General features: G+C 70.9%; 105 protein-coding genes (2 of these 105 only partly in view). 57 read left to right on the top strand and 48 right to left on the bottom strand.

Annotated features, from left to right (window positions below; all coding sequences use genetic code 11):
- Together OHB44_RS20140 and OHB44_RS20135 are read right to left on the bottom strand one after the other, a co-directional pair.
- On the bottom strand, positions 1 to 627 hold the 5' portion of the coding sequence (locus OHB44_RS20140; protein ID WP_330437852.1) for a Xaa-Pro dipeptidyl-peptidase. It extends 1257 nt beyond the left edge of the window; the window shows 627 of its 1884 coding nt (coding positions 1-627); it begins with the start codon at positions 625 to 627; its stop codon lies off the left edge, out of view.
- Between the two features lie 139 nt (positions 628 to 766).
- Entirely contained in the window at positions 767 to 1303 is a 537-nt protein-coding gene (locus OHB44_RS20135; RefSeq protein ID WP_124772961.1) for a helix-turn-helix domain-containing protein, read from the bottom strand.
- A gap of 290 nt (positions 1304 to 1593) precedes the next feature.
- On the opposite strand from OHB44_RS20135, the gene OHB44_RS20130 reads away from it, so the two are divergent.
- From OHB44_RS20130 to OHB44_RS20075, 12 genes are all read left to right on the top strand, one after another.
- Positions 1594 to 3198, top strand: coding sequence for an ABC transporter substrate-binding protein (locus OHB44_RS20130; protein ID WP_330437851.1), 1605 nt, complete (start codon positions 1594 to 1596; stop codon positions 3196 to 3198).
- Between the two features lie 10 nt (positions 3199 to 3208).
- Positions 3209 to 4294: an ABC transporter permease gene (locus tag OHB44_RS20125; protein ID WP_210786304.1), complete on the top strand. Its 1086-nt coding sequence runs from the start codon at positions 3209 to 3211 to the stop codon at positions 4292 to 4294.
- Complete coding sequence (locus OHB44_RS20120; RefSeq protein ID WP_330437850.1) at positions 4291 to 5190, top strand: ABC transporter permease; 900 nt, start codon at positions 4291 to 4293, stop codon at positions 5188 to 5190. The genes OHB44_RS20125 and OHB44_RS20120 overlap by 4 nt, the downstream gene beginning before the upstream one ends.
- Before the next feature lies 1 nt (position 5191).
- Entirely contained in the window at positions 5192 to 6169 is a 978-nt protein-coding gene (locus OHB44_RS20115; RefSeq protein ID WP_238686952.1) for an ABC transporter ATP-binding protein, read from the top strand.
- A complete protein-coding gene (locus OHB44_RS20110) occupies positions 6166 to 7143 on the top strand; it encodes an ABC transporter ATP-binding protein (RefSeq protein WP_238686953.1) in 978 nt (325 codons plus the stop codon). Before OHB44_RS20115 ends, OHB44_RS20110 begins: the two co-directional genes overlap by 4 nt.
- Positions 7144 to 7151: 8 nt before the next feature.
- Positions 7152 to 8390 (top strand): amidohydrolase family protein, encoded by a 1239-nt coding sequence (locus OHB44_RS20105; RefSeq protein WP_266302132.1) that lies wholly within the window; start codon positions 7152 to 7154, stop codon positions 8388 to 8390.
- Positions 8387 to 10030: a DUF885 domain-containing protein gene (locus OHB44_RS20100; protein ID WP_330437849.1), complete on the top strand. Its 1644-nt coding sequence runs from the start codon at positions 8387 to 8389 to the stop codon at positions 10028 to 10030. The genes OHB44_RS20105 and OHB44_RS20100 overlap by 4 nt, the downstream gene beginning before the upstream one ends.
- 39 nt (positions 10031 to 10069) lie before the next feature.
- Positions 10070 to 10441: a nuclear transport factor 2 family protein gene (locus tag OHB44_RS20095; RefSeq protein WP_330437848.1), complete on the top strand. Its 372-nt coding sequence runs from the start codon at positions 10070 to 10072 to the stop codon at positions 10439 to 10441.
- Positions 10438 to 10764, top strand: coding sequence for a TIGR04076 family protein (locus OHB44_RS20090; protein ID WP_238686957.1), 327 nt, complete (start codon positions 10438 to 10440; stop codon positions 10762 to 10764). The genes OHB44_RS20095 and OHB44_RS20090 overlap by 4 nt, the downstream gene beginning before the upstream one ends.
- Positions 10761 to 11753 (top strand): LLM class flavin-dependent oxidoreductase, encoded by a 993-nt coding sequence (locus tag OHB44_RS20085; protein WP_330437847.1) that lies wholly within the window; start codon positions 10761 to 10763, stop codon positions 11751 to 11753. The genes OHB44_RS20090 and OHB44_RS20085 overlap by 4 nt, the downstream gene beginning before the upstream one ends.
- 101 nt (positions 11754 to 11854) lie before the next feature.
- Complete coding sequence (locus tag OHB44_RS20080) at positions 11855 to 15196, top strand: S8 family serine peptidase (RefSeq protein ID WP_330437846.1); 3342 nt, start codon at positions 11855 to 11857, stop codon at positions 15194 to 15196.
- A 164-nt stretch (positions 15197 to 15360) separates the two neighbouring features.
- Positions 15361 to 15804 carry a DUF1801 domain-containing protein gene (locus OHB44_RS20075; protein WP_238686960.1) on the top strand — a complete coding sequence of 148 codons (444 nt, stop codon included), beginning with the start codon at positions 15361 to 15363 and terminating at the stop codon, positions 15802 to 15804.
- A 10-nt stretch (positions 15805 to 15814) separates the two neighbouring features.
- Here OHB44_RS20075 and OHB44_RS20070 read toward each other — a convergent pair whose 3' ends face one another.
- From OHB44_RS20070 to OHB44_RS20050, 5 genes are all read right to left on the bottom strand, one after another.
- Complete coding sequence (locus tag OHB44_RS20070; RefSeq protein WP_238686961.1) at positions 15815 to 16309, bottom strand: DUF2231 domain-containing protein; 495 nt, start codon at positions 16307 to 16309, stop codon at positions 15815 to 15817.
- Positions 16310 to 16400: 91 nt separating this feature from the next.
- Positions 16401 to 17036 carry a LysE family translocator gene (locus OHB44_RS20065; RefSeq protein ID WP_238686962.1) on the bottom strand — a complete coding sequence of 212 codons (636 nt, stop codon included), beginning with the start codon at positions 17034 to 17036 and terminating at the stop codon, positions 16401 to 16403.
- 2 nt (positions 17037 to 17038) lie between these two features.
- Positions 17039 to 17785, bottom strand: a complete 747-nt coding sequence (locus OHB44_RS20060; protein WP_238686963.1) for a metallophosphoesterase — start codon at positions 17783 to 17785, stop codon at positions 17039 to 17041.
- 89 nt (positions 17786 to 17874) lie between these two features.
- Positions 17875 to 18918, bottom strand: coding sequence for an SEC-C domain-containing protein (locus OHB44_RS20055; protein ID WP_238686964.1), 1044 nt, complete (start codon positions 18916 to 18918; stop codon positions 17875 to 17877).
- Between the two features lie 79 nt (positions 18919 to 18997).
- The gene (locus OHB44_RS20050) at positions 18998 to 19828 is read right to left on the bottom strand and encodes an NmrA family NAD(P)-binding protein (protein WP_238686965.1); all 831 of its coding nucleotides are present in this window, start codon (positions 19826 to 19828) and stop codon (positions 18998 to 19000) included.
- A gap of 103 nt (positions 19829 to 19931) precedes the next feature.
- Here OHB44_RS20050 and OHB44_RS20045 point away from each other — a divergent pair, with 103 nt between their 5' ends.
- Both OHB44_RS20045 and OHB44_RS20040 read left to right on the top strand, forming a co-directional pair.
- Entirely contained in the window at positions 19932 to 20858 is a 927-nt protein-coding gene (locus tag OHB44_RS20045; RefSeq protein WP_238686966.1) for an AraC family transcriptional regulator, read from the top strand.
- Positions 20859 to 20991: 133 nt separating this feature from the next.
- The gene (locus OHB44_RS20040) at positions 20992 to 23061 is read left to right on the top strand and encodes a phosphocholine-specific phospholipase C (RefSeq protein ID WP_238686967.1); all 2070 of its coding nucleotides are present in this window, start codon (positions 20992 to 20994) and stop codon (positions 23059 to 23061) included.
- Positions 23062 to 23141: 80 nt separating this feature from the next.
- Here OHB44_RS20040 and OHB44_RS20035 read toward each other — a convergent pair whose 3' ends face one another.
- The gene (locus tag OHB44_RS20035) at positions 23142 to 24158 is read right to left on the bottom strand and encodes a helix-turn-helix transcriptional regulator (RefSeq protein WP_330437845.1); all 1017 of its coding nucleotides are present in this window, start codon (positions 24156 to 24158) and stop codon (positions 23142 to 23144) included.
- Between the two features lie 104 nt (positions 24159 to 24262).
- On the opposite strand from OHB44_RS20035, the gene OHB44_RS20030 reads away from it, so the two are divergent.
- Positions 24263 to 24736 (top strand): VOC family protein, encoded by a 474-nt coding sequence (locus OHB44_RS20030; protein WP_330437844.1) that lies wholly within the window; start codon positions 24263 to 24265, stop codon positions 24734 to 24736.
- 52 nt (positions 24737 to 24788) lie between these two features.
- Here the strand turns inward: OHB44_RS20030 and OHB44_RS20025 are convergent, their stop codons facing one another.
- Together OHB44_RS20025 and OHB44_RS20020 are read right to left on the bottom strand one after the other, a co-directional pair.
- Complete coding sequence (locus OHB44_RS20025; protein ID WP_330437843.1) at positions 24789 to 25625, bottom strand: aldo/keto reductase; 837 nt, start codon at positions 25623 to 25625, stop codon at positions 24789 to 24791.
- 98 nt (positions 25626 to 25723) lie between these two features.
- The gene (locus tag OHB44_RS20020) at positions 25724 to 26107 is read right to left on the bottom strand and encodes a hypothetical protein (protein WP_266302147.1); all 384 of its coding nucleotides are present in this window, start codon (positions 26105 to 26107) and stop codon (positions 25724 to 25726) included.
- 452 nt (positions 26108 to 26559) lie between these two features.
- On the opposite strand from OHB44_RS20020, the gene OHB44_RS20015 reads away from it, so the two are divergent.
- From OHB44_RS20015 to OHB44_RS20005, 3 genes are all read left to right on the top strand, one after another.
- Positions 26560 to 26907, top strand: a complete 348-nt coding sequence (locus OHB44_RS20015; RefSeq protein ID WP_238686972.1) for a hypothetical protein — start codon at positions 26560 to 26562, stop codon at positions 26905 to 26907.
- 471 nt (positions 26908 to 27378) lie between these two features.
- Positions 27379 to 27534 (top strand): hypothetical protein, encoded by a 156-nt coding sequence (locus OHB44_RS33505; protein WP_372488404.1) that lies wholly within the window; start codon positions 27379 to 27381, stop codon positions 27532 to 27534.
- Entirely contained in the window at positions 27531 to 27782 is a 252-nt protein-coding gene (locus OHB44_RS20005; protein ID WP_330437842.1) for a hypothetical protein, read from the top strand. The genes OHB44_RS33505 and OHB44_RS20005 overlap by 4 nt, the downstream gene beginning before the upstream one ends.
- 64 nt (positions 27783 to 27846) lie before the next feature.
- Here OHB44_RS20005 and OHB44_RS20000 read toward each other — a convergent pair whose 3' ends face one another.
- The 4 genes from OHB44_RS20000 to OHB44_RS19985 are packed head-to-tail and all read right to left on the bottom strand — an operon-like array spanning position 27847 to position 29941.
- Positions 27847 to 28044, bottom strand: a complete 198-nt coding sequence (locus OHB44_RS20000; protein ID WP_238686974.1) for a DUF4926 domain-containing protein — start codon at positions 28042 to 28044, stop codon at positions 27847 to 27849.
- A 1-nt stretch (position 28045) separates the two neighbouring features.
- Positions 28046 to 29206 (bottom strand): WXG100 family type VII secretion target, encoded by a 1161-nt coding sequence (locus OHB44_RS19995; protein ID WP_330437841.1) that lies wholly within the window; start codon positions 29204 to 29206, stop codon positions 28046 to 28048.
- Positions 29203 to 29523 (bottom strand): type VII secretion target, encoded by a 321-nt coding sequence (locus OHB44_RS19990; protein WP_330437840.1) that lies wholly within the window; start codon positions 29521 to 29523, stop codon positions 29203 to 29205. The genes OHB44_RS19995 and OHB44_RS19990 overlap by 4 nt, the downstream gene beginning before the upstream one ends.
- Positions 29510 to 29941, bottom strand: a complete 432-nt coding sequence (locus OHB44_RS19985) for a YbaB/EbfC family DNA-binding protein (RefSeq protein WP_330437839.1) — start codon at positions 29939 to 29941, stop codon at positions 29510 to 29512. The genes OHB44_RS19990 and OHB44_RS19985 overlap by 14 nt, the downstream gene beginning before the upstream one ends.
- 294 nt (positions 29942 to 30235) lie before the next feature.
- Here OHB44_RS19985 and OHB44_RS19980 point away from each other — a divergent pair, with 294 nt between their 5' ends.
- Positions 30236 to 31180: a TAXI family TRAP transporter solute-binding subunit gene (locus OHB44_RS19980; protein ID WP_330437838.1), complete on the top strand. Its 945-nt coding sequence runs from the start codon at positions 30236 to 30238 to the stop codon at positions 31178 to 31180.
- Positions 31181 to 31202: 22 nt separating this feature from the next.
- Here OHB44_RS19980 and OHB44_RS19975 read toward each other — a convergent pair whose 3' ends face one another.
- The gene (locus OHB44_RS19975) at positions 31203 to 32684 is read right to left on the bottom strand and encodes a sensor histidine kinase (protein ID WP_330437837.1); all 1482 of its coding nucleotides are present in this window, start codon (positions 32682 to 32684) and stop codon (positions 31203 to 31205) included.
- A gap of 4 nt (positions 32685 to 32688) precedes the next feature.
- The gene (locus OHB44_RS19970) at positions 32689 to 33372 is read right to left on the bottom strand and encodes a response regulator transcription factor (RefSeq protein ID WP_238686980.1); all 684 of its coding nucleotides are present in this window, start codon (positions 33370 to 33372) and stop codon (positions 32689 to 32691) included.
- Between the two features lie 145 nt (positions 33373 to 33517).
- Between OHB44_RS19970 and OHB44_RS19965 the strand changes: the two genes are divergently transcribed.
- From OHB44_RS19965 to OHB44_RS19950, 4 genes are read left to right on the top strand one after another with little or no spacing between them, the layout of a single operon-like run.
- The gene (locus tag OHB44_RS19965) at positions 33518 to 34540 is read left to right on the top strand and encodes a tripartite tricarboxylate transporter substrate-binding protein (protein WP_330437836.1); all 1023 of its coding nucleotides are present in this window, start codon (positions 33518 to 33520) and stop codon (positions 34538 to 34540) included.
- Position 34541: 1 nt separating this feature from the next.
- Positions 34542 to 35003: a tripartite tricarboxylate transporter TctB family protein gene (locus tag OHB44_RS19960; RefSeq protein WP_238686982.1), complete on the top strand. Its 462-nt coding sequence runs from the start codon at positions 34542 to 34544 to the stop codon at positions 35001 to 35003.
- Between the two features lie 20 nt (positions 35004 to 35023).
- Positions 35024 to 36529, top strand: a complete 1506-nt coding sequence (locus tag OHB44_RS19955) for a tripartite tricarboxylate transporter permease (protein WP_330437835.1) — start codon at positions 35024 to 35026, stop codon at positions 36527 to 36529.
- Between the two features lie 43 nt (positions 36530 to 36572).
- Positions 36573 to 38507: a Na+/H+ antiporter NhaA gene (locus OHB44_RS19950; protein ID WP_238686984.1), complete on the top strand. Its 1935-nt coding sequence runs from the start codon at positions 36573 to 36575 to the stop codon at positions 38505 to 38507.
- A 514-nt stretch (positions 38508 to 39021) separates the two neighbouring features.
- On the opposite strand, the gene OHB44_RS19945 is transcribed toward OHB44_RS19950, so the two are convergent.
- On the bottom strand, positions 39022 to 40413 hold the full coding sequence (locus tag OHB44_RS19945; protein WP_330437834.1) for an MFS transporter: 1392 nt from the start codon (positions 40411 to 40413) through the stop codon (positions 39022 to 39024).
- A 112-nt stretch (positions 40414 to 40525) separates the two neighbouring features.
- Here OHB44_RS19945 and OHB44_RS19940 point away from each other — a divergent pair, with 112 nt between their 5' ends.
- The 9 genes from OHB44_RS19940 (at position 40526) to OHB44_RS19900 (ending at position 54050) form a co-directional block, all read left to right on the top strand.
- On the top strand, positions 40526 to 41092 hold the full coding sequence (locus OHB44_RS19940) for a TetR/AcrR family transcriptional regulator (RefSeq protein ID WP_238682601.1): 567 nt from the start codon (positions 40526 to 40528) through the stop codon (positions 41090 to 41092).
- A gap of 169 nt (positions 41093 to 41261) precedes the next feature.
- A complete protein-coding gene (locus tag OHB44_RS19935) occupies positions 41262 to 45296 on the top strand; it encodes a discoidin domain-containing protein (protein ID WP_330437833.1) in 4035 nt (1344 codons plus the stop codon).
- A gap of 127 nt (positions 45297 to 45423) precedes the next feature.
- Positions 45424 to 46611, top strand: a complete 1188-nt coding sequence (locus OHB44_RS19930; RefSeq protein WP_266302184.1) for an MFS transporter — start codon at positions 45424 to 45426, stop codon at positions 46609 to 46611.
- A gap of 117 nt (positions 46612 to 46728) precedes the next feature.
- Complete coding sequence (locus OHB44_RS19925) at positions 46729 to 48405, top strand: ABC transporter substrate-binding protein (RefSeq protein ID WP_330437832.1); 1677 nt, start codon at positions 46729 to 46731, stop codon at positions 48403 to 48405.
- 6 nt (positions 48406 to 48411) lie between these two features.
- Positions 48412 to 49368 carry an ABC transporter permease gene (locus OHB44_RS19920; protein ID WP_091399352.1) on the top strand — a complete coding sequence of 319 codons (957 nt, stop codon included), beginning with the start codon at positions 48412 to 48414 and terminating at the stop codon, positions 49366 to 49368.
- On the top strand, positions 49365 to 50252 hold the full coding sequence (locus tag OHB44_RS19915) for an ABC transporter permease (protein WP_266302187.1): 888 nt from the start codon (positions 49365 to 49367) through the stop codon (positions 50250 to 50252). The genes OHB44_RS19920 and OHB44_RS19915 overlap by 4 nt, the downstream gene beginning before the upstream one ends.
- Positions 50249 to 51265, top strand: a complete 1017-nt coding sequence (locus tag OHB44_RS19910) for an ABC transporter ATP-binding protein (RefSeq protein ID WP_238682596.1) — start codon at positions 50249 to 50251, stop codon at positions 51263 to 51265. The genes OHB44_RS19915 and OHB44_RS19910 overlap by 4 nt, the downstream gene beginning before the upstream one ends.
- Positions 51262 to 52263, top strand: a complete 1002-nt coding sequence (locus OHB44_RS19905; RefSeq protein ID WP_238682595.1) for an ABC transporter ATP-binding protein — start codon at positions 51262 to 51264, stop codon at positions 52261 to 52263. Before OHB44_RS19910 ends, OHB44_RS19905 begins: the two co-directional genes overlap by 4 nt.
- Positions 52260 to 54050, top strand: a complete 1791-nt coding sequence (locus tag OHB44_RS19900) for a gamma-glutamyltransferase family protein (RefSeq protein WP_330437831.1) — start codon at positions 52260 to 52262, stop codon at positions 54048 to 54050. Before OHB44_RS19905 ends, OHB44_RS19900 begins: the two co-directional genes overlap by 4 nt.
- Before the next feature lie 23 nt (positions 54051 to 54073).
- Here OHB44_RS19900 and OHB44_RS19895 read toward each other — a convergent pair whose 3' ends face one another.
- On the bottom strand, positions 54074 to 54754 hold the full coding sequence (locus OHB44_RS19895; protein WP_167457549.1) for a GntR family transcriptional regulator: 681 nt from the start codon (positions 54752 to 54754) through the stop codon (positions 54074 to 54076).
- Positions 54755 to 54824: 70 nt separating this feature from the next.
- Here OHB44_RS19895 and OHB44_RS19890 point away from each other — a divergent pair, with 70 nt between their 5' ends.
- Positions 54825 to 55541 carry a YoaK family protein gene (locus OHB44_RS19890; protein WP_266302190.1) on the top strand — a complete coding sequence of 239 codons (717 nt, stop codon included), beginning with the start codon at positions 54825 to 54827 and terminating at the stop codon, positions 55539 to 55541.
- 3 nt (positions 55542 to 55544) lie between these two features.
- Here OHB44_RS19890 and OHB44_RS19885 read toward each other — a convergent pair whose 3' ends face one another.
- The 4 genes from OHB44_RS19885 to OHB44_RS19870 are packed head-to-tail and all read right to left on the bottom strand — an operon-like array spanning position 55545 to position 58799.
- Positions 55545 to 56171 (bottom strand): response regulator transcription factor, encoded by a 627-nt coding sequence (locus OHB44_RS19885; protein WP_238682592.1) that lies wholly within the window; start codon positions 56169 to 56171, stop codon positions 55545 to 55547.
- Positions 56168 to 57418 (bottom strand): sensor histidine kinase, encoded by a 1251-nt coding sequence (locus OHB44_RS19880; protein ID WP_330437830.1) that lies wholly within the window; start codon positions 57416 to 57418, stop codon positions 56168 to 56170. The genes OHB44_RS19885 and OHB44_RS19880 overlap by 4 nt, the downstream gene beginning before the upstream one ends.
- Positions 57419 to 57423: 5 nt before the next feature.
- A complete protein-coding gene (locus OHB44_RS19875; RefSeq protein WP_238682590.1) occupies positions 57424 to 57876 on the bottom strand; it encodes an ABA4-like family protein in 453 nt (150 codons plus the stop codon).
- Complete coding sequence (locus OHB44_RS19870) at positions 57873 to 58799, bottom strand: hypothetical protein (RefSeq protein WP_330437829.1); 927 nt, start codon at positions 58797 to 58799, stop codon at positions 57873 to 57875. The genes OHB44_RS19875 and OHB44_RS19870 overlap by 4 nt, the downstream gene beginning before the upstream one ends.
- A 166-nt stretch (positions 58800 to 58965) precedes the next feature.
- Here OHB44_RS19870 and OHB44_RS19865 point away from each other — a divergent pair, with 166 nt between their 5' ends.
- Positions 58966 to 59715, top strand: a complete 750-nt coding sequence (locus OHB44_RS19865) for a glyoxalase (RefSeq protein WP_330437828.1) — start codon at positions 58966 to 58968, stop codon at positions 59713 to 59715.
- A 17-nt stretch (positions 59716 to 59732) separates the two neighbouring features.
- On the opposite strand, the gene OHB44_RS19860 is transcribed toward OHB44_RS19865, so the two are convergent.
- Entirely contained in the window at positions 59733 to 60983 is a 1251-nt protein-coding gene (locus tag OHB44_RS19860; protein ID WP_330437827.1) for an MFS transporter, read from the bottom strand.
- 82 nt (positions 60984 to 61065) lie between these two features.
- Here OHB44_RS19860 and OHB44_RS19855 point away from each other — a divergent pair, with 82 nt between their 5' ends.
- Together OHB44_RS19855 and OHB44_RS19850 are read left to right on the top strand one after the other, a co-directional pair.
- Positions 61066 to 61950 carry a LysR family transcriptional regulator gene (locus OHB44_RS19855; protein WP_238682586.1) on the top strand — a complete coding sequence of 295 codons (885 nt, stop codon included), beginning with the start codon at positions 61066 to 61068 and terminating at the stop codon, positions 61948 to 61950.
- 178 nt (positions 61951 to 62128) lie between these two features.
- Positions 62129 to 63301, top strand: coding sequence for a lactonase family protein (locus OHB44_RS19850; protein ID WP_238682585.1), 1173 nt, complete (start codon positions 62129 to 62131; stop codon positions 63299 to 63301).
- A gap of 251 nt (positions 63302 to 63552) precedes the next feature.
- Here OHB44_RS19850 and OHB44_RS19845 read toward each other — a convergent pair whose 3' ends face one another.
- Together OHB44_RS19845 and OHB44_RS19840 are read right to left on the bottom strand one after the other, a co-directional pair.
- Complete coding sequence (locus OHB44_RS19845) at positions 63553 to 64419, bottom strand: aldo/keto reductase (RefSeq protein ID WP_330437826.1); 867 nt, start codon at positions 64417 to 64419, stop codon at positions 63553 to 63555.
- A gap of 182 nt (positions 64420 to 64601) precedes the next feature.
- Positions 64602 to 64904, bottom strand: coding sequence for a helix-turn-helix domain-containing protein (locus OHB44_RS19840; protein ID WP_330437825.1), 303 nt, complete (start codon positions 64902 to 64904; stop codon positions 64602 to 64604).
- A 65-nt stretch (positions 64905 to 64969) separates the two neighbouring features.
- Between OHB44_RS19840 and map the strand changes: the two genes are divergently transcribed.
- The 5 genes from map to OHB44_RS19815 all read left to right on the top strand — a co-directional run bounded on the left by map (position 64970) and on the right by OHB44_RS19815 (position 70516).
- The gene (gene map / locus OHB44_RS19835) at positions 64970 to 65746 is read left to right on the top strand and encodes a type I methionyl aminopeptidase (RefSeq protein WP_266302198.1); all 777 of its coding nucleotides are present in this window, start codon (positions 64970 to 64972) and stop codon (positions 65744 to 65746) included.
- Between the two features lie 183 nt (positions 65747 to 65929).
- Positions 65930 to 66799 carry a CDP-alcohol phosphatidyltransferase family protein gene (locus tag OHB44_RS19830; protein ID WP_442932616.1) on the top strand — a complete coding sequence of 290 codons (870 nt, stop codon included), beginning with the start codon at positions 65930 to 65932 and terminating at the stop codon, positions 66797 to 66799.
- Between the two features lie 98 nt (positions 66800 to 66897).
- The gene (locus OHB44_RS19825) at positions 66898 to 68565 is read left to right on the top strand and encodes a sulfatase-like hydrolase/transferase (RefSeq protein ID WP_330437824.1); all 1668 of its coding nucleotides are present in this window, start codon (positions 66898 to 66900) and stop codon (positions 68563 to 68565) included.
- Between the two features lie 36 nt (positions 68566 to 68601).
- Complete coding sequence (locus OHB44_RS19820; protein ID WP_330437823.1) at positions 68602 to 69402, top strand: FkbM family methyltransferase; 801 nt, start codon at positions 68602 to 68604, stop codon at positions 69400 to 69402.
- Between the two features lie 157 nt (positions 69403 to 69559).
- Complete coding sequence (locus OHB44_RS19815) at positions 69560 to 70516, top strand: LysR family transcriptional regulator (RefSeq protein ID WP_238682577.1); 957 nt, start codon at positions 69560 to 69562, stop codon at positions 70514 to 70516.
- Here the strand turns inward: OHB44_RS19815 and OHB44_RS19810 are convergent.
- From OHB44_RS19810 to OHB44_RS19775, 8 genes are read right to left on the bottom strand one after another with little or no spacing between them, the layout of a single operon-like run.
- Positions 70441 to 71679 carry a vWA domain-containing protein gene (locus tag OHB44_RS19810; RefSeq protein ID WP_330437822.1) on the bottom strand — a complete coding sequence of 413 codons (1239 nt, stop codon included), beginning with the start codon at positions 71677 to 71679 and terminating at the stop codon, positions 70441 to 70443. The genes OHB44_RS19815 and OHB44_RS19810 overlap by 76 nt on opposite strands.
- Positions 71676 to 72524, bottom strand: coding sequence for an SRPBCC domain-containing protein (locus OHB44_RS19805; RefSeq protein WP_330437821.1), 849 nt, complete (start codon positions 72522 to 72524; stop codon positions 71676 to 71678). The genes OHB44_RS19810 and OHB44_RS19805 overlap by 4 nt, the downstream gene beginning before the upstream one ends.
- Positions 72521 to 73390, bottom strand: a complete 870-nt coding sequence (locus OHB44_RS19800) for an AAA family ATPase (protein WP_330437820.1) — start codon at positions 73388 to 73390, stop codon at positions 72521 to 72523. The genes OHB44_RS19805 and OHB44_RS19800 overlap by 4 nt, the downstream gene beginning before the upstream one ends.
- Positions 73387 to 73962: a nucleotidyltransferase family protein gene (locus OHB44_RS19795; protein ID WP_238682573.1), complete on the bottom strand. Its 576-nt coding sequence runs from the start codon at positions 73960 to 73962 to the stop codon at positions 73387 to 73389. Before OHB44_RS19795 ends, OHB44_RS19800 begins: the two co-directional genes overlap by 4 nt.
- Positions 73963 to 73965: 3 nt before the next feature.
- Complete coding sequence (locus OHB44_RS19790) at positions 73966 to 74832, bottom strand: XdhC family protein (protein ID WP_330437819.1); 867 nt, start codon at positions 74830 to 74832, stop codon at positions 73966 to 73968.
- A 10-nt stretch (positions 74833 to 74842) separates the two neighbouring features.
- Positions 74843 to 77233 carry an aerobic carbon-monoxide dehydrogenase large subunit gene (locus OHB44_RS19785; protein WP_112605598.1) on the bottom strand — a complete coding sequence of 797 codons (2391 nt, stop codon included), beginning with the start codon at positions 77231 to 77233 and terminating at the stop codon, positions 74843 to 74845.
- On the bottom strand, positions 77230 to 77778 hold the full coding sequence (locus OHB44_RS19780) for a (2Fe-2S)-binding protein (protein ID WP_330437818.1): 549 nt from the start codon (positions 77776 to 77778) through the stop codon (positions 77230 to 77232). The genes OHB44_RS19785 and OHB44_RS19780 overlap by 4 nt, the downstream gene beginning before the upstream one ends.
- A 2-nt stretch (positions 77779 to 77780) precedes the next feature.
- Positions 77781 to 78653 carry an FAD binding domain-containing protein gene (locus OHB44_RS19775; RefSeq protein WP_238676957.1) on the bottom strand — a complete coding sequence of 291 codons (873 nt, stop codon included), beginning with the start codon at positions 78651 to 78653 and terminating at the stop codon, positions 77781 to 77783.
- 118 nt (positions 78654 to 78771) lie between these two features.
- On the opposite strand from OHB44_RS19775, the gene OHB44_RS19770 reads away from it, so the two are divergent.
- The 4 genes from OHB44_RS19770 (at position 78772) to OHB44_RS19755 (ending at position 82999) form a co-directional block, all read left to right on the top strand.
- Positions 78772 to 79845, top strand: a complete 1074-nt coding sequence (locus OHB44_RS19770; protein WP_238682570.1) for an XdhC family protein — start codon at positions 78772 to 78774, stop codon at positions 79843 to 79845.
- Positions 79846 to 79885: 40 nt separating this feature from the next.
- Complete coding sequence (locus OHB44_RS19765; RefSeq protein ID WP_330437817.1) at positions 79886 to 80305, top strand: ASCH domain-containing protein; 420 nt, start codon at positions 79886 to 79888, stop codon at positions 80303 to 80305.
- Positions 80306 to 80375: 70 nt separating this feature from the next.
- Positions 80376 to 81140 carry an ABC transporter ATP-binding protein gene (locus OHB44_RS19760; RefSeq protein WP_330437816.1) on the top strand — a complete coding sequence of 255 codons (765 nt, stop codon included), beginning with the start codon at positions 80376 to 80378 and terminating at the stop codon, positions 81138 to 81140.
- Complete coding sequence (locus tag OHB44_RS19755) at positions 81137 to 82999, top strand: hypothetical protein (protein ID WP_330437815.1); 1863 nt, start codon at positions 81137 to 81139, stop codon at positions 82997 to 82999. The genes OHB44_RS19760 and OHB44_RS19755 overlap by 4 nt, the downstream gene beginning before the upstream one ends.
- 27 nt (positions 83000 to 83026) lie before the next feature.
- Here the strand turns inward: OHB44_RS19755 and OHB44_RS19750 are convergent, their stop codons facing one another.
- On the bottom strand, positions 83027 to 84025 hold the full coding sequence (locus OHB44_RS19750) for a hypothetical protein (RefSeq protein ID WP_266302211.1): 999 nt from the start codon (positions 84023 to 84025) through the stop codon (positions 83027 to 83029).
- Positions 84026 to 84141: 116 nt separating this feature from the next.
- Between OHB44_RS19750 and OHB44_RS19745 the strand changes: the two genes are divergently transcribed.
- The 4 genes from OHB44_RS19745 to nrfD all read left to right on the top strand — a co-directional run bounded on the left by OHB44_RS19745 (position 84142) and on the right by nrfD (position 90370).
- The gene (locus OHB44_RS19745; protein WP_238682565.1) at positions 84142 to 84939 is read left to right on the top strand and encodes a PrsW family intramembrane metalloprotease; all 798 of its coding nucleotides are present in this window, start codon (positions 84142 to 84144) and stop codon (positions 84937 to 84939) included.
- 146 nt (positions 84940 to 85085) lie between these two features.
- On the top strand, positions 85086 to 88361 hold the full coding sequence (fdh, locus tag OHB44_RS19740) for a formate dehydrogenase (RefSeq protein WP_330437814.1): 3276 nt from the start codon (positions 85086 to 85088) through the stop codon (positions 88359 to 88361).
- A 3-nt stretch (positions 88362 to 88364) separates the two neighbouring features.
- On the top strand, positions 88365 to 89408 hold the full coding sequence (locus OHB44_RS19735; protein WP_330437813.1) for a 4Fe-4S dicluster domain-containing protein: 1044 nt from the start codon (positions 88365 to 88367) through the stop codon (positions 89406 to 89408).
- On the top strand, positions 89405 to 90370 hold the full coding sequence (gene nrfD / locus OHB44_RS19730; RefSeq protein ID WP_238682563.1) for an NrfD/PsrC family molybdoenzyme membrane anchor subunit: 966 nt from the start codon (positions 89405 to 89407) through the stop codon (positions 90368 to 90370). The genes OHB44_RS19735 and nrfD overlap by 4 nt, the downstream gene beginning before the upstream one ends.
- Positions 90371 to 90457: 87 nt before the next feature.
- Here nrfD and OHB44_RS19725 read toward each other — a convergent pair whose 3' ends face one another.
- The 8 genes from OHB44_RS19725 to OHB44_RS19690 all read right to left on the bottom strand — a co-directional run bounded on the left by OHB44_RS19725 (position 90458) and on the right by OHB44_RS19690 (position 98808).
- Positions 90458 to 92017, bottom strand: a complete 1560-nt coding sequence (locus OHB44_RS19725) for an OFA family MFS transporter (RefSeq protein ID WP_238682613.1) — start codon at positions 92015 to 92017, stop codon at positions 90458 to 90460.
- Positions 92018 to 92249: 232 nt separating this feature from the next.
- Positions 92250 to 93830: an MDR family MFS transporter gene (locus OHB44_RS19720; protein WP_330437812.1), complete on the bottom strand. Its 1581-nt coding sequence runs from the start codon at positions 93828 to 93830 to the stop codon at positions 92250 to 92252.
- Between the two features lie 78 nt (positions 93831 to 93908).
- Positions 93909 to 94529 (bottom strand): acyl-CoA-like ligand-binding transcription factor, encoded by a 621-nt coding sequence (locus OHB44_RS19715; protein WP_330437811.1) that lies wholly within the window; start codon positions 94527 to 94529, stop codon positions 93909 to 93911.
- Between the two features lie 41 nt (positions 94530 to 94570).
- Positions 94571 to 95431, bottom strand: coding sequence for an alpha/beta fold hydrolase (locus tag OHB44_RS19710; RefSeq protein WP_330437810.1), 861 nt, complete (start codon positions 95429 to 95431; stop codon positions 94571 to 94573).
- On the bottom strand, positions 95428 to 96300 hold the full coding sequence (locus OHB44_RS19705) for an SDR family oxidoreductase (protein WP_330437809.1): 873 nt from the start codon (positions 96298 to 96300) through the stop codon (positions 95428 to 95430). The genes OHB44_RS19710 and OHB44_RS19705 overlap by 4 nt, the downstream gene beginning before the upstream one ends.
- Positions 96290 to 97783: a flavin-containing monooxygenase gene (locus OHB44_RS19700; protein WP_330437808.1), complete on the bottom strand. Its 1494-nt coding sequence runs from the start codon at positions 97781 to 97783 to the stop codon at positions 96290 to 96292. Before OHB44_RS19700 ends, OHB44_RS19705 begins: the two co-directional genes overlap by 11 nt.
- Positions 97784 to 98083, bottom strand: coding sequence for a DUF4873 domain-containing protein (locus OHB44_RS19695; protein WP_330437807.1), 300 nt, complete (start codon positions 98081 to 98083; stop codon positions 97784 to 97786).
- Positions 98080 to 98808 carry a TetR family transcriptional regulator gene (locus OHB44_RS19690; RefSeq protein ID WP_238682556.1) on the bottom strand — a complete coding sequence of 243 codons (729 nt, stop codon included), beginning with the start codon at positions 98806 to 98808 and terminating at the stop codon, positions 98080 to 98082. The genes OHB44_RS19695 and OHB44_RS19690 overlap by 4 nt, the downstream gene beginning before the upstream one ends.
- Positions 98809 to 98856: 48 nt before the next feature.
- On the opposite strand from OHB44_RS19690, the gene OHB44_RS19685 reads away from it, so the two are divergent.
- Positions 98857 to 99747: an AurF N-oxygenase family protein gene (locus OHB44_RS19685; protein ID WP_330437806.1), complete on the top strand. Its 891-nt coding sequence runs from the start codon at positions 98857 to 98859 to the stop codon at positions 99745 to 99747.
- Positions 99748 to 99814: 67 nt separating this feature from the next.
- Here the strand turns inward: OHB44_RS19685 and OHB44_RS19680 are convergent, their stop codons facing one another.
- Positions 99815 to 100321, bottom strand: a complete 507-nt coding sequence (locus OHB44_RS19680) for a VOC family protein (RefSeq protein WP_266302218.1) — start codon at positions 100319 to 100321, stop codon at positions 99815 to 99817.
- Between the two features lie 92 nt (positions 100322 to 100413).
- Positions 100414 to 100938 (bottom strand): winged helix-turn-helix domain-containing protein, encoded by a 525-nt coding sequence (locus OHB44_RS19675; RefSeq protein WP_238682553.1) that lies wholly within the window; start codon positions 100936 to 100938, stop codon positions 100414 to 100416.
- A 240-nt stretch (positions 100939 to 101178) separates the two neighbouring features.
- Between OHB44_RS19675 and OHB44_RS19670 the strand changes: the two genes are divergently transcribed.
- Positions 101179 to 105603, top strand: a complete 4425-nt coding sequence (locus OHB44_RS19670) for a S8 family serine peptidase (RefSeq protein ID WP_330437805.1) — start codon at positions 101179 to 101181, stop codon at positions 105601 to 105603.
- Between the two features lie 73 nt (positions 105604 to 105676).
- On the opposite strand, the gene OHB44_RS19665 is transcribed toward OHB44_RS19670, so the two are convergent.
- Positions 105677 to 106183, bottom strand: a complete 507-nt coding sequence (locus tag OHB44_RS19665) for a winged helix-turn-helix domain-containing protein (protein ID WP_238682551.1) — start codon at positions 106181 to 106183, stop codon at positions 105677 to 105679.
- A gap of 233 nt (positions 106184 to 106416) precedes the next feature.
- Here OHB44_RS19665 and OHB44_RS19660 point away from each other — a divergent pair, with 233 nt between their 5' ends.
- The 4 genes from OHB44_RS19660 to OHB44_RS19645 are packed head-to-tail and all read left to right on the top strand — an operon-like array spanning position 106417 to position 110096.
- A complete protein-coding gene (locus OHB44_RS19660) occupies positions 106417 to 107418 on the top strand; it encodes a phosphatase PAP2 family protein (protein WP_330437804.1) in 1002 nt (333 codons plus the stop codon).
- Positions 107419 to 107446: 28 nt separating this feature from the next.
- Positions 107447 to 108139, top strand: a complete 693-nt coding sequence (locus OHB44_RS19655) for a response regulator transcription factor (protein WP_238682549.1) — start codon at positions 107447 to 107449, stop codon at positions 108137 to 108139.
- Entirely contained in the window at positions 108136 to 109596 is a 1461-nt protein-coding gene (locus tag OHB44_RS19650) for an ATP-binding protein (RefSeq protein ID WP_330437803.1), read from the top strand. Before OHB44_RS19655 ends, OHB44_RS19650 begins: the two co-directional genes overlap by 4 nt.
- Positions 109593 to 110096: a hypothetical protein gene (locus tag OHB44_RS19645; protein ID WP_330437802.1), complete on the top strand. Its 504-nt coding sequence runs from the start codon at positions 109593 to 109595 to the stop codon at positions 110094 to 110096. Before OHB44_RS19650 ends, OHB44_RS19645 begins: the two co-directional genes overlap by 4 nt.
- Before the next feature lie 12 nt (positions 110097 to 110108).
- Here the strand turns inward: OHB44_RS19645 and OHB44_RS19640 are convergent, their stop codons facing one another.
- From OHB44_RS19640 to OHB44_RS19630, 3 genes are read right to left on the bottom strand one after another with little or no spacing between them, the layout of a single operon-like run.
- A complete protein-coding gene (locus OHB44_RS19640) occupies positions 110109 to 111134 on the bottom strand; it encodes a D-alanine--D-alanine ligase family protein (RefSeq protein ID WP_330437801.1) in 1026 nt (341 codons plus the stop codon).
- Complete coding sequence (gene alr / locus OHB44_RS19635) at positions 111131 to 112273, bottom strand: alanine racemase (RefSeq protein WP_266302222.1); 1143 nt, start codon at positions 112271 to 112273, stop codon at positions 111131 to 111133. The genes OHB44_RS19640 and alr overlap by 4 nt, the downstream gene beginning before the upstream one ends.
- Positions 112270 to 113433, bottom strand: a complete 1164-nt coding sequence (locus tag OHB44_RS19630) for an acyltransferase family protein (RefSeq protein WP_266302223.1) — start codon at positions 113431 to 113433, stop codon at positions 112270 to 112272. The genes alr and OHB44_RS19630 overlap by 4 nt, the downstream gene beginning before the upstream one ends.
- 149 nt (positions 113434 to 113582) lie before the next feature.
- On the opposite strand from OHB44_RS19630, the gene OHB44_RS19625 reads away from it, so the two are divergent.
- Positions 113583 to 114455, top strand: coding sequence for an LLM class F420-dependent oxidoreductase (locus tag OHB44_RS19625; RefSeq protein ID WP_266302224.1), 873 nt, complete (start codon positions 113583 to 113585; stop codon positions 114453 to 114455).
- Between the two features lie 183 nt (positions 114456 to 114638).
- A protein-coding gene (locus OHB44_RS19620; RefSeq protein WP_442932615.1) for a protein kinase domain-containing protein crosses the window boundary here: on the top strand, positions 114639 to 115343 show its start. 1341 nt of this gene lie beyond the right edge of the window; the window shows 705 of its 2046 coding nt (coding positions 1-705); it begins with the start codon at positions 114639 to 114641; its stop codon lies off the right edge, out of view.

The following is a 115343-nucleotide window of genomic DNA, read 5'->3' as shown; positions in this document are numbered from 1 at the left end:
CGCGGCGCCGTTCGCGTCGTACCCCTTGGCCCGGCCGTTGAGCCAGTCGATGACCGCCTTGGTGCCGAGCGTCTCGGCCTGGTCCCCGCTGGTCGGGCAGCCGTCCGAGTCGCCGGTGCCGACGCTCTGGCCGAGCACCACCGCGTACCCGCGGGGCACGTAGTAGTCGTCCAGCGAGCCGGGCAGGTTGGCCTTCGCCTGGGCGCGTTGTGCGCCGGCGTCGAGGGCGCGACGTCCGTCGCGGTCGTTCAGGCCGTTCTGCGGCAGGTCGTCGACCAGCACGCTCGGGTACGGCACGTCGCCCCAGGTGCCCTTGCGGTACGGGCTGTGCTCGAAGATGACAGGCACCTTGAAGCCCTGGGTGGCGGTCTCCCGGGGGCGGGAGATGTCGATCGCCACCCGGTCGGGCCGACCGTCGTGGTCGGTGTCCACGGTGGTCTGGACGAACACCCGCTCCTCGATCGCGTCGGCGAGCGAGAACACCGGTTGGGTCATGCCGTCACTGACCACGATGCCGGTGGGCGTGGTGGGAGTGGGCGGGGCGGCAGCTGCGGGTGGGGCTGCGCTGAGGGCCAGAGCGCCGGACACGCCGACGCTCAGGAGTGCCAGATGACGGGGTCGACGCATGCGCGTCTCCCTTCGGTTGGGCTGGTCGCCGGGGGTCGGCAGGGGCCAATCTCGAAGATCCATTCGTGGTCATGCTAGGTCCGCCGGGGCGTCCCGTCGATCCCCTCGCCTGTCCACCATGGTCGGTCAGCGGGGTCGGTCAGGGGGTCGGTGGCGTCACCGCGATGATCAGGTGGGCGCGCTGGTCGCTGGCGTTGCGGTAGAGATGCGCCAGGCGCGAGTCGAAGGTGACCGACTCGCCGGCGGTGAGGGTGTACGACTCACCGCCGATCTCGGCGACGACCTCGCCGGTGATGACGATCGCGCATTCGGTCGACGGGTGCGCCCACGGTTCGGCCGAGCTGGCGTCGCCGGGTGCGAGGTGGGCCTGGAGCACCTCCAGGTCGCCGCGGCCGGGGGTGAGTCGTTCGTAGGTGATCTGGCCGGGTGGCGCGGCCAGTCTGGTCCGGGCGCCGACGCGGCTGACGTGCACGGGTGGCGCCTCGGGCTCGGAGAACAGCTCCGCGATCGAGGTGTCGAAGACCTGGGCGAGCTTCCGCAGGGTGGAGAGGCTGGGGTCGGTCGCGCCGTTCTCGATCTGACTGAGCAGGGCGGGGGACACGTCGGCGGCTGTGGCGAGCTGACGCAGCGTGAGGGAGTGCTGCTGACGCAGATCGCGGAGTCGGTCACCGAGCATGTGTCCTCGTTCCAAATACAGTGTGGCTGAATCTTGATTGACCAAACTATACGGCCATGTTTAGGATCACTAAACATCAGGCGGCGATGTTCAGCTCAAGTGAACAAGCCGCATCGAGGCGCGAACCGGACGCCTGCCGCCCGGTCTACATCCAACCCCGAGACGACGCCCCCGAGAAGCCCGCGACGCCGTCATCCCATCGGCCCGGCCGATGCGTGGTGTCGCCCGCCGGACGTCGACGCCCCGCGGATCCCGCACGGCGGGCCGCGCGATACGAAGGTAGGAACAGCATGTCGGTGTCTCCCCGCCGGCTCCTCGCCGGAGCGTCCGCTCTGGCGACGCTGGCCGTCCTCTCCGTCAGCGCCTGCAGCGCCGGCGGCAGTGGTGGAAACGCGAACGGTACGGCGAAGACCCTCACCGTGAACACCTCGTTCGTGCTCAAGACCCTCGACCCCGGCCGGGTCTACGAGGCAACCGGTCTGACCGCCGTGCACGCCCTCTACGACACCCTGCTCACCTTCAAGGGTTCGGACGTGAGTAAGCCGGTCCCCGCGCTGGCCGAGTCGTACCAGGCGTCGCCGGACGCCACGACGTTCACCTTCAAGCTGCGGCAGGGCGTGACGTTCGCCGACGGCAGCCCGCTCACCGCCGACGACGTCGTCTTCTCGCTCAACCGGTTGAAGAACATCAAGGGCAGCCCCGCGGTCACCGTCAGCGGCCTGACCGTGACCAAGACCGACGACAGCACAGTCGTGGTCGCCTCGGCCACCCCCGACCCGAACATTCCGGTGGTGCTGTCGATGCCGTCGACAGCGGTGATCAATTCCAAGGTCGCCAAGGAGCACGGCGCCCGCGACGGTGCCGACGCCGCCCAGGGCGACACCGCGCAGCAGTACCTGGACACCAACTCCGTCGGCAGCGGCCCGTACGTGCTGAAGTCCTACGACCCCTCGTCGCAGGTGGTGTTGGAGGCCAACCCGAAGTACTGGGGCACGAAGCCGCAGTTCTCCCGGGTGGTGCTGCGCAACATGGATGTGCAGACCCAGAAGCTGACCATGCAGCGCGCCGAGGCCGCCGAGATCTCCCTGGACATCTCCGGCAAGCTCCTCGACGGACTGCCGGGCACCCTGCAGACCTCCGGAGTGCAGGACACCGTCTACTTCCTCTTCCTCAACGCCGACCCGGGCGTCTCGGCGGTCACCTCGAACCCGAAGTTCAACCAGGCCCTGCGCGCCGCGATCGACTACCAGGGCATCGCCGCCCTGTACGGCAAGGGCGCCGCCCCCGGCGCCGGGCTGGTCGCGCCCGCCTTCCCGGGCGCGCTGCCAACCGGCGAGGAGTCCAAGCGGGACGTGGCAAAGGCCAAGGCGCTGCTCACCGAGGCCGGCCTGACCAACCCGACCGTGAAGTTCACCTACCCGGCCATCACCTACAAGGGTGTGGACCTCGGCACTGTGGCCACCAAGGTGCAGGGCGACGCCGCCGAGGCCGGCATCAAGCTGGAACTCAACCCGCAGCCGCTGACCACGTTCCTCGACGAGATGCGCGGCGGGAAGTCACCCCTCGGATTCACCCCGCAGAGCCTGAACTACCCGGTCGCCGACTCACTGATCAACAACATGGCACCGGGCCAGGCGACCGCGCTGCGTTCCGGCTGGACGGTCGAGCGGGCCGACCCGGCAGTGGTGGCCGCCGGCAAGAAGGTCACCGCGACCCTCGACCTGGCCGGCCGGGCCACCGCCATGCAGGAGTGGCAGCGGCTGATGAACGCGTCCTCGCCGTACCTCGTGTTGGCCAGCAACTCCTCCACCGTCGTGGCGACCACTGACCTGACCGGGGCGGACTACACCGCCGCCGGTTGGCAGGTGGACGTCGCCGCGGTCGGCCGCAAGTAGTCCCGACGACATGACGACAGTCCACGACGGTGAGCCGGGCGCGGTCGCCACGACCGCGTCCCGGCCCCGGGGTGCCCACCCGCTGCTGACCTTCCTGGCCAAGCGGGTGGCGGTCACCGCCGGCCTGCTGCTCGGCGTCACAGTGGTGACGTTCGGTCTGGTCAACGTGGTCCCCGGTGACCCGGTCACCGCCAACCTCTCCGACCAGGCGCTCAACGACCCCGCCGCGGTGGCCGCCTTCCGCGAGAAGTGGGGCCTGGACCAGCCGCTCTGGGCCCAGTACCTGCACTACCTGGGCAACCTGCTGCACGGCGACCTCGGCCACTCCCAGCAGACCGGGCGGGCCGTCCTGGACGACCTGCTGCACTACGTGCCGGCGACCCTGGAACTGGCTCTGCCGAGCATGGTGCTGGCGCTGCTCATCGGCACCGGTGTCGGCATGCTCGCGGCGGTCCGCAACGGCCGGTTCACCGACCAACTGGTCCGGGTCGGCGCCCTGCTCGGGCTGTCAACCCCGCCGTTCTGGCTGTCCCTGGTGGTGCTCTACGTCTTCTTCTACCAGCTCGGCCTGGCCCCCAGCGGCGGACGACTCTCCACGGACTTCAGCCCGCCGCCCACCGTCACCGGCATGTACACCGTCGACGGGGCGCTCGCCGGGCAGTGGGACGTCGCCTGGGACGCCGCCCAGCACCTGTCCCTACCGGTGCTCGTGCTGACCTCGCTGACGGTGGCGATGCTGGTCCGCTTCGTCCGCTCGGCGATGCTCGAGGTGCTCCAGCAGGACTACATCCGGGCCGCGTACGCCAAGGGTCTGCCGACCCGGGTGGTGCTGCGCCGGCACCTGCTGCGCGCCGGCCTCGTCCCGGTGGTCACCGTCTCCGGCCTGGCGTTCGCCTCGCTGCTCTCCGGGACGGTGCTGGTCGAGAGCATCTTCGGCTGGCCCGGCGTCGGCCAGTACGCGTACCGCAGCGCCACGGCGCTGGACCTGCCCGCGATCCTCGGCGTCAGCCTCTTCGTGGCACTGGTCTACACGCTGGTCAACCTGACCGTCGACCTGCTGTACGGGCTCATCGATCCGAGGATCCGGTTGTCATGACGACACGTGCAGACCCGAAGGCGGAGCAGGCCCTGGGCCGACGCCGCTGGCTCGGCCGACTGCGTGGCGGCTCGACCAGCCGACCGGTCTGGCGTCAGCCGGTCACAGTGGTGGCGTTGACCATCCTCGGTGGGTGGTTGCTGCTGGCGTTGCTCGCCGACGTCGTCGCACCGTACGACCCGCTGGCGCAGAGCGCCGACACGTACGCGTCGCCCTCCGGGGCGCACTGGTTCGGCACCGACTCGCTCGGCCGCGACATCCTCAGCCGGGTCGTCCACGGCGCCCGCCTGTCCATTCCGCTGGCCCTGGCGATCGTTTTCCTTGCCCTGCTTGTCGGCGGGCTGCTCGGGCTGGTCGCCGGATACGTCGGCCGGTTCGTCGACGAGGCGCTGATGCGCCTGACCGACCTGGTGTTCGCGTTCCCGCAGATCATCCTGGCCATGGCGGTGACGGCGGCATTCGGCCCGAACACCCGCAACGCCGTGCTGGCCCTTGTCATCGTCTCCTGGCCGGTCTACGCCCGGGTGATCCGCAGCGCCGTGCTGAGCATGCGCGGCGACGACTACCTCAACGCCGCCCGCCTGCTCGGCGTCGGGCCGATCCGGGCGTTGCGCCGCGACGTGCTGCCCAACAGCATCGGCCCGGCGATCGTGCTGGCCACCCTGGAGCTGGGCAACGCGGTGCTGCTGCTCGCGGCCCTGTCGTTCCTCGGCCTGGGCCCGCGCCCGCCGGCCGCCGAGTGGGGCTCGATGGTGGCCCTCGGCGCGCAGGACCTGTCGATGTGGTGGGTCAGCGTGTTCCCCGGCCTCGCCATCCTCACCGTGGTGATGGCCTTCAACGTGCTCGGCGACGCGCTGCGCGACCGGCTCGACCCCCGCTACACGAAGGGACGCTGAGGTGGCACCGCTGCTCGACGTCGACTCCCTGGCCGTCACTCTGCCCTCACCGCGTGGCCCGCTGCCGATCCTGCACGACGTGTCGTTGACAGTCGACGAGGGGGAACTGGTCGGCATCGCGGGGGAGAGCGGCTGCGGCAAGAGCCTCACCGCGCAGACCCTGCTCGGGCTGCTGCCCCCGGGGGCTGCGGTCACCGGCTCGGCCCGGTACGCCGGCACCGAACTGCTGAACCTGGACGCCCGGGGCTGGCAGCGGGTCCGTGGCGCCGGCATCGCCATGGTCTTCCAGGATCCGAGCGCGGCCCTGCACCCGATGCTCACGGTCGGGCGGCAGCTCACCGAGCACATGCGGGTGCACCTGCGGATGGACCGTCGAGCTGCCGGCCGCCGCGCGGTGGAGCTGCTCGATCAGGTTCGCATCCCGGACCCGGAGCGGGCGCTGCGCGCGTACCCGCACCAGTTCTCCGGCGGAATGCGGCAGCGGGTGGCCATCGCCATCGCGCTGGCCGCCCGGCCCCGACTGCTGATCGCCGACGAACCGACTACCGCCCTCGACGTCACGGTGCAGGCCGGCATCCTCGCCCTGCTGGAACGGCTGCGCGCCGAGACCGGGCTGGCCGTCGCGTTCATCACCCACGACCTCGGGGTGCTCAGCGCCCTCACCACCCGTGGCTACATCTTCTACGCCGGACGGGTCGTCGAGACCGGCCCGACGGGCAGCCTGCTCACCGCCCCCACCCACCCGTACACGGCCGCGTTGCTCGGCGCCCGACCGCACGGCACCCAGACCGGCGGGACGTTGCGGCCCATCCCGGGCGCACCGCCGGCACCCGGAGAGGCGCCGCCGGGCTGCCCGTTCCAACCCCGCTGCGAGTACGCCGAACCGTCCTGCGGCGAGGCCCCGCCCCCGCTCACCCCCGCCGGAGCCGACCGATCGGTGGCCTGCGTGGTCCGTCCGCACCTGGAGGTGGCCGCGTGAACACCACAGCGCCCGCGCGACTGTCCTTCACCGACGTGGAGGTCGAGTACCGATCCCGAGGGCGTGGCCGGGTGCGGGCCGTCGCCGGGGTCAGCCTGGAGGTGTCGCCCGGCCAGATCGTCGGGCTGGTCGGCGAGTCCGGCTGCGGCAAGTCCACACTGGCCCGCGTCGCGGTCGGGCTGAGCGCACCGAGCGCCGGCACCGTCGAGTACGCCGGCCGACCGGTCACCCCGCTGGGCTGGCGGCCCCGCTCCGGCGCCGAGGTCGGCCTCCAGATGGTCTTCCAGAACCCGTACGCCTCGCTGAACCCCCGGCGCACCATCGGCTCCCAACTCCTCGACGGCGTGCCGGCTGCGGTCACCGGGTCGGCCCGCCGAGCCCGGGTGCACGAGCTGCTCGAACGGGTGGCCATGCCGACCAGTGCCGCCCAGCGGTATCCGCACCAGTTCTCCGGCGGCCAGCGGCAGCGGCTGGCGATCGCTCGCGCGCTCGCCCCGGAACCCCGGATGATCATCGCGGACGAGCCGGTCACCGCGCTGGACGCCTCGTCCCAGGCCCAGGTGGTCAACCTGCTCGTCGGGCTGGTCCGCGACCTCGACATGGGCATGCTCTTCATCTCCCACGACCTGGCGCTGGTGCACGAGATCGCCGACGTGACCGCCGTGATGTACCTGGGCCGGATCGTCGAGGCAGCACCCACCCGCGAGCTGTGGCGCGAGCCCCGACACCCGTACACCCGGGCGTTGATCGACGCGGTGCCGCAGATCGGGACCACCCCGCGCCTGCCCGCCATCCTCGCCGGGGAGGTGCCCGACCCGGCCAACGCGCCCACCGGGTGCCGTTTCCGGCCACGCTGCCCGCACGCGTTCGCGCCCTGCGGGGAGCAGCCACCCACAGTCGACCTGGGCGGCCGCAGCGTCGCCTGCTGGCTCACCGACTCCGCGACGGCCCCGACCGCCGCGCGCTCACTCTGAGGACGCTCATGCGCAAGCCCACCGAACAGGTCCTGGTCAATCTCGCCCTCTACGACGGTGTCCAGGACGCCCTCCAACCGGATCGCGGCATCTGGATCGACGCCGAGGGGATGATCCGTGCCGTCGGTCAGGTCGACGACGTCCTCGCCGAGGCCGGCGCGGCCCGCGTGGTCGACCTGGGCGGCGAGCACGTCATGCCGGGTCTGACCAACATGCACGTCCACCTCTCGCTGGGGCTGCCCGGCCACCTCGCCGACACGGTGCACGGCGCGAACCTGGCCGAGCTGGTGCTGCTGATGGCCGACTCGGCCCGGCGCACCCTGCACTCCGGTGTCACCACCGCCCGCCTCGTCGGGGAGAGCCGATACGCCGACTTCGCCCTACGCAGGGGGATCGAGGCCGGTGCTGTCGACGGCCCGCGCATCTTCACCGCCGGGCACGCGCTCTGCTGCACCGGCGGGCACGGCTGGGACGCCGACGCCCTGGAGGCCGACGGCGCTGACGGGTTCCGGCGGGCCACCCGCGAACAGCTCCGCGCCGGCGCCGACCTGATCAAGGTCTGCATCTCCGGCGGGATCGCCGGCCAGCACGAGGCGATCGACACCCCGCAGCTGCTCGACGACGAGATGGCAGCTGTCATCCGCGTGGCGCACGACTGGGGGCGCAAGGTCACCGCGCACGCCGGCCCGGCCGACTCGGTCCGCCGCGCCGTCGAGCTGGGCCTCGACTGCGTCGAGCACGGGTACGAGCTGACCGACGACGTCACCCGACTGATGGCCGACCGGGGTGTCTGGTACGTGCCGACGATCGTGGTGAGCCGCTGCGAGCAGTTCTTCCGCGACTCCGGGGTGCCCGGCTGGCTGATGGACCGGGCCCTCGCGGCCGGTCCCCGGCACTGGGAGAGCCTCCAGCACGCCATCCGCAACGGCGTGCCGATCGCCCTGGGCAGCGACATGCCCCCGCACGCCGGCTACGACGAGACCACAGCGACCGTTCGCGAACTGGAGTTCATGGTGGACGCGGGGATGCCCGTCGCGGACGCGCTCAAGGCCGCCACCACCCGCCCCGCGCAGTGGCTGGGTCGTGCCGACACCCTCGGCACCGTCGAGGCCGGCAAGCACGCCGACCTGCTGGTGCTGCGCGACGACCCGACCCGCTCGGTCTCCGCGTTGCGCACCCTGCACGCGGTGCTGAAGGGCGGGGTGGCGTACCGCGACGACCACGGCCGGCTCGGCGTACCGCGATGAGTAGCATCACCCAGGTCGCCGACGGGTACCTCGACGCGCTCGCCGAGCTGGACCCACAGGCGGCCGAGGCGGTGGGGCGTACGCCCGCGTCGCACGTCCCGGATCTCTCGCCGGAGGGGTTCGACGCCCGCGCCGAGCTGGCCCGACGCACCGCGACGGCCGCCGCCGCGGCGACCACCCACGGCCCCGGTGAGCGATCCCTGGCCGATGCCCTGCTGGACCGGCTGGCCAGTGAGGTCGACCTGTACGACGCGGGCTTCACCACCCGACTGCTCGCCCCGCTGGCCACCCCGGTGCACCTGCTCCGGCAGCTCTTCGACACCCTGCCCCGGCACACCGAGGACGACTGGGCGGTGGTCGCCGTCCACCTGCGCCAGGTGCCCGAGGCCCTCGCCCGGTACGCCGAAACGCTGCGTCGGTCGGCGCAGCGCGGACAGTTGGTCGCCCGCCGGCAGGTGCTCGTGGTCGCCAACCAGTGCATGGCCTGGACCCGCGCGGACTTCTACGGGCGGCTGGTGGACGGCTACTCCGGCGGCCCACTCGCCGCGCAGCTGCAATTGGGTGCGCGGCTGGCGACCGCCGCCACCGCCGGTTTCGCCGCGTTCCTCCGCGCCGAGCTGGCACCCGCCGCATCCGCTGTGGACGGTGTGGGCGGCGACCTCTACCGGGTCACCGCCCGCAGCTTCCTCGGCGCGACGGTCGACCTGGACGAGGTGTACGCGTACGGCTGGGCGGAGTTGGCCCGCACCGCCGCCGAGCTGCGGACCGTCGCGGGCGAGTTGGGCCACTCGCGGGTGGCCGCCGCGCGGGCGGCCCTGGACGCCGACCCGGCCGGTCGGGTGGCGGCCGGGCCCGCCCTGGAGGAGTGGCTGCGCCAGCGCACCGAGCAGCTGACTGATGCCCTCGACGGCACCCACTTCGACATTCCGTCCGCCACGCGCCGGGTGGTGTGCCGGATCAGCCCCGCCACGTCCGGGGTCATGTACTACACGCCTCCCGACCCGGCGTTGACGCGTCCCGGCGCGATCTGGTGGTCGGTGCCCACCGGCGAGTCGACGGTGCCGGTGTGGCGGCACGTCGGCACGCTCTGCCACGAAGGGTTACCCGGCCACCACCTGCAGCACGCCGTCACCCTCACCACCGCCGCCCTGCACCCGTGGCAGCGCACCCTGTGCCAGGTGCACGGGTACGCCGAGGGGTGGGCGCACTACGCCGAGCGCCTCGCCGACGAGATCGGCCTGTACGCCGGCCCGGCCGAGCGGCTCGGCATGCTCGACGGTCAGATGTGGCGGGCCGCTCGCGTGGTCATCGACCTGGGCCTGCACCTCGGGCTGCCGATCCCGGCCGGCAACGGTTTCACCGAGGAACGCCGCTGGACGCCCGCGCTCGCGGTGGACGTCCTCACCCGCGTCGCCGGCCTGGACGCCGAGACCGCGCGCTTCGAGGTCGACAGGTATCTCGGCTGGCCGGCGCAGGCCCTGGCCTTCAAGGTCGGCGCGCGACTGTGGCACCAGGCCCGCCGCGACGCCGAGCGTCGCGAGGGTGCGGCCTTCGACCGGAAACGCTTTCACCACACCGCGTTGGCGCTCGGACCCATGGGACTGGATCCGCTCCGCGCCCGCCTTGCCGACCTGCCCTGACCCCCCGCACCGCCGTACCCGATCGGAAGTGACAAGCCGATGAGCGATGAGCTCCGCACCACCATCACCGACCTGTACCGGTCCCTCGGCGACCGGCAGGCCTTCGACGCGCACCTGCACCCCGACCTGACGTTCTGGGAGTCCGACGCCGACGGACTGCTGTCCGGCCTGCCGGCGCTCGACGACCTGCGGGACCGGCGGGCGACCCGGGCGACGGGGCCGGCGCCGATCTCGGTGGCGCCGGAACACCTGCGCGCCGACGCCTGGGGCGACACCGGTCTGGTCCGCTACGTGCTGCGGGCCCGCTTCGCCGACAACCGGCCGGACGAGTGCTTCCGGGTGACCGACGTCCTGCGCCGCGAGGACGGCTCCTGGCGCATCGTGCACCACCACGCGGAGGCCGTGCGATGAGCGCCGAGGAACCCACCACCGACCTGTACGACCTGCGGATCGTGGTCGAGCGGATCGAGGGCCGCTCGGTGTGCGGCCTGAAACCGGGCGACCACATCGACCTGACCGGCTCCAACCGACTCACCATCCCCGCCGGGGGGCACTTCTGCCTCTACGCCCTGGCGGCGTGCCTGCCGTTGCTGCCGGCGAAGCAGCGGGCGCTGGCCGAGGGCGACTGGATGGCCCGGGACAGCCACGTCGCCTGCCCGGACCCGGACGAGCGGCTCATCATGCGCATCGAACGAACCGGCCTTCAGCGCATCCCCACCGAGGAGTTGACGTGAGCGCTGGGCTGGTCGGCATCGGCCTACAGTCCGACAAGTCCGCCGACGAGTACGCGGAGCTGGCCGAACTGACCGAGCGGCACGGCTTCGACGTGCTGTCGGTCTTCGGTGACCTGATGTACCAACCCCCGATCTTCCCGCTGCTGGTGGCGGCCCGGCACACCCGGCGGATCCGCCTGGGCGCGGCGTGCCTCAACCCCTTCACCATGCACCCGGTGGAGGTGGCCGGTCAGGTAGCCGCGCTGGACCTGGCCTCGCGGGGCCGGGCGTACCTGGGCCTGGCGCGGGGCACCTGGCTCAACGAGATCGGTGTGCCGCAGGTCCGTCCGATCCGGCGCATCGTCGAGACGGTCGCCGTCGTACGGCTGCTGCTCGCCGGCGACGACAGTGGTTTCCAGGGCGGGGAGTTCACAGTCGCGCCGGGCACCTCGCTGCGGTACACACCGGCCCGTGCCGACGTGCCGGTTCTCGTCGGCACGTGGGGGCGGCAAACCGCCCGGGCAGCGGCGGGCTTCGCCGGCGAGGTCAAGGTCGGTGGGTCGGCCAACCCGGCGATGGCCCGGATGATGCGCGCCTGGCTGGACGACGCGGCGGTCGCCGACCCGGACGGCACCGGTGTCGTGCTCGGCGCGGTCACCGTCGTCGACGAGGACGGCGCGCTGGCGCGCCGGGTGGCCCGCCGTGAGGTGGCCATGTACCTCGCGGTGGTCGCCGCCCTCGACCCGACGATCGAGGTGGACCCGGAGCTGCTGGGCCGGATCAAGCAGCACGTCGGCCGGCGGGAGGACGACCTCGCCGGCGCGCTGATCGGCGACGACCTGCTCGATCTGTTCGCCTTCTCCGGCACGCCCGAGCACGTCGCCGGACAGGCCGCGGCGGTGTTCGACGCCGGGGCGAGCCGGGTGGAGTTCGGCACCCCGCACGGGTTGACGCCGCACGGCGGCATCGACCTGCTCGGCAGGCGGGTGCTCCCACTGTTACGGGCGTGAAAACCTCCTCGTCGAAGGCTCCCCGAAGATCGTTCACCTGCATATGATCTTGCCGGAGTCGTCCGAAGAGGCGGCTTCGTCCACATTAGACGAGGAGCGACATGCTCAGGAAAACGCGATGGCTGTTGGCCGTCGCCGTCACGGCCACGACGCTGACCGCCCTACCGGGCGGCGCCGCCACGGCCGGACCCAGCGACATCGGTCGGACCGGCGCACCCGCAGCCACGGCCGACGGCAAGACGCACACCGTCACCCTGCTGACCGGGGACGTGGTGACCGTACGAGACACCGGATCCGGCTGCCCACAGGCCACAATCCGGCCGGCCGACGAGAACGCGGTGATCCACCAGAGCTGCGGCCCCGACGGTCACCTGCACGTCATCCCCGCCCGCGTCGCGTCCCAACTCGGCTCGGTCCTCGACCCCGACCTGTTCGACGTCACCACGCTGATCGCCGACGGCTACGACGACGACAACGCCGCCGAGCTGCCGCTCATCGTGCAGCCCGCCACCGCGTCCGCCCGGGTGGCCGCGCTCGGTGACGTGCTGTCGTTGCCCAGCATCGGTGCGGTCGCCGGCCGCGTACCCAAGAAGAGCCCGGCCACGGCGAAGCTCGCCACCAACTCGCTGCTCGCCGGCGCGAAGAAGGTCTGGCTCGACCGCAAGGTCCGGGCCACCGCCCTGACCGGCGGTGGGCGACCGGCCGGCCTGGACCGCAACCTGGGCCAGATCGCCGCGCCGGACGCCTGGAAGGCCGGCTACACCGGCAAGGGCGTCCGGGTAGCGGTGCTCGACACCGGTGCCGACTTCACCCACCCGGACCTGGTCGGCCGGGTCGCCGACCGGGCCGACTTCACCGTCGAGGGCGGTGACGCCGTCGACCACAACGGCCACGGTACGCACGTCGCCTCGACCATCGCCGGCACCGGCGCGGCCGCCCACGGTCAGCGTCGCGGCGTGGCACCGGACGCCAAGCTGGTGGTCGGCAAGGTTCTCGACGACAACGGCTTCGGCGACGACTCCGGCATCATCGCCGCCATGGAGTGGGCCGCCACCCGGGCCGACGTCATCAACATGAGCCTCGGCGGCAGCGACCCGGACGACGGCAGCGACCCGCTGTCGCTCGCCGTCGACGCTCTGAGCAAGTCCACCGGCGCGCTCTTCGTCATCGCCGCCGGCAACAGCGGCGGCGCCATCTCCTCGCCGGGCTCGGCCGCCAGCGCGCTGACCGTCGGCGCTGTCGACCGCAACGACAAGCTCGCCGACTTCTCCAGCCGCGGGCCGCTGGTCACCAGCAACGTGGCCAAGCCGGAACTGGTCGCCCCCGGCGTCGACATCGTCGCCGCCCGGGCCGCCGGCACCAACCTCCAGGACCCGATCGACAGGTACTACGAGGCCATCAGCGGCACCTCGATGGCGAGCCCGCACGCGGCGGGCGCCGCCGCGCTGCTCGCCCAGCGCCACCCGGACTGGAGCGGTGAGCGACTCAAGGCCGCCCTCGTCGGCGCCGCCGACCCGCTCAGTGGCATCGACCCGTACGCCGTCGGCGCCGGTCGGCTCAACGCGGTCCGGGCCCTCGGCGGCACCACCAGCAACCAGCCGGTGGTCAACCTCGGCACCTTCGCCCACCCGCAGTCCGGGACCAGCGAGACGAAGCTGACCTGGACCGGTGAGTCGACGGCCGTTCTCGACCTCGACGTGTCGATCGTCAACCACGACGGCCAACCGGTGCCGCGCGGCGCGGCGTCGCTCTCGACGACCCGGCTGACGCTCAAGCACGGCGCCACCGCCGCGGCGACCCTGCGAGTCAACCGTGCGGCGCTGGCCGCCCGACCGGGCTTCTACCTGGCCACCGTCAGCGCCCGTTCCGGCCGCAAGCTGGTCGCGACGACCCCGGTGAGTTTCTTCGTCGAGCAGCCCAGCTACGACCTGACGATCCAGACGAAGCCGATGCCGGGCCTGAAGGACGGCGCGGAGAGCTGGATCAACCTGATGGTCACCAACCTCACCGACCCGGTGATCTACTACGGCGGCGCGGGCGGCACGCCCGGAGACACCTTCACGGTGCGGGTGCCGGCCGGCCGGTACGCGATCCTCGGCTCGTCCGTCGCCTACTACGTCGACAGCGACGTCCTGGAGACGACGCTCGCCGCCGAAACCGACCTGGAGGTGCGCGGCGCCCGAAGCGTGACGCTCGACCCGGCGCGGGCCAAGCCGGTGACGGCGACTGTCGACGGGGTGCCCACCACGCCCACCCGGACCGACCTCACCAACGTCCAGACCGCGCCGAACGGCCTGTCCTGGTGGCACCAGATCAGCGGGTACGGGGCGAAGACGACGGTCCGCACCACAGCGCTGCCCAAGCCCACCGTCGGCTCCCGGCGCACCTGGGCGGCGGTCAACCTGGACTCGCCGGCCGGCACCGCCACGCCGTACCGCTACAACCTGGTGCACGAGTACGCGGTCGGCGTGCCGACCGACCCCGCCTTCCGGGTGAACATGGCCGAGCAGGCCACACTCGCCCGGATCGAGGAGCGCTTCCACCAGGTGGACTCGGAGGGGATGGTCACCCAACTGATCCGCAGCGGCTTCACCGCGGACGGGGTGCCGGTGACGCAGACCCACGAGGGCAACCTGCCGCCGTACCGCACCGACTACCTCTCGGCCGGCTACCGCTGGGCCGACGAGGGTGTCTACGGTGGTCTGTCGGCCCAGGAAGCCCCCCGCACCTACCAGCCGGGCAGCCGTCAGACCAAGGTCTGGGCGCGGCAGCCGCTGCACTCCGGCTGGTACGACGACCCGGCCGGCGTCGACCACAGCTGCGCCACCGCGCCGGCACGGACCCGGGGCAACCTGCACATCGACCTGGTGTCGCTGACCGACCAGCACCAGCGGGCCGACTGCCTCCAGGGCTCCGCGATCGGGGTGAACCGCAAGCTGTCGTTGTACCGCGACGGGAAACTGGTCGAGGAGCGGGACCGCCCGCTCGCCGACTTCACAGTGCCGCAGCAGGTGGCCGACTACCGGCTGACCCTCGACGTCGACACGAGCCTGATCCTGCCGATCTCCACTAAGGTCAACACGTCGTGGACGTTCCGGTCGGCCGGGCCGGACGGCACCGGGAGCGTCCCGCTGCCGCTGCTCGCCGTGGACTACGCGCTGCCGATGGACACCAACAACCACGCCACCGGCGGAACGGCGGAACTCGCCGTCCGGCAGATGCGGGGCATCAAGGCGCAGAAGGTGACGTCGTTCCAGGTCTGGACCTCGACGGACGACGGTGCCACCTGGAAGTCGGCCTGGGTCACCGGCAGCGGCGACAGCTACCGGGTCGCGCTGCCGACGGCCGTCGCCGGGCAGCCCGTGTCGTTGCGGGTGAAGGCCGCAGCCAACGGCGGTAGCGGAATCGACCAGACCATCATCCGGGCGTACCACGCCGGCTGATCGTCGACACTGTGGTGCGGCCCGGCTCCGGCCGGGTCGCACCACATTGCCGTCGGAGCGGTGCTCATCTCGGGGTGGCTCGTGGCGCTCTCCTGGCGAACACGCGACGAGGTTGCCTGACCGTTGAGGCGGTTCTCGTCGTAGGCAGGTGACAGCATCACGTCATGGCCACAGCGAAGCAGCCAGCAACCGTTCCGACCGCGATCAGCGTCGACGACTTCCTGGCCAGCATCCCCGACGAACGTAGGCGGGCCGACGCAGGGCGGCTCCGCGCGATCATGGGTGAGCTGACCGGGGAGCCGGCGGTGATGTGGGGCCCGAGCATCGTCGGCTTCGGCAGCTACCACTACACCTACGAGAGCGGGCGTAGTGGCGACGCGGCCCTGGTGGGGTTCTCGCCGCGCAAACAACACCTCGTCCTCTACCTCACCGGCGACGGTCTCGAGGAGCGGGACGCCGCGCTCCTTGCCCGGCTCGGCTCGCACCGCGCCGGAAAGGGGTGCATCTACCTGAAGCGGCTCGACGACGTCGACGAGAGCGTGCTGCGGCAGCTGATCGAGCGGACCGTCCAGGCGCACAGGGGCGTCGACCGGGCCAGCCGCCGATGAACCGCCGACGTCACTGGCCCTCCCAGACCGCCTTCGCCCCGGAGTCGCCGGTGCGCACCACGTAATACACGGTGACGGCGGCGGCCACCAGCGACAACACCTGCAACGCCAGGGTCAGCGGCTGACGGGGCCGTCCATCCGCGCTGGCGTCGGCGGCCCTCGGCGGGACGAGCCGGACCAGCGCCAGGGCCACCACGCCCAACCCGATGCTGGTGTAGAGCGTCATGTCACCGAACTCCTGGTGCGCCTCCAGCTTCGGCAGGAACTCGGGGGTGACCCGGTTGGCGGCGCGCAGCCGCTCGAGGAAGGCGTCGCCGGAAAGCTTCGTCAGCAGGGCGGCGACCGGCGCGCCCACGGCCAGCAGCCCCAGCACCCACCGGGTGTGCGGCCGGATCGGCGGGACGAACGCGTAACCGACAGTCAGCAGGGCCAGCAGCGGCACGAACGCGACAGCGGCGTGCAACAGCAGAGGGTGGGCCGGGATGCCCATGAACTCCTCGAACATCGGCGTCTCCTCCGGTGGCATCGGCCTGGACGTTGATCGTCCACACAGGGACGCTATCGGTACCACGCGGGCGTGTCATCCCGGCGATCGCTCAGGTCGCCGCCGCACGGACGCCGAGGCCGACCAGCAGCACGCCGGTCAGCCGATCGAGCAGTCGTCGCACCGATGCGGTGCGCAGCAACCGGGCGGCGGCGCCGGAGACGACCGTCCAGCCGGCGAGCCAACAGGTGGCAAACGCGGCGTGCGCGGTGGCGAGCAGCAGCATCGGCACCAGCACCGGTCGGCCCGGTTCGAGGAACTGTGGCGCCAACGTCAGGTAGATGGCGGCGGCCTTGGGATTCAGCACGTTGCCGAGCAACCCTTGCAGGTACGGGTGGTCCACGCGCCAGGGCAGCCTTCGGGCGGAAACCGCCGGCCGCCGTCCCGCCCGCACGCGACGGCGTGACGCGGACCAGAGCATCCAGAGCCCGAGCCCGACCAGGTAGGCAGCGCCGACCAGCTTGACCACCCAGAACGCCTGCGACGAGCGGAGCACCAGCGCGGCCAGGCCGACAGCGGCCAGCGTGGCGTGCACGTAGAGCCCGGTCACCGTACCCAGGATCACCCACCAGCCCTGCCGCCGCCCGCCGCTGGCGACCCGCGAGACGACCAGGGTCAGGCTCGCGCCCGGCGTGGCGGTGATCGGCGCGACGGCGAGCAGGAAGCCGAGCACCGCGACCCCGTGCACGCTCAAACCACCACCCGGTAGTGGGTGGTGAGCAGCCCGGCGTCGTCGTACACGTGGAACGCGACGCCGGGCGGTTGCGTCTGGGTGGTCAACGGGCCCTCGCCCTCCCACGGCATCCGCAGCGTGGAGACCACACCAGGGGCGATCCGCAGTGGACGGCCCGCGAAGGTGCTCGCGGCAGCGGTGTGGAAATGCCCGGTCAGCACCGCGACGACCTGCGGGTGGGCGGCGACGAGTTCGGCCAGGGGGTCGGCCGGCAGAAGCCGCATCGGGTCGATGACCGGGTGGTGCAGCACCACCGGCGGGTGATGCAGGGCGATGAACGTCGGCGTTGCGGCCGACACCGAACCCAACTCGTCGGCGAGCCAGGCCATCGTCTCCTCGTCCAGGTGACCGTCGTCCGCGCCGGGCACTGAGGAGTCGGCGAGGAGGAAGACCGCCCCGGCCACGTCGTGGCGGGCGTTGATCGGGCCCGCGCCGCCGCGGTCGTCACCGAGCAGACCCTTGCGGTACGCGTCGCGCACGTCGTGGTTGCCGGGGCAGACCATGACCGGCAGCGGGGAGTCGAAGAGCCTCGCGGCGGTCTCGTACTCGGCCACCTCGCCGTGCTCGGCGACGTCCCCGGTGATCAGGATGGCGTCGACAGGTCGCGGCAGGCCGTGCAGGTAGTCCATGACCCGGGCGGTCCGCTCGGCCGACCGGGGATGGCAGTCGAGGTGGGTGTCACTGAGATGCGCGATGACCAGCACGAAGGCCCTCCTAATGGCTATTGGTGTCGAAGCCGTTAGGGACGCTACTCCGGGTCAGGTCGGCCACCGCAGCGCGATAGCCGCCGCGGTCAGCTCCGCGAGCGCGGCAGGCAGTCCTTCTTGTACTTGAGACCCGACCCACACCAGCAGGCGTCGTTGCGCTCCGGCGGCCAGGCGATCCGTGCGCTGGGCCGCGCCGACACCTCGGCCGCGTAGCCGGCCCGGACCGCCGCGTCGGCCGGATCGCCGCCGCGCCGACCGGCGAACGCGGTCAACCCGGCCACCGTCGCGCCGAACACGCCCAACCCCGCCTGACCGGCACCCCGCAGCCGAACCAACTCCGTCTCCAACCGGCCCCGGTGAGCGTCCCAGTCCGGCCCGTACACCTCGGTGAGGGCGGGGTGCTCGGCGAGCAGGCGATCGAACTCGGCCCTCGGCCAGAAGAGCAGATCCGACTCGGCGTCCCGACGCTCCCCGGCCCGACGCACGAGCTGGGTCTCCAACCGGTCCGCCAGGTCGTCCTGCCGGTCGTGCGGCAGGTTCAGATTCCGGCGTACCCGATGCCGTTGCTGCAACAGGAAGAAGGTGACACCGGGCGCGTCCGGCGGACCGAGATCGACCACCGGGTCGATCGTGGTGCTGGCCGGCCCGGACGCGGCGGTCGCGCGTTCGTTGAGCACTGTGTCGACCGCCTCGCTCAGCCACGTCTCGGCGGTCGCCGAACGCCCACCGGCGTCCAGCGCGGCGCTGACGTAGGCGGGAGCGTCGGGCTGCACGAGCAGCAACGGGCGCAACGCGGTCAACTCCGCCATCGCCTCGTCGTCGCGCCCACCGGCCCGGAACAGGGCGCGGGCCCGCAGCGCCCGGGCGAACCCGGCCCGAGGATCATCGCCGGACGGATACGCCTCCAGGGCCTGCTCGGCGTACCGCAGCGCGGCCTCGGGCCTGGCCCGGATCTCCGCGATCTCGGCGGCCAGTGTCAGCGCGTCCCCGGCGTCGTCCGGGTCCTCCAGCCGGCCCTGCTCGGCGGCCTGCGCGAGGGTGGCGGCGACACCGAGCGGATCGGCCTTCCCGAGCGCCGAACGGCGAAGGTCGGCGAGGTCAGCCTTGGTGAGTATCTCTCTCGTCGGCACGATCTCACGGTACGTCGGGGTGCTCACGGTATGCGGGCAGATCACCTGTTACGCCGCTCTCATGCCGCCCGGGGGCGGGCTACGACCACGCGCCGGCCGCCGCAGCCCGGGTGGCGTAGGTGTCGAAGTCGAGCGGGTCCCGTCCGAGAACCCGACGCACCCCGTCGGTCGGTTCGGCGAGATGGCCCGCCCGCATCCCGGCGAACAGGGCGTTCAGCGCCGTGGCCGTCTCCGCCGGATAACCCTCGGCGAGCAGCTCGACGTGGTACTGCTCCGGGGTGAGTTCCACGTAGCGGATCGAATGGCCGGTCACCCGGGCGATCGTCGCCACCGCCTCGGCGAAGGTGAGCGCACGAGGACCGGACAGGTCGTACACCTGTTCGTGGTGACCGGGCGACGTCAACAGGGTCGCGGCCACATCGGCGACGTCCTGGACGTCGACGAACGGCTCCGGCGTGGCGCCCATCGGCAGGGCCAGCCGACCGTCGAGCAGTGGTTGGCGCCACAGGTCCTCGCTGAAGTTCTGACTGAAGTTGTTCGCCCGGATGATCGTCCACTCGATGCCGGACTTCCGCACCGCCTCCTCGGCGGCGAGCATGCCGGGGGAGAAGCCATCGACTCGGTCGATTCCCCGGCCGGAGAGCGCCACGAACCGGCCGACACCCGAGTCGACCGCCTGGGTCACGAAGTCGGCCGCCGGCGCGGGGTCCTCCGGAGCCAGCAGATAGACCGCCGAGGCGCCCTCCAGGGCCGGCTGCCAGGTGGCCGGCCGCGACCAGTCGAACCGCACCTCACCCGAGCGGGAGGCCGCCCGGACGTGCCGGCCCGTCGCCCGCAGCGTCCGGACCAGCCGGCGACCGGTCTTGCCGGTGCCGGCCATCACGAGAATCGAAGGTGCGTCAGTCGTCATGACCACGAGTCAACGCGCCCGGTCGAGGGCGGGACATGTCCTGTCGTACGCCAGGCATGTCCGATCGTCCGCGGTCCATCCTCCGCGATCTATCGTCGGTGACATGGACCCGTTCGACAATCTGCTGCGCGGTCTGCACGCCGACGGCGCGGCCTTCGGCCGGTCGGTGCTGACGCCGCCTTCGGCCCTACGGTTCACCGACGGCGCCCCGCTGACGCTCTGCGTCCCGATGCGCGGCGAAGGCTGGATCTCCCATCCGGAGAGCGACAAGCCTCGCCTGGTCCGGGTCGGCGAGGCGGCCACCGTGCGTGGGCCCGCGCCGTTCGTGTTCGCCGCCGAGCCCCGGTCGAGCTTCGAGCCCGGGGAACTGCGAGACGTCCGGCGCGGCCAGACCGGGGTGGCCGACCCCGTCGGCGCGGACCACACCGACCGCCTCGTGCTGCTGGTCGGGGTCTACCACGTCAGGCGTCGAGTACCCCAGCGGTTGCTGGGCGCGCTGCCGCCGGTGCTCGTCGTGCCGGAAGACCAGGACTGCGCCGCGCTGCGCGACTACCTGGACGCCCAGCTCGACGCGGGTCGGCCCGGACGCCAGGTCGTGCTGGACCGCCTCCTGGACTGGTTGTTGGTGTGCACGGTGCGGGACTGGTTCGACCAGCCGGAGGCCGAGGCGCCCGGCTGGTACCGCGCGCTGAGCGACGACACGATCGGCCCGGTGCTGCGCGCCATGCACGACGCGCCGGGCCGGCCGTGGACCCTGGCCAGCCTGGCCGCGCAGGCCGGGGTGTCCCGGTCCACGCTGGCCAAACGGTTCACCGCGATGGTCGGCGAACCGCCGCTCACGTACCTGACCGACTGGCGCATGACAGTGGCCGCCGACATGCTGGCCGAATCGACAGCGACGGTCGCCGCCGTGGCGCGTCACCTCGGGTACGCGGACGCGTTCGGCTTCAGCGCGGCCTTCAAACGCGTGCACGGCATGAGCCCGAGCGGGCATCGACGGCTCACCCGGGTCGACACCACGGCGGCCTGAGCGGCTGCTCTTCAGGCCCAGAGCCGGTCGACGAGTGGTCGCAAAACCAACGAACTACTGTCATCTGCCGTCAACCCGTCGTCGGTAGCGTCCGGTCGCCAGTTTCCCGACCAGATCGCACAAAGGCGGAGTTATGGGCACCGTGGATCGCCGTACGTTCCTCAAGGCGATGGGAGTTCCCGCGATCGGCGCGGCGCTCCCGATGGACCTCAGCAAGGCGCTCGCCATCCCGGCGAACAACCGGACCGGCTCGATCAAGGACATCGAGCACGTCATCATCCTGATGCAGGAGAACCGTTCCTTCGACCACTACTTCGGCACCCTGCGCGGCGTACGCGGCTTCGGTGACCCCCATCCGGCGACACTGCCATCCGGCAAGGACGTGTGGCACCAGCCCAACGGGACCGACGAGCTGCTGCCCTTCCGCCCCGAGGTGAAGGACCTCGGCCAGACCTTCCTGCCGGACCCGCCGCACGGCTGGAACGACGGGCACGCCGCCTGGAACGACGGCCGGTTCGACAGGTGGGTGCCGAACAAGGGCGTCACGGCGATGACCTACCACACCCGCCAGGACCTGCCCTACCACTACGCGCTCGCCGACGCCTTCACCGTCTGCGACAGCTACCACTGCTCCCTGATGGGCCCGACCGACCCGAACCGCTACCACATGTGGAGCGGCTGGGTCGGCAACGACGGCAAGGGCGGCGGCCCGGTGATCACCAACGCGGAGGCCGGCTACGACTGGTCCACGTACCCGGAGCGGCTGGAGCGCAACGGCATCTCCTGGAAGATCTACCAGGACGTCGGCACGGGCCTCAACGCCGCCGGGTCCTGGGGCTGGACGAACGACCCGTACATCGGCAACTACGGCGACAACTCGCTGCTCTACTTCCACCAGTACCAGAACGCGCAGCCGGGAACGCCGCTGGCCGACAAGGCGAAGACCGGCACCGAGGTCAGGACCCAGGGCCGCGACCCGGAGGCGCTGCTGGCCGACTTCCGCGCCGACGTCGAGGCGGGACGCCTGCCGGAGGTCTCCTGGATCACCGCCCCCGAGGCGTACACCGAGCACCCGAACTGGGAGCCGGCCTACGGCTCCTGGTACATCTCCCAGGTCATCGACATCCTCGCCTCGAACCCCGAGGTCTGGAGCAAGATGGCGCTCTTCATCACCTACGACGAGGAGGGCGGCTTCTTCGACCACGTGGTCCCGCCGACGCCCCCGCAGACCCGCGAGCACGGCCAGTCGACAGTGCCGACCACCAACGAGATCTTCCCCGGCGACGCCGACCACCCGGCCGGGCCGTACGGCCTCGGCATCCGGGTGCCGATGGTCATCGTCTCGCCGTGGACGCGCGGCGGCTACGTGAACTCGCAGGTCTTCGACCACACCTCACTGATCAAGTTCCTGGAGGCGCGGTTCGGGCACGGCCGCCCGGACCTGATCGAGCAGAACATCACCCCGTGGCGGCGGGCCGTCGTCGGCGACCTGACCACGGCGTTCGACTTCCGGCACCCGAACCGCTCACGCGAGGTCAGGCTGCCCGACACCGACGACTTCAAGCCCGACGAGTTGGTCCGGCACCCCGACGAGGTGCCGGTCCCGCCGGCGGACCAGCGGCTGCCGAAGCAGGAGCACGGGGTACGCCCGGCGCGGCCGATCCCGTACACCCTGCACGCCGACGGGCACCGCGGCGACGACGCGTTCCGGATCGACTTCCGCAACTCCGGCGGGGTCGCCGCAGTCTTCCAGGTCCGCCATGCGGGCAGCGCGGACGCCCCACGCAGTTACACCGTCGAGCCGGGCAAGCACCTGACCGACACCTGGCCGGTCACCCCCGATTACGACCTGTCGGTACACGGACCGAACGGGTTCTTCCGCCGGTTCACCGCCGGTCGGTCCCAGCTCGACGTCACCCCCGCCTACGACGAGCACGACTACAAACTGGCCCTCACCCTCAAGAACCGCGGCTCGAAGCGGGTCGAGGTGACCGTCCGCGACGGGTACAAAGCTCGACCGGTCACGCTGTCGCTGCGCCCCGGCGAGACCGAGCGCGTCACGTGGGCGCTCGCCCGCACCCACGGCTGGTACGACCTGACGGTCTCCGTCGCCGGTGATGCCGACTTCGCGTACCGGTGCGCGGGTCATGTCGAGAATGGCAAGGACAGCATCAGCGACCCGGCCCTCGGCGGGCTCGTTTAGGGAGTTCCGACCCGGCGGGGGATGACGCGCGCGGTGGTCGGCGGGGCCATGGTGGTGAGCGTTATGACTCAGCGGTATGTCTATACCCCAGAGGCATAACGCTCATCACGGCCTCCGCCCGTCGGGACGTCCACTGCCGGCGCGGCCACGGCGCGGGCGACGCGGTCGCCGAGCCGACGTAGATGGTCGACCAGCTCCACCGGCTCGTGGACCGTGAAGTCGCACCCGAGCAGCGTGAGCCGGAAGGCGAGCCAGTCGACTGTGTCTTCCGGGCTGTGCCATCGGCACGACGCGTCGTCGAGCGGCGTCAGTGCTCCGGCATGGTCGCCCAGCCGGGCAGTCGCCTGCTCAGCCGGCATCGCGAGCGTCGCCACCGCCCGGAACACCGGTGCCAGGCTGTGCAGCTGGTCGGTTACGAACGCGGACGCGTCGTCGGTCGGAAGCTCGCGGGGCGCCACCCGTACCCCGGTTGTGGTGGCCTGTTCGATGCGGTCGACGCGGAACGTGCGCCAGTCCTCGCGCTCGTTGTCGTAGGAGACGACGTACCAACGGCGGCCCACCACGACGAGGCGGTGCGGTTCGACGAGCCGCCGGCTGACGCCGCCGTCGCCGTTGCGGTAGTCGAAGCGGACCCGCTCGTGTGCCGAGGCTGCCGCCGCGAGGACGATGAGCTGCGTCGGATCGACAAGCGACACCGCCGCCGCGGTCGACGACACGGTGGCCGCGGCGAGGGTGCCGACGTGGCGGCGCAGCCGCGGCGGCAGCACCTGCTGCAGTTTGGTGAGCGCCCGCACCGACGCCTCGGCGATGCCGGCGACCGGTTGCCGGGCCGCTGTGTGCAGGCCGACGGCGATCGCCACTGCCTCCTCGTCGTCGAGCAGCAGCGGAGGCATCGCCTTACCCGCGACCAGTCGGTAGCCGCCCAGTACGCCCAGGCTGGCCTGGACCGGATAGCCCAGCTCACGCAGCCGGTCGATGTCGCGGCGCACGGTCCGCGGGGTGACCGCGAGACGCTCGGCGAGTTCGCTGCCGGGCCATTCGCGGGGCGTCTGCAGAAGGGAGAGCAGTCGTAACAGGCGGGCCGGTGTGTCGCGCATGCTCCCATGATGCGTTTCGATCTAGGACAGTTGCCAGCCTAGATCGGGTCTACCGTCGTCCATCTCAGTGCGCCGAAGCCGCACCTGAAGAAGGAGACAAACCGATGAAGGTCGTTCCCGATGGATACCACACCGTGACCCCCTGGATCATCTCGCCGGGGAGGACGGGCGCACTGATCGATTTCATAGTCGGCGTCTTCGACGCCACCGAACTGGCCCGCATGGAAGTGGACGGTGTGATCGGCCACGCCGAGGTCCGGATCGGCGACTCGGTCGTGATGATGTTCGACAAACCCCAGTGGCCGGCCACACCCGCCTTCCTGCGTCTCTACGTCGCCGACGACGCCGAGGTGCTCCGCCGGGCCGTCGAACGCGGCGCGAGCGTCGTCACCGAGCCGACCGAGCTCTTCTGGGGCGACCGGGTCAGCCGCTTCCGCGACCCGCTCGGCAACCTGTGGTGGATCCACCAGCGCGTTGCGGAGCCCACCGAGGAGGAGATGGGTCGACGGCTCGACGACCCCGAGTTCACCAAGGCAATGGAGTACGTCCAGAGTGCCGAGTTCGCTCCCCACGGCTGACGTTGGTGTAGAGGTCACCAGGGCCTCGCCCCGGATGGCCGGGTCGGGTCCGTCAGAACTCCTCGTACACCGCCGGGTCCTGATCCGAGAGCCGCCCGTCCGGGCGGCCCAGCGCGGTGATGGCCTCGACCTGCGCGTCGGTGAGCTTGATGCCGAAGACATCCAGGTTCTCGACCTGCCGCTGCGGGGAAGCGGCCTTGGGTAGCGGAATCACCTGACGGGCCACGTGCCAGGCGAGGATCGTCTGCGCCGGACTGACGCCGAGCGCGGTCGCGATCTCCACGACGACGGGGTGCTGCTGCAGGTCGTTGCCATGGCCGAGCGGGCTCCAGCCCTGCACCAGGATGCCGTGCTCCCGGTGGTAGTCGATCGCCTCCTGCTGCGGAAAGTACGGGTGCACCTCGATCTGGTTGACCACCGGGGCGACGCCGGTCTCGGCCACCAGCCGCTCGATGTGCTCGGGCAGGAAGTTGGAGAGCCCAATGTGCCGAACGAGCCCACGCTCACGCGCCTCGATCAGCGCCCGCCACGCCTGCACGTACAGGTCGACCTTCGGGTTCGGCCAGTGGATCAGGTACAGGTCGACGCGGTCGAGGCCGGTGCGGAACACACTCTCCTCGATGGTGGTCAGCGCCTCGTCGTAGCGGTGGTGCCGTCCCGGCAGCTTCGAGGTGACGACCAGCTCGTCCCGCACGTCACCGGCCGACCGGGCCGCCCGACCGACAGCGCCCTCGTTCTCGTAGTTCACCGCCGAGTCGATCAACCGGTAGCCCGCCCGGATCGCCTGACCGATCGCGTCGACACCCGCCGAGCCGTTGAGCCGGTACGTGCCGAGCCCGATCGCCGGCAGGGTGGTGCCGTCGGCTGCCGCAAGATGGGGAATCGTCATGATTGGGACCCTACCTGCCCGAGTTGCGCGCCGACGGTGGCTCGATGTCGAGCGCACGCGACGGAACGGGCAACCCGGAAGGCAGAAAACGGCGGGATTCAGCAGACGCGCGTCCGCCAACTCACCTTCGTCACCGTCATGGGAACGTAGAAGAATCCGTCACCAGGAGGAGCGCAGTCCGTGCCGGTGAAAGTCATTCCTTGGGTGGTGAACGACCAGCTAATCTCGGCGTTCCGGTTCGTGTAGTTGTAGTAGTTGAAACCCGTGATGTTGCCGCTCCACTCCGTGGTGGTCACCAGGGACGGAGTCGCCGTAGGAACCCCGTTCGGGTGATCCCAGTGGGGCCAGACGCAGAATGTGCCCGGCTGGCAGTTCCCGGGCGGGTAGACGCCGGCCCCCGACTGGGCTGCCGCCGAGGCAGGAGGGGCAACAGCCAGCACACCTGCGATGACCCCGGCGATGGCGAGGGGTTTCAACAGCACGGCTACCTACTTCCATTGATAAGGATGAATTGACTCAAGCTACCGCGGGAAAGTTGCGCCGTCAACCACCTGCGCTACCGCCCAGGTGGACGGCCGCACCATTCGCAATAATGTGGGCAATGCGTCACGATCCCCGCAGCTTGCGACGACAGCAGGACCACCGGTCGGCGGCAGGAGTCAGGGCGACGAGCTGCTCCCGCACCGCAGGCCGTGGCACCTACGGCCACTGACGGCAGGACGCCAGCCGGGAACCCGGCCGCCGGCCGATTCGGCCACCTCCGAACGCCTCCGCGACTCGGGTAGCAGGCGACCGGCTCCGCGTTCGGGCCGCCCGGCGACAGCGATCAGCGGCGGGTTGGTTGACACGGGGAACATAATCGATGCAAGTAAATATAGGCCTGGGCTGAACGAGCTCCGGTCCCGTCCCTGAACGCTGTTAGGAAGGGAAGCTCATGCGCAGATTTACCAGCCGAATCGCTGCGGGTCTCGCCGCCGCCCTGGTCACCACACTGGCCGTGACGACACCGGCGTCGCCCGCAGCCGCTGTCGAGACGCTCAAGGTTCCCGACACCGGCCTCGTCTTCTACCAGGCCTACACGCAGATCATCGTAGGCAGGCAGGCCACGCCCGACGGTATCTGCCGCCCGGTCCCGGCTAAGGCGATCTGGGCGATCGGCTGGAACGGCTTCGGTTCCGTCTCTGGCTACCGGACCTCCGACTGCACCGGCGCTGCGTCCGAGCTCAACAACTTCCACAGCTGGCCGTACGAGGGCTACTACCTCTCCTACCGGGCCGGTTGACAAGCGTTCCCGGTGGTCGATCGCGGACGGCCACCGGGAAAGCGCCGATCCGGAATTGCCCGGATCACCCCGCCGGCCAAGCGGGCGACGCCGAGATGTCGCCGGGCTGGCCAGAGTGGCATACGTCTGGCAGGCGATGGTGCCGCTAGTTAGGGCCTCGTCGGGGTCGTAGTGCTCGGGGTCGGGACCCGACATCGGCGATGGCCAGCAGGGTTCCTCGCCAGGCACGACCCATCGGAGGATTCGCCGCACCTCATCTGGCACAGCCTCGGCGAAGACGGTGAGAGGCGGGCGGATTCAGCTGAGCGGTTTGGGCGTGCCCACGGTTGCGAAGAATTGCCACCCGCTCGGCCAACGCCCCCGCCAGGTCCTCCATGGCTTAGGTGTGCTCACGCTGAGCCTTGGCGACCAACTCGGCCAGCAGGCCTTCGTTCTCGGCGGCATGGACGTCGCGGTCGGAACCCCGACGACGTGTACGCCTTCCTCGACCGGGTCGCCGTCGACATGGCCGCCGTCTACGCCGCTCTCGCCGAGAGTCGCCGCGAGACCGCCCGGATCAAGGCCGGGCTGCGTCGCTGGCAAACCGATCAGGGCCGTGCCCGCAACGAGCGGGACCAGGCCCGATGAGCCAGCGGTACGTCATCCACCTGCCCGTGGTCGCCACCGACCTGCCCGCCGCGCAGCGCCTGGCCCGGGTCATCATCCGCTGGATGCTGGTGCTTCCGATGACCGACCCGAAGGAGACCGCAGTCTCCGAAGGAGACCATCGGCTTGTGCGGCACCGGGTCTTCTGCGACCTGCAACTGCCCGGCAGCCGACGCTGCCTCCTGCGCGACGGCCACGACGGCGCCTGCTCCCGCCGGCTACGCCGCTGACCCGGCATCTCCAGGCTGGTGAAGCATGATCGCGATCTACGGCGGTGTGTGGCGCACCGACCAACTACCCGCCTCGGTGTATTACCTGGTCGGCCCGGAGCGTGACCATGGCGATGGTGTGGCCGTCGGTGTCGACGAATTCGACCTCGTAGGCAGTCGAGGGGGCGTTGAAAATATGAACGACGGTTCCCACTGCCCCGGCAGGCAGTTGTTCTCCCGAAATGGCTTCTCGGAGCTCAACCACGTCGTACAGCTCCAACATGTCACCCTTCCTTGGGCGGGAACGAGATGGTTACCATTCGCGGTGAAGAGGACCCATTCTCCAGTATCCAGGCTGTGCGGACGATGAGTGTGCCACCTGGCCCGGTCAGGGGTAGGTCCACGTTCCATCGCTTACCGAACTCGTCGGCCTTGCCCAGCACAGGGTTGCCAGTGACTACGCCTTCGCGGATCTGCTGCATGATCCCGTCGGTGTCGTCCGGCCCGAGGCCGGTGGTGGAGTTGATGACGCGGTACTTGTTCTTGCCGACAGGGTGATCCGGATTCATGGCGTAGGCCGTGATCTTCCGTGCGTCGATCTCGGCCCTGGTGAAGTCTGGTCGGCCGGGATCGCCCGGGATCTTCGTCGGCTCGGAACCGTCGGGCTTCTGTGGGGCGGGTGGCTGCTTCTGGAGTCGCCCCAGGGCCTGCTTGAGTTTGTCGATGAGGTCACCGAGCCGGCGCATCTCCGGTATCAACCGTCGCAGGCTGGCCAGCAACCCGCGCAGCAGCCGCGCGATCCGCGCTCCCCACGACGCCACCAACGTCGTGACTTGCTCGACAACCAGCGGCGCGGCCAGCCCACCGGTGATGAGGAGTTCGCCGGCGTACACGATGATGCGGGATACGCAGGTGGCGATGGCGTCGCGGACCAGGAGCCGGACGGCGGCTACCAGGCCGGCGGCGCCCTCGGTGATCGCGGCCATGGTGTCGGCGCCCTGGGCGAGGCCGGTGATGGCCTGTTGCTGTTCGGCGGCCCAGGCCCGGTAGGCGGGGCCGGCGCTGCCGCCCCAGCCGGCGACGTCCGCGCGGACGGCGCGAGCCAGTTCGGCGGCGTCGTCGCGGAGCGACCCGGCGACGTTGCGCCAGGTCTGCGCGTGCGCGGTGATCTGCGCCGGGTCGCCGGCGAGCCAGTCCAGCGCCTCGCTGAGGGGCTTGACGTGTTCGATGAGCCAGGCGATTCCGTACTGGAGCAGGGCGCCGACCGGGTCGGAGACGAATGCGAGGGCGTCCAGGCTCGCGCTCACGACGCCGAGGCTGCCGTCGATCCAACTGCCGGTGCGGACACCTTGGGCGATGAGTTCGATGTCCTCGCAGATCCACACGCCCGCCCAGGCGCTGGGCGGGGTGTCCGCAGCGGCGGCGACGAGCGGGTTGGACGTCACAGGTGCCGCCGCACCCCGTCGAGCAGCTGTTTGGCGTGGGCGTCGGAGCTTCGGTACCGGTCCGCTCCGACCCGCAGCTTGCCGGCGGTGTCCCGTACCGATGCGGCAGCGGTGCCGATGCTGTCGACCAAGGTTCGCTGCAGGCCGTCGAGCAGCACCGGCATCATCGCGCAGAGCTGCCCGTAGGCGTCGGTGCCCAATCGGACGTGCTGGCCTGCCTGCCGGGCGGTGTCGAGGCTGCTGGCGCAGCGATCGAGGCGTGCGGCGTGGGCGGTCAGGTCGTCCGGGTCGACCTGGATGCCGTCACCGGCGGACATCGTTTGACCCCTGGTCGGGGAGAAGCCGGCTGCGGTACGAGTCGATGACGGCCTGGACGCGCGCGTCGTCGCCCAATGACTCCGTGGCTGCGTCGCTGACCTGTCGGAGTAGGGCGGCGCGCGCGGCAGTGGTGGTCTCCAGGATCTGCCGAGCGGTGTGGGTGGCAGCCTGTTGCCGGATGCGCTCGTCGAGTTGCAGGTCGATCAGCAGGCCGGCCGAGTCGACAGTCCGATCGGAGTTGTGGGCGGTGCCGGTCAGATCCCGCATCGTCGACGACAGAGTCTTGGCTCGTTCCGCCCGCTCGGTGAGCGATGATTCCCACTCGTCGAGTCGGCGCTCCGCCGCGTCGAGCGCAGCGTCGTCCGCCCACACGTCGACCCTCCCCAGGGGACCACTGCCGGCGGCAACCGCCGACATCACCGGCACGCTACCAACCGGTGGCGCTGCGTGCATGCCCGAGTGTGAATGCCAAGAACGTTGCATTAGGCGGAGCGAGCGGTTCGTCAACGCGTGCCGCCTTGCCGATCATGGAGTTGTGGTGGGCAACAAAGCGCCCGTTACGCCGTCAAACCTGGCACCACAACTCCATGATCGACCGAGCCGGGCCGCGATCTTGCACTTTCTGTCGCGACAAATGACGCAAAGACCCGCATCTCGACGACCGAAAGTGCAAGATCGGCGCAGTGGGGGTGGCGTCCGTATCATTTCGGCATGACGCGGTTCAGTCGGCGGGCGGTGTTGCTGGCTGGCAGTGGGCTGCTCGTTGGCTGTTCGCGGCGGCCCGAGGCGGACCCGCTCCACCTGCGACTGGCGACCGGGCCGGCGGGGGCGGTCTACCGGCGGATCGGCGGAGCGCTGGCCGAGCATATCTCCGCGCAGGTGCCGGGTGTCACTGTGACCACAGTGCCGAGCGGGGCGTCCACCGACAACATCCGAATGCTGCGGGCCGGTGAGGTGCACCTGGGGCTGACCAGCCTGGACGCGCTGATCACCAGCGACGGCAGTGCGCCCGGAGGGCTGTCGGCGATCTGCCGGCTCTACGACAGTCATCTGCATCTCGTGGTCATGGCCGGTTCGGCGATGGGCGAGTTTCGGGACCTTGAGGGCAAGCGGGTGTCCCTCGGTGCCCACGACTCCGGCACGGAATTCACGTCGTTGCGGGTCCTGAGGCTCGGCCCGCTCAAAGCCGACGGCCGGAACCTCAGCCAGGCCGAGTCGGCGGCGGCACTGCGCGACGGGACGATCGACGCGATGTTCTCGCTGACCGGCGTCCCTACGCCCGCCATCACCGAGTTGGCGCAGCGGCACCCGATCCGGTTGATTCCGTTGGACGCGCAGGCGGACGGGCTCTTCACGGCGTACCCGGGGCCCTACGCCCCGGCCATGATCCACGCGGCCGCCTACGACGGCGTCCCGGCGACGCGTACCGTCGCCGTACCGAACGTGTTGCTGGCGCGCGACGACCTGCCTGACGACCTGGTCTATTCCATCACCGACACGGTCTTCCGGCACACCGGGGCGATCACCTCCGCTGGTCGCGATGGCGCCGAGGCCCTTCCGGAGGCGTGGCAGATCAACGTGCGTACCGGGATCTCCACCGCGTCGGTCCCGCTCCACCCGGGTGCGGCGGCCTGGTTCCGCGACCGCAAACGCTGACGCCGCAACAGGGGCCGGAGCGTCAGACCGACGCGGACGCGTCGGACGGTGAGGCAACCTGGGGAGCGACCGGCAACACCACCACCGCGGCGAGCCCGTGCCCGGAGCCGTCCGGACGCGGCAGGCCCTCCTCCAGCCGCAGCTCACCCCCGGCCGTCCCGATGAGGTCGGCGCAGATCGCCAGGCCCAGCCCGGTCCCGGACACGTTCTGGTGCCGAGGTGAGCGCCAAAAGCGTTGCAACGCCTGGGCCCGCTCGGATGCGTCGATGCCTTGACCATCGTCGCGGACGGCGACCGTGACCACGGCTGCGTCGCCCGCGCTAACCGGTGTCACCGGGAGACCAGCACCACCGGCGGGGACGACCTGTGCGGTCACCTGCACGGCCTGCGCGTCGGACAGCCGTAACGCGTTGCTGATCAGCTCGTCCAGGATGCTGCCCAGACCGCCCGGTGGCTCCAGCAACCGCAACCCCGGCGGTACGTCGACAGTCAGGCTCTGCCCGGCCGTGGCCGTCAGGGCACGCCACCGGTCCACCCGGGTCGCCAGCACCTCGTCGAGGTCCACCGGCGATGCCGTGCGCAGGCTCTCCATCCGCGCGCTGGCCTGCAGCGAGTTCAGCATCCGCTGCATCGCCTTCAGCTCGTCGACGGCGACGTCGTACACCTGCTGTCCGTCGCCGTCGGACCGCAGGTGTGGTGCGAGGCTCTCCACCGCGAGCCGGAGGCTGGTCAACGGGTTGCGTAGCTGGTGTGACGCGTCGGAGACGAAGGCGCGCTGTCGCTGGGCGGCGTTCTCGACGGCGTCCATCATGGTGTTGAACGACCGCGCCAGCCGCCGCAGTTCGATGGGGCCGGCCTCGGCGTCGGCGCGGATGGTCAGGTCGCCCTCGGAGATCCGTGAGGTCGCCGCGTCGAGTTTCCGCACCGGGCGCAGCACCCACGCCGACACCGGCCAGGCGACAGCCGTCAGCGCGAGCAACGGCAGCAGCCCGAGCCCGGCCAGCCGGGCCCAGCGTACGAGGATCAGCTCGCGCGTCCGGGACAGGTCGGAGATCGTCACCACCGCGCCGACGACCTCGCTGTCCCGGCCGACCGGCTCCGCCACGACGAGTGCGGAGTCGTCCCACGGCGCCCACTCCCAGGACGGTTCGGAGCGCGCGCCGGCAAGCGCCGCGGTGACGATCCGGGGCAATGCCGCCTCGGCGCGCGCCGCCTTCTGGTACGCGTCGGCCGGTCCGAGCAGCACCGCGCCCGACGTGTCGATCAGCGCGACCGGGATGCCGTAGAGCTCGTGGTACCGCGTCAGCTCCTGCTGTAACGCCTCGGTACGGCCGGTCGACAGCGCGGTTTCGGCCAGTGAGGCGAACCGGCCGACGTCGTTGAGTCGGTTGACGTACGTCTCCTGCATCTCCCGTTCGGCGACTGTGATGCTGAGCGGCACCCCGAGCGCCGCGACGAGCACCACGGCGAGGGGGACCAGGACGACGAGCAGCCGGCGGTGCACGCGGTCAGCCGATCAGCTCCGGCTGGTCGGCCAGCAGCCGATAGCCGACGCCGTGGACGGTCCGGATGACCACGTCCGGCCCGAGCTTGTGCCGCAGCGCCGCGATGTGGGTGTCCAGGGTGCGGCTGGACGACTCCCAGGTCGCGCCCCAGATCTGGTCGAGGATGACGTCACGGCTCACCACGTTGGGCGCCCGCCGGGCCAGGAGCAGGAGCAGTTCGAACTCCTTACGGGTCAACGGCACGAGCGCGCCGTCGACGGTGACCTCGCGGGTGCCGACGCCGATCCGCATCGGGCCGAGGACGAGCGGCTCGTCGGTCTGGCCGAGAGCGCGAGCGGCCCGGGTGCGCCGCAGGACGGCGTCGATCCGGGCGAGCAACTCGGGGATGCCGAACGGTTTGACGATGTAGTCGTCGGCGCCGGCGCGCAGGCCACGAACCCGCTCGTGCTCCTCGGACCGCGCGGTCACCGCGATGACGGCGGTCTGCGGGTGGTCACGCAGCTTGCGGATCAGGTCGAGCCCGTCGCCGTCGGGGAGACCCAGGTCGACGAGGACCACGTCGGACGGAGCGGCGCGCTCGGCCTCCGCGGCGGTGGCGACACGGTGAACCTCGAAGCCCGCCTGGGTCAGGACGGTCACCAGGCCCCGCGCCACGCGGTCGTCATCCTCGATGACGGTTATCCGCATACCGGCGAAGTGTACGGCCCGGATCGGTGCTCGTGCCGGCCCGGGTTCTTGGGATTTTTCTGACACCATCCGGGCCCCGACCAGCCGAGACTGGGGGCCACTGACGCGCCGAGGGATGTCCATGCGTTGATAGGGAGGTCGCCGTATGCGAACGACCAGCAGGTACCGGGCCACCGCGCGGCTGATCGCCGCGATCGGTGTCGTCTCGCTCGCCGCCGCCTGTTCGGGTAACGGGGGTGCCGCCGGCGGAGGGGACGCCGCGAACTATCCGGACGAGAACATCACTATCGTCGTGCCGTTCAGCGCGGGTGGCCCGACGGACACTGTCACCCGGATGATCGCCGGGCCGATGGCCGCGAAGCTCGGCGGCAAGATCGTCGTCCAGAACGTCGAAGGTGCCGGCGGCACTGTCGGCGCCGGCGATGTCGCGCGGGCCAAGCCGGACGGCTACACGGTGCTCATGCACCACATCGGCATGTCGACGGCGCCCGCCCTCTACAAGAGCCTGGGCTACAAGCCCCTGGAGGACTTCGAGACGGTCGGCCTCGTCACCGAGGTGCCGATGACGATCGTCGCGCGTAAGGACTTCGCGCCCGCGACGCTGCAGGACCTGGTGACCCACGTGAAGGCGAACGCCGACAAGGTCACGCTGGCCAACGCCGGCATCGGCGCGGCGTCGCACCTGTGCGGTCTGCTGTTCCAGAGCACCACCGGCGTGAAGCTTCAGGAGGTTCCGTACCAGGGCACCGGACCCGCGCTGACCGACCTCGTCGGTGGCCAGGTCGACTTCATGTGCGACCAGACGACAAACACCAGCGGCCAGATCGCCGCAGGAAAGGTGAAGGCGTACGCGGTCACCACACCCGAGCGCGTGAAGAGCCTTCCCGACCTGCCGACCACCACCGAGGCCGGGTTGCCGCAGCTGACGGTCAGCGTGTGGCACGGTCTCTACGTTCCGGCCGACACGCCGCCGGAGATCGTTAAGAAGCTGTCCGAGGCGTTGAAGGTGGCACTGGCCGACCAGGGGGTCATCGACCAGATGGCCAAGCTGGGCACCGCGCCGGTCCCGGCCCAGGACGCGACCCCTGACGCGCACCGGGCAAAGCTCGACGAGCAGCTCGGCACCTGGGCGAAGATCATTGCCGACTCCGGGGTGAAGGTCTCCTGAGGTGGAGCGCCGTCGGTCGTTCCCGGACGTCCTCGCCGGGGGGATCTTCGTCCTGATCGGTGGCGCATTCGTGGTGGGGGCGCTCGGCTACGAGCTGGGCACCCCGACCCGGATGGGCCCAGGCGCCTTCCCGCTGCTGGTCGGCGCGGCAGTCGTCGCGCTGGGCCTGGCGATCGCCGGCAAGGGCCTCGTCGCCGGTGAGGTGATCTCGTTCGGGCCGATCCCGTGGCGCGCGGTCGCCGTCATCGTGCTCGCGGTCCTGTTCTTCGGGTTCACCATCCGGCGACTCGGGTTCGTTCCGACGACGGCGGTGACCGCACTGCTCACCACCCTGGCCAGCGCCCGCGTACGGCTGCTCACGGCGGTGGCTGTGGCCGCCGGGCTGACAGTGGCCAGCACGCTCATCTTCGTCGTCGGACTTCAGCTGCGGATCCCGCTGTGGGGCCCCTGGCTGGGCTTCTGACGCGGCATCCGGATTGAGGCATGGAACTCCTCGACAACCTCGCGCTGGGCTTCTCGACGGCCCTGCTGGTCCAGAACGTCCTCTACTGCTTCGTGGGAGTGCTGCTCGGGACCGCTGTCGGTGTGCTGCCCGGCATCGGGCCCACGGCCACCGTGGCGATGCTGCTGCCGATCACGTTCAGCTTCGAACCGGTCACCGCGCTGATCATGCTGGCCGGCATCTACTACGGGGCACAGTACGGCGGCTCGACGACCGCCATCCTGATCAACCTGCCCGGTGAGTCGTCAGCGGCGGTCACCGCGCTGGACGGGCACGAGATGGCCCGCCAGGGCCGGGCCGGCCCCGCCCTGGCGGCCGCGGCGATCGGGTCCTTCGTCGCGGGTACGGTCGCCACCGTGGCGCTGGCCGCCGCGGCCCCGCCGTTGGCCAGTGTCGCGTTGAAGTTCGGCCCGGCCGACTACTTCTCACTCGTGCTGTTCGGCCTGATCGTGTCGATCGCGCTGGCACGGGGCACGGCGCTCAAGGCACTGGCGATGATCGCGCTCGGCGTGCTGCTCGGCACTGTCGGCCAGGACATCTACACCGGAACGCCCCGCTTCGTGTTCGAGCAGCGCGAGCTGTACGGCGGCATCGACTTCGTGTCGGTCGCCGTGGGCCTGTTCGGGGTGGCCGAGATCCTGCGCAACCTGGAGAACGAGCAGACCCGCACGGCAATCGTCAGCAAGGTGACCAACCTCTGGCCGACCCGCGAGGACCGGCGTCGCATCGTCGCCCCGATCCTGCGGGGCACCGGTCTCGGCGCCGCGCTCGGTGTGCTGCCCGGCGGCGGCCACGTGCTGGCCTCGTTCACCTCGTACGCCGTCGAGAAGCGCATTTCGAAGCGGCCGCAGGAGTTCGGGCGGGGCGCGATCGAGGGCGTCGCCGGCCCCGAGTCGGCGAACAACGCCGCCGCGCAGACGTCGTTCATTCCGCTGCTCACCCTGGGCCTGCCCGCCCACCCGGTGATGGCACTGATGATCGGCGCGTTCATCGTCCACGGCATCACCCCGGGCCCGAACGTCATCAACGACGAGCCGGCGCTGTTCTGGGGCCTGATCGCGTCGATGTGGATCGGCAACGTGCTCCTGCTGCTGCTGAACCTGCCGCTGATCGGCCTCTGGGTGCGCATGCTGCGCATCCCGTACCAGGTGCTCTTCCCGATGATCATCCTGTTCGCCGCGATCGGCACCTACTCGCTGAACTCCAACGCGTACGACGTCTACGCCATCGCGTTCTTCGGGATCCTGGGCTACGTCCTGATCAAGTGCGGGTGCGAGCCGGCGCCCCTGCTGCTCGGCTTCGTCCTCGGCCCGCTGCTTGAGGAGAACCTGCGCCGCGCGCTCATCATCTCCCGGGGCGACCCGTCGGTCTTCGTGACCCGACCGATCTCCGCGGCACTGCTGGCCCTGGCGCTCGTCGCGCTCGTCGTCGCCGTCCTGCCGACGATCCGCCAGCGCCGCGCCGTCGTCTTCGCCGAGGAGGAGTAGCAATCCGGACCACGTGACGGTCAGGTCGACGAAGATTGTCCCCGTGACGAGCGACAACACGCCCCGGGGCTGGACCAGCCGGACCGTCTGGGACAGGCGGTTCAACGCCCCGTTGCGCTCGTTCCTGCGTACCGAGACCGGCGGCGCGCGGGTGGTACTGATCGCCGCGGTGGTGGCTCTGGTCTGGGCCAACCTGCACGTGTCGTCGTACGAGTCGGTCTGGGAGACCTCCTTCTCGATCCAGCTCGGCGACTGGCGCGTGTCACACGACGTGCGTTTCTGGGTCAACAGCGGGCTCATGACGTTCTTCTTCCTGGTCGCGGGGCTGGAGCTGCGCCGCGAGTTCGACATCGGCGAGTTGCGGGAGCGGCGTCGCCTGGCGTTGCCGATGCTGGCCGGGGTCGGCGGCATGCTCGTGCCGATCGCCATCTACCTCGCCATCAACGCCGGGCACACCACAGCGGCGGGCTGGGGCGCGGTGATGGCCACCGACACCGCGCTCGCGCTCGGCGCGCTGGCCGTCTTCGGGCCACGCTTCTCGGAACGGCTGCGGGGTTTCCTGCTGACCGTCGCCGTCGTCGACGATGTGGTGGCGATCGCGGTGCTGGCCATCGCGTACCCGCACCACCCCTCACTGACGGCGCTGATCGTCGCGGCGGCGATCTTCGGCGTCGTGCTGCTCGTCCGGGGCTGCGGGGTGCGGTTCGGCCCGGTCTACGCGCTGCTCGGGGTGGCGGCCTGGCTCGCCGTCTCGATGTCCGGTGTCGACCCGGTCGCTGTGGGTCTGGTGATGGGGTTGCTGACCTACGCCTACGCTCCCGGCCGAGGCGACCTGCAGCGGGCCAGCGACCAGTTCCGCCTCTTCCGGGAACAACCCACCCCGCAACTGGCCCGGATGGCCCGAGCCGGGCTCACCTCGGCGCTGTCGCCGAACGAGCGGTTGCAGACGCTCTACCACCCGTTGGCGAGCTACGTGGTGGTACCACTGTTCGCGCTGGCCAACGTCGGCATCGTGATCGACGGCGACCTGCTGGCCCGGGCCGTGACCTCTCCGGTCACGGTCGGCGTCGTGGTCGCGTACGTCGTCGGCAAGCCGGCCGGGATCGTGGCCACCGCGTGGCTGGTGACCCGGCTCAGCGGTAACCGGTTCCGGCCGCCCGTCGGGTGGGTCGCCGTCGCGGGGGTCGGCACGATCTCCGGCATCGGGTTCACCGTCGCGCTCCTGATCGCCACCCACGCCCTGAGCGGCCCGGCCCTGGACGAGGCGAAGTTCGGCATCCTCGTGGCGACGCTCGGCGCGTCAGTCGTCACCTGGCTGGTGTTCCGCGCCGTCGGCCGGCTCTCGCCGGCGCGGCGGACGCGTGCGCTGCTGGGCGTCACCGAGGGGATCGTCGACCTGATGCTGCCGGTCGATCCGGATCGCGACCACATGCGGGGGTCGCTCGATGCGCCGGTGACGGTGGTGGAGTACGGCGACTTCGAGTGCCCCTACTGCGGGCAGGCCGAGCCGGTGGTCCGAGAGTTGCTGGCGGACTTCGCCAACGTCCGGTACGTCTGGCGGCACCTGCCGCTCACCGACGTCCACCCACATGCTCAACTCGCGGCCGAGGCCGCCGAGGCGGCGGGGGAGCAGGGCGCGTTCTGGGAGATGCACGATCTGCTGCTCGCCCACCAGGACGCTCTCAATCCCACTGACGTGCTCGGTTACGCCGAACAGCTGGGCCTGGACCTGGACGGGTTCCGCGAGCACATGGTGAAGCGGATGGGCGTGGACCGGATCGCCGAGGACGTCGACTCCGCCGACCTCAGCGGCGTCACCGGCACCCCGACCTTCTTCATCAACGGTCGGCGGCACCACGGCGCGTACGACATCGCCGCGCTCTCGGCGGCGGTGAAGTCGGCGTTCGCCAGCGCGAAGCTCCGCCCCGAGTACCACCCTCGGGACCCAGGCCGCCGCGAGGCCGGTCCGGCGAGCTGACCGCGTGGCCGTCACCGGGCCAGGCGGTCGACGAGCGCACCGGTCACCTCCCGGCGCCCTCCGACAGTCGCGGCGTCGCCGGATCAACGGCGTCCGCCGCCGTGACTTCCGATCCCGCCTCCGCGTCGCGGGGTGCGGAGGTGTTGGCCGGCTCCTTTGGAGCTGAATCGTTTGCGACATCACCGGCGGCGCTGCCGGCCGAGGGCTTTCCGGGGCGTGGCCGGGAGGGAAGAAATCCGCGACCTCGACCTGATCCATCCGCTCCGCCGCCTTCCAGCCGGCAGGAAGAAGCGGCAGGCATTTGGTCTGATTCGTTTGCGGCATCAGCTCCAAAGGCAGCGCGCCATCCCATGCAACCCCGCAACCCCGGGCCGCGGGGCCAGCGCCCACAGCCCTCGGGGCCCGCACGCTTCAGCCCTTCAGGCCTCAGCCCTTCAGGCCCCAGCCCTGCCCGCCCCAGCCCCGCCCGCCGGGGCCCCGCAGCGTGCGCGCCCCGGGGCGCCCCCCGGGGCGTTCAGGTGACCGGGAGGGCGGCGAGCCGGTTGGCGCGGCGGCCCGCGACGGCCACGACGACAGCGAGGGCCAGGGCGATCAGGAAGAAGACGTCCGCGCCGGTGAAGGCCGCGTGGAAGCCCGCCGTCGGGTCGGTGGCGGAGCTGGCGCGGGTGTACGCGATGGTGAGGATCGCGATGCCGAGCGAGCCGCCGAGTTGGTGGGCGACGTTGACGAGGCCGGACGCGGCGCCCGCGTCCTGTGGTTCGACTCCGGCGACGCCGCCCTGGGTCATCAGGATGATGGCGATGCCCTGGCCGATTCCGATCACCAGCAGGGGCTGTAGCACGTCCGGGAAGTAGCTGGAGCCGGTCGAGATGCGCGACAGCCACGCCATGCCGGCGAGCGCGAGCACGAGGGACACCACCAGCAGGATGGGGCGGCCGAGCCGGTTCTGCAGGGGCCGGATGGCGTACACCATGGCGAAGAACATGCCGGTGATGGGCACGTACGCGAAGCCGGTCTGGAGGGCGCTGAGGTGCAGCACCTCCTGGAGGTACTGGCTGAGGAAGTAGAAGGTGGAGAAGGTGGCGCCGACGATGAGGATCCGCCCGGCGTACGCCCCGGAGCGCTCCAGGCTGCGGAAGAGTCGCAGTGGGGTGATGGGCTGTGGTGCCCGGTGTTCGATCAGCACGAAGGCGGTCAGCAGGACGGCGCCGAGACCCAATGAGACAACGGTGCCCGGTGCGCTCCAGCCGGCGGCTGCGGCCTGGATGAAGCCGTACACCAGGGCGGTCATGCCGCCGGTGGAGGTCAGCGCCCCGCCAAGGTCGAACGCACCGGCGCGGCGTTCGGTCTCGACCAGGAACCGTGGTGCGAGCAGCGCGATGGCGATGCCGATCGGCACGTTGACGAGCATTCCCCAGCGCCAGGAGAGCAGGTCGGTGAAGACGCCGCCGATGACGATGCCGACGCTGCCGCCGGCGCCGATGACCGCGCTATAGAGGGCGATCACCTTGGCTCGGGCCGCCGGTTGGGGGTGGTCGGCGACCAGTAGCGCGAGCGTGGAGGGCACCGCGAGCGCGGCGGCGAGGCCCTGCACGACGCGGGCGGTGATCAGCCAGCTGCCGCTCGGGGCGAGGCCGGCGGCGAGGGACGCCGCGGTGAACAGGGCGATCCCGGCGAGGAAGACGCGGCGGCGGCCGAGCAGGTCACCGGCTCGGGCGCCGAGCAGGAGCAGTCCGCCGAATGCCAGGACGTAGGCGTTCTGCACCCAGGAGAGCCCGGACGGGGAGAAGCCGAACTGCCGCTGCACGTGCGGCAACGCGGTCGTGATGATCGAGGTGTCCAGCGTCATCATCAGCTGCGAGCCGAGGATGAGCGCCAGGGCGATCCCGCGACGGGGAGCGGGCATGGTCCGCCTTCTTTCGGGCTAGACTGATAGGAGACCTCCGAATAAGTGGAGGCGTGCTATCACTCTAGTGATAGTCGGCCTCCGGTTGCTAGCGCTGGGAGACATCGGCATCGTGACGGCCCTCACCCACCTGCGCGTGGCCCGCCCGCACCGGGCCGACGCCGCCCGCAACTACGACGCGATCCTGGCGGCGGCCCGGGTCGCCTTCGCCGAGCAGGGCGCGGAGGCTCCGCTGGAGGAGATCGCCCGCCGCGCCGGAGTGGGTATCGCGACGCTCTACCGCAACTTCCCGACCCGGGAGGTGCTGATCGAGAACGTCTACGTCACCGAGGTCGAGGCGGTGTGCGCGACCGCCGGGGAGGCCGAGAGCCTCGCCCCCCGCGATGGCCTGTACGCCTGGCTGCGGCGCTTCGTGGAGTACATCGGGGCGAAGCAACCGCTGGCCGCCGGCCTGAACCGGGAGTCCACCGCCTACCTGGAGTGCCGGCGGGCGCTCTACGCGGCCGGTGGGCCGCTGCTGGAGCGGGCCCAGCGGGCGCGCGAGGTGCGCGCCGACGTGACGATCGACGACGTCATGCGCCTGGCCAGCGCCATTGCCTCCGGGCACTTTCCCCGGGCCGACCAGCGCGATCACGTCCTCACTGTCGCCCTGGACGGGCTGAGCGCGCAGCCGGAGTGACCTCGGCGGTCGGCCCGCGCCGCGATGTCCGAAGTGGAACAGCTGCGGAACGTGTTCGGGGAATCACGATGGACTCGGACCCTTGACTCTCGGGAAACATCGGGCCACCATCTGACAACGTTGTCACAGACCCCCGCCATCTGACAACGTTGTCATGTCTGGAGGCAAGATGTCCGACCCATCGCCGATTTCCCGGCGTACCTTCCTCTCCGCCGGCGCGACGCTGCTGGCGTCGGTCGGGGTGACCGCGGCCCTCCCGGACGCCCTCGCGTCCGCCGCCGGGCCGACGCCGACCGCCACCCCGACCGTCACCGACCTGGCCCGGTACCGCCCGGTGACGGTCTCCTCGACCGACTACGCGCCGACGCCGGCCGCCTTCGCCGTGGACGGCCTGCCGCAGGTCGGCGTCCGGGGGAGTGGATGGCGTGCCGCCGTCGGCGATCCACAGTGGATCTCAGTGGACCTGCAGGCGCCGTGCCGGATCGAGGCCGTCTCCCTGGTCTTCGAGGCCACGCTCACCGACGGGCCGTTCGACGGCAACTACACCGACACCGACGGTGACGAGATCCTCTCCAGCGCCGCGACGGCGTACCGGATCGAGGTCTCCACCGACGGCAGTGCCTGGCGGTCGGTGTACGAGACCAGCGAGGGCCAAGGCGGGGCACAGACCATCAAGCTGCCCGAGCCGGTCACCGCCCGGTGGATCCGGATGACCGCCACGAAGCGCTCCAACAGCAACCCGGTCGGCCTCAACGGCTTCCAGGTCTACGGCGTGCCGCTCGCCGGCCGGCCGAAGGCCGAGGGCTGGACCAGTTGGGAGGGCGGCAACACCGGCCCGGCACCCGAGCTGCGGGTCGCCGCCGACGGCACGGTGCCGCTGGAGTCGGGCTGGTCGCTGACGATGGACGACTTCGCCGGCACCGCCGACGGCGCCGAACTCTCCCGTGCCGGCGTCGACGTCCGGTCCTGGCTGCCGGCGACGGTACCCGGCACCGTGCTGGGCACACTGGTCGAGCAGGGACACCTGCCCGACCCGGTGGCCGGCTTCAACAACATGCGCATCCCGGAGGCGCTGTCCCGGCACACCTGGTGGTACCGGCGCGCGCTGCGGCTGCCGCGTGACCTGGACACCTCGGCCGGCCGACGGATCTGGCTGGAGTTCGACGGGATCAACCACGAGGCGACGGCCTGGGTCAACGGCATGCGGGTCGGCAGCGTCAAGCACCCGTTCGCGCGGGCTGCCTTCGACATCACCGACGCGTTGGCCGGTCACCGTGGCGAGCACGTCCTCGCCGTCCGGGTCACCCCGATGCCGCACCCGGGCACCCCCGGCGACAAGGGCCCCGACGGTCGTACCTTCCTCCAGTCGGCCCACCACTACCTTGACGCGCCGACCTACCTGGCGGTGTCCGGGTGGGACTGGATGCCGGCCGTCCGTGACCGGGTCACCGGCCTCTGGGACCACGTCCGCCTGCGCAGCACCGGCGCCGTGGTCATCGGCGACCCGCACGTACAGACCACGCTGCCCGACCTTCCCGGCACCGACACCGCCGAGGTCACCATCCGGGTCCCGGTCCGCAACGCGGCGGCCAGCGCCACCACTGTCACCGTCCGCGCGGAGTTCGACAAGGTACGCGTCGAGTCGACGGTGACCGTCCCCGCCGGCGGGAGCACCACTGTCACCTTCACGCCGGAGCGTTTCCGCGCGCTGCGGCTGCGCAACCCCCGCCTCTGGTGGCCCAACGGCTACGGCGACCCCCACCTGTACGACCTCACGCTCACCGCCACCGTCAAGCGCGCGGTCAGCGACCGGCGTGCGCTCCGCTTCGGTGTCCGCGAGTTCGCCTACGACTGGCACCAGCCGATCGTCATCTCGCCTCCCGGCAAACCCGCGCTGGAGTTCGTCGACGGCGCGGCGACCCAGACGGTCACGTTCGACAGGCAGCACGCCCGGCACGTGCGCATCCAGGCCGGCCAGCGCGCCACCGGCTGGGGCATCTCGATGTTCTCGTTGTCGGTGGCCGACGGCACTGGTCCGGATCTCGCCCTGCGCCGCGACGCCACCGCGTCGTCCTCGGAGAACGACGGCAACGGGCCCGGCAAGGCCGTCGACGGCGACGCGGCGACCCGCTGGGCCTCGCAGGCCGAGGACAACCAGTGGATCCAGGTCGACCTCGGCGCGGCGGTGGACTTCGACCGGGTCACCATCGTGTGGGAGCAGGCGTACGCGCTGGACTACCGCGTGCAGGTCTCCGTCGACGGGGACGCCTGGAACGACGTGACGTCGGTCAGCAACGACACCCCGCTGGGCAGTCGGGCCACCCAGGTCGAGACGTTCGCCAGTCAGACGGCGCAGCACCTGCGCATCCAGACCGGCGCGCGGGTGACCTCGTGGGGCGTGTCCATGTGGGCGCTCTCGGTGCGGCGGCAGGCCGAGCCGGACGTCGACCTGGCCCTGCGCCGGACGGCGACCGCGTCGTCGTCCGACGGCGACTCGAACGGCCCGGACCGGGCCGTCGACGGCAACCCCCGCACCCGGTGGTCGTCCACGTTCGAGGACAACCAGTGGATCCAGGTCGACCTCGGCGCTCCGGTCAGCTTCGACCAGGTGACGATCGTCTGGGAGCAGGCGTACGCCCGCGACTTCGTCATCCAGGTCTCGGACGACGGGCAGCGCTGGACCGACGTCAAGGCGGTCAGCAACAAGATCACCGAGCTGAAGATCACGGTGAACGGTGTGCCGGTGTTCGCCCGGGGCGGCAACTGGGGCTGGGACGAACTGCTGCGTCGGGTGCTGCCCGACCGGCTGGCCGACACGGTCGAGATGCACCGCGACATGAACTTCACGATGATCCGCAACTGGCTCGGCAGCAGCAACCGGGAGGAGCTGTACCAAGCCTGCGACGAGCAGGGCATCCTGGTGTGGAACGACTTCTGGCAGGCCGGGGCCTTCCTGCCGAATCCGCCCGGCTACGTCGACATCGCCGCCGACACGATCCGGCGGTTCCGCCACCACCCGAGCATCGTCGTCTGGTGCGGCGCGAACGAGGGGGACCCGCCGCCGATCGTCGACGCCGGGCTCAAGCAGGCCGTCGCCACCGAGCACCCGGAGATCCTCTACATCCCGAACTCCGCCAGCGGCATCGTGAGCGGGCGGGGGCCCTACGGCTGGGTCGACCCGACGACCTACACCGACAAGACGATCTACGAGGCGGACTCGTTCGGCTTCCACACCGAGATCGGCATGCCAGTGGTGTCGGTGACCGAGAGCATGCGCAACCTCGTCGGTGACGCGCCGGAGTGGCCGATCGGCGAGGTGTGGAACTACCACGACTGGTCGACCATCGGTAACCAGCGCGTCGGCACGTACCAGGCGGCGATCGACGCGCGGCTCGGTGAGTCCGAGTCGCTCGACGAGTTCGCCACCCGGGCGCAGTTCGTCAACTACGAGAGCCACCGCGCCATGTTCGAGGCGTGGAACGCCAACCTGTGGCAGGACGCCACCGGTCTGCTGCTGTGGATGTCGCACCCGGCGTGGCACAGCACGGTCTGGCAGACCTACGACTACGACCTCGACGTGAACGGCGCCTACTACGGCGCCCGCAAGGGATGCGAGCCGGTCCACGTCCAGGCCGACCCGGGTACCTGGCAGGTCCGGGTGGTCAACCACACCGCCGCCCCGCTCAGCGGAGTCACTGTGAGCGCCCGACGGTACGACCTGAACGGCCGGTCGTTGGGTTCGGCCCAGCGTCAGCGGGTGGACGTGGCCCGCTCGGCCACCACGGCGGTCTTCCCGCTCGCCGCGCCGGACGGCGGCGGACTGCACCTCGTGCGACTGGAGTTGCGGGACAGCCGCGACCGGCTGCTCACGGAGAACACCTACTGGCGTTACGACAAGGCCGAGCAGTTGAGGGCGCTCAACGACGTGCCGAGCACCCGACTGTCGACGTCGTCGAGCACCGTACGCGTCGTGGACCGGCGCAACACCGTCACCACGACGGTCCGCAATCAGGGCCGTACGGTCGCCGCGTTGGTGCGGCTCGCCGTACGCGACCAGCGCGGTGAGCGGGTCCTGCCGGCGCGCTACGACGACAACTACTTCTGGCTCCTGCCGGGGGAGAGCCGCGAGGTGCGCATCTCCTGGCCGGCGCGGTCGGGCCTCGCCCGCCAGGTCACGGTGACCGCGCAGGCGTACAACTCCTAGGAGTACGCGGTGGGAGGCGGCGCCGTGCGGCTCCGCTTCCCACCGTGGACCCGTGCGCTGCCACCTGATGCGGGCGTTTAGATCCGTTACCGCACCTCGGCTCGGGACCGATACCCATGCTGTACGTGTGACACGGTCCGGTTCCACGTCCGGCGCGGTACGGGTCGCGTTCGCGTTCTGGATCACGCTCGTGGGCACCACGGTGCCGACGCCGCTCTACCCGCTCTACGAGCTGGAGTTCGGCTTCTCGTCGTTGACAGTGACAGTGGTCTACGCACTGTACGCGCTGGGAGTCGTCGTCGGGTTGCTGGTCTTCGGTCGGCTCTCCGACCAGATCGGCCGACGTCCGGTCATCCTCATCGCGCTGCTGCTCTCGGTCGCCGCCGACGCCGTGTTCCTGGCCGCCGTGGACCTGGCGATGATCATCGTGGGTCGGATCCTCGCCGGGCTGTCCGCCGCGCTGATCATCGGTGCCGCGACCGCGGCGTTGGCGGAGCTGATCGACCCTCGGCACCCGAAGCGGGCCGCCACCGTGTCGATCTTCGCGAACCTGGGCGGCCTGGCCGCCGGCACCCTGCTGTCCGGGATCGTGTCGGACGTGGCACCCGATCCACTCCGGCTGCCCTGGGTGATCGTGCTGATCCTGGCGGTGATCGCGATCATCGCGCTGCGCGGGGTGCCGGAGACGGTCCGGGAACGTTCGCCGGTGACTTTGCGGGTGCAGCGGTTGCACGTGCCGGCGACCATCCGCGGGGCCTTCGTCCGCTCGGCGCTCACCGCCGGCGCGGGCTTCGCCGCCCTCGGGGTGCTCACGTCGGTGAGTGGGCTGTTCCTCGGCATGGTCCTGCACGAGACCTCGCACACCCTTGCCGCGCTGGTGGTCTTCGTGGCGTTCACCGGCGCCGCGTTCGGTCAACTGCTGACCCGCGTGCTGTCCTCGCGCGCCGCGCTGGCCAGCGCCTGCGCCGGCCTCGTCGTGGGGGCGGGCCTGCTCGCGTTCAGCATGTGGATGGCGTTGCTGGCGACGCTCATCGTCAGCGCGGCGATCACCGGTGTCGCGTCCGGGGTGGCGGTCGGCGACGGCATCGCGACGATCACGATGAAGACCGAACCGCAGCACCGGGCCGAGGCGGTGTCGACCTTCTTCGCCATCCTGTTCGCCATGCTCGGTGTGCCAGCGGTCGGGGTCGGTCTGCTGATCCAGACGATCGGCCTGCGCCCGGCCGGCGAGGTCTTCAGCGCGGTGGTGGCGGTGCTCGCGCTGGTCGTCCTGCTCAGCCTGGTCCGGGGCGGCCGGACACGGCCCGCGGGCTGATCACCGGCGCGGCCAGTTCAGGGCAACCGGCGTGCCTGGCGGGCCATTCACGGAGGTCTTGCGGCGGTCATCGTATACAACATACGCTCCCCGAATCGCCCACCTGAGGAGCTCTCCATGACGAACCTCTCCGTCCGCGACACGAACCTGCCCCGCAGCCGGGTGCTCCGGGCCGCCGTGGCGGCGGCCGTCGTCGTCTGCACTGTCGTCGCCTGCTCACCGGTGTCGAACAACGAAGGCGGCGACCCGTCCGGCGGCGACCAGGCGGCAGGCCAGGATTCCTTCGGTACGCCCGCCGACCCCGCCGCCGTCAAGCAGGGCGGCAAGCTGGTCATCGCCCTCTCCGCCGAGCCCGACGCGCTGGACCCGACGCTGTCGAGAAGCCTCTACTCCCGCTACGTCTTCCAGGCGATGTGCCAGAAGCTCTACGACGTCAACGAGCAGGCGCAGGTCGTACCGCAGCTCGCGACGGCCCTGCCCACCACGAGCGGCGACGGCCGGACGGTGACCATTCCGCTGCGGCCCGGCGTGCGCTTCGCGGACGGCACGGCGTTCGACTCGGCCGCGGTGAAGGCCACCCTGCAACGCCACCTCACCAACGCCCGGTCGGCGCGCAAGAGCGAACTTGGCCCCATCGACGGCGTCGACACCCCTGACGCGCAGACAGTCGTCCTGCGGCTGAAGCAGCCGTTCGCACCACTGCTCGGGGCCCTCGCCGACCGGGCCGGCATGATCATGAGTGCGCAGGCGCTGCGGACCAAGGGCGACGACTTCGCCTCGGCGCCGGTCTGCGTCGGCCCCTTCAAGTTCGCGAAGCGGGTGCCGCAGAACTCCATCGAGGTGGTGCGGGACCCCAACTACTACGACGCGAGCAAGGTGCACCTGGACGGCATCTCGTGGCGGATCCTCACCGACGCCAGCATCCGCGCCGCCAACCTGCGCTCCGGTGACGCGCAGGTCGCCGACTCGGTCTCCACCCAGGACGTCGCCTCGCTCCGGCAGGACGCGGCGGTCTCCGTCCTCCAGTCGCAGTCCCTCGGCTACCAGGGCCTGACCATCAACGTCGGCAACGTCGACGGCGTCGGCACCGCAGCCAAGCCCATCAACCGCCCCCTCGCCCAGAACGCCAAGGTGCGACAGGCCTTCGAGCACGCCATCGACCGCAAGGCCCTCGTCGACGCGGTCTTCAACGGTCTGCACGCCGCCGCCTGCTCCCCGATCTCGCCGGCGAGCACGTTCTCGTCCCCGGAGGCGCAGACCTGCCCGGCGCACGACCCCGCCAAGGCCAAGCAGTTGCTGGCCGAAGCCGGCGTGCGGACGCCGTACACGGTCACGATGCTCGCCTCGAACACCCCTGACACGCTGCGTCTCGCGCAGGCGTTGCAGTCCATGGTCAAGGACGGCGGATTCGACCTGAAGATCAACCCGGTGGAGTACTCGTCGCTCCTCGACGAGCAGGACCGCGGCAACTTCGAGCTGCTGCAACTGGGGTGGAGCGGCCGGATCGACCCGGACGCCAACATTACGAACTTCGTCGGCACCGGCGCCAGCCAGAACGTCGCCGGCTACAGCAACCCGCAGCTCGACACAGTGCTGACCCAGGCCCGCCAGGCCGGTGACGTCGAGGAGCGCAGGAAGCTGTACGGGCAGGCGGTCGCACTGCTCCAGCAGGACGACGCCCTGATCTACCTCTACCGGCAGCGCAACCTGACCGCCGTCAGCAAGCAGATCCAGGGCCTCCAGGTCTACCCGGACGGCGTTATCCGGGCCGCCTTCGCCGGCTTCGGCAAGTAGGCCGTCGTGGCCCGATACCTGCTCACCCGCGCCTGGCAGTCGGCGCTGACCCTGCTGTTGTCGACGATCGTGGTCTTCGTCGGCGTACGGGCACTGCCCGGCGATCCGGCCCTCGCCCTGGCCGGGGAGGACCGGTCGCCGGAGGCCCTGGAGGCCATCCGTCGGCACTACGGGCTGGACCAGCCGCTGCCGGTGCAGTTCGCCCAGTACGTGGAGCGCATGGCGCAGGGCGACTTCGGGGTGTCCATCCGCACCGGCACCCCGGTCTCCTCGATGCTCACGACAGCCCTGCCGGTGACCGTCGAGCTGTCCGTCCTGGCGATCCTCATCGCGGCGGCGCTCGGCGTCGGCGCCGGGGTGCTCGCGGCCGTCCGTCGTGGACGTCCGGCGGAGTGGCTCGCCAACGGCCTGGCCCTGATCGGCCTGTCCGTGCCGCACTTCTGGCTCGGGCTGCTGGCGATCCTCTACCTGTCCGTGGCGACCGGGCTCTTCCCCGCCTCCGGCTTCGTGCCGATCCTGGAGGACCCGGTGGACAACCTGCACCACATCGTCCTGCCGGCGGTGATCCTCGGCACCGGCCTGGCCGCCATCATCATGCGGCAGACCCGCTCGGCGATGCTGGACTCGCTCTCCTCCGACTACGTACGGACGGCGAAGGCCAAGGGCCTGCGACCGCGCGCCGTCATCACCCGGCACGCCCTGCGGAACAGCCTCATCGTGGTGGTGACCGTCGTGGGTCTCCAACTCGGCGGGCTGATCTCGGGCGCTGTCGTCACCGAACAGATCTTCGGGCTGCCGGGCTTCGGCAAGATGACCATCGACGCGGTGTTCCAGCGGGACTACCCGGTGATCCAGGCCGTCGTCCTGCTCACCGCGGCGGCCTACATCGTGATCAACTTCTTCGTGGACCTGCTCTACTCGGTCATCGATCCACGCATCCGGGTGACGGGAGATCCGGCATGACCGTCCTCACCGTACCGATGGCGGAGACCGGCACCGCCGATATCACCCGGCGTACCCGGGTGCTGCGGCGGCTGCGGCGCAACCCGCTCGCCGTGGTGAGCTTCGTCGTGCTCGCGCTGGCGGGTGTCATCGCGCTGCTCTCGCCCTGGCTCGCGCCCTACTCGGTCGACCAGACCGACTTCGCCCGTACGTTCGCCCCTCCCGGCACCGCCGGGCACCTGCTGGGCACCGACGACCTCGGCCGGGACGTCCTCTCCCGCATCATGCTCGGCGCACGGGCCTCGTTGCAGGTAGGGCTCCTGGCGGTGGCCACGTCGCTGGTCATCGGGGTGCCGCTCGGGCTCGCCGCCGGCTACTTCCGGGCCTGGGACGCGGTGATCTCGCGCTTCACCGACCTGCTGCTGGCGTTTCCGTTTCTGATCATGGCGGTGGGGTTGGCGGCCATCCGCGGTGCCAGCCTCGGCAACGCCGCGGTGGCCATCGGCATCGCCCAGATCCCCGGGGTGATCAGGGTCGTCCGCTCGGACACGCTGCGCCTCAAGTCGCTGGACTTCGTCGCGGCAGCCGTCGTGGACGGCGCGAGCGACCTGTGGGTGCTCGCCCGGCACATCCTGCCGAACGCGACCTCGGTGATCCTGGTGCAGGCCACTGTCGCCATCCCGGCCGCGATCCTCGGCGAGGCGGTGCTGTCCTTCCTCGGCCTCGGCATCCAACCCCCGTCGCCCAGTCTCGGCACCATGCTGGCCACCGCCCAGCAGTTCGCCGCCCGCGCACCGTGGGCCGCCGTCTTCCCCGGCGTGGTGATCATGGGTCTGGCGCTGGCGTTCAACGTCTTCGGTGACGCCCTGCGCGACGCCCTCGACCCGAAGGGAGACCGGCGATGACCACCGCCTCCGCGCCCGTGCTGGAGATCCGCGACCTGTCGGTGTCGTTCCCGACCGAGACCGGCACCGTCTCGGCGGTCGACGGAGTCAGCCTGGACCTCGCGGCCGGGGAGATCGTCGGAATGGTGGGCGAGTCGGGGTGCGGAAAGAGCGTCACCGCGATGAGCCTCGCCGGACTGCTCCCGGGCAGCGCCCGGGTCAGCGGATCGGTGCGCCTGGACGGCACTCAACTGGTCGGGGCCCGCGAGTCGGCCCTGCGTCGCGTCCGTGGCCGGGAGATCGCCTACATCTTCCAGGAACCGATGACGTCGTTGAACCCGGTGCTCACCGTCGGACGGCAGATCGGCGAGGTGCTCCAGGTCCACGAACGGATGTCCCGACGGGCGGCGCGGGCTCGCGCCGTCGAGCTGTTGACGCTCGTCGGGATCCCGTCCGCCGCCCAGCGGGTCGACAACTATCCGCACCAACTCTCCGGCGGCATGCGCCAGCGCGTGATGATCGCGATGGCGGTGGCCTGCGGCCCGAAGGTGCTGGTGGCCGACGAGCCGACCACCGCGCTGGACGTCACCGTCCAGGCCGGCATCCTCCAGGTGCTGCGGGACCTGCGCGACCGGCTCGGCACGAGCGTCCTCATCATCACCCACGACCTCGGCGTGATCGCCGACATCGCGGACCGCGTCGTCGTCATGTACGCGGGCCGGGTGGTGGAACGGGCACCGGTGGACGACCTGTTCGCCCATCCCCGGCACCGGTACACGGCCGGGCTCCTGTCGGCGTCACCGCAGCCGGGCCGGCACGCCGGCACCGACCGGTTGACCGAGATCCCCGGGCTGGTGCCCGTCCTGGCCAGCCAACCCGACGCCTGCACCTTCGCGGATCGCTGCCCGGCCGCCGATGAGCAGTGCCGGGCGGCCGCCCCGCCGTTGGAGGATGTCGGTGGCACCGACCATCTCGCGGCCTGTTGGCACCCCTGCACAACGGCACCGACGGCAGTTCAGGAGGCGAACCGATGACGCCGCAGCCGAACGCCCTGGAGATCGCGGACCTGGTGATGCACTTCGGCCCGGTGCGTGCCGTGGACGGGGTGTCCCTGACCATCCCGCGGGGCCGGGTCACGGCCCTGGTGGGGGAGAGCGGTTCCGGGAAGTCGACAGTGGGCCGATGCGTGGTGCGGCTCGTCGAACCGACAGCGGGAACTGTCCGGATCGCTGGCACTGACGTCACCCACCTGTCCCGACGGCGACTGCGTCCCCATCGCGGCGCGGTGTCGATCGTCTTCCAGGACCCGGCCGCGTCACTGGACCCGCGGATGCTGGTGGGCGAGATCGTGGCCGAGCCGCTGCGGCTGGCCGGCAAGCGGATCTCCCGGCGCGAGCGGGACGCGCGCGTCGCCCCCCAACTCGAACGGGTGGGCCTGCGCGCCGAGGTGGCCCGCCGCTATCCCCACGAGCTGTCCGGCGGGCAACGCCAACGGGTCAGCATCGCGCGGGCCCTGATCTCCGAGCCCATGCTGCTCATCGCTGACGAACCCACCAGCGCGCTCGACGTGTCGGTGCAGGCGTCGGTGCTCAACCTCCTCGCCGACCTGCAACGCGACATCGGGTTCGCCTGTCTCTTCATCACCCACGACCTCTCCGCTGTCGAGTACCTGGCCGACGACATCGCTGTCATGTACCTGGGTCAGCTCGTCGAGACCGGTAGCCGCGAGCGGATCTTCGCCCGGCCCGCCCACCCGTACACGCAGGCGCTGCTCTCCGCCGCGCCGGTGGCCGACCCGGTGCGTCAGCGCCTCCGTCAACCGGTGCTGCTCGGCGACGACCTGCCGTCCGCGCTCGACCCACCGTCCGGCTGCCGGTTCCGGACCCGGTGCCCGCTCGCCTTCGACAGGTGCGCGACGGAGGTGCCGGCGCAGACCGCCGTCGGCGACGGGATGGCCGCGTGTCACCTGGTCCGGCCGGACGGCACCGGTCCCGACGTTCGTACCGCAGATCCCAGTGAGGTGTTGTCATGACGTTCACCACCCGACCCACGTTGCAGGGCACCTTCGGCATGGTGTCCTCCACCCACTGGCTGGCCAGCCAGTCGGCGATGGGCATCCTGGAACGCGGGGGCAACGCCTTCGACGCGGCGGTCACCGCCGGCTTCGTCCTGCACGTCGTCGAGCCGCACCTGAACGGGCCGGGCGGCGAGGTGCCGGCCATCGTGGCCACCGCACGGGATCCCCGACCGAAGGTGCTGTGCGGGCAGGGGCCGGCGCCGGCCGGCGCCACCATCGCGCACTTCCGGTCCCTCGGGATGGACCTCATCCCGGGCGCCGGGCCGCTCGCGGCGGCCGTACCCGGCGCGGTGGACGCCTGGCTCCTGCTGCTGCGCGAGCACGGCACGCTCACCCTCGCCGAGGTGCTGGAGCCGGCGATCGGCTACGCCGGCGCCGGACACCCGCTGGTGGGCCGGGTCGGTGACACGGTGGCGGCCGTCCGGTCGTTGTTCGAGGAACACTGGCCCACCTCCGCCGCGCTCTGGCTGCGCGGCGGCCGACCACCGGCCGCGGGGGAGTTGGTCACCAACCCGGCGTACGCGGACACCCTGCGCCGGCTCGTCGAGGCGGGACGGGCGGCCGGCGTCGACCGGGAGGCCCAGATCGAGGCCGCGCGCCGGGCCTGGAGCACCGGTTTCGTCGCCGAGGCGATCGACGCGTTCAGCCGGCTACCGTTCCAGGACTCCAGTGGCCGCCCGCACGCCGGGCTGGTGACCGGCGACGACCTGGCCGCGTACTCGGCGAGCTGGGAGCCGCCCGCCACCCTTGACTGGCACGGCTACTCGGTGGCGAAGACCGGTTTCTGGGGCCAGGGCCCGGTGCTGCTGGAGTCACTGGCCACTCTGGATGCCCTCGACGACCCGGGCGCGTACGACCCGACGACCGCGGCGGGCATCCACGCCCAGGTCGAGGCGCTCAAGCTCGCCTTCGCCGACCGGGAGGCCTGGTACGGCGACGGGGCCGACGTGCCCGCCAAGGCGCTGCTCTCGCCGCAGTACGCGCGGGAGCGGGCCGTCCTGATCGGCGATCGCGCGTCGGCGGAGTTGCGGCCGGGGCGTCCGGACGGGGCGCAGCCGCGCCTGCCCGCCCACGTCCGACAGGGCGCCGGGCGGCGTACCGGGCCGACGGATGCCACCACGGGAGAGCCGACGGTGCAGTCGGACGGGGTGACCCGGGGCGACACCTGTCACGTGGACGTGGTCGACCGCTGGGGCAACATGATCTCCGCTACGCCCAGCGGCGGCTGGTTGCAGAGTTCCCCGACGATTCCGGAGCTGGGCTTCCCGCTGGGCAGCAGGTTGCAGATGTTCTGGCTGGAGGAGGGGCTCGCCTCGTCGCTGGCGCCGGGCCGCCGCCCGCGTACGACGTTGAGCCCGACGATGGTGCACCGTGACGGTCAGCCGGTGCTGGCCTGCGGCACCCCCGGTGGCGACCAGCAGGACCAGTGGCAGTTGCCGTTCCTGCTGCGGCACCTCGTCGGTGGGCAGAGCCTTCAGGAGGCCATCGACGCGCCGGCGTGGCACACGGTCAGCCTGCCGGGGTCGTTCTATCCCCGCGACATGGAGCCCGGTGTCCTGGTGGTGGAGGACCGGCTCGACGAGGGTGTGCTGGAGGCCCTGCGGGCGTACGGGCACGAGGTGCGGGTCACCGACGGGTGGAGCCTCGGTCGGCTCTGCGCGGTGACCCGTGACCCGGTGACGGGAGTGCTGGCGGCCGGTGCGAACCCCCGGGGGATGCAGGGCTACGCGTGCGGCCGGTAGCTGGCGCCATGGCCGCGCGCCCGTCAGCGGGCGCCGTAGCCGCCTTCGGCGTTCTCGTAGGCCGCTGCGGATGCCGCGTCGAGGTGGTCGAGCGCGGCCCGCTCGGCGCGGTCACCGTCGCCCGACTCGATGGCGTCGACGAGTTGGATGTGCTCGGCCCACGAGTGTGGCGCGCGTTCGGCCGCCCCGAGCCGGAAGACCCACTGGACATGGAGGTAGAGCGACTTGGCGATCGACGAAAGCCAGGGGTTTCCGCTGATCTGGAGGATGCGCAGGTGCAGCGTGCTGTTCAGTTCGGCGACCCGGGCCAGGTCGTGGCGCTGCGTCGCCTCGCGGCCCTGGTCGAGCAGGGCACGCAGGGACGCCACGTCGGCCGCTGTGGCCCGCTCGGCGGCCAGCCGGGCGGCCAGCGTCTCCAGGCGCTGTCGCACGGCGAACATGTCGGTGATGGTCCCGCTGCTCGGTGAGGCGACTACGGCTCCCCGGCGGGGGAGGATCACGACGAACCCCTCCGCCTCGGCGACGCGCAGTGCCTCCCGGACGGGGTTGCGGGAGACGCCGAAGTCCTCGGCGAGCCGGTCCTCGGTCAGCCGTTCCCCGGGCAGGTAGTCGCCGTCGATGATGGCGGTCCGCAGCGCGGCGAGGACCTGATCGCGTAGCGGCAGGTGTTGCGCGCCGAGCTTGTCCCGTAGGTCTTCAGCCACCTGGTCGCCTCTCCGTGAACGTGTCCGGACAAAGTGTATACGAAGAACAATTACTGGAAGGTGGCCGACAGTGTCGAGCACAGCGCCCCGCGTCACCCACCCTCGCGTCGCCCCGCGCCGAGACGAGCGCCTGCTGCGGCGACGGCAGGCGCTCGTCGTCGTCCTCACCTTCCTCACCGGGAGCGCCGACGCTCTCGGTTTCCTCGCCCTCGGCGGCGCCTTCGCCAGCGTGATGACCGGCAACATGGTCCTGCTCGGGCTCTCGGCCGGCCGGGGTGAAGCCGACCTGGCGCTGACGTCGGGCTGCGCCATCGTCAGCTTCATCGTCGGTGTCCTCGCGGGCGCCCGCGTCGTCGGCTCGGCACAGCCCGACGATCCGGTCTGGCCCCGGCGAGTCACCTGGGCGCTGGTCCTGGAGCTGTCGGTGTTCGTCGTGTTCGCCGTCGTCTGGGAGATCACCCTGCACACGCCCGACGCGGGTGTCCACCTGGCGCTACTCATGCTGTCCGCGGTCGCCCTGGGCGTGCAGAGCAGTGCCATCCAGCGCTTCGGCGTGTCCGGCCTGTCCTCCACGTACCTGACCGGCACGCTCACCAGCCTGATCGCCGGGGTCGCCGCGCGCAGCCCGTGGGCCAGCCTGCGTCCCAAGGTCCAGGTGCTGCTGGCCCTCATGGTCGGCGCGGCGGTCGGCGCCCTGGTCGCCCTGCACCTGCCTGTCGTCGCCCCGGCCCTGCTGATCGTGCCGCTGGTGCTCGTCATCGCCGTGTCCGCGCGGATGCGGGCCTGAGCGTCAGACGCCGCGAGCGAACAGGGCCAGCCGTACCCGGTTGGGGCTGTCGGTCTTCGTCATCAGGCTGGTGATGTGGGTCTTGACGGTGGTGACACCGATGTGGAGCTGGTCGGCGATCTCGGTGTTGGACAGGCCCTCGGCGACCAGGTTGAGCACGTCACGTTCCCGGGCGGTCAGGCCCGGCAGGGCCGGTGGCGACCCGGGGCGGGCGCGCACCGCGCGCTGCACGAGGCGGCGCAGCACCTCCGGGCTGAACGGGCTGTCGCCGACGGCGGCCCGTCGGATGCCGTCCAGCAGCTCGGTCGGGGGCGCGTCCTTGAGCAGGAACCCGCACGCTCCGGCGGTCAGCGCGGGGTAGAGGTGGTCGTCGTCGCCGAACGTGGTCAGCACCAGGACGCGGGTGGCGGGGCGTTCGGCGAGGATCCGGCTGGTAGCGGTGATCCCGTCGACACCGGGCATCCGCAGGTCCATGACGACGACGTCGGGGAGGAGCCGCCCGGCCAGCGGGATCGCCTCACGGCCGTTGTCGGCCTCACCGACGACCTCGATGTCGGGTTGGGCCTCGCAGAGCATGCGCAGTCCGGCCCGGATGAGGTGCTGGTCGTCGACCAGCAGCACCCGGATCACGCCGGCTCCGGCGCGGGCGACCCGGCTGGGGCCTCCCGCTCGCGGGGCACCGACCCGACCGGCGCGTCGGCGGGCGCGGCGGCCACGGCCGGAAGGACGGTACGCACCCGCCACCCGGCGCCGGTCGGGCCCGTCTCCAGCCGGCCGCCGAGGACCTCGACGCGTTCCCGCATTCCGGTGATGCCGTGCCCGCCACCGGCCGGCACGCCCGCTGGCAGCCCGCCGCGACCGTTGTCGGTGACCTCCCAGTGCACGCAGCCGTCCCGGACAGCGACCACGAGGTGCGCGAGCGCGGACGCCCCCGCGTGTTTGGCCACGTTTGTCAGCGCCTCCTGGGTCAGTCGCAGCACCGCCATGCCGCGTACCGCGTCGAGTGAACCGATAGCCGGGTCGAGATCGGCCTCCACAGTGACACCCGCCTGCCGGGCCCGGTCGATGGACGCGCCGATCGCCGCCGGCAGTGCTGACGGTTCGATAGCGGTCAACGCCGCGTCGCCGCGTACCCCGTCGGGGTTGCGCAGCACCGCGACCAGCCGGCGCAGCTCCGTGAGGGCCGCGGTGCCGGTGCCGTGCACGTCGTCGAAGACCTCGCCCACCCGGGGGTCCAGGTCGGTGAGCACGTGCCGGGCCACGCCGACCCGCAGGACCATCGACGCCACGTGGTGCGCGATGACGTCGTGCAGCTCGCGGGCGATGGCGCCGCGTTCGTCGGCGCGGGCCGCACGGCTCTCCGACTCGTGCTGGCGTTGCTCGGCCACGGCCCGCTCCACGGCCTGCCGACTCAGCTCCCGGTTGGTGCGGATGACGAGGCCGAGCAGCACCGGCACACCAACCTCCAGGGCCAGGCCGACGATGCCCGAGGCGACCTGGCCGACCGGGTCGCCGACCGAGTCGGTCAGGTCGACCACGACCAGCAGCGCGGTGGACAGCCAGATGGTCCGGGGGCGGCGCGCTCGCATGGTGATCTCGAGCAGGGCCCAACTCGCGCCGACCTGGTTGATGGTGAAGTCGTCGACCAGGCCGATCGCGACCGTCAGCAGGGTGGCCTGTGCCACCAGGTTGACCACCGGCCGACGGTGCGCCGCCAGCGCCACTGTGAACGCGAGGACCGCGAGGATCCACTGTGTCGTCGTGGGCGTGCTGGTCGAGCGCGGAACGAAGAGCAGGTAGCACAGCCCACTGAGATCGAGCAGTAGCATCCGCACGAGCGAGTCCCGCATGTCGAACAGTCGCCCCGGCCAGCTCACGGTGGTCAGCCTAGGTGCTGCGGGCCGGTGGCGGCGGCCGTCGGCCGCCGCCACCGGGTCCGGACCGCGAGGTACGCGGCCAGGCCGAGCGGTCCGAGCAGGATGGTCAGCACCAGCACCGGAGCCATCACCAGCGCCGGCACCCCCCGTTCGCGGCTGTCCAACCACGCCCACCGCCCGACGAACAGGTCGAACGCGATCATGTGCGCCCAACCCGCCGCGGCCCCGTTGGAGGTGCCGAGCAGGTCGCGCACCCCGGCCAGGGTCGGCGACGCCACGGCCGGCAGCACCTCGCCGAACGCCGGGAGCACCAGCAGCGCGTAGATCACCACGACCGGCAGCACGATCAGCGGCGAGGCGATGATCCGGGCGGTCCACGACCAGCGCGGCAGCAGGATCATCAGCGCCCAGAACGGCGCTGCGACCGCGAACGTCAGGGAGAACAGCGTCGCGGTCACGCGGCCAGCGCCAGTTCCGGGCGACGTCGGCGGGCCAGCACCAGGCCGGTCGCGGTCGCCGTCGCGAGCACCAGGGCCGCGACCGCGGCGAGCGTGACGGCGTCCGGCCGCAGCAGCGGCTGCTCGCGCAGGGCCTGCCAGGTCAACAGCACGGTGAGTACGCCGTACGCGCTGCCCGCGACGACCAGCAGCCGGGCGCGGGTGCGCTCGCCCAACCGCGTCGCGAAGCGGCTCAGCAGGATCGCCAGGATCGGCAACGCCTGGAGGGCGTGCAGCCCTACGAAGTGCCCGATCCGCAGGTCACCGCCGGTGGTGCTCCAGCCCACGATCGGCAACCCCGGTCCACCGTCGGGCACGCCGACGCTGTGCGCCCCAGTGATTCCCTCGATCCCCGGGTCCTGCGTCGGCAGCGCCATCGGCACTGCCGCGAGCATGCCCAGCAGGGACAGGCCGAGCCCCCACCCGACGGCGGTCGCGGCGACCCGATCGGGAATCCGCTGGATCATCACCACGATCGCGATGACGAGGTGCGCGAAGAACAGCACCATGATCGCCGCGCCCATCGCCGCGAACAGCGCGGTGTTCAGCGGGGTGCTGTCGTTGAAGTGGCTGGTCTGTCCGCGTATCACCTGGCCGACGATCAACGCGTTCTCGACGACCGCCACCGCGACGATGACGACGACCGCCCTCTCGGCGGCCCGGCTGCGTCGCGGCAGCAGGGAGAGCATCCAGGCGAGCGTCGCGCCGTACAGCACGAACGACACCGCGAACTTGAACGGCTTGAGCCAGATCGGCGCCCCGGTGAGGACGCGCGGGTCGACGAGGATGCCGACGACGGTGACGACGCCGAGTACTGCCATCACGGATACCAGGATCATCAGTGGGCGGTTCCAGCGCGTCGCCCTGCGCACATCGGTAGTCATGTCTGTAGATGTTCGTGGCCGTGCCCGCCGATCGCGTCCGACCCCGAGCCCTGGTTGCGGCCGGTGGTCGGAGCGCGCCTCCTCCCTGGGTAGGAGACGAAACCCGTCGGGGCCGCTCGGTGGTACTGGCACAATGGCCGGCCTGCCGACCGGACCGGGAGTGACGATGACGACCAATGCGGACCGTGTCCAACCGAACGAGACCACAGTGCCGCTGCTGCATTGCGCGGCGCCGGAGGAGACCCTGGCGTTCTGGCGGGCCCTCGGGTTCGAGGTGGCTTTTGAGCAACTCAGGCCATATGTGTACCTGGCGTTCACCTGGAGTGGGTTCCAGCTGCACTACGGCCCGGCGCCGAAGGATCTCGACCCGGCGAAGGAGCATTCCGGCGGCTGCCTGGTGATGGTGGACGCGGTGGGCTCGTACCACGCGGCGTTCGCCGAGGCGATGCGCCGCAGCTACGGCAAGGTGCTGGTCAAGGGTCTACCCCGAATGACCCGCTACCGCGCCGGGTCGTCGCGGTTCAGCATCGTCGACCCGTCGGGCAACTCCATCGTCTTCATCCAGCGGGACGAGCCGGAGGACGTGGAGTACGGCGGGTCGGAGGAGCTTGACGGGCTGGCCCGGGTGCTCGACAACGCGCGGATCCTGCGCGAGTTCAAGATGGACGACCGGGCGGCCTACCGGGCGCTCGACTCGGGGATGCGCCGCCGTGCCGAGGACGCCCCGGTGGTCGAGCGGGCGATGGCGCTGGCCGGCCTGATCGAGCTGGCCATCGCGTTGGACAAGGCCGACCGGGTGCCCGAGTGGGGCGCCCGACTCCAGGCGCTGTCCCTGACCCCGGAGCAGCGGACACTGGTGGCGCAGTACGTCGCCGACCCCACCCTCCTCGAACCGTGGTGGCCCGAGGTGCGCTGACCCCGGACCTCCCCCGCTCATCGGGCTTGTGCCGCTGCGCTGTGGCGGAACAGCGCCGCCACGGCGGCGAGCATGACCAGTAGCAACCCGGTGAACCAGTTCATCGCCGTGCCGGCGCTGACGGCCTGGGTGGCGACGCCGATGCCGACGGACGGCAGGATCATCCCGAGGTAGCCGATGAGGAACAGCCCGGCCAGGGCCTCGCCGCGCTGGGCGGGCGCGGCCATCGCCGCGACGGCACCGACGGCGGCCTTGAAGAGCACGCCGGCGCCGATGCCGGCGACCACCCCGCCGACCAGGAACACCGGGAGGCTGGCGGTGTGCATCCCCACCAGCAGGACGGGCACGCCGACGGCCTGGGCGAGCAGCCCGAGGCGCACCTTCGCCGGGGCGGCCAGCCGGCTGGTGAGGGTCTGCGCCACTGCCGCGCCGCCGAACACGGCGAACACGATCGCGCCGGCCAGGGCCCGCGACGGAAGGTGCAGGGCGCCAGCGACGAAACCCGGGGCGACAGAGGTGAACAGGCCGAACACGGCGAAAGAGGCGAACCCGGCGGCTGCCGCGGCCAGGTAGCCGGCCCGGTCCCCGTGGTCGGCGCTGATCCGCTGTGGCCGGTAGGTGGGCTTGACCAGCCGCTCCTCGACGGTCTCCGGGGTCAGGGCGACCGCCACGATGCTCGCCGCCAACAGGACGGCGAACACCAGGTACGGCGTACGCAGCGGCGCGTCGACGTACTGGGCGAGGACGCCCGCTACCAATGCGCCGACGCCCAGCCCGCCGATGTTGGCGGCGGTGGAGACCATCTCGAAGCGCTGGCCCGACGAGCCGGGCCGGTGCGCGGCGTGCAGCTCCTGGAGGTACGCGGTGGCGGTCGCGGTGATCAGGCCGATGCCCAGCCCGCTCACCAGCCGGGCGACCAGCAGCACCGGCAGGGACGGGTCACCCAGGAACAGGGCGGCGGCCACCAGCTCCAACACCAACGCCGGGATGAGGATCTTCTTGCGGCCGACCCAGTCCGAGACGTGACCGGCGAGCAGCAGGCTGATCACCACGCCCACCGCGTAGACCGCGAACACGATAGTGCCCATGAACGTGGAGAAACCGTCCCGCGCCATGTAGAGCGGGTAGAGCGGGGCAGGCACTGTGCAGAACGCCATCGCGGTCAGAAACGCCAGGGCGATGGCCCAGAAGCCACGGCCGTGCCGGCGGGACGAGCCGTCGCGGCGGTCGGACGTGGTGGGGCCGGGTGTCAGGGTCGACAAGGACATGACCCCACTGTTGCCTCGCCCAAGCATCAGGTCCAACGAAAGTTGATGCTCGCGACGATCGCGATCGGTGATACTTGGTGGTGTGGAGCTCCGCCAACTTGAGTACTTCGTCGCAGTGGCCGAGGAACAGAACTTCACCCGCGCCGCCGCCCGCCTGCACGTCGTCCAGTCCGCCGTCTCCGCTGCGGTCAAGACCCTCGAACGTGAACTGGGCGCGTCACTGCTGGACCGCAACTCCAAGCGCGTACGCCTCACCGACGCCGGTGCCGCGCTGCTGCCGCGCGCCCGGATCGCCCTCGACGCGGCCCGCGACGCCCGCGACGCGGTCGCCGAGGTGCACGGCGGCCTGCGCGGCACCCTGCGCATCGGCACGATGACCTCGATCAGACTCCTGCACCTGCCGGCCCTGCTCGGCGAGTTCCACCGCCGGCACCCCGGAGTGCTGCTGCACACCAGCGTCGCCCCGCACGGCTCCCAGGGGCTCATCGACGCCCTCGCGGAACGCCGGCTCGACCTCGCGTTCGTCTCGCTGCCCGGCACACCTCCTGCGGAGATTCACCTCACCGAGCTGGCCAGCTCGGCACTCGACCTCGTCGTCCCGGACGACCACCCGCTGGCGACCCGCGAGGCGCTCACCCTCGCCGACATCGCCGGGTTGGACTTCATCGACTCCCCGGTCGGCTACGGCAACCGGGCCGTGACCGACAGGGCGTTCGCGGCCGCCGGCCTGTCCCGGCGCGTCACGATCGAGATCCCCGACATCGCCACCGGCGCTGAATACGTGCGCCACGGGCTCGGCATCGCGCTGCTGCCCCGCTTCGCCGTCGCCGACGACCACGGGGTGCGCCTGCTGAGCGTCACCGGCGCCGACCTGAACTGGACGGCCTCGCTCGCCACCCCGGTGGACCGCCCGGTCGGGGCCGCAGCCCGTGCGCTGATCAGCCTGACCGCCGAGTTCCTGCCCTGACGGTCCCGGACGTCCGCTTCGCCCCTATGCCACCTGCGTCCACACGTCCGCTCATTCCACAGAAAGGCACGAAATTACCGCTTTAGGGTAAGTGAGGCATACCCACCTAGCTGCTCCGATAGCTTTCGAAGGAGAGGAAAACTCGTATTCCTCCCTTCGGGTGCATAAGGAGTCAGTGATGAAGCGCAGTGTCGCGCTCGCGGCAGCCCTCCTGGCAGGTCTGACCAGCATCGGATCGATCCCCGGGGCCGCCTTCGCCGATGGCGGCGGCCCCGGGTACCACGACGACCGCAAGGGGGGTGATTACCACCACGGCGACGAGGGAGCGGTCTTCGTTCAGACCAACAAGGCCGAGGGCAACACCATCAAGGTGTACGACCGCGACGAGGACGGCCGTCTCACCAAGGCGGGCGAGTACGAGACCGGCGGGCTGGGCGGCTTCACCATCGGCGCGCCGCTCGACGCACTGGCCTCGCAGGGCTCCCTGACCTACCACCGCGGACTGCTGTTCGCTGTCAACGCCGGCAGCAACACCGTGACGGTCTTCCGGGTGGAGGGCACCAAGCTGCACAAGCTCCAGGTCATCTGGTCCGGCGGCCTGCTGCCGGTCAGCGTCGCGGCCCGTGGCGACCTCGTCTACGTCCTCAACGCCGGTGGCGAGGGCTCGGTGCAGGGCTTCGAGCTGCACAAGGGCCGACTGTCGCGGATCGAGGACGCCAACCGGTCGCTCGGGCTGCACAACGGCAACCCGCCGGCGTTCGGGACCGCCCCGGCCCAGGTCAAGATCGACCCGGACAGCGAGTTCGTCCTGGTGTCGACAAAGGCCGCCAACGTCATGTTCAGCTACGAGATCGGTCGCAACGGCAAACTGTCCCGCAATCCCGTCATCAGCGACGCGGGCAACGCCCCGTTCGGCTTCACCTTCGACAGCGAGGACTCGCTGCTGGTCACCGAGTCGGGCGCGAACGCGGTCAGCCGGTTCGAGCTGGAGGACGACGGCGCGCTCGACCAGGTCGGCCCGTCGGTGCCCAACGGCCAGCAGGCGACGTGCTGGATCCAACGCGTCGGCGACTACTTCTTCGTCGCCAACGCCGGCAGCTCCACCATCAGCTCCTACCGGGTCAACGACGACGGCAAGCTCGAACTCGTCAAGAACGTCGCCGCGGACACCAACGGCGGGTCGATCGACATGACCACCAGCGACGGCTTCCTGTACGTGCAGAACGCCACCGCCGGCAACGTGCAGGGCTACAAGGTGCACGAGGACGGGTCGCTGAATCTCGTGACCACAGTGGAGGGTCTGCCGAAGTTCGCCGACGGCATCGGCATGGAGGGCATCGCCGCCTCCTGAGCGCGCCACCCGCTGGTCCCGGTCGTTCGTCGACCGGGACCAGCTCGCTGTGTCACGAGGCTGAGGCCCACTCGCGCGATTTTCCCCGGTTCGTGCCGACCGGCCTGTGTGGGCTCGGTCGACCCCCGCCCGGTCGAGCCCCGGCTACCGGACCCGTGGACGACGAACGGCCACAGAACGTGTGGACGAAGGCCAAAGCGGCAATGGTGGCGGCCCCGGATGAGCGGGGTCACTGCATCCTGCCGGGGCCCCTACTCGAGGCTGGCCAACTCCTCCGGCGACAGGACCAGAGCCCCGGCGGCGAGGTTCTCAACCAGGTGATCGGGGTTGCCGGTACCGGGGATGGCCAGCAGGTGCGGGCCGCGGCTGAGGGTCCAGGCGATCCGTACCTGTGCCGGCGTCGCGCCGTGCGTGCGCGCGATGGCCTCCACTGCCGCGTTGGCGGCCACGCCGCCGGCCTCACGTCGGTCGCCGGCGAGAGCGAAGAACGGCACGAATGCGACGTTCTGGTCACCGCAGGTACGCACGAGCTGATCCTGCGTACGTCGGGTGTCGACACCGTACGTGTTCTGCACGCAGACCACCGGGGCGATCGCCTGCGCCTGCGCGAGGTGGTGCGGACGGATGTTGGACAGGCCGAGATGCCGGATGAGTCCGGCGTCACGGAGCTCGGCCAGCGCGCCGAAGTGCTCCGCCACCGACTCCAGTCCGTCTTGGCGCAGGTTCACGACGTCCAGATGGTCGCGGCCGAGTTGGCGTAGGTTCTCCTCGACCTGTCCACGCAGCTGATCCGGTCGGGCCAGCGGCAGCCACTCTCCCGAGGGGTCGCGGCCCGGTCCGACCTTCGTGGTGATGACCAGATCATCGGCGTACGGCGACAGTGCGCTGTTGATTAACTCGTTGGCCGACCGGAGCGGCGAAAAGTAGAACGCCGCCGTGTCGATGTGGTTCACACCGAGGTCGACCGCTTGGCGTAGCACCCCGATGACCCGCGCGCGGTCGCTCGCCGCGCTGCCGTTACCTGTCAGGCGCATTGCGCCGAATCCGATCCGATTGACGCTCAGGTCGCCGAGCGTCCAGGTACCCGCAGATTCCGCACTGATCATGTTGGTGGGCATTGGGCGAACTTAGCCACCGCCGCTGACCTGCGCAGTCGGGCGTCTGCCCGATACCGATCGGGAAGATCCACTGTTAGGTTATTTATCGTGGGAAGCGCGTTGCCGGCAGTGCAGTGACAGCCCGCAGATCATTCGGGTCCTGACCGCGTTCGCGTTTCGCGCTGGCGACAGACCGCCGCGCGCTAGGACGCCAACCGCTCGCGCGCGGTGCGTGTCGGCCGGGGGAGTTCGGCGCTGCCGTCCGACGTGTTGATCTCCGACCAGATGGCGTCGAGGGAGAGGCCGAGGACGTCGGCGATCGCCGCGATGGTCGGAAAGGCGGGGGTGGCTATCCGGCCGGACTCGATCTTTCGAAGGGTCTCTGGCGAGACGCCCGCGTCCAGCGCGGTGAGGAGCATCGAACGCTCTCCACGGGCGCGACGCAGGAGCGCGCCGAGGCGCTGTCCGCGTTCGAGCTCTTCGGGAGTGAGCGGCAACCTGACCATGCCCCGATTCTAGTACCGGGATAATATGGCCGGGATACTTATTGGTCGCCCGAGGAAGGCGCTGCATGATCGAGATCCTAAGCCCCACCGACGTGCTGCGAGCGAAGGACACCGGAGCGCTGGTCGCCGGCATCCTCCAGTCGTTGAAAAGCCGCTGCGTGGTCGGCACCAACCTCCTGGACATCGACCGGTGGGCGCAGGCCATGATCACCGAGGCCGGGGCGCAGTCCTGCTACGTCGACTATGAGCCGTCCTTCGGGCGTGGGCCGTTCGGCCACTACATCTGCACGTCGGTGAATGACGCCGTGCTGCACGGGTTGCCGTACGACTACCCGCTCGCCGACGGCGATCTGCTCTCGCTCGACCTCGCCGTCTCGCACTGTGGAGTCGTCGCGGACTCGGCCATCAGCTTCATCGTGGGCGACACGCGGCCTCCGGAGAGTCTCGCGCTGATCGACGCGACCGAGCGCGCGTTGCAGGCGGGGATCGCCGCCGCCGGCCCCGGCGTTCCCATCGGTGACCTCTCCCACGCGATCGGCTCGGTCCTCAAGGCGGCGGGATTCTCGGTCAACACGGAGTTCGGCGGCCACGGCGTCGGCTCGACGATGCACCAGGACCCGCACGTCTCCAACACCGGGCGCCCCGGTCGTGGCTACCGGCTACGCCCGGGGCTGCTGCTGGCGCTGGAGCCGTGGGTGATGGCGGACACCGCCACGCTCGTCACCGACGCCGACGGCTGGACCCTTCGCAGCGCGACGGGCTGCCGGACGGCGCACAGCGAGCACACCATCGCCATCACCGACGACGGCGCGGACGTGCTCACCCTGCCGACGACGCCCTGACCCGTACGAGACGATCGACGCCCTCATCGGTCAGCCGACGACGGGCCCACGATGGACGATTAACCGCCCACCGAAGGGGCACGTCCCTCCGTGGCACCCTGCCGGGTCGCGTTCAGAATGAACCGATCGGTCATATTTTCCGTGATGACGGTCAGGGTCACCCACCAGAGTCACGGAGGCACGATGTCAACGGTTCGAACTGGTCCGGTCATCGGACTGCTCGTGCAGATCGTCCTGCTGGCGGTGCTGGCGGAGACTGTCGGTCTGGGCACGGCGGGCTGGGTGGCGGGGCTGGCGTACGGGGTGGTCCTGTGTGCCCTGCTCAGCCGGGGGATGTCCCGCTCGGGCGCGGGTGCGCTCAGCCCGGCCGACCGGGTGACCCTGAGCCGGGCGATCCTCGTCGGCGGCGTGACGGCCCTGGCCGCGGACTCGTTCGGCGGGTCGGCGCCGATCACACTGATGGTCGTCCTCACCAGCGTGGCGTTGGCCCTCGACGCCGTGGACGGGTACACGGCCCGCCGCACCGGGACCACCAGCGAGCTCGGCGCGCGCTTCGACATGGAGATCGACTCCTTCCTGGTCCTGGTGCTCTGCCTGCACGTGGCCCCCACTGTGGGTGGCTGGGTGCTCGTGATCGGCGCGATGCGCTACCTCTTCGGCGCCGCTACCTGGGTGTTGGAGTGGATGCGGGGATCCGCGCCGCCGCGGTACTGGAGCAAGGTCGTCGCCGCGATCCAGGGCGTGGTGTTGACGGTGGCGATGGCTGACGTGCTGCCCGCGCCGCTGACGACGGTGGTGCTGGTGGTTTCGGTGGCGCTGCTGGTCGAGTCGTTCGGGCGTGACGTCGCCTGGCTCTGGACGACCCGGCGCCTCCGCCACACCGTCATCCACGGCGCCCCGGGTGCGATGGTCCAGCCGGCCAGCTCGGCCAGCCACAGCGCCCCGAGCGCCGGAGTGGGGCTGGCCGAGCTGACCCCGGGTGCTGCCGATGGTCTGCCGTGGTCGGACCGTCCCACTGTCGCCGTGGTCCGACGCGGGATCGCCCGCGTCTGAGCCGCCCGGATGCCGCGCCCAACAAAGATCATGGAAGGATGCCCGGGTTGTCGCTCTTGACGCGTGTACGTCAGCTGCCGAGCCAGGGACGGAGGGCGATGAGGGACGAGGCCCCGGACGGCACCGACGACGGCACCGACGACGGCACCGACGTCGAGGATCGGCCGAAACGTTCCATCGCCGCCCGGCTGACGACAGTGCTGGCCGCGCTGCTCGTGCTGCTCGTCCTCACCGTGCCGTACGACTTCGGCCGGCTCAGCCCGGCGGCGTTCGCGCGGATCCCCCTGGAGGCGCTGCTGGTCGTGGCCCTCCTGCTCGCCCTGCCGTCTCGTGGCAGCCGACTGGTCGCGACGCTGGCCGGCGTGGCCCTCGGCCTGCTCGGCCTTTTGAAGCTGCTCGACCTGGGGTTCACCGCCTCGCTGAGCCGGGCGTTCGACCCGGTGCTCGACTGGGCGCTCCTCGACGAGGGGTTCGCCTTCCTCAGCGAGTCGTACGGTCGACCCGCCGCCATCGGCGTCGCCATCGCCCTGGCGGTGGTGCTCGTGGGCCTGCCCACACTGGTCACGCTGTCGATGCGGCGACTGCGGCGGCTGGTGGTCCGGCACCGCACCGGGACCACCCGGATCGTGGCCGCGCTGGTGGTCGTCTGGGTGGCCTGCGCCGCGTTCAACGTGCGGGTGGTCGAGGGCGTGCCGGTCGCCGACACCTCCGCCACCACCCTGGCCAACGGGCACGGCTTCCAGGTGCGCCTGCGCCTCGATGACCGCGAGACGTTCGGCGCGCTGATCGAGGCCGACAGGTTCGGCGACACCCCCGGTGACCAGCTACTGACAGCGCTGCGCGGCAAGAACGTGGTGATCGCCTTCGTGGAGAGCTACGGCCGCGACGCCGTCGAGGACCCGGAGTTCGCGCCGCAGGTGGGTTCGGTCCTCGACCGCGGCACCAGCGAGCTGAGCGTGGCGGGTTTCGCCGCGCAGAGCGGCTTCCTCACCTCGCCGACCTTCGGTGGCGGCAGTTGGCTCGCGCACGACACGCTGCTCTCCGGCCTCTGGATCGACAACGACCAGCGGCACCGCACCCTGCTGGCCAGTGACCGGATGACCCTCAACGGCGCCTTCCGACGGGCGAACTGGCAGACCGTCGGCGTGATGCCCGCCGTCACCAGGGCGTGGCCGGAGGGTTCCTTCTTCGGCTACGACCGGTTCTACGACGCCAAGGCGCTCGCGTACCGTGGCCCGAAGTTCAGCTTCGGCACCCCGCCCGACCAGTACACACTGGCGAGCTGGCAGCGTCTGGAGCAGACCAAGCGCGACGGCAACGTGATGACCGAGCTGGCGCTGGTGTCGAGTCACGCGCCCTGGACGCCCGTTCCGCCGCTGCTCGACTGGGCCGACGTCGGCGACGGCGCTGTCTACCGTGGGGCCGGCGCGGGCCGGTCGGACGAGAAACGCCGCAATACCGGCCAGATCCGGGCAGACTACCGAAAGTCCATCGAGTACACCCTCGGCACGCTCATCTCCTACGTGCGGACCTACGGAGACGACGACCTCGTGTTCATCGTGCTCGGTGACCACCAACCCGCCGCTGTCGTCACCGGCGAGAACGCCAGCCACGACGTGCCGATCTCGATCATCACCCGTGATCGGGCCGTGTTGGACCGGATCTCCGGGTGGGGCTGGCAGGACGGGCTGAAGCCCGGGCCGCAGGCGCCGGTCTGGCGGATGGACGCCTTCCGGGACCGGTTCCTGACCGCCTTCGGACCGTAAACCGGCCACCTCTCTCACGGACTGGACCTCAGACAGATGACGGCTACCACCGACACCAGGATCGCCGCGCTCCGGACCGACCCGGCCCTGTCCCTGCTGCACCGGTCGCTGGACGTCTACTACGGCGATCCCGAGCGGGACGCGAGAATGGACGCGTTCTACTCCCGATTCGTCGGCGGCGGGGACCTCGTCTTCGACATCGGCTCCCACGTGGGCGACCACATCGCGAGCTTCCGCCGTCTCGGTGCCCGGGTCGTCGCCGTGGAACCGCAGCCGCTGTGTCTGCGCGCCCTACGGGCGATCTACGCCGATGACGACCAGGTGACACTTGTCGATGCGGCGTGTGGCGCGCTCCCCGGGCGTACCCGGTTGCACGTCAACTCCGCCAACCCCACCGTCTCGACCGCCTCACCGGACTTCGTCCGGGCGGCCAAGGGCGCGGGTGGATGGGAGGGCCAGGTGTGGGACACCGACATCGAGGTTCCGGTGGTCACCGTCGACGCGCTGATCGAGACGTACGGCGTGCCGACCTTCACCAAGATCGACGTTGAGGGTTTCGAAGCCGAGGTGCTGGCTGGCCTGAGCCGCCCACTGCCCGCGCTGTCGTTCGAGTTCACCACCATCGCGCGCGCGGTCGCCGACCGGTGTCTCGATCGCCTGACCGCGCTGGGCTTCGACGGCTTCGACGTCGCGGTGGGCGACGACAAGTCGATGACGTTTCGACGGTGGATGTCCGCGAGCGACCTGGCGAGGCACCTGCACGACCTGCCGCACACCGCGAACTCCGGCGACGTGTACTGCGTGTCCGGAACCCGGGCGGCAACCACCGAGAGCTGATCGCGGCACTCGTCACCGCCTCGGTCCACGGTGACCGACACTGGGCCCGACGATCAGATGATCGGCCGCTGGCGGTGGGACGAACCAGCGCGGGATGATCGACGTTCGTCTCGACGCCGAGCCGAGCCACGCGATCGCGGGGAAGAGGGTGACGCCGATGACCCCGACACAGCTGCGCGCGTACGTCGCCGTGGTCCGACTGGGCTCGGTCAAACAGGCCGCCGCGGAGCTTCGGGTCTCCGAGTCGGCGGTGTCGCTGCACATCGCCCAACTGCGCAAGGAATTCGGCGACAAGCTCTTCGCCCGGACGGCCGCCGGCCTCGCGTTCACCCCGGGAGGGCTGCGGCTTGCCAGTCGCGCGGCGGAACTGCTGGGCCTGCAGGACCGCACCATGCTGGAGGTCAGCGCCGCGACGCGCGGCCGACGGATGCTGCGGGTCGCGGCGTCGAGCCTGTTCGCCGAGTTCGCCGCGCCGGGGCTGCTCGAACTCTTCGCGAAGCGGGCCGCCGACCTCGACGTCGAGCTGAGCGTGCGCAACCCGGGATCGTTCGGGTCGCTGTTGTTGACCCGCGCCGCGGACATCGCGATCGGGCCGCAGCCGTCGGTCGTCGACAGTGCCATCGGCTGCCGGCCGGTGATGAACTACCGGCTCGTGATCGCCGTCGGCGCGGAGCATCCACTGGCCGGCCTGGCGGCGTCGCCGGGGCAGCTGCGGGAGCAGACCTGGCTGCTCGGGCCGTCGGCCGCCACCGAGTGGGGCGCGGTCCCGGCGCTGCTGCGCCGGCTGGCCGTGCCGGACGATCGGCAGCAGATCTTCCAGAGCCACGCGGCCGCGCTGGGGGAGGCCAAGCGGGGCAGGGGGGTGGCACCGGCCCTCGCGTTCACCGTCGCACCGGACATCCGTCAGGGCCAGCTCGGGCAGGTGGTGGGGCCGCACGCGACGATGGAGGCGGTGTGGCATGCGCAGGTGCTCGCCACCCCGGGTGCGATGTCGGCCGCCGAGGAGCTGTCGCGCTTCGCGTCGACGCCGAGGGCGATTCAGGCGATGATGCGCGGCGCGGGCGTCAGCGTCGGCCACTTCCGGCCGTCGGTGCACGTGACGCTCTGGAGCTGACGGGCGACGACCAGCAGGTCCTGGAAGGTGCCGGCCGGCAGCATCCGGTCGCAGTAGGGGAGTGCGGCGGCCATCCCGCCGACGCGGGGGGCGAAGCCGGGTGCGCCGGCGCGGGGATTCAACCAGACGATCCGGTACGCGCGGCGGCTCAGCCGGGCCATCACCGCTGCCAGGTCGGCGGGCGGATCGCTGTCCCAACCGTCCGACCCGATCACCACCACCGCCCCACGTACGGCCTCCGCGTGGTGGGAGGTGAGCAGGGCACGCAGGTTCGTGGCGATCCGGGTACCCCCGTACCGGTCGGTCACGGCGGCGCTGGCCTGCCCGACCGCCTCGGCCGCCGAGGTGTGCCGGAGCACCACTGTGAGCCGGGTCAGCGTCGTGGCGAACGCGAACACCTCCGCGTCGGCGACCACAGCGAACGCCCGCATCAGATGCAGGTACGCCGTCGCCTGCGCCCGCATCGACTCGCTGACGTCACAGAGCAACACGACCCGGCGTGGCCGCCGTACCGGGCGCGCGCGGACGACCTCGACGGGCTCCCAGCCGGTACGCCGGGCTCGGGCGATGGTGGCCCGCAACGCGATCCGGGCACCGGACGAGCCGACGGTGTGCCGCCGGGTGCGTCGGGTCGGCCAGTCGGCGACGGCCGCGCGCAGGGCGTCGCCGAGCTGCGTGACCTGTGCGGCGTCGAGTTCGTCGAACGGACGGTCGGCGAGCCCGGTGTGGGCGCTGGGGCGCCGCTCGGGCAGTCGCAGCTCGGTGTCGTGTTCCGGTGTCTCGGCGACCGTCGGCGGCAGTGTCGCCCACGGCAGCCCGCCGCCCGGCCCCGCGTCGTCGGTGTCGGCCGGCACCCGGACGTACACGTCGTCGGGCCCGTCGGCCGGGGGTGCGGACCGCTGCGGTCGGGGCAACGGTGGAGGGTCCGCGAAGATCGCCGCGAAGACCCGGTCGAACGCGGGGACGTCGGTGTGCCGTCGCACCAGGCTGATCCGGGCGGTCCAGTAGAGCGACGACATCGAGTCGGGTGGGCTGGCGGCGAGCGCCCGGACGAAGTCGTCGACGGTGGTCAGCCCGGCCGGAATGCCGGCTCGGCGCAGGCGCCCGGCCAGCGCCACAGCGAACGCGGCCCGGTCGACGCCGCGCAGCACGCCCTTGCTCACCGGCGCGCGACCAGCCAGGCGATCACCGCGCCGACCGCGACCAGACCGACGAGCACCGGTACGAGGCGCTTGGTGACCGACCCGCCGGCGATGCTGAGCAGGTCGAGCGCCTCCGGCTCGGCGGTCGGCGCGACACGTACGGCATCGCCCGACGGCCCGACGGCCGACGGCGGCGAACCTGGCCCTGGCGGAACCGGCGACGACCCGGCGGGTGACGACACGACCGTTGACGGCTCGACGGGTGAGGCTGCCACGGCGGCGGTGCTGGGCGTGGTCGCGACCGCCGTGGCGGACGCGGCCGGAGTTGGCTCGGGCGGCGCGGTGGACGCCGCAGGGGTGGGCTCGGGCAGCGCTGCGGATACGGCCGCCACAGGTTCGGCGTCGGAATGCGGCACCGGCGGTTCGGCGGCGAGCTTGGCCTCCAGATTGGCGACGAACTGGGCCAGCAACTTGCCCGACACCTCCTTGATCATGCCGCTGCCGAACTGGGCCAGCCTGCCGGAGATCTTCAGATCGGTGTCCACACTGACCACCGTCCGGTCGCCGTCCGGCCGCAGGTGCGCGGTGACCAGCGCGGACGCCGTACCGGCCGAGCGGGCGTCCCGGCCCTTCGCGTCGATCACCCCGCGGTACGCGGCGTCGTCCTTCTCGACGAACCGGGCGGTGCCCGCGAACTCCGAGACGACCGGTCCGACCTTGACCCGCACCCGGCCCTGGTAGACGTCGCCGTCGACGTCGGTCAGCTGGGCGCCCGGCAGGCACGGCGCGAGCCCTTCCAGGTCGGTGAGCACCGCCCAGGCCCGTTCGATCGGGACGGTGACCGCGAACTCGTTGGTGATCTTCATGGCGGACTCTCCTGGTAGGCGCCGAGCGCGGCGGCGACCACGGCGCGGTCGTCGGGGGTCTTGGCGATGGTGCCGATGGTCTGGACGACACCGTCGGCGGCCAGATCGGTGACGCCCAGCACGGACAGCGCGCCCACCCAGTCGATGGTCTCCGCCATCCCGGGCGCCTTCTCCAACTCCCGGTGGCGTACGCCGCCGATGAACTGCACGGCCGTCTGGATCAGCGGCTCGGTCGCGCCCGGTACGGCCCGGCGGACGATCTCCACTGCGCGGGCCGGTTCGGGGAAGTCGATCCAGTGGTACAGGCAGCGGCGGCGCAGCGCGTCGTGCAACTCCCGGCTGCGGTTGGAGGTGAGCACGACGACCGGTGGCGTGCGGGCGGTGAAGGTGCCGAGTTCGGGGATCGTGATGCCGGCCTCGCCGAGGAACTCGAACAGCAGCGCCTCGAACTCGTCGTCGGCCCGGTCGATCTCGTCGATCAGCAGCACCGGCGGGACCGGCCCGCCGTGGCGTACGGCCCGCAGGATCGGCCGTTCCTGGAGGTACTCGGCGCTGAACAGGTCCGCGTCGGTGAGCCGGGTGTGGTGCGCCTCGGCGAGTCGGATCGCCAGCAGTTGCCGCTGGTAGTTCCACTCGTAGAGCGCCTCGCCAGCGGTGAGCCCCTCGTAGCACTGCAACCGGATCAGCGGTGTCTCCAGCGCGCGGGCCAACGCCTTCGCGGCGGCGGTCTTGCCGACCCCCGGCTCGCCCTCCAGCAGCAGGGGTCGTCCGAGGCGCAAGGCCAGGAAGAGGGCCATCGCCATGCCGTCGTCGACGAGGTAGTCGACGGCGTCGAGGCGGTGGCGGACGGCCTCGGCGTCCTTCATGCCCCGCCCGCCAGCAGGCGCTCGTAGTCGGCCCGGGTGTCCACGTCGATCGGCACCGGCCCGTCGACTGTCACCTCGGTCACCGGGTGGCGCCCGGAGTGCAGGAGCTTCCAGACGGCCTTGTCGCCGTGCAGGTCGTACAACTCGGGCAGCACCTCGCGGCCGAAGCGGAAGGGATGACCCAGGCCGTCCGCGTACCGGCAGACGGCCAGCGGGGTGCCCGCCGCGGCGACCCGGCGGACGTCCTCGGCGCGGACGCCGGGCTGGTCGCCGAGGAGCAGCACGAGCGCGTCGGCGCGGGGGTCCACCGCCCGGGCGGCGGTGCGCACCGACGACCCGCAGCCGGTGCTGAACGCCGGGTTCTGCACGACCTGGCACCCGGTCAGGTCCACCCGGTCGCGGATGTCGCCCGCCGCGCCGCCGAGGGTGACGAGCAACTGGTCGAAGCCGCACGAGCGGGCCAGGTCGAGTGTGGCGTCGAGCAGCGTCCGCCCCCGGTACGGGAGCAGTTGCTTGGCCTCACCGAACCGCGCCGACGCTCCCGCGGCGAGCACCACGCCGGTCAGGAACACCTGTCACGCCGCCGAGTAACTCGCGAGGCAACCGGCGCAGCAGAACCAGAAGTCCTGCCCGCCGACGCGCGCGTGCGGCGTCTCCGCCCCGACCAGCACTGTCATTCCGCACACCGGGTCGACGGCCTGCTGCGGTCGGGCGGCCGGCGCGCCGGAGGCCGCGGCCAACCCGTCCACCCGGATGGCCCGGACCACCTCACCCATGATCGCAAGGGCGATCTCCGCTGGTGTTCGTGCGCCGATCTCCAGCCCGGCCGGGGTGTGGACGCGGGCGCGTTCCGCGTCGGTGAGGCCCAGCTCGTCGAGCAGGGCCTCACCGCGTCTGCCGCTGGCGACCACCGCGATGAACCCGACGCCGGCGTCGAGCGCGGCCCGGATCGCCTCCGGCTCGCCAGTGCCCAACCCGGCCACCACCACTGCGGTGCAGCCGGTGCTGTCGTCGGCGGCGACGACGTCGAAGTCGAGGAACCCGGCCAGGGTCGCCACGGCGGCGCTGATCGGGGTGTCGCCGACCACGCGCAGCGCCGGGGCCGGCAGCATCGGCCGGAGGAACACCTCGATCGCCCCACCGGAGTGGCACGGGTTCACCACCACCCGCGCCCCCGGCGTGTCCGGGAACGGGGTCGCGCCCTCCGGCAGCACCCGCAGTAGCAGGGCGGTGCCGTCGCGCAGGGTGTCGAGGGCGGCGGCCCGCACCGAACTCTCCGCGCACACCCCACCCACGAAGCCCTCGATCGAGCCGTCCGACCGGATCACCGCGTCGTCGCCCGGCCGGGCCGACGTCGGATCCTGCGCGCGCACCACTGTGGCGTGGACGAACGGCTCCCGGATGTCGGTCAGCTCCCGGGCGCGTTCGGCGATGGTGGTCATCCTCGGCTCCTCAGATCGGCGGCCGGGCCTGGCCGCGCATCGCGTCCCAGACCCGCGACGGCGTCAGTGGCATGTCGGCGTGGCGGACGCCGAAGGGCTTCAGGGCGTCGATGACCGCGTTGACGATCGCGGGCGGCGACCCCACTGTGGCTGACTCGCCCACGCCCTTCGCGCCGATCGGGTGGTGCGGCGACGGCGTGACGGTGAAGCCGGTCTCCCAGTCGGGCACTTCGAGCGACGTCGGGATCAGGTAGTCCATCAGGGACGCGCCGAGGCAGTTACCGTCCTCGTCGAACGCGATCATCTCCATCAGGGCCATGCCGACCCCGTCGGTCAACCCGCCGTGCACCTGCCCCTCGATGATCATCGGGTTGATCCGGGTGCCGCAGTCGTCGACAGCGATGAACCGTCGGACCGTCACCTGCGCGGTGCCCGGGTCGATGTCCACCACGCAGATGTACGCGCCGTGTGGGTAGGTCAGGTTCGACGGGTTGTAGCAGATCTGCGCCTCCAGGCCACCCTCGATGCCCTCGGGCAGGTCGCCCGCGCCGTGCGCGCGCAGGGCGATGTCCTGGATCGTGACGGACCGGCCCGGGTCACCGGCGACGTGGAACGCGCCCTTCTCCCACTCCAAGTCGGCGACCGACACCTCGAGCATTCCCGAGGCGATGATCCGGGCCTTGTCGCGGACCTTGCGGGCCACCAGGGCCGCTGCGGCGCCCGAGACGGGCGTCGACCGGCTGCCGTACGTGCCGAGGCCGAACGGGGTGTTGTCGGTGTCGCCGTGCAGCACCTCGATGTCCGCCGGGGGGATCCCGATCTCCTCGGCGACGATCTGCGCGAACGTCGTCTCGTGCCCCTGCCCCTGTGACTGCACGCTGAGGCGTACCACTGCCTTTCCGGTCGGGTGGACGCGCAGCTCGCAGCCGTCGGCCATGCCCAGCCCGAGAATGTCCATGTCCTTGCGCGGCCCGGCGCCGACGGCCTCGGTGAAGAACGCGATGCCGATGCCCATCAGCTCGCCCCGGGCCCGCTTCTCGGCCTGCTCGCGGCGCAACTCGTCGTAGCCGGCCATCTCCATCGCCAGCCGCATCGTCGGCTCGTAGTTGCCCGAGTCGTACACCCAGCCGGTCTTCGTCGTGTACGGGAACTGCTCCGGTTGGATGAAGTTCTTCAGGCGCAGCTCGGCAGGGTCCATGCCGAGTTCGTCGGCGAGGCAGTCGACGATCCGCTCGACCAGGTAGACCGCCTCGGTGATCCGGAACGAGCAGGCGTACGCGACGCCGCCGGGCGCCTTGTTGGTGTAGACCGCCGTCATCTTGCAGTAGGCGGCCTCGATGTCGTAGCTGCCGGTGAAGACCCCGAAGAAACCGGCCGGGTACTTCACCGGGGCGGCGGTGCCGTTGAACGCGCCGTGGTCGGCCAGCACGTTGGTGCGGATGCCGAGGATCCGGCCGTCGCGGGTCGCCGCGATCTCCCCGCGCATGATGTAGTCGCGGGCGAAACCGGTGCTGATCAGGTTCTCCGAGCGGTCCTCCATCCACTTCACCGGCTTGCCGGTGACGATCGAGGCGACGATCGCGCAGACGTACCCGGGGTAGATCGGCACCTTGTTGCCGAACCCGCCGCCGATGTCCGGCGAGATCACCTGGATCTTGTGCTCGGGCAGGCCCGCCACGATGGCGTAGAGGGTGCGGTGCGCGTGCGGGGCCTGGGTGGTCGACCAGAGTCGCAGCTTGCCGTCGACAGCGTCGTAGTCGGCGACCGCCCCGCACGTCTCCATCGGCGCCGGGTGTACCCGGGGGTAGACGAGATCCTGGCTGACCACGACGTCCGCGCGGGCGAAGACCGCCTCGGTGGCCGCCTCGTCGCCGGTCTCCCAGTCGAAGCAGTGGTTGTTCGTCTTGCCGTCCAGATCGTCGCGGATCAGCGGTGCGTCCGACTCCAACGCCCGGCGCGCGTCGATCACCGGGTCGAGGACGTCGTACTCGACGTCGATCAGCTCCAGCGCGTCACGTGCCGCGTACCGGTCCTCGGCGACGACGAAGGCCACCTCCTGGCCCTGGAAACGCACCTTGTCGGTGGCGAGCACTGCCTGTACGTCGTTGGAGAGCGTCGGCATCCAGGCCAGGTTCTGCTGCGCCAGCATCGCCCCGGTCACCACCGCCTTCACCCCCGGCGACGCTTCGGCGGCGCTCGTGTCGATGCTGACGATCCGGGCGTGTGCCACCGGCGACCGGAGGATCGCGAGATGCAGCATGCCGGGCAGTTGGACGTCGTCGACGTACCGGCCGCGCCCCCGCAGGAAGCGCGGGTCCTCCTTGCGCAGCATCCGGCCGTACCCGACGGGCTTCTGGTCGTTGTCGTGGAAGGTGTCCACGCGCTCGTGCACGGTGGTCATGCGACGGCCTCCGCGGGTTGGCCGGCGTTGTCGATCTCGCCGGCCTCGGTCGATTCGGTGGTCTCGGTGACCTGGGCGGCGGCCTGCGCCTCGGCCACGGCGGCCCAGCGGACCGAACGCACGATGGTGGCGTAACCAGTGCACCGGCAGATCTGACCCGAGATCGCCTCCCGGATCTCCGTCTCGCTCGGGTCGGGGTTGCGGTCGAGCAGCGCCCGCGCGGTCATCATCATTCCCGGGGTGCAGAAACCGCACTGCAGACCGTGGCACTGCATGAACCCCTGCTGGATCGGGTTCAGCTCGGCGCCCTTGGCAAGGCCCTCGACGGTACGCACCTGGTGGCCGCCGGCCATCGCCGCGAGCACCGTGCACGACTTCACCGGCTCGCCGTCGAGCCAGACCACGCAGGTGCCGCAGTTGCTGGTGTCGCAGCCCCAGTGCGTGCCGGTCAGACCCAGCACATCGCGCAGGAAGTGCACCAGCAGCAGCCGGGCCTCGATCTCCCGGGTGACCTCGACGTCGTTGACGGTCATGGTGACCTGCATGCTCAGCTCCTCGCCCGTTCGACGGCCCGGCGCAGGGTCCGCCGGGTCAGCTCGGCGGCCAGATGCCGCTTGTAGTCCGCGCTGCCGCGCTGGTCGGTCACCGGGTCGCAGCTGTCCGCCGCGATCGCCCCGGCCTGCTCGTAGAGGCTCTCCGACGGTTCCTGCCCGCGCAGCGCCGCTGAGATCGCCGGGATGCCAGTGGTGTTGGGGCCGACCGCCGCGAGCCCGACCCGGGCGTCGACGATCGCGCCGCCGTCGAGCCACACCGCAGCGCCGGCCGACACCACGGCCCAGTCGCCGGCCCGGCGCTCGACCTTGGCGTACGCGCTGCCGCAGCCGGGCCGTACCGGTAGTCGGATCTCGACCAGGATCTCGTCGTCAGCGACTGCCGTCTCGTACGGCCCGACGTGGAACTCCTCCATGGACACGACCCGCTCCGCGCCGCCCGGACCACGGATCACGCACCGCGCGTCGAGTGTCGTGCAGACCGCCGACAGATCCTCGGACGGGTCGGCCTGGCACAGCGAGCCGCCCAGCGTGCCCCTGTTGCGCACCACCGGGTCGGCGATCACCCGTTCGGCGTCGGCGAAGATCGGAAACGCCGCCGCCAGCACTGGTGATTCGAGGAGTTCCCGATGCCGGGTCAGCGCACCGATGCGGACCTCGTCGGGGCCCGCCTCGACGTAACCCAACTCGCCGTGCAGGTCGTTGATGTCGATCAGATAGTCGAAGTTGGCCAGCCGGAGCTTCATCATCGGCAACAGGCTGTGCCCGCCGGCGATCAGGCGGGCAGTCCCGCCCAGCCGCTCCAGCAGGCTGATCGCATGGTCCACACTGGTGGCTCGCTCGTACTCGAACGGTGCCGGCACCTGCATGTCGCACCTCCGCAGTCCGGCAAAATCTCTGCCCGGCGGTGGTCAAAGTCAACGGCGACCTAAGCAACTGCTTAGGTCGCCGTTGACGGTGCCGCCGGGGCTCGCGGATCGTGCGGCCATGCGGGACATCGTCGACGGGCTGGCCGGCTGGCGTGCCGAGGGCGTCGCGTTCGCCGTCGCGACGGTCGCGCGGACCTGGCAGTCCGCGCCCCGGCAACCCGGGGCGGCGATGGCCGTGTCGGCGCACGGCGACGTGGTGGGCAGCATCTCCGGCGGCTGCGTCGAGGGCGCTGTCTACGAACTCTGCCGGACCGCGATCCAGACCGGCACGGCGCACACCCAGACCTTCGGCGTGAGCGACGACGACGCGTTGGACGTCGGGCTGACCTGTGGCGGCACCATCCAGGTCCTGGTGCAACCGAGCGTCGCGATGGCCGAGTTCGACGAGGTCCTCGCCGCGATCCGCGACGGCCGCCCGGTCGCCACCGCATCGGTCGAGAACGCCCAACTGGTGATCTGGCCCGATCGGGTCGCGGGCAGCCTCGGCGCACCCGACCTGGACGACGCGGCGGCCCGGCAGGCGACCGGGATGCTCGCCCTCGGCGTCACCGGCACTATCCACCTGGGCCGGCAGGGGCAGCAGCGCGGCGACGAGGTGGCCGTGTTCGTCCAGTCGTACGTGCCACCACCCCGGATGATCATCTTCGGTGCGATCGACTTCGCCGCCGCGATGGCCCGGATCGGCACGTTCCTCGGCTACCACGTCACTGTCTGCGACGCCCGCCCGCTGTTCGCCACCCGTGCGCGTTTCCCGGACGTCGACGATCTCGTCGTGCGCTGGCCGCACGCGTACCTGGAGTCGACGACAGTCGACGACCGTACTGTGCTCTGCGTCCTGACCCACGACCCCAAGTTCGACGTGCCGCTGCTCCAGGTCGCCCTCGCCACGCCCGCCCGCTACATCGGCGCGATGGGCAGCCGGCGTGCCCACGACGATCGGATGCGCCGGTTGCGCGAGGCGGGTGTCCCGGAGAGCGCGCTGGCCCGGCTCTGCTCACCCATCGGGCTCGACCTGGGCGCGCGGACACCGGAGGAGACGGCCGTGGCGATCGCCGCCGAGATCACCGCCCAGACCTGGGGCGGTACGGGTCGCCCGCTCAGCGACCTGGCGACCCCGATCCACCACAGCTGACCCGACGTGAACCCTCCGATCATCCGGGTACTCTCCGCGGATGGACCTCGATGATCTTCCGCTTGCCGAGTTCGCGTTTCCGGGGCCACTGCGGGACAAGCTCGTGGGCGCGATCCTGTCCGGGGCGAAGACGTCGACGAGCGGCCTGCTGGTCGGGTACGAGTGCGCGAACGAGCCGCTGCCCGAGGTGGGTCAGGTCTCCGCAGTGGTGGACTCCGCCGGCCGCCGGGTCGCGGCCATCGAGCTGACCGACGTGCGGGTGGTCCGGCTCGCCGACGTCGACCTGCCACACGCCCTGGCCGAGGGGGAGGGCGACGAGTCGGTGGCGCAGTGGCGTGCGGGGCACGAGGCGTTCTGGCACAGTGCCGAGGTGCGCGCCGAGCTGGGCGACCCCGACTTCACAGTCGACGACGACACCCTGGTGGTGACGGAGCGCTTCCGACTGGTGCACCTCGCCTGAGCGGCCTCGCCCACTGTGGACCGCTGGGCAGCGGGCCACGCCGTCTGGCAAGGTCACCTATGCTCGGCGCGTGATCCCCCCGGCACTCGAGATCCGTGGCCTGGTCAAGACCTTCGCGGCGCATCGCGCGGTGGACGGCATCGATCTGACCGTGCACCCCGGCACCTTCCACGGCATCGTCGGGCCCAACGGCGCCGGCAAGTCCACCACCATCGGGATGGCCGTCGGTCTGGTCACCCCGGACTCCGGGCAGATCCGGATCCTCGGCCACGACGCGCTGCGCGACCGCCGCCAGACCCGCGCGCTGACCGGCGTGCTGCCGGACGGCCTCGACTTCCCCGAACGCCTCACCGGCGCCGAACTGCTGCGCTACAGCGCCGGCCTGCGCGGGCTGCCCCGGGCCACGGCCACCGACCGTGCCACCGAACTGATCGACGTGCTCGGCCTGGCCAAGGGCGCCGGCACCCCGCTGGCCGACTGCTCCACCGGCACCCGCAAGAAGCTCGGCCTCGCCCAGGCGCTGCTGCACGCGCCCCGGCTGCTCGTGCTCGACGAACCCTTCGAGGCGGTCGACCCGGTCTCCGCGGCCACCATCCGCCAGGTGCTGCGCCGGTTCGTGGCCGGCGGCGGCACCTGCGTGCTGTCCACCCACTCGATGCTGCTCGTCGAGCAGATGTGCGACGAGGTCACAGTGATCCATCAGGGTCGGGTGGTCGCCGCCGGGTCGGTCGCCGAGGTCGCCGCCGGCAGCAGCCTGGAGGACCGGTTCGTCGAGTTGGTCGGCGCCGAAGCCTCCGGCAGCGCCGGCCTGGACTGGCTGACCGGGGCACGATGAGCACGCAACTGACCGCCCCCGGCCGGCTGGGCGGCACCTTCGGCGCGATCGCTGTGCCGGCCCGGATGCGCGCCACGATGCTGCGCCGCTCGCTGCGCGAGCACCCCGGCCCCACTGTCGCCGGCCTGGTCGGTCTGCTCGCCGCCGCCTGGTTGATCCGGTACGCGCTCCGCGGCGACCAGCACACCCTCGGCCTGCTCGCCGGGGCCTGGGTTCTCGGCTGGATCGTGTTGCCTCTGCTGCTCGGCGGCGGGCGCGGCCGGGTCCGGCCGGCTCACCTGCGGTTGGAGCCGATCGGCGGGGTCCCGGCCGCGATCGGTCTGCTCGCCGCGTCGGCGATCGGCGTCGGCCCGGCCGTCTCGCTGGTGGCACTCGCCGCGCTGCCGGTGCACGCCGCCCGGTACGGCACCCTCGCGGTCCTCGTCACCGCCGGGGGCGCGGTGCTGCTCTGGCTGCTCGGGCTGATCGGCTCGGCCATCGCGCTGGAGGTCGTCGGCCACGCCGGCGGTCCGGCCGGGGCGCTGCTCACCGGCGTCTTCACCGGCACGGCGATGGGAGTCGCCGGGTCGCTGTGGGCGGTCTTCCCGTGGGTGTCGGTAGTGCTCGTGGCAGCGCCGCAGGAGGTGGTCCGGGCCATGGCGTACGTGCCGAGCGCCTGGCCGGTCGCCGCCGTGACCGGGCCAACCGGGCAAGCGGTAGGCAGGATGGCGGGCCTGGTCGTCATCGTGGCGCTCTGCGCCGCCGCGTACATCATGCTCGTCCGACGGGTGATCGCCGCCGGCTCGCCGTTCCGGCCGCGCCGGACCGCGTCGGCGTCACCGGCCGCGGCTGAACGCGAGTGGCTGGGGTGGGTGCCGGCCGCGACGCGGGCGGTCGTCGGCCGTGAGCTGCGCGCCTGGACGCGGCATCCGCTGCGGTTGCAGTATCTGGCGTTCGCTGTGGTGTACGGGGCGCTGCTCGCCGGACTGCCGCTGCTGTCCGACGTGGACTTGCTGCTGCCGTGGGCCGGGCCACTCGCCGTGCTCGGCGCGGCGGCGATGTCCGCCGGGTTGGTCGGGCTGGACGGCACCGCGTTGTGGCTGCCGCTCACCACGCCGGGCGGCGAACGGGCCGAGGTCCGGGGCAGGGCCCTGGCGTGGCTGGTGCTGGTCACCCCGATCGGTGTGCTGCTCGCCGTCGCCGGTGTCCTCCTCGCGCCCGACGTCGACCCGCTGGCCGCGCTCTGTACTCTGCCGGCCCTGCTCGGCGCGGGCGCGTCGGTGCCGGTGTGGGTGTCGCTGCTGCGCGTACGCCCGGTGGCCGACCCGCGGCATCCGACCGCGGCCGACAACCCGACCGACATCGTCAGCGTGCTGGTCGCCATCGCGGCTGGGCTGCTCGCCGCCGCGCCGGTGCTCGCCCTGGTGGTCTGGGGTCCGCCGGAAGCGGCACCGCTGCTGCCGCTGGTCGGCCTGCTCGGAGGCGCCTCAGCCTGGTGGGGTGGCCTGTGGCTGGCCGACGAGCGGCTCGCCCGCCGTGGCACGGCGGTGCTCGCCGCGGCCGGTCAGCGGAGCCGGCCCCCGGAGACGGTGCTCCCGCTGACCTGGGACGTGCAGTGGTATCGGGAGAACACGTCGACCGCGTGGGCGCTGGGGTTGCTGACAGTCGGATGGATCCCGGTGATCCCGCAGGGGTTGATGCCGCTGGCGTTCGGGATAGACAGCGGGTGGATCGTGGCGGGCCACCTCGATGGGGGCGCGCGTACGACGGTGGGGTTGGCCATGGTCGGGCTGGGCGTCGCGATGCTGCTCACCGGCCTGGTGCTGTGGGATCGCCGACCGCAACCCGGCGGCGCTGCCCAACCTGCTCCCCCCGGGTGACGGTCCCGCGTACGCGGGGTCGCCCGCCTACAGCAGCGCGAGTTGGCCCTCGACCTCATCTGTGTGTGGCTCCCGGAGTTGCCAGAGCCGGACCACTCCGAGGCGGGCGTCGTGCGTCAACCACCGTCCCTGTCCGCCCGCGGACCGGATCGAGTTCTGGGGCATGTCGATGCCGTAATCCATCACGGTCTGCGGGCGCAGCGTGCGGGTGGAGAGTAGAAGATGTTGCTCGGCGTCGCCCTGATCGGTCGCGACGCCGACCATGACCCAGTCGTCGGATACGACCGCCGCGGCCTCGTGAATCCGGTAGTCGTCGGAGTCGCCGAACCCCGGGATGTCGTCGAAGTGGCGCTCGACCCGCACGCTGTCATCGGCGACCTCGCGTACCGACATCCGGCCGCTGCCGTGCGGCATGGAGAGAAAGAAGACCCCACTGGCGTTCAGGTCGGCCAGGCAGCCGTTCAGGGTCTGCACGACGACCTGCTTCCTGTCGACTGCCGTCAACCAATGGCTGAGGCAGGTCTCCGGGCCCACCGCGATGTGCACCCCGACGCGTCCCTGATCGGCGTGCGGGACGACAGTGGCTGCACCCTCGATGGTCTGGAGTGGATGATGCCGGCCGACTTCCGAACCGCCTGCGGAGTCCCATGCGACGACATGGTCACCGGAACCGTCGGGCACGAACAGCCAGACAAGGCCGTCACCGGCCAGGTGACAGTGTGGTTGTGGCCATCCGGTCGACAGTGCTGCACCGTGCTCGGCCGACCACTGAACGCGGCCGTCGGCACTGCGGACCTGCATCTCACGTAGCCCCACCAGCGCGAACCGCGACCGGTCCGGTGCCACGCCGACAGCCAGGATCGGATCCGCGTCGGGGCTCACCACGTCCCACGCGAGCGCGACGGTCAGATCCGGGTCCAACACCCGCAGCGAGTGACGGTCCCAGACCAGCGTCCCCGCGCCGGCCACCCACTCGACGAAGCTCGACGGCGTCACGACCGTTTCGGCGATCAGTAACGGGCGCACGGCGTGAGCCTACGCACCACGAGGAGCAGAGCGTTGGGTGGTCGCCCTGAGTGGAGTCGTCAGGATCTCCGCGCCGTGGCTGGTCTTCGTAACCTTGGTCCGCCAGACTGCGCGGTATGGGTGATCGTTGGCGCCGTTGGGCGTGGGTCGGGGTGCTCGGCATCGGGCTGATCCTTTATCTGGCGGTGCTGCGGACCCTCGTCAGCACCAAGAATCCGAACTTCGTACCGGCGTTGATCCTGCTCGGGGCGACGTTGGTGCCGTTGACCTTCCTGACGTTCGCGCAGGCCCGGACCGGGCGGTGGCAGGTGCCGGCGTCGGTGTTGGTGACATCGGCGTTCTTCGGCGGTGTGATCGGCACTGTGGTCGCCGGCACCCTGGAGTACGACACCCTGCGCGGCCTCGGCACCCTGCCGATGGTGTTCGTCGCGTTGATCGAGGAGTCGGCGAAGCTGATCGTCCCGGTGGTGCTGCTGTTCACGGTGGTGGCCCAGCGTCGTCGCCGGGTGCCCTCCGACGGGCTGATCATCGGCATCGCCGCCGGCATGGGGTTCGCCGCGCTGGAGACGATGGGCTACGCCTTCAGCGCGCTGCTGAGTTCGCAGGGCAACATCGGCGCGGTGGAGCAGACGCTCTTCATCCGGGGCCTGACGGCGCCCGCCGGCCACACCGCCTGGACCGGGCTGACCGCCGGTGCGCTCTGGGCGTTGCTGGCGAGTCCGAGCGTCGCTCGGCTCTTCGGGTTCATCGGCACGTTCGTGGGTGTCGTCGTTCTGCACACCCTCTGGGACACGTTCTCCGGTTCGCTGGTCTTCGTCGTGTTGGCGATCATCAGCATCGGCTGGTTGTTCTGGGAGCTGCGCCGCTACCGGACCTTCGGCGACCAGCACATCGGCCAGCTGCAACCGCACTGATCAGAGTCGTACTCCATGCCTCTCCCGGCCCGCACCAAAAGGGCTGGGGGAGGCTTGACTGTTCGTGATCCCGCTGCGACCGGGCCGGCACCTCATCTAACGTCAGAGTGTTCATATTTGGCGGGATTGGTCGGGAAGGTGCGGCGATGGGGGTGCGCAGCTGGTTCGAGGGTTGGCCGGTCTATCGCCAGCTCACCGGCACGGACCCGCTGGGCCGGGGTGCGGCGGCGAAGTCCGACGGGTCCCGCGCGCTCACCGCCCGCACCGATACCGCCGATTCGGTGGCTCGTTCGGTCTGCCCGTACTGCGCTGTTGGGTGTGGTCAGCGGGTGTTCGTGAAGGACGGGCAGGTCAGTCAGATCGAGGGTGATCCGGACAGCCCGATCTCGCGGGGTCGGCTCTGTCCGAAGGGTTCGGCGAGCAAGAGCCTGGTGACCAGTCCGCTGCGGCAGACCACGGTCCGCTACCGCCGGCCGTACGGCACCGAGTGGGAGGACCTCGACCTCGACACGGCGTTGAACATGATCGCCGACCGGGTCCTGGCCGCCCGGGACGAGACCTGGGAGGACGTCGACGCCGAGGGTCGACCGCTCAACCGGACGCTGGGTATCTCCAGTCTGGGTGGGGCGACGCTGGACAACGAGGAGAACTACCTCATCAAGAAGTTGTTCACCGCGATGGGGGCGCTCCAGATCGAGAACCAGGCCCGTATTTGACACTCCTCCACCGTCCCCGGTCTGGGGACCAGCTTCGGTCGTGGCGGCGCCACCCAGTACCAGCAGGACCTGTCGAACTCCGACGTCATCGTCATCCAGGGTTCGAACATGGCCGAGGCGCACCCGGTGGGCTTCCAGTGGGTGATGGAGGCCAAGCGTCGGGGCGCGAAGGTCTTCCACGTCGACCCGCGGTTCACCCGAACGAGCGCGCTGGCTGACTCGTACCTGCCGATCCGGGCGGGCACCGACATCGCGCTGCTCGGCGGGGTGGTGCGCTACATCCTCGACAACGAGCTGGACTTCCGGGAGTACGTCGTCGCCTACACCAACGCCGCGACCATCGTGACCGAGGAGTACGCCGACACCGAGGACATGCACGGCCTCTTCTCCGGCTTCAACGACGACAACGCCACCTACGACCAGGCCAGTTGGCGGTACGAGGGTCACTCGCAGAACCAGACGACCCGCGACAGCGAGACACAGCGGGAGACGGCGGCCGGGCTGGAGAACGAGTCACACGGCGCGCCCGTCGGCGGCGAGACCGAACGGGACGAGACGTTGCAGCACCCGCGCTGCGTCTACCAGATCCTCAAGCGGCACTTCGCCCGCTACTCACCGGAGATGGTGGAACGGGTCTGCGGCATTCCGCAGGAGAAGTTCTTCGAACTGGCCCGTGCGTGGACGGAGAACTCCGGCCGGGACCGGACGGGCATGCTCGTCTACTCGGTGGGTTGGACGCAGCACAGCGTCGGCGTGCAGTACATCCGGACCGGCGCGATCATCCAGCTCCTGCTGGGCAACGTGGGCCGCCCGGGTGGCGGGGTGATGGCCCTGCGCGGGCACGCCAGCATCCAGGGGTCCACCGACATCCCGACGCTGTTCAACCTGCTTCCGGGTTACCTGCCGATGCCGCACCACGCCAATCACCCGACCCTGGACGAGTGGGTGGACAGCATCGCGCACCCCGGGCAGAAGGGCTTCTGGGGCAACGCCCGCACCTACGGCGTCAACCTGCTCAAGGCGTACTGGGGCGACGCGGCCACCGCCGACAACGACTACTGCTACGGGTACATGCCGCGGATGACCGGCGATCACGGCACCTACCAGCAGGTGCTCGACATGATCGACGGCAAGATCAAGGGCTATTTCCTGCTCGGGCAGAACCCGGCGGTCGGTTCGGCGCACGGCCGGGCGCAGCGGCTCGGCATGGCCAACCTCGACTGGTTGGTCGTCCGCGACCTGTTCATGATCGAGAGCGCGACGTTCTGGCAGAACGCGCCGGAGATCGAGACCGGCGAGATCGCACCCGAGCGGTGCCGCACCGAGGTGTTCTTCCTACCGGCCGCCTCCCACGTGGAGAAGGAGGGCACCTTCACCCAGACGCAGCGGCTGTTGCAGTGGCGGGAGAAGGCCGTCGAGCCGCCAGGCGACGCCCGCTCCGAGCTGTGGTTCTTCTACCACCTCGGCCGTGTCATCCGGGAACGGCTGGCGACGTCGACGAAGCCGCGCGACCGTGCGCTGCTCGACCTCGCCTGGGACTACCCCACGCACGGTCCGCACGCGGAGCCGAGCGCCGAGGCGGTGCTGCGCGAGATCAACGGGTACGACGTGGCGACCGGCCGGCCGCTGGCGTCGTTCACCGAGATGAAGGACGACGGCTCCACGGTCGGCGGTTGCTGGATCTACACCGGGGTGTACGCGGACGGCGTCAACCAGGCGGCCCGCCGCAAACCCGGCTCGGAGCAGTCGTTGGTGGCACCGGAGTGGGGTTGGGCGTGGCCGGCGAACCGGCGCATCCTCTACAACCGTGCCTCCGCCGACCCGGACGGCAACCCGTGGAGTGAGCGCAAACGCTACGTCTGGTGGGACGCGGACAAGAGCGAGTGGACCGGCTACGACGTTCCGGACTTCGAGAAGACCAAACCGCCGTCCTACCGACCGGCGCACGACGCCTCGGGTGTGGCGGGAATTGCCGGCGACGACCCGTTCATCCTTCAGGGCGACGGCAAAGGCTGGCTGTACGCGCCGACCGGCGTGCTCGACGGACCGATGCCCACCCACTACGAGCCGGTCGAGTCGCCGATACGCAACCCGCTCTACCGACAGCAGGCCAACCCGACCCGCAAGGTCTACACCCACCCGATCAACACACTCAACCCGAGCCCGCCGCAGGAGCACAGCCAGGTGTTCCCGTACGTGTTCACTGTCAGCCGGCTCACCGAGCACCACACCGCCGGTGGGATGAGCCGGACGGTGTCACCGCTGGCCGAGCTGCAGCCCGAGATGTTCGTCGAGGTGTCGCCGGAGTTGGCCGCCGAACGTGGTCTCACCCATCTGGGTTGGGCGCACCTGGTCACCAGCCGGGCGGCGGTCGAGGCGAAGGTGCTGGTGACCGACCGCGTGACGCCGCTGCGAGTGGATGGCCGGATCATCCACCAGGTCTGGCTGCCGTACCACTTCGGCTACGAGGGCCTGGTGACCGGCGACTCGGCCAACGACCTGTTCGGCATCACCCTCGACCCCAACGTCCTGATCCAGGAGAGCAAGGTCGGCACGTGCGACGTCCGACCGGGACGACGCCCCAGAGGACAGGACCTGGTGGACCTCGTCGTCGACTACCGGCGGCGGTCGGGGAACCTCGTCCACCGGTATCCGCCGATGGTCACGACCGACGTCGCCGACAGCAGCAGCGACCAGGAGGCCTGACCGATGCCCCACGCCAACGCCCTGTACGGGCCGCTGGACCCCGCGCCGGACGCCGGCTACGAGGACCCGCCGCCGCGGATGGGGTTCTTCACCGACACCAGCGTCTGCATCGGCTGCAAGGCGTGCGAGGTGGCCTGCAAGGAGTGGAACGGCGTCCCCGAGAGTGGGCTGGACCTGCTGGGCATGTCGTACGACAACACGGGCGCGTTGACAGCGAATTCGTGGCGGCACGTCGCGTTCGTGGAGCAGCCCCGCTCGGCCGGTTGGGCGACTCCGGCGTTCGCGGGGGAGCCGGACGGGCCGGCGATCAGCCCGGTGACGGCGGCGGTCGGCGCGCGTACCAGCACCGACACCGGAACGGACCCCGGCCTGGACACCGGCTCGCCCGCCGCGGCGGCCCGCATGTCGGGCGGCCCGGAGTTTCTGGGGATGCCGGGCGCGCAGCCGCCGGGGAGGGGCTCGGGCGCGGAGGAACGGACGGATTTCCGCTGGCTGATGATGTCGGACGTGTGCAAGCACTGCACCCACGCGGCCTGCCTGGATGTCTGCCCGACAGGTTCCCTGTTCCGGACGGAGTTCGGCACCGTGGTGGTGCAGGAGGACATCTGCAACGGCTGCGGTTACTGCATCTCCGCCTGCCCGTACGGCGTCATCGATCAACGCAAGGACGACGGTCGGGCGTGGAAGTGCACGCTGTGCTACGACCGGTTGGGCGCGGGCATGACCCCGGCGTGCGCGCAGGCGTGTCCGACGGAGTCGATCCAGTACGGGGAACTGGACGAGTTGCGGGAGCGGGCCGCCGCGCGGGTGGCGAAGCTGCACGAGCGGGGCGTGCCGGAGGCGCGGTTGTACGGGCACGACCCGAACGACGGCGTCGGGGGTGACGGCGCGTTCTTCCTGCTGCTCGACGAGCCGGAGGTGTACGGGCTGCCACCGGACCCGATAGTGACCACCCGCGACCTGCCGGCCATGTGGAAGCGTGCCGGCCTGGCGGCGATGACGATGGCGGTCGCCACGGCGGTCGCGTTCCTGGGCAGGCGGCCATGACCCGCGGCGGTGAACAGCTCACGGTGCCGCCGGCCGACTTCGCCTCCTACTACGGCCGACCGGTACTGAAGCCGCCGGTGTGGAAGTACGACATCGCCGGCTACCTGTTCACCGGAGGCCTTGCCGCCGGAAGTGCGCTGATCGGCGCGGGCGCCCAGCTGACCGGACGACAGGGACTGCGCCAGGTGGGCCGTTGGACCGCCCTCGGCGGCGTCGCCGCCAGCACGTACCTGCTGGTGCACGACCTCGGCCGGCCGGCCCGTTTCCACCACATGCTCCGGGTGGCCAAGGTGACCTCGCCGATGTCGGTGGGCACCTGGATTCTCGCGGCGTTCGGCCCACTGGCCGGTGTGGCAGCGGTCGCCGAGCTCGCACCGCTGCTTCCGCAGCACGGCGTGCTCGGCCTCGCCCGTCGGATCGCACCGCCCATCGGCAACGTCGCCGGCCTGGCCGCCGCGGCCACCGCGCCGGCGCTGGCCACGTACACCGGGGTGCTGCTCGCCGACACGGCGGTGCCGTCCTGGCACGACGCCTACCCGTCGCTGCCGTTCGTCTTCGCCGGCAGCGCGCTCGCCGCCGCGTCCGGGGTCGGACTGATCGCGGCACCGGCCGCGGAGACCGCCCCACTGCGACGACTCGCCCTGGCCGCCGCGGCCATCGAGTTCGGCGGAGGTCACCAGCTGGAGCGGCAGGGCCTCACCAGCGAGCCCTACACGCACGGGCGTAGCGGCCGGCTGGTCAAGGCGGGCCGCGCCCTGCTCGCCGTGGGCGCCGCCACCGCGCTGGTCAGCCGACGTAGCCGAGTCCTGGCGGCGATCTCCGGCGCGGCCCTCGTGGCATCGTCGATCGCCACCCGGTTCGGCGTCTTCGAGGCGGGACGGGTGTCGGCCCGCGATCCGAAGTACACGGTCGTGCCACAACGGGAGCGGCTCGCCCAGAAGCAGTCGGCGACCGGGCTCTGAGCGGATCGACGCAACGGAAGGCGCCCCTGCGAGGGGGCGCCTTCCGTTGCCATGTCAGAGAGGTCTGGCCGGGACGGCCGCCGCGGGTCAGCCGGTGAACAGCTTCGCGGCGGTGATGGCGGTCTGGACGATGCCGTACCCGAGGAGCACCGCGACCAGCAGCCACGACAACCAGAGCCGCCCGGTCTGGTTACCGACGCGCGGCGGCGCCGGCGGCTGGCTGTCCCGCCCGAGAGCGACCGGCTCGGTGACGGTGGCCTTCGCTACGGGCGAGGTCGGCCCTCGGTTCGGTTCGTGGAACCGCTCGGGCACGGAACGCACCAGCAGGTTCGCGATGAACCCGATGGCGAGGATGCCGACCATTGTGAACAGCGCGGGCCGGTACGCCGCAGCGGTGAGGGTGCCAGGCTTGCCCTGCGTGTCGAGGATCCCGTTGACGATTAGCGGGCCGGCGACACCCGCGGCCGACCAGGCGGTGAGGATCCGGCCGTGGATGGCCCCGACCTGGAAGGTGCCGAACAGGTCACGCAGGTAGGCGGGCATGGTGGCGAAGCCGCCGCCGTAGAAGGAGATGATCGCGGCGGCGATCAGCACGAAGACAGCGGTAGCGGAGTGCCCGGCCACGGCGAGGAGCAGGTACAGCACCATGCCGACGCCGAGGTAGACCATGTAGATGGGCTTGCGGCCGATGAGGTCCGACGTTGTCGACCAGACGAACCGCCCAGCCATGTTGAACAGTGACAGCACTCCCACGAAACCGGCCGCCGCCGTCACCGAGACCGTGGTGGCGGTCCCGTTGTCCCGGAAGAAGTCTTGGATCATCGGGCTGGCCTGCTCCAGGATGCCGATGCCCGCTGTGACGTTGCAGAACAGCACGATCCACAGCAACCAGAACGACCGGGTACGCACGGCGTTCGACGCGGACACGCTCGCCGTCGTCACCAGAGGCCGGGCGGCGACGCTCGCGGGGTCGAACCCGGCGGGCCGCCAGTCCGGGGCTGGAACCCGGACGTTGAACGGGCCGAACATCATGATCACGAAATAGCCGATGCCGAACGTGACGAAGAGCGCCACGAGGGCATGTCCCGACGCGACGGCGGCCGGGTTGTTGGGGTTGTAGCCGGAGTCGTAGAGGGAGAGCAGTTGGCGCGCGAGCGGGCCGGCGACCAGGGCGCCGCCGCCGAACCCCATGATGGCCAGCCCGGTGGCGAGGCCGGGGCGGTCCGGGAACCACTTGATCAGTGTGGAGACGGGCGAGATGTAGCCGATGCCGAGCCCGATGCCGCCGATGACGCCGTACCCGAGGTAGAGCAGCCAGAGTTGCTGGGTCGCGATGCCGAGCGCGCCGACCAGGAACCCGACGGCCCAGAAGCACGCCGAGACGAACATCGCGCGGCGCGGTCCGTTCCGCTCCACCCAACGGCCACCGACCGCCGCCGACGAGCCCAGCATGACGATGGCGATACTGAAGATCGCCCCGATTGCCGTCTGGCTGACGTCGAAGTGCGCGATGAGGGAGTTCTTGTAGACGCTCGTCGCGTAGACCTGGCCGATGCACACGTGCACGGCCAGTGCCGCGGTCGGGATGAGCCAGCGGCTGTATCCCGGGGGAGCGACAGTGTGCCGAGGATCGAAGACCGACAGCATGGGCATCGTCCACACCTCCTGCGGCTGAGTGGGCCGCGACGTTGCCGAGCTGTCCGACCCGGCAGTTGGCCGAGGGGCGCCGCCGCAGTGGCGGCCCGGCGCACGTCTGGCGTCAGCCGTTGACCGGCTCGATCTCACGTTACGTGGCAGCGGGTTCACACCATGTCGTTACCGAGAAACGCGAAAGCGGGGGCGGGCCAACCGGCCCGCCCCCGCTCTGCTGGCGTACGGCTCAGTGAATCGCGACCTTTGCGGCCGCCTCCTCCTGGGCGCGTCGTTCGTCCCCGCTCAGGGTGTGCAGCGGCTTTTCCTTGATGAACAGCACGACGATCAGCGCGATCAGCGCGATCGGCGCGCCGACGAGGAAGAGGTCAGCGGTGGCGATGCCGTACACGTCCTGCACGATGCGCAGCACCGGCTCGGGCAGGGTGGACAGGTCGGGCACCTCGGCGGAGCCACCGCCAGCGGTCGCCGCCGGGCCGAGGCGGTCTGCCGTCAGCGAGGTCACCCGACTTGCCAGGACCGCGCCGAGGGCGCTGACCCCGATCGCGCCGCCCATGCTGCGGAAGAACGTCAGCACGGAGGTGGTGGCACCGAGCTCGTGGGCCGGTACGTCGTTCTGCGCGGCGAGCACGAGGTTCTGCATGAGCATGCCGACGCCAACGCCCAGCACGGCCATGTAGATCGACAGCACGAGGACGCTGGTGTTGGCGTCGATGGTGCCCAGCAGCAGCATCCCGACGGTCATCACCGCGGCGCCGGCCACCAGGTACGCCTTCCACCGGCCGTACTTCGTGATGAGCTGGCCCGCCACCGTCGACGAGACGAGTAGACCGAAGATCATCGGAAGGCTCATCAGGCCCGCGACGGTGGGCGACTTGCCCAGCGAGATCTGGAAGTACTGGGACAGGAAGACGGTGCCGCCGAACATCGCGACACCGACCAGCACGCTGGCGATGGTGGCCAGGGAGACAGTGCGGTTGCGGAAGATGCTGAGCGGGACGATCGGCTCCGCCGCCCGCGACTCGACGACCACGGCCAGCGCCAGCAGAACCAGACCGCCGATGACCATCACTGCGGTCCAGCCGGAGGCCCAGTCGAACTTGTTGCCGGCCAGGGACGACCAGATCAGCAGCGTGGAGATGCCCGAGGTGATGAGCAGGGCGCCCAACCAGTCGATCTTCGCCTTGCGGCGGACGACCGGCAGGTGCAGGGTGCGCTGGAGCAGGGCGATGGAGATGATGCTGAACGGGACGCCGATCAGGAAGCACCACCGCCAGCCCAGCCACGACGTGTCGACGAGCAGGCCGCCGATGAGCGGACCGGCGATGGTGCCCACACCGAAGACCGCGCCGAAGATGCCGGCGTAGCGGCCCAGCTCACGCGGCGGGATCATCGCCGCCATGACGATCGTGGCCAGCGCTGTCATGCCGCCGGCGCCGATGCCCTGGACGACCCGGCTGAGCAGCAGGACCTCGACGTTCGGCGTGAAGCCCGCGATGAGTGAACCCACCACGAACAGTCCCAGCGACAACTGGATGAGCAGCTTCTTGCTGTACAGATCGGCCATCTTGCCCCACAGCGGCACCGTCGCCGTCATGGCGAGCAGTTCGCTGGTGACGATCCACGTGTAGACGGTCTGGCTGCCGTTCAGATCCGCGATGATCCGCGGAAGCGCGTTCGCCACCACAGTGGAGGCGAGGATGGACACGAACATGCCGACCATCAGGCCGGAAAGGGCCTGCAGAACCTCCCGACGCGACATGCGCGTGCCGACGGCGGCGGTGTCGGCGGGCGGGACGGTGGTGGTCATTGGCGCTCCCTTGTCGGGTTTGTGGCCCAGTGGCTGGCCCCGGAGCTGATGCGGCGGGGCGGGGCGGGGACCTGCGGGTCAGGAGGGGGACGGCGGATCCGGCAGGCCGGCGGCGATCGCGGCGAACGCCTCGTCGACGAAGTCGTGCAGGGGCCGGGCGTCGTCGCCGGCGGCCCAGCGCAGCATCGCGGTGCGGAAGGCGGCACCGGCGACAGCGACGACCAGCGGAGGGTGCCCGTGGTCGGGGCCGACGCCGAGGCGGGTGGCGACGACCGCGACCATGGCCTGCTCGGTCGCGCTGTTGCCGGCCACCAGTCGGGGCAGCAGCGCGGGGTTCTGGGCGATGACCGTCAGTCGCAGCCGCCACAACTCCCGGTCGGCCTGGATCGAGTCGACCGACTCGTCGAGGGCGACCCGCACTGCCTGCAACGCTGACACCTGCGTCGGGGCGGCTGCCAGTCGCGCCACGACCGGGTTGCCGTCGAGTGCCGGATCGTCGGTGAGGGCCTCGTCCTTGCAGGTGAAGTAGTTGAAGAAGGTCCGCGAGGACACGTCGGCGGCCTCGCTGATCTCTTCAACAGTGACGTTCTCCAGGCCGCGTTCGGCGACCAGCCGCAACGCGGCGGCGGTCAGCGCGGCGCGCGTCTGCGCCTTCTTGCGGTCGCGACGTCCGGGCGCGGCGTGGTCGGTGTCGGTCACGCCGGCGAGATTAGGAGCGAACTTGCACGGCCTGCAAGTTTTTAGACTGTGAAGTGATCTTCCTGACTCGTGACGGGGACGCAGTCCGAGGGATCCGGTCGTTCGGTGTGGGGCACCGCGCCGGTGGTCTCGAGGATGAGCGCGGCGACCAGGTCCGGGTCGTCGCTCATCGGCACGTGCCCGCAACGGGGCAGCGTCACCACCCGTGCCGCCGGCAGGCCGGCCCGGGCGCGCTCGGCCTGGTGGACGCCGAATATCCGGTCACAGTCCCCCCAGCCGATGGTCACCGGCACCGTCGCGTCGGACAGCCGAGGGCAGTCGAAGCGATAGTCGCGGGCGGCTCGGGCCACGGCGTTGAAGCCGACCCCGCGTCGCAGGGCGAGCGCGTCGCCCAGTGCGCGCTCGACATCCAGCAGCGTCGGGCGGGCCATCAGCGGCGCGAAGCACAACGCCCGTAGGTACGCCGAGCGCAGTGCGACCCGCATGACCGGTGTGGGCAGGTACGAGTTGGCCCGCAGCATCCGGAGGATGGCCAGTGCCCGGCGGCGCTCCGCCGCTGTGAAGAAGCCGGCGGGGGAGAAGGCGGTGACCGAGGCGACGGCCCCGGTGGTGGCAAGCTCCAGGGCGATCGCCCCGCCGAGGCTGTAGCCGGCGACGTGCGGACGCTCCAACCCCCACTCGGTCAGCGCCGGCAGGACCCCGGCCACTGTGGCGGCCATGTCGGCGGGCATGCCGGTGCCGGGCACCGGGGAGTTCCCGAAGCCGGGCAGGTCGAGCGCGATCACCTCGTGGTGGGCGGTGAGCCGGTCGAACACCGGCTCCCACGCCTGATGACGGTGACCGATGCCGTGGATGAGCACGAGCGGCTCTCCGCTGCCCGCACGCCGGAAATGAATGCTCATGACCGCTCTCCCACCGACGTCCTGCCGAAGGAACGCCCGAGCTGGCGTACCTCGTCTTCCATCTGGCCGACCATGGTCTGACCGCCGAACCGGGTGATCAACGCGTCCGAGAGGCCGCTCAGCACCACCGGCCGCAGCGCCTGCACCAGGGCGAGAGACCGTGGCACGTACACCTTGCGCTTGCGGCGCTCGATGCCGTGGAGCAGGGCGTCGACGCACTGCTCGACGGGCACGACGGTGGACAGCGGCCACGGCAACCGGCGCAGCGTGGTGCGAAACGACGGCAGGTCGTCACGGATGTCGCGGACCAGGTCGGTGTCGATCCAGATCGGATGCGCCGTGCCGACTGTGACGCCGCGGGAGCGGGTCTCCAGGCGCAGCACGTTGGCGAACTGCTCCACGCCGGCCTTCGACGCGCAGTAGGCGGCCATGCCGGGCATCGCCGTGAAGGCGGCAGCCGACGAGACGATCAGGACGTGGCCGCGGGCGGCGGTGACGTGAGGCAGCGCCGCGCTGACAGTGCGGATCGTGCCGCAGAGGTTCACCTCCACGGTACGGACCAGCGCGTCGACCGGCCCGACGGCGACGGTGCCGAGGTTCGCGATGCCCGCGTTGGCCACGACGACGTCGATGCCGCCGAAGCGGTTGATTGTGGAGGCCACCGCGGCGTCCAACGCCGCCTGATCGGTGACGTCACACTCGTACCAGTGCGCGTCGAGGTCGGCGCTGAGCTGTTCGAGCAGTTCGCCCTCCAGACCGACCAGGGCGACCCGGGCCCCGCGGGCGACGGCCTCGCGGGCCAGTTGCGCCCCGATGCCGCGCGCCGCGCCGGTGATGAGCATGGTCTTGCCCGCCAGGTCATAGCGCATCGGCGTGCTCCCGCTCCGATTCGTTGGGCGTGCTGCCGGTCGGGGCGATCTGATAGTCGGCCGGGCGGAACCGGCGCAGCCGCATCCGGAAGCTGGTGGCGAAGCCCGGCCAGATGGTGGTGTTGCGACCGGTGGTGTCGAGGTACCAGCTCGAACAGCCGGTCTGCCAGACGGTGCCGGCCATCTTCTGGTCGACCCGCTCGGTCCAGCGCCGTTGCGCCCGCGCGGTGGGCTCGATGGCCTGGATGCCAGTGGCCCGCATGTGACGCAGGGCCGAGAGCACCAGATGTAGCTGCGCCTCGATCATCAGCACCACCGAGGTGTGCCCGAGCCCGGTGTTCGGGCCGAGCAGAAAGAACAGGTTGGGGAAGCCGGCGATGGTAGTGCCCCGGTACGCGTGCATGCTGGGGGTCCACGCGTCGCCCAGGCTGCGCCCGCCCCGACCGTGGATGCGCCGTACGACGGGGGAGTCGGTGACGTGGAAGCCGGTTCCGAGGATGATCGTGTCCGCCTGGTGGTGGACGTCGTCGTCGGTGACGAGACCGTCCGGCACGATCCGGGCGATGCCGGCGGTGACCACGTCGACGTTCGGTCGGGTGAGCGACGGCCAGTAGTCGTTGGAGATCAGCACCCGCTTGCAGCCCATCGCGTAGCGGGGGGTGAGCTTCTCCCGCAGGATCGGGTCGGGAACCTGACGCCGAAGCGTACGCACTGACAGGCGCGAGGCGAGACGGTTGACCGCGGGGTGCAGGAAGCCCAGACCCATCGTTTCGCGTACCAGATAGAGCCCTGCCCGGGCGGCCCGCTGTGCGCCGGGCACGGTGCGGAACACGGCCTGCTCGACAGCGCTGATCCGGCGCGACATCCTCGGCATGATCCAGGCGGGGGTGCGCTGGAAGAGCGTCAGCTTCTCGACCGTCGGCTGAATCTGTGGCACGAACTGGATGGCTGATGCGCCGGTGCCGATCACCGCGACGCGCCGGTCGGTCAGGTCGTGGTCGTGCCGCCATCGGGCGGAGTGGAACACGGCGCCGGCGAACTCGTCGATCCCGGGCAGGTCGGGGACGGCCGGGTCGCTGAGCGGGCCGGCGGCACAGATCAGGACCCGGGCGCTGTGGTCACCGCCCGAGGTGCGCAGCAGCCAGCGTTGGCGCTGGTCGTCCCACCTCGCCTCGCGCACCTCGTGGCGCAACCGCAACCGCGGGCGTATCCCGAAGCGGTCGACGCAGCCGCGCAGATAGTCCCAGATCTCGGGCTGGCTGGAGAACGTGTTCGACCAGCCGGGGTTGGGGGCGAAGGAGAACGAGTAGAGGTGTGACGGGACATCGCAGGCGCAGCCGGGGTAGCTGTTGTCACGCCAGGTGCCGCCGACGTCCGCTCCCCGGTCGAAGACGAGGAAGTCGCTGAAGCCGGCCCGCTGGAGGCGGATGGCGGCGCCCAGGCCACCGAAGCCGGCACCGATGATGGCAACGTCTGTCTCCATTCACTCCTCCGTGAGCTCGGGCACGCGAGTCGGGTCGGCCGCTGGCGGCCAGGGCGGATCGCCCACACCGGTGATCCGTACGCCGCCCCACGGATCGACCTCGGCCAGTCGGGCCGCCCGGACGCGGTCGGCGATGCGCACCTCGACGTCGCGCCGGCCGGAGCGCAGCAGGTGGGCCACTCGTGGCTCGGGCTCGATGCGTCCGCCCCAGTGGAAGCGGCCGTCGACCGGCTCCCACCGCCCGCTGAGGTGCACCCGGACCGCGCTGCCCTCGACACCCGCCGGGCCGTGGTAGCTCACGGCACGATCCGCTCGTGGGCGCGGGTCAGCTCGTGCGGCAGGTCGGCGCTGGCCCGTACCCCCTCGATGCCACTCCACAGCAGAGCGGTCAGGTAGTCGGTGAGGGCGGCCCGGCTGATCGGCTGGCCGTGCGTGGTCCACCAGTCGCCGACCGCCTGCACGAAGCCCACCAGGCCGTACGCCCAGGGTTCGGCGGGACCGGCGTCCAGGCCCAGCGTGCGGAGCCGGTCGCCGATCACCCGGGCGAGCCCGGCGGCCACCTGCCGGCTGGTGCCGGCGATCACCTGGTGGATGCCGGGGTCGCCGGACTGGTGTATCAGGAACCGGTAGAGCCTCGGCTCCGACTCGATCACGCCCAGGTAGGCGTCGATCGTCGCCTCGACCAGGCCACGTTCCTCGCGGACCTGTTCGATGGCGGGCGCGATGGTGTCGACCATCCGGGCCGCTACCACCTCGCTGACAGCGACCCAGAGCTGCGACTTGTCGGCGAAGTAGCGGTACAGGACCGGTTTGCTGACGCCCGCGGCGGCGGCCACCTGTTCCATGTCGACCTCCGGCCCGTGCCGCAGCAGCGCCTGCACGGCGGCACCGACCAACTGCTGCCGTCGTTGCTCGCGATGGTCTGCCCAGCGGTCTCGGCGGCCGTTGCCCTTCGCCTTCGGACTGCCGTCGGGGGGCGTGGCCGGCGGGTCGGATGCATTGACATCGGTGAGCGGCAATTGCATGCTACTACTCGTAACAGTTACTGGTCGTCACGTCAATATGGAGGAGCCATGGAGGCGGCGGAAACCGGGCGTGCGGCAGTCGCCGAGCGACTGCTCACGTCCTCACTGCGGACCAGCTACGACCCCACCGTGGAGATCGACTGGGACGCCCCGCACACCCCCGGCGCCTACTGGCTCCCGCCGCGGCGCAGCAGCCTCTACGGCACGGCGCTGTGGGAGCAGCTCAGCGAGGAGCAGCGCGTCGAGCTGACCAAACACGAGGTGGCCAGCGCGGCCAGTGCCGGGCTGTGGTTCGAGACGATCCTCATGCAGATGCTGATCCGGGAGTACTACCGCGCCGACCCGACCAGCCGGCAGGCCCAGTACGCGTTGACCGAGGTCGCCGACGAGTGCCGGCACTCGATCATGTTCGGCCGGCTGATCGAGGCGATGGGTTGTCCGGTCTACCGCGCCAGCGCTGTGGACCACCACCTCGGGCGTTTCCTCAAGGCCACCGCCAGTGGCCCTCGGATGTACGCCGCGATCCTCATCGCGGAGGAGATCCTCGACGCGTTCCAGCGCGAGATCATGGCGGACGAGTCGCTCCAGCCGCTCATCCGGATGGTCTCCCGCATCCACGTGGTGGAGGAGGCGCGACATGTCCGGTTCGCCCGCGAGGAACTGGCACACGCGGTCGCGGCCACCGGTCCGGTCGGCATGGCGTACGCCCGACTGTTGGTCGGTCGCGCCGCCTCCACGATCGCCAACCGCCTGATCCATCCCGACGTGTACGCGGCGGTGGGCATTCCGCCGGCGGTCGGGCGGGCCGCTGGCCGCGCCAACCCGCACTGGCGTGCCACCCTGCGCTGGTCCGCGGCGCGGGTGCACGCCAACCTGGCGGACGTTGGCCTGGTGTCGGGGCCGGGGCGTCTGCTGTGGGCCCGGGCCGGGCTGATCTGACCCGTTGTCCCTCAGGGGGCGGCATGGGGCGGGCCGTCCCGGCCGGACCCCACGCCGCCCGTGTGGCTCACTCGCTGCGGGCGAAGCCACCCTTCGGCGCGATGATCTCCAGGTTCGTTCCGTCCGGGTCGTTGAAGTACGCGACCTCGGTGCCGACCGCCGCTGGCGGCTCCACCTCGCCCGACGCGAACGTGTACGGCTCTCCGAGGAACTCGAACCCGGCCTCGCTCATCCGGTCGTAGACCGCGCGCACGTCGTCCACGTGGAAGCACAGGTGCATCGAGCCGGGCCGGTTGGCCGCCACCTGGGCGGCGTCGCCGACCGGCTCCTGGAACTGGATCAGGTCGATCCCGAGGTTGTCGAGGTTGAACGTGGCGTACCGCAGCTTCGTCGTCGGCAACCCCTGTGACTGCGCGAAACCGGCGCCGTGCATGCTCTCGTCCCGAACGACCGGTTCCGCGCCGAGCAGGGCCTGGTAGAACGCGACCGAGCGGTCGAGGTCACTCACCGCGATCCCGACGTGCGCGGCCTTCTTCAGCCCGATGGACACGGTCGAGGGATTGGGGAATGCCATCCTGACTCTCCTTACCAGCGCTCTTCGTCGCCTGTGTTGATGCTGATCTTCCTGGCGTACCCAGGGCGAGATCAGTTCATGCGACGTTGCTGTCAGGCCCGCTCGACCCGCGCCTGCTGGTGATCGGTCAGCCGCAGCCCCACCCCTCGAACGACATCGATGGTGGCCCCGGTGCCCAGGTCGTGCAGCTTGCGGCGCAGCCGCTTGACCAGCGACTGCACGTCCGCCTTGCGTTCGCGCCCCTCGTCACCCCAGACCGACCGGTGCAGCTCGGCGTAGCTCCAGACCCGGGCCGGCTCGGTGATCAGGCAGGTCAGCAGGTCGTGTTCCAGGCGGGTGAGGTCGATCTCACGTTCCCCGCAGCGGGCGCTGGAGCGGGCCGAGTCGATCACCAGGGCGGCGACCGGCGTCGGCTCGGACGGGACGGCCACCTGCTGCGGTGCGGCGATCAGCCGGCGCAGCTCGTCGAGGTCGGCGACCAGCAGCAGCGGTGCGATGCCGTCGAGAAGCTCCGCGAGCCGGATGCGCTCGGCCGGCGACGGGGTCACCGCGATCAGCAGCGGGAACGGCTCGTCGGCCGGATCACCCCTGTTCACCGTTGCCTCGTCCTCGGCCACCGCACCACCCGGGATCGATGGGCATCCCTGCCCAGCTCTCGTCACGGTTCTGACAATGATTGGCAAGCGTGCCGCCAGCCGGGGCAACTCTTAGCGACAAGTTGCTCACGGCAAGTTCTTGATCGTCCGTTCTTCTCGATCATAGTGTCCACTCGGGCAACCGGCGTGACCCGCGCGGTGCATGGGGGAGGTCCACCATGGCCCATTACACCCTGGGTCGTTCTGAGGGAGGCAGCACCGATGTTCAGACGTCCACAATGGCGGCGCGCGGCCAGATCTTTGGTGAGCGCCGGCGCGGCGACGATCCTCGCCGCGACATGCTTGGCCACGATCAGCTCGGGCGCGCAGGCCGCGCCGGGCGGTGCGATGGGGGCGGGCGCCCAGACCGGGGACAAGATCCGACCGGAGCTCGCCAAGCAACTCCAGGCCAAGAGTGAAGGGGACTTCTGGATCCGGTTCAAGGACCGGGCGGACCTGAGCAAGGCCAGCGCCATCAAGGACTGGTCGAAGCGTGGCACGGCGGTGGCGGACGCGCTGCGCAAGACCGCCGCCGCGAGCCAGGGCAAGATCCGGGCCGACCTCGACAGCTCGGGTACCAAATACCAGACCTTCTGGGCCACCAACGCCATCAAGGTGAACAGCGGTTCGCTGGCGATGGCCCAGAAGTTCGCCGGGCACTCGGAGGTCGAGGGCCTCTACGCGCCGGTCGCGTACAAGGTGCCGGAGACGACCAAGGGCACCGACGAGAAGACAGTGAACGCCCTGGAGTGGGGCATCGCCAACATCAACGCCGACGACGTCTGGTCCCAGTACGGCGTCAAGGGCGAGGGCATCACCGTCGCGAACATCGACACCGGGGTCCAGTTCAACCACCCGGCGCTGGTGAACGCCTACCGGGGCAACAACGGCGACGGGACGTTCGACCACAACTACAACTGGTTCAACGCCGCAAACGCCACCGGGGCCTGCGCCACCGCCCCGTGCGACGGCGACGGCCACGGTACGCACACGATGGGCACCATGGCCGGCTCCGACGGCGCGAACCAGATCGGTGTCGCCCCCGGGGTCAAGTGGATCGCGGCGAACGGATGCTGCCCCAGTGACGCCGCTCTGGTCGAATCCGGTCAGTGGATGCTCGAACCGCTGGACCTCAACGGTCAGAACGCGGACGCGAGCAAGCGCCCCAACATCATCAACAACTCCTGGGGCACCCAGGATCCGTCCAACGAGCCGTTCATGGAGGACGTGACGAACGCCTGGACCGCGTCCGGGATCTTCGGCGCCTGGTCCAACGGCAACAGCGGGCCGGCCTGCCAGACCAGTGGCTCGCCGGGCAGCCTCGTCAGCAACTACTCGACCGGCGCGTACGACAGCAACAACAACGTCGCCGGCTTCTCTGCCCGCGGCGCCGGTCAGAACGGCGAGATCAAGCCCAACATCTCGGCCCCGGGCGTGAACGTCCGGTCGAGCATCCCGGGCAGCGCCTACGGCAGCATCAGCGGCACCTCGATGGCCTCACCGCACCTCGCGGGCGCGATCGCGCTGCTGTACTCGGCCGCGCCGTCGCTGGTCGGCGACGTCAACGCGACCCGCGCGCTACTCAACGGCGCCGCGATCGACAAGGCCGACGACCAGTGTGGCGGCACCGCCGCCGACAACAACGTCTACGGCGAAGGCCGGCTGGACGCCCTCGCGTTGCTCAACGCCGCCCCGACCGGCGACATCGGCACGCTGACCGGCACTGTCACCGACGCGACCTCCGGCGCCCCGATCGCCGGCGCGACGCTGACGCTCACCGGCGCGTCCGAGCGTGAGCTGACCACCGGTGCCGACGGCACGTTCTCCAGCCAACTCCCCATCGGCGACTACCAGGTCGCCGTCGCGGCGTTCGGGTACGCCAGCACCACCAAGACGGCAACGGTCGCCAAGGGCGCCACCACGACGCTCAACGTCGCCCTCACGGCGGTGCCGAGTGTCAACGTCACCGGAGCGGTCACCGACGGCTCCGGCCACGGCTGGCCGTTGTACGCGAAGGTGACAGTGACCGGCGTGTCCGGTGTCTACGACTACACCACCCCGTCGAACGGCCGCTACAGCATCAAGCTGCCGGCCGGGCAGACGTACACACTGAGGTACGAGCCGCAGTACCCGGGCTACCAGACCGTCACCAAGGAGGTCGTGGTCGGCTCGGGAAACGCCACCGCCAATGTCGCCGTGCCGGTGGACAGCAGCGTCTGCACCACCGCGCCGGGGTACACGACCGGCTCCGACGGTGAGTACGAGACCTTCGACGCCACGACCACGCCGGCCGGCTGGACAGTCGTCGACAACGCTGGCAGCGGTCAGGTCTGGACGTTCACCGACGACGGCGACCGGGGCAACCTGACCGGCGGCACCGGCAACTTCGCGATGATCGACAGCGACAACTACGGTGCCGGCACCAGCCAGGACACCTCCCTGGTCAGCCCGGTGGTCGACCTGACCAGCGTCACGGCCCCGGTCATCCGGTTCAACCAGGACTTCAACCAGCTCAACGACGACACCGCCGACGTGGACCTGAGCATCGACGGCGGTGCCACCTGGACCAACGTGCTCCGGCAGGAGACCGACGTCCGGGGACCGAAGCTGACCGAGATTCCGATCCCGCAGGCGGCCGGCCAGGCGCAGGTGCAGGTTCGGTTCCACTACTACGACGCCTCGTACGAGTGGTGGTGGGAGGTCGACAACGTCCTGATCGGCAGCCAGGTCACCTGCGTGCCTGTCGACGGCGGTCTGGTCGTCGGCAACGTCCGCGACAAGAACGACGACAGCTACGTCAACGGCGCTACCGTCACCAGCAAGGACCGGCCCGCCGAGAAGGCCGTCACAGTGGCGACCCCGGACGACCCGGGGCTGGCCGACGGTTTCTACTGGATCTACTCGTCGCTCACCGGCGAGCACCCGTTCACGGCGACCGCCGGCAACTACGTCAGCCAGACCAAGCCTGTCGACGTCGAGGCCGACTGGGCGACCACCGCGAACTTCCAGCTCGCGGCCGGTCGACTGGCGGTGACGCCGACGCAGCTGAGCGCGACGCTCCAGATGCCCAACGGCAAGACCAGCAAGTCGTTCACGGTGACCAACACCGGCGGCGCTCCGGTCGAGGTCAAGTTCGGTGAGCGGGACAACGGGTTCGAACTCCTGCGGGCGGACGGCTCAAAGGTCACCCGCCAGCAGGTGCTCGGGTCCAGCGGCGCGCCGGAGCAGCGGCTCACCGTACCGACGTCGTTCGCCGCCAAGGCGTCCGGCAAGGAGGCCAAGGCCGCTGCCGCGGCGGTCGGCCCGCAGGCGGCGCCGTGGACCGACATCGCCAACTACCCGGCCACGATCATGGACAACCGGGTGGTGAACCTGGACGGCAAGGTGTATTCGCTCGGTGGCGGAGACGGTGAGGCCTCCACCACCAAGAACTACGCCTACGACCCGGCCGCGCAGACCTGGACGGCTATCGCCGACCTTCCCGGCGCTCGCAACGCAGTGACAGCGGGCGTGGTGAACGGCAAGATCATTGTCAGCGGCGGCTGGGGCGACGCCGGCCCGGACTCCGCCACCTGGTCCTACGACCCGGGGGCAAACACCTGGACGGAGCTAGCCGACAACCCGGCACCGCGGGCCGCGGCCGGTCAGGCCGTCGTCGACGGCAAGCTGTACGCGGTCGGTGGCTGCACGACGGCGGCCTGTCTGCCGATGTCGAACAGCGTCGTCCGGTACGACCCGACCGCTGACACGTGGGAGACGATGGCCAACTACCCGAAGTCGGTGGCCTTCGCCTCCTGCGGCGGGATCGACGGCGTCCTCTACTGCACCGGCGGCAACGACGGTTCCGTCGCGCAGAAGTCCAGCTACGCCTTCGACCCGGGTGCCAACACCTGGACCGCCGTCGCCGACGCGCCGGCCGACAACTGGGCCAGCTCGTACGCCGTCGCCAGCGGCAAGCTCCTCGTCGTCGGTGGCTCGCAGGGTGGGGCCATCAGCAACGCCGGCTTCGCCTTCGACCCGGCCGCCGGTTCGTGGTCCAACCTGCCCAACTCCAACACCGCGCGGTACCGCGGCGGCGCGGCGTGCGGCTTCTACAAGATCGGCGGCTCGTCCGGCAGCTTCAACGCGGCTCCGGACAGCGAGGTGCTCCCGGGCTTCGAGGGATGCTCCGAGTCGGCGGCCGACGTCAGCTGGATGACCATCGACAAGTCGGCGGTCACCCTCGCACCGGGTGCGAAGGTCACTGTCACCGTCGGTCTGACGGCGAACGTGGACCAGCCGGGCACCTACTCCGGCGCGGTCGCGATCTCCGAGAACACCCCGTACTCGGTGGCGCCGGTCGCGGTGACCATGACCGCGAACCCCCCGAAGACCTGGGGCAAGCTCATGGGTACGGTCACCGGCACCAGCTGCCAGGGTGCGACAGCGCCGCTCACCGGCGCGGTCGTGCAGGTCGACTCGTGGGCGGCGTCGTACACCTTCGCCACCGACGCGGAGGGCAAGTACGCCTACTGGGTGGACCGCCGCAACAACCCGCTCACGATGATCGTGGCCAAGGACGGCTGGAAGCCGCAGACCCGTCAGACCAGGATCGACACCGCCACTCCGACGGTGGAGAACTTCGGGTTGGCGCCCATCAAGTGCTGACGCCTGAGCACTAGCCGAAGAGATCCGGCCCGCCTGGTCCCCGACCAGGCGGGCCGGACCGCGTCCGGGGTGATCAGACGGGAGCGAGCCGGAAGCCGACGCCGCGTACCGAGTGGATCGTCGCCGTGGCGTTGAGACTGGCGAGCTTGCCACGCACCCGGCGGATCACCGAGTGCATGTCGGAGCCCCGGCCGAGGTGCCGGTTGCCCCAGACCTCGAGGTGCAGGCGCTCGTAGGTCCAGACCTGACCGGGCGCGTGCACCAGGCAGAGCAGGACGTCGTGCTCCAGCCGGGTCAGGTCGATCTCCTGGTCGCGCCAGCGCAGCACCCGGCGGTCGGAGTCGACGGCCAGATCCGGTGGTGGTGGCTGTGGGCTCGGCGCCACCTCGGCGAGCGCCACAGCGGTCGGGGGAGCCGGGGCGGGAGGTGCCTCGACCACCCCGAGGAACTCTCGTGCCTGGTCGACTGTCGAGACGATCAGGAAGGCGTCACTGCCGCCGAGCAGCCGGGCCAGATGTCGCCGCTCGGCCGGCGAGGATGCGATGCCGATGACCAGGCTGGCCACTGGAATTCCCTGCATGTGCCAACACCTTCCGGTTCCCCAACTCACTCCGGATGGATTTTTCGCGCCGCCGACCGAAACATCGATCGGCGTCCTGACCCTAGTGGTGGCTGATCTCGGCTGGGTAAAACATAGTTGCATGTAAGCATGTGAATCCCACGGCGCCGTTCAGCCCACCCGGCTCCACCGCCGACGATCCGCTTTTCCGGAAGCGGTGGGGGTGGTTGTGACAGAACCAAGACAATCCGAGCATGGGGTACGGACCTTCCGGGGCGAGCATGGTCGCCATGTCCATCGGATCGTTGTACTCCGTCGGGCGGTCGACGCCCGGTCCGGCGCGACCGCTACCCCACGCCCGCGCGGCGGTGCCGCTGGGGCTTCGACTGCTCGTGGCGGCGCTGTCCGGTCTCGTTGCCCTGACCCTCACCGCCGCCGTCTTCGTGCGGACGTACCCCGGGCAGTGGCTGGACGGCGTGCTCCTGCCGCGCGCCGAGCGGGGCGGAGGGTACGAGCAGCAGACAGTGCTGGTGGGCCCGGCCAAGAGCGTGCTGGCGACCTTCGGCAGCCCGAGCCTCATCGCGGCCCTGCTCGGTGTGGTGCTGCTGGTGGGTGTGCTCCGCCGGCGGCTGGTGGCGGGGGTCGTCGGTGTGGGCCTTGTCGTCTGCGCGGTGCTGCTGGCCGGCGCGGTGAAATCGGAGCTGCCCCGCCCGGATCTCCAGATCCTGAGCTCCACCACTCACAACAGCTTCCCCAGCGGCCATGTCGCGGCGGCGACCGCCCTGCTACTGGCGTTCATGCTGGTCCTGCCCGGGTGGGCCCGGCGCTGGCTGGCGGCGCCGGGCGCGGCGGGTGTCTCGGTGATCGCCTCCGCCACGATGATCGCGGGCTGGCACCGGTTCAGTGACGTGCTCGGTGGCGTACTGCTGGGGGTGACAGTGTTCTGCCTGGCGGCGGCAGCGTTGGCGACCTGGTCCGACGGCCGCGACACGACCGGGGGTTCGGACGGTGGCAGCCTCTGGCGCAGGCTGGCCGAGGCGGGGGTCGGGCTGGTCGTCCTGGTCTGGGCGCTGCTGGTGGTTGTTCCCGGTCTGGCCGCGTCGGTGCAGCGCGGCCTGTTGATCGCCATTGTGGCCGCGGCCGCGTCGACGATGTTCCTGGTGGGCGCTGTGGTGTTCCTGGTGCGTTCGACGGATTTCGCGGTGCCGCTCTCCCCGCGGAGCCCCACGCAGCCACCGCCAGCGACCGAAACCTGAAAGATCTCATGATGGGATACTTGACGACATGTCCCAGGTGCTGTTGATCGAAGACCACCAGACGGTGCGCGACGGACTGCAGTTGGCGCTCACCCGACAGGGCCACACCGTGCATGCCGTGGGCACCGGTGAGCAGGGGTTGGAGCGGCTGCGCACGACCCCGTCCGATGTCGTGGTCCTCGATCTCATGCTGCCCGGGATGGACGGGTTCGAGGTCTGCCGCCGGATCCGGCAGCTCGGCGACCTGCCGATCATCATGCTCACCGCCCGCAACGACGACATGGACGTGGTCGCGGGCCTGGAGGCTGGCGCCGACGACTACGTGGTCAAGCCCGTGCAGGCCCGGGTGCTGGAGGCGCGCATCCGCGCGGTGCTGCGCCGGACCGGTGGCGACTCGCGGCGCGGCGGCGAGCGGACCGGCCTGGAACAGCACGGTGAGTTGACCATCGACCGGGCCGCGCTGGTGGTCAGCAAGGACGGGACGCCGGTCAGCCTCGCCCCGACGGAGCTGCGGCTGCTGCTCGAACTCTCGCACACGCCGGGCCAGGTTCTCAGCCGCCAGCAACTGCTGGAGGCCGTCTGGGAGCACGGCTATCTCGGCGACTCGCGACTCGTGGACGCGTGCGTCCAGCGGGTACGCGCCAAGATCGAGGCCGATTCGTCGGCACCGGTCTACATCCAGACCGTGCGTGGTTTCGGATACCGGTTCGGGCCGCTGTGACACAGTGGCGCCGGGTCGGCGCATGGGTCTCGGGTCTACGGGTCCGGCTCGTCCTGGCGTTCGCGCTGCTCGGCGTGACCACGACGGTGGCGGTGGCTGGTGGCAGCTACTTCCAGGCTCGGACCGTCATCCTCCAGCAGGCGCAGGACGCCGCGGTGATGTCGCTGACCGACCAGCTCACCAAGGTCTACCCGATCGCCCAGCTGCCGCCGACCCAGGACGACCTCGAAGTGTTGGCCCAGCGCCTCAGCGACCGGGAGAGCTTCGCTGTGGTCGTGTACCGGGACATGCGGGCACAGGGCGGCTCCGAACTCGCCGACCCACTCACCCCCGAGCTGCGGCAGGAGGTCCGTGACGGTCGCATCGCCTGGCAGCGGGTCTCACTCGCCGGGGAGCCCGCGCTGCTCATCGGTACCCAGTTGGCGCTGGAGCGCCCGGACGGCACGTCCCGCCCGTCCGGGGTGGAGGTCTACTCGGTGCGCAATCTCGTGCCCGAGCAGCAGAGCATCGACCAGCTCGCCACCAGGGCGTGGTGGACCGGCGGGTTGTCCCTGATCCTCGCCGTCCTGCTGGCCCTGCTGTCCGCCCGCGGCGTCCTGCGACCCGTCCGCGACCTCAGCCGGGCGGCGCGCCGCCTCGGTGAGGGCGACCTGAGCACCCGGCTGACGGTCCGGGGCGCCGACGAGCTGGCGGATGTGGCACGGACCTTCAACGACACCGCGGGCACGCTGGAGCGGCAGGTCGGCGAGCTGCGGCGGTTGGAATCCGACGCCCGGCGCTTCGTTGCCGACGTCTCGCACGAACTCCGGACGCCGCTGGCCGCGATGACGGCGGTCACCGACGTGCTCGACGAGGAGGCGGAACACCTGCCAGGGGACGCGGGCCGAGCCGCCCGGCTGGTCAGCCAGGAGACGCAGAACCTCACCCAACTGGTCAACGACCTCATCGAGATCAGCAGGTTCGACTCCGGCACCGCGCGGCTCGCCCTGGACGACGTGGACGTGGCCGCGGCGGTGACAGCGACCCTGCGGATCCGCGGGTGGCTGGACCGGGTACGAACGGAGTTGCCACCCGGCATCGTGGCCCGACTCGACCCCCGCCGACTGGACGTCATCGTCGCCAACCTGGTCGGCAACGCCTTCCGGCACGGTGCCGAGCCGGTGTCGGTGCGACTCGGCGCCGACCCGGACTGGGTCACCATCGAGGTGGCCGACCGGGGGCCCGGACTGGACGCGGAGGTGTTGCCGCACGTCTTCGACCGCCTCTACAAGGCCGACACCGCGCGAACCCGCTCCGAGGGCAGCGGCCTCGGCCTCGCCATCTCCTGGGAGAACGCGCGGCTGCACCGCCACGGCGAGCGTCGGGGGAGTCTCGTCGCGAGCAACGGCACCCACGGCGGCGCGGTGTTCACCCTCCGCCTGCCCCGCGAAACGGCGGACACCGGAGGTGCCCGGTGACCGGCCGACGAACGGGCCGCGCACTGCTCGCCGGCGGACTGCTCCTGACGCTGCTCGCGGCGGGCTGTGGGGTACAACCCAGCGCTGTCATCACCGGTCGCCCGCCGATCAGCGGCCCCGCCCAGGGCACCTGGCTCTACCTGCTCGCCCAGGGCGAACTGGTGCTGGTCCTCCGCCCGGTCAACACGGCCCCGTCGCCCGCCGCCGCGCTCTCGCTGCTCGCGGCCGGTCCGCAGGAGAACGAACGCGCCCAGGATTTCACCAGCGACGTTCCGGCCGGCCTCGACCCGGTCACCGTCACGGCGGGAGCCGGTCAGGCCGGTGACCTCACGGTGCGGGCGAACATCGCCGCGCAGGCGTTGTCAGCGCACGCGGTCGACCAGATCATCTGCACGACGGTCGCCGCCGCGGCGCAGGTCAGCGCGACGAACACCGCCACCACCGTCGCCATCGTCGGTTCGGACGGCGCCCGAGGGCCCCGGGCGTGCCCGATCAGGTGACCGGGCACCAACTCACACCAGGTGGTCGACCGCTCGGACCGGCCGGGGCAACCCGCTGTGGTGGCCGTGGTCCTCGTCGGCCAGCGCGCCGGCGATCAGGATGTCGATCAGGGCCGCGAACTCGATGCCGGCCTGCTGCCAGATCTGCGGGAACTGGGACGCGGCGGTGAAGCCGGGGAACGTGTTGACCTCGTTCACGATGGGCTCGAGCGACCCCTCGGTGGGCAGGAAGAAGTCGACCCGCAGCAGCCCACGGCAGTCGAGGGCCTGGAAGGCGCGAATCGCACGGTCCTGGAGCACCTCGGTGGTCGCCGCGTCGAGTGGGGCGGGAATCTGGAAGATCGCCCCGCCGTCGTACTTCGCGTCGTAGTCGAAGAAGCCGGCACCGGTCACCCGGATCTCCAGCGGCGGGCCGGCCTGTACCCGGCCGTCCGGGTGCTGGAGGACCGCCACGTCGATCTCGCGTCCCCGCGCTCCCTGCTCGACGAGCACCTTCGGATCGACCTGGCGGGCCTGCTCCAGCGCGGCGGGAACTCCTGCCCAGTCGTCCACCCTGACGACGCCCAGGCTCGACCCGGCGCGGGCCGGCTTGACAAAGACCGGCAGCTCCAGCCGGCGCTGATCCTCGGGCGACAAGGCCTCGCCGGGACGCAGTGTCACTCCCGGGCTGACCCGCAGGCCCTCCGCCGCGAGGAGCCGCTTGGTGACCCCCTTGTCCATGCCGGCGGCGCTGGCGAAGACGCCGTTACCGACGTACGGCACGCCGAGCCACTCCAGCAGCGACGACACGGTGCCGTCCTCGCCGTACGGGCCGTGCAGGGCCGGGAACACCACGTCCTGGGCACGCAGGACGCGCAACGCCGCAGGCAGGGGCGTCGGTCGGCCGCCGACGTGCCACCCGCCGTCGCGGTCGATGAGCACCTCGGTGACCTGGTACCGCTCACGGTCCAGGTGGGCGAGGATGCTCGCCGCCGAGCGGCAGGACACGTCGTGCTCGCCGCTCTGCCCGCCGTACAGCACTGCCAGTCGGGTTGTCATGAGTTCCGTGCCCTTCCGTGGAGGTGCTCGCGGGCCACCCGGGCCCCGATGCCGGTCAAGATCTCGTGCGGGTTGGTGTCGGCCCAGCGGGCCCACTCGACCACCGTCGGAGGGTGCTGGTCGCCCTCGGCCGGGCCGAACACCACGACCGGGTCGCCGATCGTCACGGGAAGATCCCCGGCGTCGACCACGCACTGGTCCATGGCGATGCGCCCGACGATCGGGCACCGCCGGCCGGCGAGCCACACCGAGGCGCGGCCACCCGCGGCCCGGGGCAGCCCGTCGGCGTAACCGAGCGGCAGCAGCGCCAGGGTGGTCGGTGTGCCGGTCACGTGCTCGGGCCCGTAGGAGACGCCAGTGCCGGCCGGCACCCGCTTGACGTTGACCACGCTCGTCCGCAGGGTCATCGCGGGGTGCAGCTCGAACCCGCCCGGACCGCTCACGCCGAACGGGTCCACGCCGTAGAGGGCGATCCCGATCCGGCAGAGGTCGAAGCGGGTCCGCGGTGCGCAGAGCGCGGCCGCCGAGTTGGCCAGGTGAACGAGATCAGGATCCAGGCCAGCCGACCGTGCGGTCCGCAGCGCCTCCTCGAAGTTCGCCACCTGACGGGGGAGCGCGGGGGCGCCCGGCAGGTCGGCGTCGGCGAGGTGGGACCACACCCCGCGCACCCGGATCCCACCCTCTCGCTCGTACTTGCGGGCCCAACCGACCAACTCGGGCCAGTCGTCCCCGGCGGCCCCGTTGCGGGACAACCCGGTGTCCGCCTTGAGCTGCACCGTCGCCGGCACGCCGAGCAGACGGGCCGCGTCGGCGACGGCGTGCAGGTGCGTCGTCGTGGACACGCCGACGTCGACGCCACTCTTGATCAACATACCGAAGTCGTCATCCGGGCTGTGCAGCCAGCTCAACGTGGGTGCTGTCACACCCTCCTCGCGCAGGGTCAGCGCCTCGGCCGTCGAGGTCACTCCCAGCCAGGACGCGCCGGCGCGCAGCGCGGCCCGGGCCACCTGCACCGCGCCGTGGCCGAACCCGTCGGCCTTCACCACGGCCATCAGTCCGGTGCCGGTGACCGACGCGATCGTCCGCACGTTGCTGGCGATCGCGTCCAGGTCGATCAGGGCTTCGGCGAGGGCGCTCATCCGGCCGCCTCCACCCGTCGCGAGCCGGGCAGCGCGAACAGCCAGCCCGCGCGGGCCGCCAGCAGCCCGCGGTGAACGGCCAGGCTCAGACCGATCACCAGCCCGCTCAGCAGAACCGGATAACCGAGCACGATCAGGCCCTGAGCGGACCCACCCAGCCCGGAAACCGGTGCGAGCAACAGCCGGTGCAGCAGGGCCAGGACCGGCATGTGAATGACGTAGATCGGCAGGGTGATGCGGCCGAGCCTAGCCAGCGGTTCGCTGAGCGCCGACCACCGCGACAGCCGGGCAGCGGCGGTTATGCCGAAGATCACTGCCACCACGGAGACCGCCGGCCACACCCCGAACCACTGCTGGGCGCCGGTCACCGCCATCGCGGCGAGGGCCAGGACGTAGCCACCCGAGGTGAGCAACAGCCGGCGGCGGGTGGCGGTGGCGGCCCACTGCTGAATCTGCGGCCGCAGGTACAGGCCGGCGAGGAAGAAGACCAGGTTCTGGTAGAGGCCGGCGCGGTTGCCCGGGGTGTCGAGCAGGCCGGCGGCGGCGACGGCGGACAGCGCGGCGGCGGGGACCAGGACCAGCGCCCGGGGCACCCGGCGGGTCAACGTGGCGATCGTGAAGTACAGCGCCAGGGCGTACAGGTACCAGAGGTTGGACGGCGTGATGGTGAGCTGCTCCAGCACGCCGAGCGCCGAGGTGGCCCGGTCGGTCGGCAGTTCCGGCGCGGCGGCGAGGACGACTGTGTGGATCAGCAGCCAGACGGCGTACAGGTAGAGGAACCCGGCGACCCGGCTGCGGGCGACCACCCGCCACGGCCGCTGGGCGGCGTTCGCCGCGAAGAGGCCCGAGATGGTGAAGAACAACGGCATCCGCAGCGGGAGGAACTGCTCACCCAGCATCCCCCAGAACCCCGGCACCGGTACGCCGATGTGCCAGTCGATCTGGAGGTAGTCCTTCACGACGACGTGCCACAGGACGACGAGGATGATGCAGACGCCCTTCGCGGCATCGGCCCACTGCGCCCGGTGTGATCCGGCGGCGGGTGCGGTCGCGGAGGCAGAGGTGGGTCCGGTCCGTTGGCGGTGGCGGAACCGGACGCGTGGCGCGTCGGGCTCCGGCTCGGCGGGCCGGGATTCGGTCGGAGAGAGCTGTTGGATCACCCACCGAAAGCTGCCAGCCGGATATCCGCACGTGATCCACGAATTGTCACGGTCCGGTAATGGACGCCGTCGGACCCGATCCGTGGGCGGTTCCGAGCCGCCCCCGGCGGAAGCCAGGCGGCACTAGGCTCGGTGCGGAGGTGTCGAACATGAAGCTCGGGCTGCACTACTGGAACTACTCGACCCCGGCCGACCCGGCCGCTATCGCACCGACCCTGGCGCAGACGGCGACAGTCGCCGAGCAGGCCGGCGTCGCGTCGTTCACTGTGATGGACCACTTCTTCCAGATGGACGCGGTGTTCGCGGCCGAGGAGCCGATGCTGGAGGCGTACACCACGCTCGGCTACGTCGCGGCCATGACCCAGCGGATGACGCTGGGCGTACTGGTCACCGGGGTGATGTACCGCTACCCGGGGTTGCTCGCCAAGACCGTGACGACCCTCGACGTGCTCTCCGGCGGCCGGGCCCGCCTCGGCATCGGCGCCTCCTGGTACGAGCGGGAGCAGCTCGGGCTGGGTGTGCCGGTCGTCCCGGTGGCCGAGCGGTTCGAGCGGTTGGAGGAGACGCTGCGCATCTGCCTTCAGATGTGGAGTGCCGACGACGGCCCGTTCAACGGAAAGCACTACCAGCTCGCCGAGACCATCAACTCGCCGCAGCCGTTGAGCCGCCCGCGACCGCCCATCATGATCGGCGGTGGCGGCGAGAAGAAGACCCTGCTGCTGGTGGCCCGGTACGCCGACGCCTGCAACCTGTTCGGCCGCGGCGGTAGCGACGACGTCGCGCGCAAGCTGGATGTGCTGCGCGGGCACTGCGCCGCCGAGGGCCGCGACTACGACACCATCGAGAAGACGGTGGTCGCCGCCCAGGCGCCGCTGGACGACACCGACGCGTTCCTCGCCGAGGTGTCCGAGTACGCCGCGCTCGGGGTGAGCGAGGTGCAGGTGACGCCGGATCGGGACCCGATCGAGTTCGCCCGGCGGCTCGGTGACGAGGTGCTGCCCCGGCTGGCCGACATCGACTGAGCCCGCCTCGACCGGCGCGGGTGCCACCGTGAACACATGGCCAATTCCTGGTGGCTCAACGGTGCGCCCGCGCCGTCTGTGGCTCCACAGACGACGTTGTCGGCGAGGATGAGCCGAATCACATACGGTAGTTCGCTTCGACTGCCGGAAATTGTTCGACGACGTGCCAGGTAGCCTCTCCGGGTGTCGCAGATGTTGCCGCTTCTTGTTACCGATCGGTATGACGTCGTCGAGCTCATCGGCCAGGGCGGAATGGGTCGAGTGTGGAAAGCCCGCGACCGAATGCTGCAACGGGACGTCGCCATCAAGGAAATTGTTCCGCCCCCCGGCCTGACCATTGAGGCGCGACAGGAATTGCGGGTCCGCTCACTTCGGGAGGCCCGGGCAATCGCGCAACTCGACCACGTCAACGTCGTCCGGGTCTTCGATGTGCTGTTGAGCGCCGACGGCGACCCGCAGATCGTGATGGAGTACGTGCCGTCCCGCTCGCTGCACGACACCATCACCACCGACGGTCCCGTCCCGCCGGTGCGGGCGGCCGAGATCGGGCTGGCCGTGCTCGGCGCGCTGCGCGCCGCCCACCGCGCCGGGATCATGCACCGCGACGTCAAACCGGCGAACATCCTCGTCGGCGCGGACGACCGCATCGTGCTCACCGACTTCGGCCTGGCCACCGCCGTCGAGGACGTGAACCTCACCCTCAGCGGTGTGGTGCTCGGCTCGCCCGCGTACGTCTCTCCCGAACGGGCCATGCGGGGCACTGTGGGTCCGGAGGGGGATTTCTGGTCGCTCGGCGCGACCCTGTACGCCGCCGTCGAGGGCCAGTCGCCGTACGCCCGGCCGTCGAGTCTGATGAGCCTCACCGCTCTGGTCACCGAGCCGCCGCCC

The organism is Micromonospora sp. NBC_00821, assembly GCF_036347035.1.
GTDB classification, from domain to species: Bacteria; Actinomycetota; Actinomycetes; order Mycobacteriales; family Micromonosporaceae; genus Micromonospora; species Micromonospora hortensis.
Note: the sequence above shows the minus strand (reverse complement) of the source record. Positions and strands in the feature narration are given on the sequence as shown.

Bases quoted from the DNA above. Each gene is read 5' to 3' on its own strand.
- OHB44_RS19790 (WP_330437819.1), bottom strand. From the start codon at position 74,832: ATGACCACCATCGCCGAACGCGCCCGGGAGCTGACCGACATCCGGGAG.
- OHB44_RS20005 (WP_330437842.1), top strand. From the start codon at position 27,531: ATGAGCCAGCGGTACGTCATCCACCTGCCCGTGGTCGCCACCGACCTG.
- OHB44_RS19910 (WP_238682596.1), top strand. From the start codon at position 50,249: ATGACCACCGCCTCCGCGCCCGTGCTGGAGATCCGCGACCTGTCGGTG.
- OHB44_RS19860 (WP_330437827.1), bottom strand. From the start codon at position 60,983: ATGTCCTTGTCGACCCTGACACCCGGCCCCACCACGTCCGACCGCCGC.
- OHB44_RS19840 (WP_330437825.1), bottom strand. From the start codon at position 64,904: ATGGTCAGGTTGCCGCTCACTCCCGAAGAGCTCGAACGCGGACAGCGC.
- OHB44_RS19660 (WP_330437804.1), top strand. From the start codon at position 106,417: ATGGGGTACGGACCTTCCGGGGCGAGCATGGTCGCCATGTCCATCGGA.
- OHB44_RS20130 (WP_330437851.1), top strand. From the start codon at position 1,594: ATGTCGGTGTCTCCCCGCCGGCTCCTCGCCGGAGCGTCCGCTCTGGCG.
- OHB44_RS20040 (WP_238686967.1), top strand. From the start codon at position 20,992: ATGGGCACCGTGGATCGCCGTACGTTCCTCAAGGCGATGGGAGTTCCC.
- OHB44_RS19955 (WP_330437835.1), top strand. From the start codon at position 35,024: ATGGAACTCCTCGACAACCTCGCGCTGGGCTTCTCGACGGCCCTGCTG.
- OHB44_RS20025 (WP_330437843.1), bottom strand. From the start codon at position 25,625: ATGACGATTCCCCATCTTGCGGCAGCCGACGGCACCACCCTGCCGGCG.
- OHB44_RS20000 (WP_238686974.1), bottom strand. From the start codon at position 28,044: ATGTTGGAGCTGTACGACGTGGTTGAGCTCCGAGAAGCCATTTCGGGA.
- OHB44_RS19735 (WP_330437813.1), top strand. From the start codon at position 88,365: ATGCCCCACGCCAACGCCCTGTACGGGCCGCTGGACCCCGCGCCGGAC.
- OHB44_RS19925 (WP_330437832.1), top strand. From the start codon at position 46,729: ATGACGAACCTCTCCGTCCGCGACACGAACCTGCCCCGCAGCCGGGTG.
- OHB44_RS19690 (WP_238682556.1), bottom strand. From the start codon at position 98,808: ATGCAATTGCCGCTCACCGATGTCAATGCATCCGACCCGCCGGCCACG.
- OHB44_RS19900 (WP_330437831.1), top strand. From the start codon at position 52,260: ATGACGTTCACCACCCGACCCACGTTGCAGGGCACCTTCGGCATGGTG.
- OHB44_RS20100 (WP_330437849.1), top strand. From the start codon at position 8,387: ATGAGTAGCATCACCCAGGTCGCCGACGGGTACCTCGACGCGCTCGCC.
- OHB44_RS19990 (WP_330437840.1), bottom strand. From the start codon at position 29,523: ATGTCCGCCGGTGACGGCATCCAGGTCGACCCGGACGACCTGACCGCC.
- OHB44_RS19770 (WP_238682570.1), top strand. From the start codon at position 78,772: ATGCGGGACATCGTCGACGGGCTGGCCGGCTGGCGTGCCGAGGGCGTC.
- OHB44_RS19865 (WP_330437828.1), top strand. From the start codon at position 58,966: ATGACGACCAATGCGGACCGTGTCCAACCGAACGAGACCACAGTGCCG.
- OHB44_RS20080 (WP_330437846.1), top strand. From the start codon at position 11,855: ATGCTCAGGAAAACGCGATGGCTGTTGGCCGTCGCCGTCACGGCCACG.
- OHB44_RS19850 (WP_238682585.1), top strand. From the start codon at position 62,129: ATGAAGCGCAGTGTCGCGCTCGCGGCAGCCCTCCTGGCAGGTCTGACC.
- OHB44_RS20135 (WP_124772961.1), bottom strand. From the start codon at position 1,303: ATGCTCGGTGACCGACTCCGCGATCTGCGTCAGCAGCACTCCCTCACG.
- OHB44_RS20075 (WP_238686960.1), top strand. From the start codon at position 15,361: ATGGCCACAGCGAAGCAGCCAGCAACCGTTCCGACCGCGATCAGCGTC.
- OHB44_RS20095 (WP_330437848.1), top strand. From the start codon at position 10,070: ATGAGCGATGAGCTCCGCACCACCATCACCGACCTGTACCGGTCCCTC.
- OHB44_RS19805 (WP_330437821.1), bottom strand. From the start codon at position 72,524: ATGAAGATCACCAACGAGTTCGCGGTCACCGTCCCGATCGAACGGGCC.
- OHB44_RS19700 (WP_330437808.1), bottom strand. From the start codon at position 97,783: ATGGAGACAGACGTTGCCATCATCGGTGCCGGCTTCGGTGGCCTGGGC.
- alr (WP_266302222.1), bottom strand. From the start codon at position 112,273: ATGAGCGCCCTCGCCGAAGCCCTGATCGACCTGGACGCGATCGCCAGC.
- OHB44_RS20035 (WP_330437845.1), bottom strand. From the start codon at position 24,158: ATGCGCGACACACCGGCCCGCCTGTTACGACTGCTCTCCCTTCTGCAG.
- OHB44_RS19815 (WP_238682577.1), top strand. From the start codon at position 69,560: ATGACCCCGACACAGCTGCGCGCGTACGTCGCCGTGGTCCGACTGGGC.
- OHB44_RS19780 (WP_330437818.1), bottom strand. From the start codon at position 77,778: ATGCAGGTCACCATGACCGTCAACGACGTCGAGGTCACCCGGGAGATC.
- nrfD (WP_238682563.1), top strand. From the start codon at position 89,405: ATGACCCGCGGCGGTGAACAGCTCACGGTGCCGCCGGCCGACTTCGCC.
- OHB44_RS19945 (WP_330437834.1), bottom strand. From the start codon at position 40,413: ATGCCCGCTCCCCGTCGCGGGATCGCCCTGGCGCTCATCCTCGGCTCG.
- OHB44_RS19685 (WP_330437806.1), top strand. From the start codon at position 98,857: ATGGAGGCGGCGGAAACCGGGCGTGCGGCAGTCGCCGAGCGACTGCTC.
- OHB44_RS19935 (WP_330437833.1), top strand. From the start codon at position 41,262: ATGTCCGACCCATCGCCGATTTCCCGGCGTACCTTCCTCTCCGCCGGC.
- OHB44_RS19965 (WP_330437836.1), top strand. From the start codon at position 33,518: ATGCGAACGACCAGCAGGTACCGGGCCACCGCGCGGCTGATCGCCGCG.
- OHB44_RS19625 (WP_266302224.1), top strand. From the start codon at position 113,583: ATGAAGCTCGGGCTGCACTACTGGAACTACTCGACCCCGGCCGACCCG.
- OHB44_RS19870 (WP_330437829.1), bottom strand. From the start codon at position 58,799: ATGACTACCGATGTGCGCAGGGCGACGCGCTGGAACCGCCCACTGATG.
- OHB44_RS19905 (WP_238682595.1), top strand. From the start codon at position 51,262: ATGACGCCGCAGCCGAACGCCCTGGAGATCGCGGACCTGGTGATGCAC.
- OHB44_RS19785 (WP_112605598.1), bottom strand. From the start codon at position 77,233: ATGACCACCGTGCACGAGCGCGTGGACACCTTCCACGACAACGACCAG.
- OHB44_RS19915 (WP_266302187.1), top strand. From the start codon at position 49,365: ATGACCGTCCTCACCGTACCGATGGCGGAGACCGGCACCGCCGATATC.
- OHB44_RS20030 (WP_330437844.1), top strand. From the start codon at position 24,263: ATGAAGGTCGTTCCCGATGGATACCACACCGTGACCCCCTGGATCATC.
- OHB44_RS19680 (WP_266302218.1), bottom strand. From the start codon at position 100,321: ATGGCATTCCCCAATCCCTCGACCGTGTCCATCGGGCTGAAGAAGGCC.
- OHB44_RS20090 (WP_238686957.1), top strand. From the start codon at position 10,438: ATGAGCGCCGAGGAACCCACCACCGACCTGTACGACCTGCGGATCGTG.
- OHB44_RS19775 (WP_238676957.1), bottom strand. From the start codon at position 78,653: ATGCAGGTGCCGGCACCGTTCGAGTACGAGCGAGCCACCAGTGTGGAC.
- OHB44_RS19670 (WP_330437805.1), top strand. From the start codon at position 101,179: ATGTTCAGACGTCCACAATGGCGGCGCGCGGCCAGATCTTTGGTGAGC.
- OHB44_RS19705 (WP_330437809.1), bottom strand. From the start codon at position 96,300: ATGCGCTATGACCTGGCGGGCAAGACCATGCTCATCACCGGCGCGGCG.
- OHB44_RS19655 (WP_238682549.1), top strand. From the start codon at position 107,447: ATGTCCCAGGTGCTGTTGATCGAAGACCACCAGACGGTGCGCGACGGA.
- OHB44_RS20125 (WP_210786304.1), top strand. From the start codon at position 3,209: ATGACGACAGTCCACGACGGTGAGCCGGGCGCGGTCGCCACGACCGCG.
- OHB44_RS19665 (WP_238682551.1), bottom strand. From the start codon at position 106,183: ATGCAGGGAATTCCAGTGGCCAGCCTGGTCATCGGCATCGCATCCTCG.
- OHB44_RS20050 (WP_238686965.1), bottom strand. From the start codon at position 19,828: ATGACGACTGACGCACCTTCGATTCTCGTGATGGCCGGCACCGGCAAG.
- OHB44_RS19720 (WP_330437812.1), bottom strand. From the start codon at position 93,830: ATGACCACCACCGTCCCGCCCGCCGACACCGCCGCCGTCGGCACGCGC.
- OHB44_RS20070 (WP_238686961.1), bottom strand. From the start codon at position 16,309: ATGTTCGAGGAGTTCATGGGCATCCCGGCCCACCCTCTGCTGTTGCAC.
- OHB44_RS19980 (WP_330437838.1), top strand. From the start codon at position 30,236: ATGACGCGGTTCAGTCGGCGGGCGGTGTTGCTGGCTGGCAGTGGGCTG.
- OHB44_RS19640 (WP_330437801.1), bottom strand. From the start codon at position 111,134: ATGACAACCCGACTGGCAGTGCTGTACGGCGGGCAGAGCGGCGAGCAC.
- OHB44_RS20120 (WP_330437850.1), top strand. From the start codon at position 4,291: ATGACGACACGTGCAGACCCGAAGGCGGAGCAGGCCCTGGGCCGACGC.
- OHB44_RS19825 (WP_330437824.1), top strand. From the start codon at position 66,898: ATGAGGGACGAGGCCCCGGACGGCACCGACGACGGCACCGACGACGGC.
- OHB44_RS19800 (WP_330437820.1), bottom strand. From the start codon at position 73,390: ATGAAGGACGCCGAGGCCGTCCGCCACCGCCTCGACGCCGTCGACTAC.
- OHB44_RS19985 (WP_330437839.1), bottom strand. From the start codon at position 29,941: ATGTCGGCGGTTGCCGCCGGCAGTGGTCCCCTGGGGAGGGTCGACGTG.
- OHB44_RS20105 (WP_266302132.1), top strand. From the start codon at position 7,152: ATGCGCAAGCCCACCGAACAGGTCCTGGTCAATCTCGCCCTCTACGAC.
- OHB44_RS19745 (WP_238682565.1), top strand. From the start codon at position 84,142: ATGGGTGATCGTTGGCGCCGTTGGGCGTGGGTCGGGGTGCTCGGCATC.
- OHB44_RS19755 (WP_330437815.1), top strand. From the start codon at position 81,137: ATGAGCACGCAACTGACCGCCCCCGGCCGGCTGGGCGGCACCTTCGGC.
- map (WP_266302198.1), top strand. From the start codon at position 64,970: ATGATCGAGATCCTAAGCCCCACCGACGTGCTGCGAGCGAAGGACACC.
- OHB44_RS19845 (WP_330437826.1), bottom strand. From the start codon at position 64,419: ATGCCCACCAACATGATCAGTGCGGAATCTGCGGGTACCTGGACGCTC.
- OHB44_RS20015 (WP_238686972.1), top strand. From the start codon at position 26,560: ATGCGCAGATTTACCAGCCGAATCGCTGCGGGTCTCGCCGCCGCCCTG.
- OHB44_RS19820 (WP_330437823.1), top strand. From the start codon at position 68,602: ATGACGGCTACCACCGACACCAGGATCGCCGCGCTCCGGACCGACCCG.
- OHB44_RS19970 (WP_238686980.1), bottom strand. From the start codon at position 33,372: ATGCGGATAACCGTCATCGAGGATGACGACCGCGTGGCGCGGGGCCTG.
- OHB44_RS19725 (WP_238682613.1), bottom strand. From the start codon at position 92,017: ATGCTGTCGGTCTTCGATCCTCGGCACACTGTCGCTCCCCCGGGATAC.
- OHB44_RS19830 (WP_442932616.1), top strand. From the start codon at position 65,930: ATGTCAACGGTTCGAACTGGTCCGGTCATCGGACTGCTCGTGCAGATC.
- OHB44_RS19710 (WP_330437810.1), bottom strand. From the start codon at position 95,431: ATGAGCATTCATTTCCGGCGTGCGGGCAGCGGAGAGCCGCTCGTGCTC.
- OHB44_RS20045 (WP_238686966.1), top strand. From the start codon at position 19,932: ATGGACCCGTTCGACAATCTGCTGCGCGGTCTGCACGCCGACGGCGCG.
- OHB44_RS19765 (WP_330437817.1), top strand. From the start codon at position 79,886: ATGGACCTCGATGATCTTCCGCTTGCCGAGTTCGCGTTTCCGGGGCCA.